102 protein-coding genes, 1 other RNA gene and 4 pseudogenes (1 of these 107 running past the window's edge) are annotated in these 115343 nt (G+C 66.1%); 48 read left to right on the forward strand and 59 right to left on the reverse strand.

Annotated features, from left to right (window positions below; all coding sequences use genetic code 11):
- Positions 1 to 436: 436 nt before the first annotated feature.
- On the reverse strand, positions 437 to 1249 hold the full coding sequence (locus DFR24_RS16735; protein WP_133882590.1) for a TetR/AcrR family transcriptional regulator: 813 nt from the start codon (positions 1247 to 1249) through the stop codon (positions 437 to 439).
- A 120-nt stretch (positions 1250 to 1369) separates the two neighbouring features.
- Complete coding sequence (locus tag DFR24_RS16740; RefSeq protein ID WP_133882591.1) at positions 1370 to 2257, reverse strand: LysR family transcriptional regulator; 888 nt, start codon at positions 2255 to 2257, stop codon at positions 1370 to 1372.
- 111 nt (positions 2258 to 2368) lie between these two features.
- Between DFR24_RS16740 and DFR24_RS16745 the strand changes: the two genes are divergently transcribed.
- The 4 genes from DFR24_RS16745 to DFR24_RS16760 are packed head-to-tail and all read left to right on the forward strand — an operon-like array spanning position 2369 to position 5456.
- The gene (locus DFR24_RS16745) at positions 2369 to 3034 is read left to right on the forward strand and encodes a glutathione S-transferase family protein (RefSeq protein WP_133882592.1); all 666 of its coding nucleotides are present in this window, start codon (positions 2369 to 2371) and stop codon (positions 3032 to 3034) included.
- A 37-nt stretch (positions 3035 to 3071) separates the two neighbouring features.
- Positions 3072 to 3758 (forward strand): SDR family oxidoreductase, encoded by a 687-nt coding sequence (locus tag DFR24_RS16750; RefSeq protein WP_133882593.1) that lies wholly within the window; start codon positions 3072 to 3074, stop codon positions 3756 to 3758.
- A 43-nt stretch (positions 3759 to 3801) separates the two neighbouring features.
- Positions 3802 to 4656, forward strand: coding sequence for a glutathione S-transferase C-terminal domain-containing protein (locus DFR24_RS16755; protein WP_133882594.1), 855 nt, complete (start codon positions 3802 to 3804; stop codon positions 4654 to 4656).
- Complete coding sequence (locus DFR24_RS16760; RefSeq protein ID WP_133882595.1) at positions 4653 to 5456, forward strand: SDR family NAD(P)-dependent oxidoreductase; 804 nt, start codon at positions 4653 to 4655, stop codon at positions 5454 to 5456. Before DFR24_RS16755 ends, DFR24_RS16760 begins: the two co-directional genes overlap by 4 nt.
- A gap of 262 nt (positions 5457 to 5718) precedes the next feature.
- Here DFR24_RS16760 and DFR24_RS16765 read toward each other — a convergent pair.
- Positions 5719 to 6042 (reverse strand): annotated as a pseudogene (locus DFR24_RS16765) (2-oxo acid dehydrogenase subunit E2); the annotation flags it as partial.
- A 232-nt stretch (positions 6043 to 6274) separates the two neighbouring features.
- On the opposite strand from DFR24_RS16765, the gene DFR24_RS16770 reads away from it, so the two are divergent.
- On the forward strand, positions 6275 to 7102 hold the full coding sequence (locus DFR24_RS16770; protein WP_133882596.1) for a hypothetical protein: 828 nt from the start codon (positions 6275 to 6277) through the stop codon (positions 7100 to 7102).
- A 181-nt stretch (positions 7103 to 7283) separates the two neighbouring features.
- Here the strand turns inward: DFR24_RS16770 and DFR24_RS16775 are convergent, their stop codons facing one another.
- Positions 7284 to 9047: an N-acyl-D-amino-acid deacylase family protein gene (locus tag DFR24_RS16775; protein WP_210772532.1), complete on the reverse strand. Its 1764-nt coding sequence runs from the start codon at positions 9045 to 9047 to the stop codon at positions 7284 to 7286.
- A 211-nt stretch (positions 9048 to 9258) separates the two neighbouring features.
- Here DFR24_RS16775 and DFR24_RS16780 point away from each other — a divergent pair, with 211 nt between their 5' ends.
- Entirely contained in the window at positions 9259 to 9468 is a 210-nt protein-coding gene (locus DFR24_RS16780) for a hypothetical protein (RefSeq protein WP_133882597.1), read from the forward strand.
- Between the two features lie 40 nt (positions 9469 to 9508).
- On the opposite strand, the pseudogene DFR24_RS16785 reads toward DFR24_RS16780, so the two are convergent.
- Positions 9509 to 9997: pseudogene (locus DFR24_RS16785) on the reverse strand (AMP-binding enzyme); the annotation flags it as partial.
- A 106-nt stretch (positions 9998 to 10103) separates the two neighbouring features.
- Positions 10104 to 11150 carry a phenylacetaldoxime dehydratase family protein gene (locus tag DFR24_RS16790; protein ID WP_133882599.1) on the reverse strand — a complete coding sequence of 349 codons (1047 nt, stop codon included), beginning with the start codon at positions 11148 to 11150 and terminating at the stop codon, positions 10104 to 10106.
- A gap of 209 nt (positions 11151 to 11359) precedes the next feature.
- Between DFR24_RS16790 and nthA the strand changes: the two genes are divergently transcribed.
- From nthA to DFR24_RS16820, 6 genes are all read left to right on the forward strand, one after another.
- The gene (gene nthA, locus DFR24_RS16795) at positions 11360 to 11959 is read left to right on the forward strand and encodes a nitrile hydratase subunit alpha (protein WP_133882600.1); all 600 of its coding nucleotides are present in this window, start codon (positions 11360 to 11362) and stop codon (positions 11957 to 11959) included.
- An 18-nt stretch (positions 11960 to 11977) separates the two neighbouring features.
- Entirely contained in the window at positions 11978 to 12625 is a 648-nt protein-coding gene (gene nthB / locus DFR24_RS16800) for a nitrile hydratase subunit beta (protein ID WP_133882601.1), read from the forward strand.
- Positions 12618 to 12836: a hypothetical protein gene (locus tag DFR24_RS16805; RefSeq protein ID WP_133882602.1), complete on the forward strand. Its 219-nt coding sequence runs from the start codon at positions 12618 to 12620 to the stop codon at positions 12834 to 12836. The genes nthB and DFR24_RS16805 overlap by 8 nt, the downstream gene beginning before the upstream one ends.
- Positions 12833 to 14296, forward strand: coding sequence for an amidase (locus tag DFR24_RS16810; RefSeq protein WP_133882603.1), 1464 nt, complete (start codon positions 12833 to 12835; stop codon positions 14294 to 14296). Before DFR24_RS16805 ends, DFR24_RS16810 begins: the two co-directional genes overlap by 4 nt.
- Positions 14297 to 14359: 63 nt before the next feature.
- Complete coding sequence (locus DFR24_RS16815; RefSeq protein ID WP_133882604.1) at positions 14360 to 15292, forward strand: AraC-like ligand-binding domain-containing protein; 933 nt, start codon at positions 14360 to 14362, stop codon at positions 15290 to 15292.
- A 67-nt stretch (positions 15293 to 15359) separates the two neighbouring features.
- A complete protein-coding gene (locus DFR24_RS16820; RefSeq protein ID WP_162851275.1) occupies positions 15360 to 15848 on the forward strand; it encodes a nuclear transport factor 2 family protein in 489 nt (162 codons plus the stop codon).
- 16 nt (positions 15849 to 15864) lie between these two features.
- Here the strand turns inward: DFR24_RS16820 and DFR24_RS16825 are convergent, their stop codons facing one another.
- Both DFR24_RS16825 and DFR24_RS16830 read right to left on the reverse strand, forming a co-directional pair.
- Complete coding sequence (locus DFR24_RS16825; RefSeq protein WP_210772534.1) at positions 15865 to 18228, reverse strand: fatty acid cis/trans isomerase; 2364 nt, start codon at positions 18226 to 18228, stop codon at positions 15865 to 15867.
- Between the two features lie 323 nt (positions 18229 to 18551).
- Complete coding sequence (locus DFR24_RS16830; RefSeq protein ID WP_133882606.1) at positions 18552 to 19508, reverse strand: iron-containing redox enzyme family protein; 957 nt, start codon at positions 19506 to 19508, stop codon at positions 18552 to 18554.
- A 337-nt stretch (positions 19509 to 19845) separates the two neighbouring features.
- Here DFR24_RS16830 and DFR24_RS25365 point away from each other — a divergent pair, with 337 nt between their 5' ends.
- From DFR24_RS25365 to DFR24_RS16845, 3 genes are all read left to right on the forward strand, one after another.
- Complete coding sequence (locus DFR24_RS25365) at positions 19846 to 20082, forward strand: DUF4142 domain-containing protein (RefSeq protein WP_210772535.1); 237 nt, start codon at positions 19846 to 19848, stop codon at positions 20080 to 20082.
- Between the two features lie 102 nt (positions 20083 to 20184).
- Positions 20185 to 21345, forward strand: a complete 1161-nt coding sequence (locus DFR24_RS16840; protein ID WP_133882608.1) for a mechanosensitive ion channel family protein — start codon at positions 20185 to 20187, stop codon at positions 21343 to 21345.
- A 204-nt stretch (positions 21346 to 21549) separates the two neighbouring features.
- A complete protein-coding gene (locus DFR24_RS16845; protein WP_133882609.1) occupies positions 21550 to 21969 on the forward strand; it encodes a low affinity iron permease family protein in 420 nt (139 codons plus the stop codon).
- Positions 21970 to 22004: 35 nt separating this feature from the next.
- Here the strand turns inward: DFR24_RS16845 and DFR24_RS16850 are convergent, their stop codons facing one another.
- Positions 22005 to 23315 (reverse strand): phosphoribosylglycinamide synthetase C domain-containing protein, encoded by a 1311-nt coding sequence (locus tag DFR24_RS16850; protein WP_133882610.1) that lies wholly within the window; start codon positions 23313 to 23315, stop codon positions 22005 to 22007.
- 59 nt (positions 23316 to 23374) lie between these two features.
- Positions 23375 to 23578: a hypothetical protein gene (locus DFR24_RS16855; protein ID WP_133882611.1), complete on the reverse strand. Its 204-nt coding sequence runs from the start codon at positions 23576 to 23578 to the stop codon at positions 23375 to 23377.
- 146 nt (positions 23579 to 23724) lie between these two features.
- On the opposite strand from DFR24_RS16855, the gene DFR24_RS16860 reads away from it, so the two are divergent.
- Positions 23725 to 24252, forward strand: coding sequence for a hemerythrin domain-containing protein (locus DFR24_RS16860; RefSeq protein ID WP_133882612.1), 528 nt, complete (start codon positions 23725 to 23727; stop codon positions 24250 to 24252).
- A 101-nt stretch (positions 24253 to 24353) separates the two neighbouring features.
- Here the strand turns inward: DFR24_RS16860 and DFR24_RS16865 are convergent, their stop codons facing one another.
- Entirely contained in the window at positions 24354 to 25241 is an 888-nt protein-coding gene (locus DFR24_RS16865; protein ID WP_133882613.1) for an SDR family oxidoreductase, read from the reverse strand.
- Positions 25242 to 25320: 79 nt separating this feature from the next.
- Positions 25321 to 26547: a choice-of-anchor tandem repeat GloVer-containing protein gene (locus DFR24_RS16870; protein WP_133882614.1), complete on the reverse strand. Its 1227-nt coding sequence runs from the start codon at positions 26545 to 26547 to the stop codon at positions 25321 to 25323.
- Positions 26548 to 26828: 281 nt separating this feature from the next.
- Here DFR24_RS16870 and DFR24_RS16875 point away from each other — a divergent pair, with 281 nt between their 5' ends.
- Positions 26829 to 29771 carry an AAA family ATPase gene (locus DFR24_RS16875; protein ID WP_133882615.1) on the forward strand — a complete coding sequence of 981 codons (2943 nt, stop codon included), beginning with the start codon at positions 26829 to 26831 and terminating at the stop codon, positions 29769 to 29771.
- 63 nt (positions 29772 to 29834) lie between these two features.
- Here DFR24_RS16875 and DFR24_RS16880 read toward each other — a convergent pair whose 3' ends face one another.
- Positions 29835 to 30398 carry a type 1 glutamine amidotransferase domain-containing protein gene (locus DFR24_RS16880; protein ID WP_133882616.1) on the reverse strand — a complete coding sequence of 188 codons (564 nt, stop codon included), beginning with the start codon at positions 30396 to 30398 and terminating at the stop codon, positions 29835 to 29837.
- A gap of 130 nt (positions 30399 to 30528) precedes the next feature.
- Positions 30529 to 32445, reverse strand: coding sequence for a sensor histidine kinase (locus DFR24_RS16885; protein ID WP_133882617.1), 1917 nt, complete (start codon positions 32443 to 32445; stop codon positions 30529 to 30531).
- Between the two features lie 298 nt (positions 32446 to 32743).
- Between DFR24_RS16885 and DFR24_RS16890 the strand changes: the two genes are divergently transcribed.
- The 4 genes from DFR24_RS16890 to DFR24_RS16905 all read left to right on the forward strand — a co-directional run bounded on the left by DFR24_RS16890 (position 32744) and on the right by DFR24_RS16905 (position 37467).
- Positions 32744 to 34234: an RAD55 family ATPase gene (locus tag DFR24_RS16890; protein WP_162851277.1), complete on the forward strand. Its 1491-nt coding sequence runs from the start codon at positions 32744 to 32746 to the stop codon at positions 34232 to 34234.
- Between the two features lie 9 nt (positions 34235 to 34243).
- Positions 34244 to 34612 carry a response regulator gene (locus DFR24_RS16895; protein WP_133882619.1) on the forward strand — a complete coding sequence of 123 codons (369 nt, stop codon included), beginning with the start codon at positions 34244 to 34246 and terminating at the stop codon, positions 34610 to 34612.
- A gap of 318 nt (positions 34613 to 34930) precedes the next feature.
- Complete coding sequence (locus tag DFR24_RS16900; RefSeq protein WP_133882620.1) at positions 34931 to 35827, forward strand: hypothetical protein; 897 nt, start codon at positions 34931 to 34933, stop codon at positions 35825 to 35827.
- Positions 35828 to 36294: 467 nt separating this feature from the next.
- The gene (locus DFR24_RS16905) at positions 36295 to 37467 is read left to right on the forward strand and encodes an alpha/beta hydrolase (protein ID WP_211346626.1); all 1173 of its coding nucleotides are present in this window, start codon (positions 36295 to 36297) and stop codon (positions 37465 to 37467) included.
- A 123-nt stretch (positions 37468 to 37590) separates the two neighbouring features.
- Here DFR24_RS16905 and DFR24_RS16910 read toward each other — a convergent pair whose 3' ends face one another.
- Complete coding sequence (locus DFR24_RS16910) at positions 37591 to 37977, reverse strand: TraR/DksA C4-type zinc finger protein (RefSeq protein WP_210772536.1); 387 nt, start codon at positions 37975 to 37977, stop codon at positions 37591 to 37593.
- 494 nt (positions 37978 to 38471) lie between these two features.
- On the opposite strand from DFR24_RS16910, the gene DFR24_RS16915 reads away from it, so the two are divergent.
- The 5 genes and pseudogenes from DFR24_RS16915 to DFR24_RS25495 form a co-directional block, all read left to right on the forward strand.
- On the forward strand, positions 38472 to 41903 hold the full coding sequence (locus tag DFR24_RS16915; protein WP_407075125.1) for a response regulator: 3432 nt from the start codon (positions 38472 to 38474) through the stop codon (positions 41901 to 41903).
- A gap of 17 nt (positions 41904 to 41920) precedes the next feature.
- A complete protein-coding gene (locus DFR24_RS16920) occupies positions 41921 to 42745 on the forward strand; it encodes a CheR family methyltransferase (protein WP_210772554.1) in 825 nt (274 codons plus the stop codon).
- Positions 42742 to 43377: a chemotaxis protein CheB gene (locus tag DFR24_RS16925; protein ID WP_133882624.1), complete on the forward strand. Its 636-nt coding sequence runs from the start codon at positions 42742 to 42744 to the stop codon at positions 43375 to 43377. Before DFR24_RS16920 ends, DFR24_RS16925 begins: the two co-directional genes overlap by 4 nt.
- 4 nt (positions 43378 to 43381) lie before the next feature.
- A pseudogene (locus DFR24_RS16930) lies at positions 43382 to 44473 on the forward strand (hybrid sensor histidine kinase/response regulator); the annotation flags it as partial.
- A gap of 126 nt (positions 44474 to 44599) precedes the next feature.
- Positions 44600 to 44956, forward strand: a pseudogene (locus DFR24_RS25495) (response regulator); the annotation flags it as partial.
- Between the two features lie 36 nt (positions 44957 to 44992).
- Here DFR24_RS25495 and DFR24_RS16935 read toward each other — a convergent pair.
- Positions 44993 to 45241, reverse strand: coding sequence for a hypothetical protein (locus tag DFR24_RS16935; protein ID WP_133882625.1), 249 nt, complete (start codon positions 45239 to 45241; stop codon positions 44993 to 44995).
- 317 nt (positions 45242 to 45558) lie between these two features.
- On the opposite strand from DFR24_RS16935, the gene DFR24_RS16940 reads away from it, so the two are divergent.
- The 4 genes from DFR24_RS16940 (at position 45559) to DFR24_RS16955 (ending at position 50971) form a co-directional block, all read left to right on the forward strand.
- Entirely contained in the window at positions 45559 to 46269 is a 711-nt protein-coding gene (locus tag DFR24_RS16940; protein WP_133882626.1) for a hypothetical protein, read from the forward strand.
- On the forward strand, positions 46266 to 48599 hold the full coding sequence (locus DFR24_RS16945; protein ID WP_133882627.1) for an ATP-dependent DNA helicase: 2334 nt from the start codon (positions 46266 to 46268) through the stop codon (positions 48597 to 48599). Before DFR24_RS16940 ends, DFR24_RS16945 begins: the two co-directional genes overlap by 4 nt.
- Positions 48600 to 48653: 54 nt before the next feature.
- Entirely contained in the window at positions 48654 to 50543 is a 1890-nt protein-coding gene (locus DFR24_RS16950) for a hybrid sensor histidine kinase/response regulator (protein ID WP_133882628.1), read from the forward strand.
- Positions 50544 to 50767: 224 nt separating this feature from the next.
- A complete protein-coding gene (locus tag DFR24_RS16955; RefSeq protein WP_133882629.1) occupies positions 50768 to 50971 on the forward strand; it encodes a hypothetical protein in 204 nt (67 codons plus the stop codon).
- Between the two features lie 149 nt (positions 50972 to 51120).
- On the opposite strand, the gene DFR24_RS16960 is transcribed toward DFR24_RS16955, so the two are convergent.
- Positions 51121 to 52377, reverse strand: a complete 1257-nt coding sequence (locus DFR24_RS16960) for an oxygenase MpaB family protein (RefSeq protein WP_210772537.1) — start codon at positions 52375 to 52377, stop codon at positions 51121 to 51123.
- A gap of 85 nt (positions 52378 to 52462) precedes the next feature.
- On the opposite strand from DFR24_RS16960, the gene DFR24_RS16965 reads away from it, so the two are divergent.
- A complete protein-coding gene (locus DFR24_RS16965) occupies positions 52463 to 53149 on the forward strand; it encodes a TetR/AcrR family transcriptional regulator (protein ID WP_133882630.1) in 687 nt (228 codons plus the stop codon).
- 118 nt (positions 53150 to 53267) lie between these two features.
- On the opposite strand, the gene DFR24_RS16970 is transcribed toward DFR24_RS16965, so the two are convergent.
- The 4 genes from DFR24_RS16970 to DFR24_RS16980 form a co-directional block, all read right to left on the reverse strand.
- Positions 53268 to 54878, reverse strand: coding sequence for an AMP-binding protein (locus tag DFR24_RS16970; RefSeq protein ID WP_162851280.1), 1611 nt, complete (start codon positions 54876 to 54878; stop codon positions 53268 to 53270).
- 103 nt (positions 54879 to 54981) lie between these two features.
- On the reverse strand, positions 54982 to 55128 hold the full coding sequence (locus tag DFR24_RS24480) for a hypothetical protein (RefSeq protein ID WP_162851281.1): 147 nt from the start codon (positions 55126 to 55128) through the stop codon (positions 54982 to 54984).
- A 64-nt stretch (positions 55129 to 55192) separates the two neighbouring features.
- Positions 55193 to 55540, reverse strand: coding sequence for a GFA family protein (locus tag DFR24_RS16975; protein WP_133882632.1), 348 nt, complete (start codon positions 55538 to 55540; stop codon positions 55193 to 55195).
- Between the two features lie 17 nt (positions 55541 to 55557).
- Positions 55558 to 56760, reverse strand: a complete 1203-nt coding sequence (locus DFR24_RS16980) for a vWA domain-containing protein (RefSeq protein ID WP_133882633.1) — start codon at positions 56758 to 56760, stop codon at positions 55558 to 55560.
- Between the two features lie 72 nt (positions 56761 to 56832).
- Here DFR24_RS16980 and DFR24_RS16985 point away from each other — a divergent pair, with 72 nt between their 5' ends.
- From DFR24_RS16985 to DFR24_RS16995, 3 genes are read left to right on the forward strand one after another with little or no spacing between them, the layout of a single operon-like run.
- A complete protein-coding gene (locus DFR24_RS16985) occupies positions 56833 to 57465 on the forward strand; it encodes a DNA-3-methyladenine glycosylase family protein (protein WP_133882634.1) in 633 nt (210 codons plus the stop codon).
- Entirely contained in the window at positions 57462 to 58439 is a 978-nt protein-coding gene (locus DFR24_RS16990; protein ID WP_133882635.1) for an MBL fold metallo-hydrolase, read from the forward strand. The genes DFR24_RS16985 and DFR24_RS16990 overlap by 4 nt, the downstream gene beginning before the upstream one ends.
- Positions 58440 to 58493: 54 nt before the next feature.
- The gene (locus DFR24_RS16995; protein WP_133882636.1) at positions 58494 to 60728 is read left to right on the forward strand and encodes a penicillin acylase family protein; all 2235 of its coding nucleotides are present in this window, start codon (positions 58494 to 58496) and stop codon (positions 60726 to 60728) included.
- Here the strand turns inward: DFR24_RS16995 and DFR24_RS17000 are convergent.
- Complete coding sequence (locus DFR24_RS17000) at positions 60703 to 61194, reverse strand: DUF11 domain-containing protein (protein WP_133882637.1); 492 nt, start codon at positions 61192 to 61194, stop codon at positions 60703 to 60705. The two genes, DFR24_RS16995 and DFR24_RS17000, sit on opposite strands and share 26 nt — an antisense overlap.
- Before the next feature lie 245 nt (positions 61195 to 61439).
- Here DFR24_RS17000 and DFR24_RS17005 point away from each other — a divergent pair, with 245 nt between their 5' ends.
- Entirely contained in the window at positions 61440 to 62579 is a 1140-nt protein-coding gene (locus tag DFR24_RS17005; protein WP_133883091.1) for an acetyl-CoA C-acyltransferase, read from the forward strand.
- A 67-nt stretch (positions 62580 to 62646) separates the two neighbouring features.
- Here DFR24_RS17005 and hmpA read toward each other — a convergent pair whose 3' ends face one another.
- Positions 62647 to 63828 carry an NO-inducible flavohemoprotein gene (gene hmpA / locus DFR24_RS17010; RefSeq protein WP_133882638.1) on the reverse strand — a complete coding sequence of 394 codons (1182 nt, stop codon included), beginning with the start codon at positions 63826 to 63828 and terminating at the stop codon, positions 62647 to 62649.
- A gap of 160 nt (positions 63829 to 63988) precedes the next feature.
- On the opposite strand from hmpA, the gene norR reads away from it, so the two are divergent.
- Positions 63989 to 65629 carry a nitric oxide reductase transcriptional regulator NorR gene (norR, locus tag DFR24_RS17015; protein ID WP_133882639.1) on the forward strand — a complete coding sequence of 547 codons (1641 nt, stop codon included), beginning with the start codon at positions 63989 to 63991 and terminating at the stop codon, positions 65627 to 65629.
- Between the two features lie 59 nt (positions 65630 to 65688).
- Here norR and secA read toward each other — a convergent pair whose 3' ends face one another.
- On the reverse strand, positions 65689 to 68463 hold the full coding sequence (secA, locus tag DFR24_RS17020; RefSeq protein ID WP_133882640.1) for a preprotein translocase subunit SecA: 2775 nt from the start codon (positions 68461 to 68463) through the stop codon (positions 65689 to 65691).
- 156 nt (positions 68464 to 68619) lie between these two features.
- Positions 68620 to 69558 (reverse strand): M23 family metallopeptidase, encoded by a 939-nt coding sequence (locus tag DFR24_RS17025; protein ID WP_133882641.1) that lies wholly within the window; start codon positions 69556 to 69558, stop codon positions 68620 to 68622.
- 35 nt (positions 69559 to 69593) lie between these two features.
- Here DFR24_RS17025 and DFR24_RS17030 point away from each other — a divergent pair, with 35 nt between their 5' ends.
- Positions 69594 to 69917 (forward strand): DciA family protein, encoded by a 324-nt coding sequence (locus DFR24_RS17030; protein ID WP_133882642.1) that lies wholly within the window; start codon positions 69594 to 69596, stop codon positions 69915 to 69917.
- Positions 69918 to 70012: 95 nt separating this feature from the next.
- Here the strand turns inward: DFR24_RS17030 and lpxC are convergent, their stop codons facing one another.
- The 19 genes from lpxC to rsmI form a co-directional block, all read right to left on the reverse strand.
- Complete coding sequence (gene lpxC / locus DFR24_RS17035) at positions 70013 to 70930, reverse strand: UDP-3-O-acyl-N-acetylglucosamine deacetylase (RefSeq protein WP_133882643.1); 918 nt, start codon at positions 70928 to 70930, stop codon at positions 70013 to 70015.
- Between the two features lie 111 nt (positions 70931 to 71041).
- Complete coding sequence (ftsZ, locus tag DFR24_RS17040) at positions 71042 to 72259, reverse strand: cell division protein FtsZ (RefSeq protein WP_246051692.1); 1218 nt, start codon at positions 72257 to 72259, stop codon at positions 71042 to 71044.
- A gap of 211 nt (positions 72260 to 72470) precedes the next feature.
- Positions 72471 to 73703, reverse strand: a complete 1233-nt coding sequence (gene ftsA, locus DFR24_RS17045) for a cell division protein FtsA (protein WP_133882644.1) — start codon at positions 73701 to 73703, stop codon at positions 72471 to 72473.
- Positions 73700 to 74446 carry a cell division protein FtsQ/DivIB gene (locus DFR24_RS17050; protein WP_133882645.1) on the reverse strand — a complete coding sequence of 249 codons (747 nt, stop codon included), beginning with the start codon at positions 74444 to 74446 and terminating at the stop codon, positions 73700 to 73702. Before DFR24_RS17050 ends, ftsA begins: the two co-directional genes overlap by 4 nt.
- Entirely contained in the window at positions 74443 to 75420 is a 978-nt protein-coding gene (locus DFR24_RS17055) for a D-alanine--D-alanine ligase (protein ID WP_133882646.1), read from the reverse strand. The genes DFR24_RS17050 and DFR24_RS17055 overlap by 4 nt, the downstream gene beginning before the upstream one ends.
- Positions 75421 to 75505: 85 nt before the next feature.
- Positions 75506 to 76510 (reverse strand): UDP-N-acetylmuramate dehydrogenase, encoded by a 1005-nt coding sequence (gene murB / locus DFR24_RS17060; RefSeq protein WP_133882647.1) that lies wholly within the window; start codon positions 76508 to 76510, stop codon positions 75506 to 75508.
- Positions 76507 to 77925 carry a UDP-N-acetylmuramate--L-alanine ligase gene (gene murC, locus DFR24_RS17065; protein ID WP_133883093.1) on the reverse strand — a complete coding sequence of 473 codons (1419 nt, stop codon included), beginning with the start codon at positions 77923 to 77925 and terminating at the stop codon, positions 76507 to 76509. Before murC ends, murB begins: the two co-directional genes overlap by 4 nt.
- A complete protein-coding gene (gene murG, locus DFR24_RS17070) occupies positions 77925 to 79043 on the reverse strand; it encodes an undecaprenyldiphospho-muramoylpentapeptide beta-N-acetylglucosaminyltransferase (RefSeq protein ID WP_246051694.1) in 1119 nt (372 codons plus the stop codon). Before murG ends, murC begins: the two co-directional genes overlap by 1 nt.
- Positions 79044 to 79125: 82 nt before the next feature.
- Positions 79126 to 80319 (reverse strand): putative lipid II flippase FtsW, encoded by a 1194-nt coding sequence (ftsW, locus tag DFR24_RS17075; protein ID WP_133882648.1) that lies wholly within the window; start codon positions 80317 to 80319, stop codon positions 79126 to 79128.
- Positions 80316 to 81686, reverse strand: a complete 1371-nt coding sequence (gene murD / locus DFR24_RS17080) for a UDP-N-acetylmuramoyl-L-alanine--D-glutamate ligase (protein WP_133882649.1) — start codon at positions 81684 to 81686, stop codon at positions 80316 to 80318. The genes ftsW and murD overlap by 4 nt, the downstream gene beginning before the upstream one ends.
- Before the next feature lies 1 nt (position 81687).
- Entirely contained in the window at positions 81688 to 82809 is a 1122-nt protein-coding gene (gene mraY, locus DFR24_RS17085) for a phospho-N-acetylmuramoyl-pentapeptide-transferase (RefSeq protein ID WP_301331392.1), read from the reverse strand.
- A gap of 1 nt (position 82810) precedes the next feature.
- Positions 82811 to 84187 (reverse strand): UDP-N-acetylmuramoyl-tripeptide--D-alanyl-D-alanine ligase, encoded by a 1377-nt coding sequence (locus DFR24_RS17090; protein WP_246051695.1) that lies wholly within the window; start codon positions 84185 to 84187, stop codon positions 82811 to 82813.
- Positions 84184 to 85692: a UDP-N-acetylmuramoyl-L-alanyl-D-glutamate--2,6-diaminopimelate ligase gene (locus DFR24_RS17095; protein WP_133882650.1), complete on the reverse strand. Its 1509-nt coding sequence runs from the start codon at positions 85690 to 85692 to the stop codon at positions 84184 to 84186. The genes DFR24_RS17090 and DFR24_RS17095 overlap by 4 nt, the downstream gene beginning before the upstream one ends.
- Positions 85689 to 87449: a peptidoglycan D,D-transpeptidase FtsI family protein gene (locus DFR24_RS17100; protein ID WP_133882651.1), complete on the reverse strand. Its 1761-nt coding sequence runs from the start codon at positions 87447 to 87449 to the stop codon at positions 85689 to 85691. Before DFR24_RS17100 ends, DFR24_RS17095 begins: the two co-directional genes overlap by 4 nt.
- Positions 87446 to 87778: a cell division protein FtsL gene (ftsL, locus tag DFR24_RS17105; RefSeq protein ID WP_133882652.1), complete on the reverse strand. Its 333-nt coding sequence runs from the start codon at positions 87776 to 87778 to the stop codon at positions 87446 to 87448. The genes DFR24_RS17100 and ftsL overlap by 4 nt, the downstream gene beginning before the upstream one ends.
- Entirely contained in the window at positions 87775 to 88773 is a 999-nt protein-coding gene (gene rsmH, locus DFR24_RS17110; protein WP_407075124.1) for a 16S rRNA (cytosine(1402)-N(4))-methyltransferase RsmH, read from the reverse strand. Before rsmH ends, ftsL begins: the two co-directional genes overlap by 4 nt.
- A 9-nt stretch (positions 88774 to 88782) precedes the next feature.
- A complete protein-coding gene (gene mraZ / locus DFR24_RS17115; protein ID WP_162851283.1) occupies positions 88783 to 89226 on the reverse strand; it encodes a division/cell wall cluster transcriptional repressor MraZ in 444 nt (147 codons plus the stop codon).
- Between the two features lie 274 nt (positions 89227 to 89500).
- Positions 89501 to 89872, reverse strand: an RNA gene (gene rnpB / locus DFR24_RS17120) — RNase P RNA component class A.
- Positions 89873 to 89882: 10 nt separating this feature from the next.
- A complete protein-coding gene (gene rsmI, locus DFR24_RS17125) occupies positions 89883 to 90764 on the reverse strand; it encodes a 16S rRNA (cytidine(1402)-2'-O)-methyltransferase (protein ID WP_246051696.1) in 882 nt (293 codons plus the stop codon).
- A gap of 166 nt (positions 90765 to 90930) precedes the next feature.
- Here rsmI and DFR24_RS17130 point away from each other — a divergent pair, with 166 nt between their 5' ends.
- Genes DFR24_RS17130 through DFR24_RS17140 form a run of 3 tightly spaced genes read left to right on the forward strand, consistent with a single transcriptional unit; the run spans position 90931 to position 94319 of the window.
- Positions 90931 to 92553, forward strand: a complete 1623-nt coding sequence (locus DFR24_RS17130) for a penicillin-binding protein activator (RefSeq protein ID WP_162851284.1) — start codon at positions 90931 to 90933, stop codon at positions 92551 to 92553.
- Positions 92550 to 92894 (forward strand): YraN family protein, encoded by a 345-nt coding sequence (locus tag DFR24_RS17135; protein WP_133882656.1) that lies wholly within the window; start codon positions 92550 to 92552, stop codon positions 92892 to 92894. Before DFR24_RS17130 ends, DFR24_RS17135 begins: the two co-directional genes overlap by 4 nt.
- A gap of 3 nt (positions 92895 to 92897) precedes the next feature.
- A complete protein-coding gene (locus DFR24_RS17140; RefSeq protein WP_133882657.1) occupies positions 92898 to 94319 on the forward strand; it encodes an FAD-binding oxidoreductase in 1422 nt (473 codons plus the stop codon).
- Positions 94320 to 94475: 156 nt separating this feature from the next.
- Here the strand turns inward: DFR24_RS17140 and DFR24_RS17145 are convergent, their stop codons facing one another.
- From DFR24_RS17145 to DFR24_RS17195, 11 genes are all read right to left on the reverse strand, one after another.
- A complete protein-coding gene (locus DFR24_RS17145; RefSeq protein ID WP_133882658.1) occupies positions 94476 to 94892 on the reverse strand; it encodes a ClpXP protease specificity-enhancing factor in 417 nt (138 codons plus the stop codon).
- Between the two features lie 12 nt (positions 94893 to 94904).
- The gene (locus DFR24_RS17150; RefSeq protein ID WP_133882659.1) at positions 94905 to 95576 is read right to left on the reverse strand and encodes a glutathione S-transferase N-terminal domain-containing protein; all 672 of its coding nucleotides are present in this window, start codon (positions 95574 to 95576) and stop codon (positions 94905 to 94907) included.
- Between the two features lie 176 nt (positions 95577 to 95752).
- Positions 95753 to 96553 carry a cytochrome c1 gene (locus tag DFR24_RS17155; RefSeq protein WP_133882660.1) on the reverse strand — a complete coding sequence of 267 codons (801 nt, stop codon included), beginning with the start codon at positions 96551 to 96553 and terminating at the stop codon, positions 95753 to 95755.
- Positions 96550 to 97803, reverse strand: coding sequence for a cytochrome b (locus tag DFR24_RS17160; RefSeq protein ID WP_133882661.1), 1254 nt, complete (start codon positions 97801 to 97803; stop codon positions 96550 to 96552). The genes DFR24_RS17155 and DFR24_RS17160 overlap by 4 nt, the downstream gene beginning before the upstream one ends.
- Before the next feature lie 16 nt (positions 97804 to 97819).
- Positions 97820 to 98437, reverse strand: a complete 618-nt coding sequence (gene petA, locus DFR24_RS17165) for a ubiquinol-cytochrome c reductase iron-sulfur subunit (RefSeq protein ID WP_133882662.1) — start codon at positions 98435 to 98437, stop codon at positions 97820 to 97822.
- Positions 98438 to 98709: 272 nt separating this feature from the next.
- Positions 98710 to 99579, reverse strand: a complete 870-nt coding sequence (purU, locus tag DFR24_RS17170) for a formyltetrahydrofolate deformylase (protein ID WP_210772538.1) — start codon at positions 99577 to 99579, stop codon at positions 98710 to 98712.
- A 125-nt stretch (positions 99580 to 99704) separates the two neighbouring features.
- Positions 99705 to 101033, reverse strand: a complete 1329-nt coding sequence (locus DFR24_RS17175; RefSeq protein ID WP_162851285.1) for a thioredoxin domain-containing protein — start codon at positions 101031 to 101033, stop codon at positions 99705 to 99707.
- A gap of 5 nt (positions 101034 to 101038) precedes the next feature.
- A complete protein-coding gene (locus DFR24_RS17180) occupies positions 101039 to 101788 on the reverse strand; it encodes a hypothetical protein (RefSeq protein WP_133882664.1) in 750 nt (249 codons plus the stop codon).
- 131 nt (positions 101789 to 101919) lie between these two features.
- A complete protein-coding gene (locus tag DFR24_RS17185; protein WP_133882665.1) occupies positions 101920 to 102969 on the reverse strand; it encodes an SAM-dependent methyltransferase in 1050 nt (349 codons plus the stop codon).
- 26 nt (positions 102970 to 102995) lie between these two features.
- Positions 102996 to 103775 (reverse strand): DUF1295 domain-containing protein, encoded by a 780-nt coding sequence (locus DFR24_RS17190; protein WP_133882666.1) that lies wholly within the window; start codon positions 103773 to 103775, stop codon positions 102996 to 102998.
- Between the two features lie 69 nt (positions 103776 to 103844).
- A complete protein-coding gene (locus tag DFR24_RS17195; RefSeq protein WP_162851286.1) occupies positions 103845 to 104609 on the reverse strand; it encodes a tyrosine-protein phosphatase in 765 nt (254 codons plus the stop codon).
- Positions 104610 to 104724: 115 nt separating this feature from the next.
- On the opposite strand from DFR24_RS17195, the gene DFR24_RS17200 reads away from it, so the two are divergent.
- Both DFR24_RS17200 and DFR24_RS17205 read left to right on the forward strand, forming a co-directional pair.
- Entirely contained in the window at positions 104725 to 105468 is a 744-nt protein-coding gene (locus DFR24_RS17200) for a PEP-utilizing enzyme (protein WP_133882668.1), read from the forward strand.
- Between the two features lie 4 nt (positions 105469 to 105472).
- Positions 105473 to 107032, forward strand: coding sequence for a hypothetical protein (locus DFR24_RS17205; protein WP_210772539.1), 1560 nt, complete (start codon positions 105473 to 105475; stop codon positions 107030 to 107032).
- 33 nt (positions 107033 to 107065) lie between these two features.
- Here the strand turns inward: DFR24_RS17205 and DFR24_RS17210 are convergent, their stop codons facing one another.
- A complete protein-coding gene (locus tag DFR24_RS17210) occupies positions 107066 to 107383 on the reverse strand; it encodes a hypothetical protein (protein WP_133882669.1) in 318 nt (105 codons plus the stop codon).
- Positions 107384 to 107581: 198 nt separating this feature from the next.
- On the opposite strand from DFR24_RS17210, the gene DFR24_RS17215 reads away from it, so the two are divergent.
- Positions 107582 to 108865, forward strand: coding sequence for an ACS family MFS transporter (locus DFR24_RS17215; RefSeq protein ID WP_133882670.1), 1284 nt, complete (start codon positions 107582 to 107584; stop codon positions 108863 to 108865).
- Positions 108866 to 108884: 19 nt separating this feature from the next.
- Positions 108885 to 109667, forward strand: a complete 783-nt coding sequence (locus DFR24_RS17220) for a 3-hydroxybutyrate dehydrogenase (protein WP_281280188.1) — start codon at positions 108885 to 108887, stop codon at positions 109665 to 109667.
- A gap of 18 nt (positions 109668 to 109685) precedes the next feature.
- On the opposite strand, the gene DFR24_RS17225 is transcribed toward DFR24_RS17220, so the two are convergent.
- Positions 109686 to 110087, reverse strand: a complete 402-nt coding sequence (locus DFR24_RS17225) for a GFA family protein (protein ID WP_133882672.1) — start codon at positions 110085 to 110087, stop codon at positions 109686 to 109688.
- A 98-nt stretch (positions 110088 to 110185) separates the two neighbouring features.
- Here DFR24_RS17225 and dapF point away from each other — a divergent pair, with 98 nt between their 5' ends.
- Genes dapF through xerC form a run of 3 tightly spaced genes read left to right on the forward strand, consistent with a single transcriptional unit; the run spans position 110186 to position 112687 of the window.
- Entirely contained in the window at positions 110186 to 111022 is an 837-nt protein-coding gene (gene dapF, locus DFR24_RS17230) for a diaminopimelate epimerase (RefSeq protein WP_133882673.1), read from the forward strand.
- A 40-nt stretch (positions 111023 to 111062) separates the two neighbouring features.
- Entirely contained in the window at positions 111063 to 111770 is a 708-nt protein-coding gene (locus DFR24_RS17235; protein WP_133882674.1) for a DUF484 family protein, read from the forward strand.
- Positions 111767 to 112687 carry a tyrosine recombinase XerC gene (xerC, locus tag DFR24_RS17240; RefSeq protein WP_210772540.1) on the forward strand — a complete coding sequence of 307 codons (921 nt, stop codon included), beginning with the start codon at positions 111767 to 111769 and terminating at the stop codon, positions 112685 to 112687. The genes DFR24_RS17235 and xerC overlap by 4 nt, the downstream gene beginning before the upstream one ends.
- Positions 112688 to 113349: 662 nt before the next feature.
- On the opposite strand, the gene DFR24_RS25370 is transcribed toward xerC, so the two are convergent.
- The gene (locus DFR24_RS25370; protein ID WP_133882676.1) at positions 113350 to 113553 is read right to left on the reverse strand and encodes an MbcA/ParS/Xre antitoxin family protein; all 204 of its coding nucleotides are present in this window, start codon (positions 113551 to 113553) and stop codon (positions 113350 to 113352) included.
- A gap of 367 nt (positions 113554 to 113920) precedes the next feature.
- On the opposite strand from DFR24_RS25370, the gene DFR24_RS17255 reads away from it, so the two are divergent.
- Positions 113921 to 114805 (forward strand): BRCT domain-containing protein, encoded by an 885-nt coding sequence (locus DFR24_RS17255; RefSeq protein WP_133882677.1) that lies wholly within the window; start codon positions 113921 to 113923, stop codon positions 114803 to 114805.
- Positions 114806 to 115339: 534 nt separating this feature from the next.
- On the opposite strand, the gene DFR24_RS17260 is transcribed toward DFR24_RS17255, so the two are convergent.
- Positions 115340 to 115343, reverse strand: the final stretch of a protein-coding gene (locus DFR24_RS17260) for a phytanoyl-CoA dioxygenase family protein (RefSeq protein ID WP_133882678.1). It continues 887 nt past the right edge of the window; only the last 4 of its 891 coding nucleotides appear in the window; the start codon falls outside the window, past its right edge — the gene reads right to left on this strand; it ends in the stop codon at positions 115340 to 115342.

Raw genomic sequence — 115343 nt, forward strand, 5'->3', positions numbered from 1 at the left:
ATCGTGCGGCGTGGTGAGCGTCTTGGCGCGAAACACCTTGGCACCATAGATCACGCACGCGTCGGTGAGCGTTCCGCCGTTATCGATACTGATCAACATGGACATCGAGTCCACCTCTTCTGTGTTGAGAGCGTCCAAGACTGACGCGCTGGATGAGTGCTAAAGCGGCGGAAAAACTCCGCGATGCGTTTCTGAACCGGAACATCGCGAAGCGGCCCGACGCTCTGCCGAGCTGTTTCCCGCCGCAGTCCCGCGAGCGCCCCGACCGTCGGTGCGCTCTGCGTTGCGTTGCGAGCGAGCCGAACAAGAGAAGGACAGTCAGAGATCTACTGTGCGATGTGGAGCGAATGGTGGAGTGGACACCAAATTGGGTCAAGCCAAAGTGGCCTAGGGCGAGCCCTATGGAAGCCGATCGTGTCGTTTACAACGTCGGCCTTCAGCGACGCGCGGGTCGCTTCACACCCTTCCGCGGAGTTGTGGCGGCGGCCTTGGACGGACCCTGAACCGTTCCTGGAGACTCCGAAGCCCCATGCAGCCGCGTTGCCCGGTCCGAACGCGACCCCCGCTGAGAGCCCGGCGTGAGGTGACGCAGAAAGGTGTGCTGACGCGGGAGTTGCCGACTGATCTCGCTCAGCCGGTTCAACAGCCGGCTCTGGTTCGATTTCTTCGACGCACCCAGAACCGTCAGAGCGCTGGCGTAAAGCGCTTGGGTCCGAAATCCCTCGTCGTCCAGATCCCCGTGCACCCACGTGTAGAAGCTGCCGATGAAGCCGAGCATCAAGGTCCGCGGCAGCACATCACTCTCGACCGACTCGGGCGGAACCGCCTTGGACGTCGCAGCGACCTCTACGGAATGACGCCAGAAACTGAGCGACCGATGCAGGAACCAAGGGCGATGCAACTCATCGCGGGTTCCCAGGAAAACGAGGAACAACTCACGAAACACGATGGGATCGGACAGAAATGCATCGACGACGAAATCGGTCGCCTCGATGACATGCTCGAGAGGATCCGGGCTCACGTAGCGCCGAACGCCGATGAAAAGATCGTCGAGCAGACGACTGAGGAGCGCGTAGAACAGTCCGTCCTTGCTGCCAAGGAGATTGAAGACCGTCGTCGGCGCGACCTTCGCGCGCACGGCCACGTCCTTCATCGTGAACCCGGTGTCGCCCGTCTCCCGGATGATCTCGCGAGCGGCGTCCAGAATTCGGGTGAGGCGCTCTGCGGTATGTCGCTTTAGGGCTGGCATGCGATGGGTCGGAATGTTGTCGCCATGGTAGGCGAATGACGCACTACGAAACGAGTCTGCGCCTCGCTGTGCGGACGGCCCGCATCGACCTCCATTCGCTGGAGTTGCCGGGTGACGCCACTACCGTCGGCCCGACGCTCGCTGAGGCATTCGGCTCAGGAACGTCTCGAGCTCGGCCCGAAAAAAGCGCATGAACGATCGAACCCGCGCGGACTTTCGCAGGTCCCCGTGAGTGAGTATCCAGAGGTTGAAGTCCGGCTCGGAGCGGATATCCGTGATCCGCGTCAGTTCCGCCCGGAATTCGCCGACGAGGCACGGAAGCACGGCGGCACCGAGGCCCGCTCCCGCTGCTTCGTAGAGCGCTGCCGCAGAATCGAATCGGTAACGGCACTCCGCGTCCGGATTGATGGTGCGAAGCCATCGCGAAATGGGCGACGCCCCGCGCTTGGACACGAAGTCGATCCATTCGTACGCACTTGCCGGCTTGGCCCGGACCGCGGTGTCCTTGCGGGTATACCCGGCAAACGAGACAGGCCCCATGTTGATCCCCGTCAGGTAGGAGGGCGGTGAGGCCGTCGCCCGGATGACGACGTCGGCGTCACTGTGCTTCAGGTTGGCAAGGTCATCGGTGATGGATACCTCCACGCCCACGCCTGGGAACTTGACCGCAAACCGCTCGAACATCTGCGGCAGCACGTAGAGGCCCATCAACTGCGATGTACTCACCCGGATCGTCCCCTGAAGCTTGGTGTCGGATCCCACCACCCGCCGCTCGAGGGCCAACACCTCGGCTTCGATCCTCCGGGCCGCTTCCGCCAGCTCCCTGGCAGACGAGGCAAGGTGATAGCCATCGCGCCGGCGGGTGAACAGTCGAACGCCCACCGCCTCTTCGATCTGGGCAAGCCGACGGTGCGCCGTGGAGTAATTGATCTCCAGAACACGAGCAGCGCCCGCCAGACCGCCTTCGCGTTCGACCGCCAGGACGAACTGCAGATCATCCCATCTCATCGCTGACCCCCTGTGCAAACGCGCACATTATGGTCCCGCTTCTGCCGACTGTGCCGGCGCGTGTCGCTGCTCTACCGTAACGCCACACTCTCCCGAGCCTCTGGCCGCTCCATGATCGAGCTCTACACCTCGCCCACGCCCAACGGACACAAGGTGTCGATCCTGCTGGAGGAGCTGGGCGTCCCCTACGCCGTCAATGCGATCGACCTGGGGAAACTCGATCAGAAGACTTCCGAATACCTCGGCATCAATCCCAACGGGCGCATCCCGACCATCGTCGATCGCGAAAATCGCGACTTCGCGGTGTTCGAGTCCGGCGCCATCCTGATCTACCTCGCCGAGAAGCATGGTCGCTTCCTTCCGCGAGACATCGAGGGCCGCTCACGGGTCATCCAGTGGGTGATGTGGCAGATGTCGGGCCTCGGACCGATGCAGGGACAGGCGAACGTATTCCTGCGCTACTTCCCTGAAAAGCTGCCCAGCGTGATCGAGCGTTACCAGAAGGAGTGCCGCCGGCTCTACGGGGTGCTCGACAGCCGCCTGTCGGATCGAACCTACATCTGTGACGAGTATTCGATCGCCGATATCGCCTGCTGGTCGTGGATCAACTATCACGAATGGGCCGGCCTCTCGCTGGATGAATTTCCCGCACTGAAGGCCTGGTTCAAGTTGATCGAGGCGCGTCCGGCCGTCCAGATCGGACTCACCGTTCCCGGAGGACGCAAGACCGAAGTCCGGGAGCTTCTGGAAGCCGCCAAGAAGATGATCCGCACGTGATCGGCAGTCGCACCGAAGCGGCCAACCGGGGATTGGAATGACGACATACGTGGTGACTGGCGCCGATCGCGGAATCGGAGCGGCGATGTGTGCAGTGATTGCCGAGCGCGGCGACAAGGCAATTGCGGCTTGCCTGGGCCATGGCCGGGAGCTGGTGGACGCTCCGAACCTCGACATCGTCACCGGCGTCGACGTGGCATCAACGGAAGGGGTTCGGCGCCTCACGCAGCACATCGACACCCGGCAGATCGATGTCCTGATCAACAACGCCGGACTTGTCACGGACCAGATGCTCGGCCAGTTCGACTACGACGCGATGATGCGCGAGTACGCCGTCAACGCGCTCGGCCCTCTACGGGTCACGGAAGCGCTGCTTCCCCGGATCGGACGCGGCGGGAAGGTTTGCATCATCAGCAGCAGGGTGGGCTCCCTGTCGGAGAACGGCATCGGCGGTCTCTACGGATACCGGATGTCGAAGGCGGCCGCGAACATGGCCGGCCTCAATCTTTCGCATGAGCTCAAGACGCGCGGAATCGCCGTGCTCTGTCTGCACCCCGGGAGCGTACGAACAGAGATGACCGCCGGGCTTGCCGACCAGGCGACGGTGGGAACGCTTGCGGCTCCCCGGGACGCAGCCCGCGCGCTCCTCGAGCGTATCGACGAACTGAACCTGGAGACCACGGGACAGTTTCGCCACGCGAACGGCCAGATGCTGAGCTGGTAACGGACAAGCGGCCGGAAGTGCCGCACTTTTGGAAGAGATCGACATGATGAAGCTGTATGGATATTTGCCGACGTGGGGACTGTCCGACATGAGCCCCTACGTGTCTTACACCGATGCATTCCTGAGGATGGCCGGGATTCCTTTCGAACCCATCGTCCTGGAGAAGGGCGATCTCACGAGAACCCCGAAGGGCAAGCTGCCGTGGATCATCGACAGCGATGGGACCAGCGTCTCCGACACGCAGCTGATCCAGTTCTACATCGAGGAGAAGTACAACAACCCTCTCGATGGATGGCTGTCAGACGAGCAGAAGGGAACGGTCGATCTGATCCACCGCATGTTCGGCGAATGCTGGTACTGGATGGCCGTGCAGACGCGCTACCGGCGCGATGAGGATTTCGCCATCTACGATCCGCTCTGGGTGAAATTTCTGGCGTGGCTTCCAGAAGAGCAGCGACGTGCGCCCGTCGAATCCTTCCGCGATCACCTGCTGACCCAGTTCTGGCATCACGGCACGGGCCGCAACACCGAACAGGAAGTCGAGCTGATCGCGCGCCGGCTGACCGACTCGCTGTCGAAGATGCTCGGCGACAAGCCGTACCTGTTCGGCGACAGGCCCTCTTCGCTGGACGCGAACATGTACGCGGGGCTGGCGCACTGCGCGATGACGCCGTTCCCCAGTCCGATCGGGCAATACATCCGATCCAAGCCGAACCTTCGCGCGTTCCTGGATCGGGTGTTCGACAAGTACTACCCCGAGCTTCGGAAGGACCGCGAGGAAGGAGAGGCGTATCTCGCCGAGAACCTGCAGAAGCCGCGGCTGAACGATGCCAGAGCGGATCAGCGCCTCGATGCGCTGTTCAGACAACCCTATGACGGTCCAGGAGTGACGCGATGAGCACCAACATCTCGAGGAAGCTGCAAGGCCGCCAGGCGCTGATTTCAGGTGGTGCTTCGGGCATCGGCGAGGCCACCGCGCGGCTGTTCGCCGCCGAGGGCGCCGCGGTGATGATCGCCGACATCGACGATGCCAATGGTGAGCGCGTCGTGCACGAGATCCGCCAGGCGGGCGGCCTGGCGCATTACCGCTCGGTCGATGTGACGGATCGAACCGCCGTCCGCCGAATGGTCCACGACGCGGCGGTCGAGCTCGGCGGACTCAGCATCCTGTTCAACAACGCGATGACCAATCCGAGCGCCGACTACACCGAAGACCAGCGATGGAACCTGATGCTCGAGAGCGGCCTGTCCGCATACTGGGCAGCGGCGATGGAAGCAGCGCCCATCCTGGCGCGGTCGGGACACGGCGCCATCGTGAGCAACGCGTCGATCGCAGGCGCGCGCATGGGAATTGAATTCGCGAGCGAAGCCTACAGCGCCGCCAAGGCCGGGGTCCTCGGCCTGAGCCGAAAACTCGCCAAGCGCTTCGGCCCCGATGGTGTGCGATCCAACGTGATCTGCCCCGGGATCATCGAAACGCCGCGCTGGCGCGGTCCGGGCATGCCTGAACCCCAGTTCGCGCGACGCTGGAGACAGATGGCGCCGCTAGGTCGTTTCGGCCGTACCGACGAAGCAGCACGCCTCGTCCTGTTTCTCGCCAGCGACGACGCTTCCTACATCACCGGCCAGGACATCGCGATCGACGGCGGATTCACGATGGCCATGCGTTTCGAATCCGTCGATTTCGATTCGGAGTAGCGACGAGCTTATTTCCAGAGCTGTCTTCACCACTCGAGCCCATCCCGATCGTCCTGCGCAGACCAGGGACCTTGCGGTTGGTTCTGGCCCTCGGTGTGGAAATCGCTCGTCGGCATGCTCGCCCGTTTGCCGGCGTGTCATGTCCCGTTCGATTTCCGCCCCATAGGTGGTGGCGATAAATTTCGGTCAACGTCAGAAGCCCGTGGTCGCGCGCCCTGGAAAGTGCCTTGACGCCCGAATTGGGCAGCGCCTCTCCGATTTCTCAGACGTCCATGAATATCGTCGCAGGATTCTCCAGCAGCGACTTCATCTTCTGGATGAACGAAGCCGCGTCGAATCCGTCGACGATGCGATGATCGAACGACGACGACAGATTCATCATCGTCCGGACGATGACCTGACCGTTCTTCACGACGGGACGCTCGACCATCTTGTTCACGCCGATGATGGCGACTTCGGGAGCGTTGATCACCGGCGTCGTCACAATGCCGCCCAGGGCGCCCAGGCTGGTGATGGTGATCGTGGAGCCCGACAGTTCTTCGCGCGTACCTTTGCCGGCGCGGGCCGCATCGGCCAGTCGTTTGATTCAGCGCAGGAAGTTTGTGCAGATTGTTCGCACAACCGCACAGGCGATCAGTCGATGGCGCTCGCCTGGAAATCGCCGAGCCGCTGGATATTGGAAACGGCTGCCGAGCGTATGCCTGCGTACGGACGAGCCAGTGAGGCGAAGGGCGACCCGGGGTCGAAGTGGGCCAACGCACAGACGGACCACCCGATGACGCGCACGCTCGCCTCTCGCCAACGCTGGACGAGCCCTCATGAACACCTTCCTGTCTTCCACGACCGCCACTCATGGCGTGACAATCTCCGGCACGCCACGCCCGGCAACGAGGGCGTCGAACAGGTCAGACGCGATGAGGGATCCGATCGCCGAACGCGCTCGGGCAGCAGGCGCGCCTTCGGAGATGCCCGCGGTCGAGCCGAAGCGTCCGAAGTTTCGGGCAAAGAACAACTCGGGCGCAGCCACCGCGCCTATCGCCTCCGCTGGCGGACCGATCAATCCGCCGCCGACGTCGGCTCTCGCTCGCATGCAGCGGACGTATCCCAAAACGTTGATCGCTTCCAGGACATTCCTCGTGACCGGCCTTTTCAATGACCGACTGACCGCCGAACGCGCATGTCAGTCCGTCACGGAACGAGGATACGGCCTGTCCGAAATCAATTTGCTGATGTCGAACGAGACACGAGGTCAGCATCTTCGGGAAGAGATGGCAGAAGAGCGAACCGACGGCCTATCCGCTCGAGGCGCAGACGCTCGAGCTTCGGTTGGCGAGATTGCAGGTGCGGTCGCAGCGGCGGCAGTCCGCTTCGAAAGAACCCAGATGCTCCCGGGTCTGAGTCTGGTGATAGCGGGGCCGCTCGCAACAGCGTCAGCAAATACCGGAGGATCGCCGGCGAAGGTCGGCCTCCTGGGGACCCTCGGCGCATGGAACATTCCGGAGAAGCGAGTGATGGATTACGAGGCCGCGCTGAGGCAGGGAAAGATCCTGATGGCCGTAAAACCACGCACCGTCGCCGATGCCAATCACTTCGAGCAGGCCTGGAGCAAAGACGACGCGGACCTGTGGGGCCGCGTGAGCGAATAGCGGCCCGCGCCTGGCCCTCGGGCCCGCGTTCTTCCGCAGGCCCAATCGGTGCCGCTTAGTACGTCTCTGGTCCACTAGAGGAAGACGGGGCCGAGCGCGCGGTTGCCTTGCCACGCTCTTGTCGATGCAGCGCGCGACGACGCGCGGTCGTGTGGTCGCCGCCACTCACGTCTTGCGCCGCTCAAGCCAACTCCGTCTCCACCGCCTCCGCCGTCACCTTGGCGGCACGACGCACCCGCGTCCTGCCCCTGGCGCCGCCGTGGCGCAGCAGCTTGCCCGCATGGGCCGCGGTCTGCTGATCGTCCCTGATGGTGACTTCGCCGTTGACCAGGATCCAGCGATACCCGCTGGCGCGCTGGATGCGCCGCCACTCACCACCCGGAAGGTCATGGGCGATTTCTTCGGGCAGCACGCGCAGGTTCTCGTAGTCGTACACGACGATGTCGGCGGGCGCGCCTTCCTTGATCACGCCGCGATCGTGGAAGCCCGCGACCTGCGCCGGTAACGCCGCGAGGCGCCAGTGCGCGTCCTCGAGCGAGATCATCTGGTGCTCGCGCACGATCTTGCAGATCGTCTCGGTCGGATAGCGGCCGGCGGTCAGAAAACGGGTGTGGGCGCCGCCGTCCGACACACCGAACAGGATGCAGGGATCGTCCACGATCTCTTTCAGGTGCTCGATCTTGCCGTTGGGTGGCGCGGCGAAGAATTCGGTCCTGAGATCTTCTTCCACCGCCATGTCGAGCATCACATCCACCGGGTGCTTGCCCATTTTCTCGGCGGCATGATGCAGCGTGTGATCGAGGTACGCCTTGTTGTGCTCCTGCTGCGGGCCGACGATGACGATGTCGGCCAGGGGTCCGATCGCAATCCGGGGCAGGTTGTCGCGCAGCGCCTGGCGGCGCGCCGGATCGGCCAGCTTGGCCTTGCGCTCCGCGACGGTCCCCGTGGTCGCTTCCATCCACGCCGGCACATCGTCGAACAGATTCCATTCCTCGAACGTGAACGTGAATCCGGCATCCGTCGTCATGCCCTGCCCGATCACGCGAATCCCGCGACGGCGGCAGCTCTGCAACCACTCCAGCGTTCGGCGATGAATCTCGGGCCGATAGTCGAACGCCTGTACGACGTTCATCAGCATCGGGCGGCCGGCGATCTCGGCCAGTTCTTCGTAATGCCGGCGATCGCGCTTGTTGTCGCCCGAGACCATCGTCATCTGCATGAAGCCCTCGTTGCGGTCGCGCAGCACGCGCGCGAGCACACGACAGGTTTCGTCATGCATCACATCGGTCGGCATCGGCGAGCCGTCGAAGTCGCGCTGCGTGGCCGAAGGACCCGTCGGCAGCAGCCGCTGCGCCGACCAGCCACACGCGCCGGCGTCCATCGCCTCGTTGAGCAGGCGCGCCATCTCGGCGTGTTCGGCATCGGTGGGAAGGCGGCCTGCCTTCGCCGCCTCGAGACCCATCACCCAGACCAGCAGCGGACCGGCCGGCATGTACGGCAGGATGTTCACGGCCTTGGGCGTACGCTCGAGGCTGTCGAGGAATTCTGGGAACGTGACCCAGTCCCAGGGCATGCCGGCTTTCATCGAGGCCAGTGGAATGGCTTCGACGCGAGTCATCGACAGCATCGAACGCTCGCGCATCTCCGGCTTGACCGGCGCGAAGCCGAATCCGCAATTGCCGATGGCGACGGACGTGATGCCGTGCCAACTCGACAGCGTGCAATACGGATCCCAAAACACCTGGGCGTCGTAGTGGGTGTGCAGGTCGACGAAGCCGGGCGCGACGATCAGCCCGGTGGCGTCGATCACGTCGAGGCCGAGCTTCGCGTCGATGTGCCCGATCTTCGCGATCTTGCCGCCCTTGATACCGATGTCCGCGCGATAACGCGGAACACGGGTGCCGTCGACGATCATGCCGTTCTTGATGACCCGGTCGTAGCGCATGATGCACCTCCAGAATCCACGAGTCCGATTATGCAGCGGGCCTCTGGCGGCACGAATAGGCGCTTCCCCTACATCGCGCGGCCTTCTTCCCGAGGCCAAACCGTTCGCCGTCTTCCGTGCGACCGCGCCCCGAGAATCCCGGGATGAGGATCAATGGCGAATCGGCATCGGTCGTTTGCTAGGATCGGACGTCGATTCACGCGAGAAGACGATGAGGAAACGAACCTCGAAACCTTCGGCTGCTGTCGCCGCAAAGCCCGCCATCGAAGAGAAGATTCCCGCGAAGAACCCCGCACCCGAAAGCGCGGTCGATCCTGTGCCCAGGAAAAGCCCGCTCGACGCCATTGCACAGGCTCAGAAAGGACAGTATTCGGCGGAAGCCATGTGGAAATCTGCTGGGCGCTTCGCCAGATTGCGCTGAGGGGACGGCATCTTCCTGCACGTCGTTCCGATCGCGCCGCTCAGACGCTTTCGGGCGAGGACGTCACCCAGGGCCGGCACTGCTCACGCAGCTCCGCCTTTCGAACCTTTCCCGTCACCGTCATCGGGAAGCTGTCCATGCAGCGGACGTACTTGGGCACCTTGTATCTGGCGATGCGTCCTTCGCAGTAGGACTTGAGGCTTTCCGCTGACAACACGTCCGCGCCTTCACGCAAACGGACGCAGGCGACGAACTCTTCGCCGAACTTCGAATCGGGGACACCCACGACATGGACTTCGGCGAAGTCGGCGTGCGTGTACAGGAACTCTTCGATCTCGCGCGGATAGATGTTCTCTCCGCCCCGAATCACCATGTCCTTGCTGCGACCGACGATGACGACGTAGCCCTCTTCGTCCATGACCGCGAGATCGCCCGTGTGCAGCCAGCGGCGCGGATCGATCGTCTCGGCCGACTTCGCAGCGTCTTCCCAGTAGCCCCGCATCACCGAATAGCCGCGCGTGCAGAGTTCGCGTGCCTGCGCAGGTTGTCGCCGATCGTCTCCCCGAGCAGCGGCAGATCGGAGGACCCGCTCGCGTAAGCAGGCGTCGTCGAAGCGCTACCGCCCGTGCTTTGGCTCACGCGTGTCCGGTGACCAGGCCCGCTGGAACAAGGTCGTCGAGCAAGGTCAGGAAGCCCGTGCGGTTGTGGCAATTGATGTACTCGGCCTTCAGGCCACCCTTGGGCACCACGAACACCTCGTGCCACATCGGCACGTCCCAGGTCTGTCCTTCCTTGACCGCCGTCGCCGCCTTGAAGAACGCACCGTAGATCGCGAGGTGGCTCGGGTCCGAGCGCGCCCAGCTCAGCAGATCGTCGAGCGACAGGAACCACGCAACGGCGTCGGCACGACCGATCGGAGATCCTTCGGGCGATTGCCCTTCGATGGCGCGGGACGTGATGCAGCCGAGTTCCGGGTGCTCTGCGAGATGGCGGGTGCCGGCCTCCTTCACGCCTGCGACTTCGGACAGGTAAATGTGTCCGAACTGAGGCGAGTTGCGCCAATCCTCATGATGGCGCGCCATGCACACGTTCGCCGGCGCGGTGACGGAAACGCGTTTGCCCTGCGTGGGCGCTCGCGTGGGTCGGTACGCGGAGCGGTCGGGTTTCAGGTCCTCGTCGCCGAGTGCAGGCAGGCGGTCGCGCACCGCCCCCCAATAATCGTGCTGCGCGCACACCACCATCTTGCCGTGCCGCGCCATGCCCGTCTGATCGAACTTGCCGGGATCGTGCGTCGTGTACAGCGTGTCGATGTATTCGGCCGGCACGTGCGCGGACTCGCGCCAGTATCCAACCGGCCCGCTCGACGGCCGACCCGCCCAGAAGGAGCGCACGGCCGGTTGGTCCGCCCATCGCTTGTACGAGACGGGATCGAACCAGTAGGCGATCCACGTGACGTTCGTTGCGCCCGTCTCGTCGAGAAACAGGCCGCGACACTGTTCATCGGGCTTGGGTTCGACGGCGAGCAGATCCTGTAATTCGGCGGCAGCGTCCATCGCGACTCGCGGGCTCGCGGCCTGTACGCCCATTTGCACGAACTGCAGCGTGCGCACATGCGCCGGCAGTTCGAGATTCCAGAGTTCGAACCGCGGTGCCGGCCGGGCCGGGTGATCCTGCTTTCCCATGGAAGACGCTCCTCGGCGTTTCTGCTTCGTCGAAGCTTAGGATCGGTCGCCAACGCGCACTGGCCTGCCTGCGCCAGCGAAATGGACTGGCCCGGACATTGGCACGCAGGAGCCATTTCCGTTGGCCGCCGCAGACAAGCACGGCGGCCGGTACGGACCTACTGTCGTTGCGCGGTTCGCGTCCTACCCGCCCATTCGAGCCCAGACCCATGCGAGCAGAGCACCCTCTTCCGATGGCCCCGATCGCCCGTCGCGCGCACGCGCTCAAGGAAGCGCTCGATCGAAAGAAGCTGATCCCGGAGGGCTTCATCGAGAATTTCACGAAGCTGATGGAGGTCGATTGGGATCCGGCCAACGGCGCGCGCGTCGTGGCGCGTGCCTGGGTGGATCCGGCGTTCCGTACGTTGCTGATCAAGGATGGGACACGCGCGTGCGAGCAGTTCGGCTACACGGGTCCGCAGGGCGAGTACATCGTGGCGCTCGAGAACACGCCGACGCTGCAGAACGTCATCGTCTGCACGCTGTGCTCCTGCACGGCCTGGCCGGTGCTCGGGCTCCCGCCTGACTGGTACAAGAGCTTCGAGTACCGCTCGCGCGTCGTACGCGAATCGCGTTCGGTGCTGCGCGAGATGGGCCTGGACCTTCCGGAATCCGTCGAGATCAAGGTCTGGGACACGACAGCCGAGACCCGCTACATGGTGCTGCCGTTCCGGCCTGCCGGCACCGAGGGCTGGAGCGAAGAGAAGCTCGCATCGATCGTGACCAAGGACGTCCTCATCGGCGTCGCGCGCCCCCTCGCCAACGCTTAGGGCCTGGAGAGAAAGCACATGGACGGAATCCACGATCTGGGCGGCACGGACGGTTTCGGCACCGTTCCGCATCACGTCAACTCGCAGAGCTACAAACCGGTCTTCCACGAGCCCTGGGAACATCTCGCCTACAGCCTGTTGTTCCTCGGCGCAGACCATCTCAAGACGTTCAACGTCGACGAGCTGCGCCACGCGATCGAACGCATGGAGCCGCGGCAGTATCTCGCCGCCCCCTATTACGACCGCATCGTCGTGGGGACGGCATCGCTCTACGTCGAGAAAGGCGTGCTGACGCAGGCCGAACTCGAAGCGCTCGCAGGCGGAGCCTTTCCGCTGGCGCGTCCGCAGACCGAAGGACGCGCGGCGCGGCCGACACGATCCCACTTCGAAGTGGGCGACGAGGTCATCGCCACGCGCGACTTCATCCGCGGCCACACCCGCATGCCCAAGTATGTGCGTGGCAAGAAGGGGCGCATCGTCCATCGCACGAGCGTGGAATGGCCGTTCCCCGACGCCGCCGGCCACGGCCGCGAAGCATTGCGTCAGCCGACGTATCACGTGTCATTCGACGCGAAGGATCTCTTCGGCGATGGCGCGGAAGCCTCGTCGGTGGTCGTCGATCTCTGGGAGGGTTATCTCGAAAAAGCCGGAGCCCCGAATGTCTGATTCGGCGAAGACGTCTCCTGGCGCCACCGCCTTCCGCGGCCTGCTGGCGGCATCGGGCCTCGATCTGTCCGAAGACCGCGCGCAGGCCGCCGCCGAGGTGCTGGCCGCTTGGATTCCCGCCTGTCTCGAACTCAACGAGAAGATGGGCGCGCCGACGCGACGAACCCTGGTCCCGATCACGGTCCTGGCACACGCTTCTGCCGCGCAGTGAGCACGACGTCCGACGATCCGTTGAATCTGACGCTCGCCGAGGCAGCTCGCGCCATCCGGACGCGCGAAGTCTCGCCGGTGGAGCTGGTGCGCGGCTGTCTCGCCAGGATCGAGGCACACGACGACGGGCTGCGGGCCTGGATCACCGTGTGCGACGAGGAGGCGCTCGACGCGGCCAGAAGCGCCGAGCGTGAAGTGCGATCGGGCGCCCGCTCGAAGCCGCTGCTCGGCGTGCCCATCGCGCTGAAGGACAACATCGCGACGCGAGGCCTGCGAACGACCGCGGGCAGCAAGATCCTGTCCGACTGGATTCCCGACGAAGATGCGACCGTCGTGGCACGGCTACGCGAAGCCGGCGCCATCATCCTGGGCAAGCTCAACCTCCACGAGTTCGCCTGGGGCGGCACATCCGACAACCCGCACTACGGCACGGTGCGCAATCCCTGGAATCCGGATCGCTTTCCTGGCGGATCGAGCGGCGGCAGCGGCGTCGCCGTCGCCGCGCGCATGTGCTTCGGTGCGCTGGGCACGGATACCGGGGGCTCGATCCGCCTGCCGTCCGCCATCAACGGAATCACCGGCATCCGGCCCACCTACGGTCGCGTCAGCAATCACGGCATCGTGCCGCTGGCGTGGAGCATGGACACCGCAGGACCCATGGCCCGGACTTCCGAAGACTGCGCCGTGCTCTTCGACGTCATCGCCGGGCACGATCCTCGTGATCCGACGACGGCGAATCGCGCGGCGCCGCCCTGCGTGCCGACGCTGCGCGGCTCGTTGCGCGGACTGCGGATCGGGGTGATCCCCGGGTACTTTTTCCATCACCTGCAACCCGACGTGGAAAGCGCCGTTCGCCGCGCCCTGTCGGCATTCGAGGAGCTGGGCGCGGTGATCGTCGATGTCCCGATCGAGAACATTCACGGCAACATCTCTGCACAGCTCACGATCGAATCCGCCGAACCCAGCACCTACCACCAGCGCTGGCTGCGCGAACGGCCGCAGGACTATGGCGCGGATGTGCGGACGCTGCTCGAAGTCGGCGAGCTGATGCTCGCCACCCACTATCTGCAGGCGCAGCGGTATCGCACGCTGCTGCGTGAGGAGTTCCTGCAGGCCTTCCGGAACGTCGACGCGTTCGTGTGCCCGACGCTTCCTTTCACGGCCACGCCCGTCGGCGCCACCACGGTACGGATCGAAGGCGACGTCGAAGAGAGCATGCTCTCGGCGATCATGCAGTTCACCGGCGTGGCCAGCCTCACGGGTCTTCCGGCCATGAGCGTGCCCTGCGGGTTCGACTCGGAAGGACTTCCGGTCGGCATGCAGCTGATCGGCCGTCCGTTCGAGGAATCGCTGCTGTTCCGAATGGCGGCCGAATACCAGGGCGTCACCGACTTCCATCGTCGCGCTCCCGATCTCGCGACCCGAGGCGCGTCGAAGGCGCCGCCGGGTCGGCCCGACTAGATTCTCCTGCCCGATTCTTGCTCAATACCGGCAGGCACTGCGGATCAGGGCAAGGTGAAGGTCATGATGATCTACCAGACGGCGAACGTCCCCGAGAGCGCCCAGTTCGGCTACTGGCACGACGTCATCTGCCGGCATTTCGTGCCGGCGGACAGTCGCCTCGAACGCAGCGACGCGTTTCCCGCCACGTTCAGCACCAACGCGCTGGGCTCGTACCAGATCAGCCGGCTGGCGGCGCCGCGCCACCTGTGGACCCGCACCACGGAAAATGTCCGCAAGGCGCCGCACGACGAGTTCCTGCTGAGCCTCAAGCTGAGCGGCAGCACCTGTCTGGGCCAGGGCGGTCGCGAAGTCGTCCAGCAGGCGGGCGAGCTTGCGCTGTACGACACCGGGCGGCCTTTCTCGTATCTGCTCGATTCCGACATCGTGCTGCTGAAGATTCCGCGGCACGAGATGGAAATGCGATTGCCGCAGGCGGGTCGCTTCGCGGCCGCCGCGTTCGGACATCGATCGTCGGTCGGGAAACTCGCGTCGCGGCTGGTTCGCGAATCACTGGATCTCGACGTCGCGTCGAGCACCGCCGCAGCCGAACGCATGGGCGACTGCCTGGTGGACGCCGTGTCGGCCGCCATCGAGTACGAACTGGCCGGCGAGTTCGCGATCCAGCGATCGGAAAAGCGGTTGCTGGATACCGTCAAGGCCTACGTCCTGTCGCACCTGGGCAACCGCGCGCTCGATACCGCGCGCGTTGCCGGGCGCCACGGCATTTCGATTCGAACGCTGAACCGCCTGTTCGCGGCGGAAGGCACCACGCCGATGCGCTGGATCTGGTCTCAGCGGCTGGCGGCCTGCCACACCGCGCTTTCGCAGCATGGCGAACACCGGATCACCGACATCGCCTACGACTACGGTTTCGCCGACCCCTCTCATTTTTCGCGCGCCTTCAAGGCTGCGTACGGACTGCGCCCGGTCGATATCGCGAAGAAGCGCCCCTAGCCGCGCGGCCGCCGAAAACACACGCGAGATCACCGCAATCTCGCGATCAGCAAACGAGGAGAACCCGATGTCGAACGTCCGGACAGAAGACACGCTCGCGATCACCCGCACGATCCAGCTCGTCGCGCGCGCCTACGATCACAAGCGCCATCGCGAATTGCTGCCGACGCTCTACGTCGAGAAGGCGCGTCAGCATTACTGGTTGCTCGGGCATTTCATCGACTTCTCGTTTCCCGAAGGCATCGACCGGCTCGTGCACTACCACGAGCGTTGCTGGGCGACACAGCACCTCGTCGCTCCGCCGACGATCGCTTTCGAGGGCTCCGATCTTGCTCGCGTCGAGAGCCCCGTCCATGCCGTGCATGTGCAGATCCATCACGACGGCCGGCGCACGAACTGGCTGCTCGGCGGCTACTACCTCGACGTCATGCTGCGCCAGCCGGACGGTTCGTGGCTGATCCGCGAGCGTGAAGCACACGTGACGTACGAGAGCGGGGAATTCGTCGAGGAGGTGCGACTGTTTCCAGTGCTCGCCGATTACCGCACGCCTCTTTAGGAGGCGTGTCCCGGGATCACAGGTTCACATACCGGTTCATGTCGAAGAGCCCGGCCTCGGTTGGATCCGTCCTCTCGAGATAGCGCGTCAGATCGTGGAAGACGGTCCAGAAATCGGGACGCGTCCGGCGCACGCCCCAGCGTTCCACGACCCTTTCGAAATCGGCGGGCGTTTTCACTGACGACAAGGCGTCGACGAATGCCCCGACTTCGACTTGCGGAAGATCGAAGAGGAAATTCGGATAGCTGCCGATCGTCCCCTGCACCACGGTGACGGTGTCGCGTCCGGGTTCGAGGCGTCCTTCCTCGCCGAGCAGGAACGCCACGTTCTTGTGCGCGCGGTTGTGCACCAGCGCATAGAGCAGCGTGTCCTTCCCGGGTACGGTCACGCGCAGATAGACGAGTTCCGGCAATAGCGGGATGACCGGCAGGTCATCGCCTGTCTTTCCGGCCAGCCGGCCGAGTTCGGCCAGGGTCTGGCGAACTTCGCGACTCGTCGACGCAGGCTCGCAGCCTCCTTGCGGGCACCGGTTGAGGACGTCTTCGGATCCCATGACCTTCTTCATGTGCTCGAAGAGCTGGTCCGCGAATTCCGCCTTGGGGTCCTTCGTCCGGTAGACGATGCGCGTCGGCGTCTTGTCGTCCGCTTCGGCGTACGTCATGAACAACTTCAACTTACCACCGCCGCGGTACCAGCTCTTGCGCAACTTTTCGCGCGCAGGTCCCGGAAGGAAGCGAAGGAAGTTGTATTCCCCCTCGTTACGGATCAGGTCGAAGTACAGGCGGGTCTGGAGCTGGTGCGAAACGCTGCCGAAGACATTGAAGTTGACGACGAGCTGGTAGTAGCTGCGCTCCAGCAGCGGATAGTCCATGACCCACAGCGTCTCGGGCAGCGTACCGATCAGGCCGTGACGAACAGCCGCGTTGTCGTGATGCCGGAAGATGGTCAGGAGCGCATCGCGATTGGTGCCGTCGCCATCCCACAGATCGTCGAACGAGGGACCCGAGGGCTGATCGCGCGCGTACTCGGCCTGCCGCAGCGCGATGTAGTGATTTCGCTGATCCCGGTAATGCTCCCACTGCTCGACCGTCCCGATCAGATCGGAATCCTGACCCGGAACGCCGATCAGCGGCGTGGCCTTCTGCCGGTACGTGGCGTCGTTCACGTAGCGCTCGGTATCCGGATTCTCGAAGCTCACCCAGAACTGATCGCGAATGACGTCGGTGGCGATCTGTCCCGCGCAGACCGGCCCGCGGATGAACGTGCGGACGAAGTACTCGGCGTTGTCGAGCATGAACTGATAGCGCGCCTTGGCAGGAATCGCCGCGAACGTCGCAAAAGCGTTGGCGCGATCCGTGTCGGTGTAGCCCGGCAAAGTGTCGACGGTCCACGGCGTGCCGAAGAACAGCTCGTCGTAGCGCCGCCGCTTCTGCTCGCCGAGCGCGTAGGTGATGTGGGTCTTCTCGACGATCGTGTCGGTGATCAGCCGGAAGCGATAGAACACCGGCCCACCCGCGTCGCCGTTGGGTGTCGGCGTGGACACCGGCACGAGGTCCTGGCCCGAAGGCGTACGCGAGCGCACGAGTTCGAAGAAGTGGGGCCGGTCTTCCTCGAGAAAGTGGATGTGCGCCAGGAACAGGTGCTCGAACAGATAGCGCGCGACCAGTTGCTCGCGTACGCCCGGGCGATTCAGATACTCCTCCCACTGCCGGATGGCCTTCGATTCAGCGGCCGACGGCATGAGCAGCGAAGGCTCCACGACGCTGCCTTCCTCGGTCCAGGTTTTCAGCGTCTGGAATTCCTTGTCCGTCAGGCCCGTGACCGCCAGCGGCATTCCCTGCAGCGGACGATCCTTCGAATAGCCCTTGAATTCATCCATGGTGGGACATTCATTGGGCCGCTCGCGTCCCAGTTCGATGTCGTCCGGGATCTTTGCATTCGGCGTCCACGGGTTCGCGTGGCCCAGCGCGATCATCTTGTAGAGCAGCGAAGACTGCGTGGCCGTGGCCTTGTCGTCCAACGGCGCGTACTGCGCGGAGAAGAAGCCCATCTGTCGCCAGTCCGAGGTCCGCAAGGCGTCGATGCCCAGCCGCGTCGGCGCCTGGTCCTTGTCACGCGTGCCGTCGTACACCGGGATCTTCGAGGCGCCGCGCTCGACGCCTTGCCAGCTGGTCAGCTTGAGCTGACACGGCGCGTCGTTGCACGAATGGCAGGCCGCGCACTTCTGCTCGAAGATGGGCTGCACATCGGTGCGGTAATGCACCGTCTGCACGGCTGCAGCGGGCGGCGACACTACTTCCTGCAGCGTGGCTGCCCGGCTGCAGGCAAATAGAAGCGCGGCCGTTCCGATGACGGCGATGGCAGTCGTGATGCGGCCCAAGTGTCGCTCCCTGTTTGACGTCCCCCCGGTTCATCGTCAGGACTCCGGGGCACCTCCTCTGCCGGAGGCGACGCGGGAGAATCCGTGACCGACGCCGGGCCAGAATCGTGTGGCGCACGTCGCATAGGTGCCTTCCGTGCCCATGGCATTGTGCGTCAAATGAAGGTCCGGACGACAGGATGCAACCGTCACGGACCTCGCACGTTCAAGCGGTCGGGCGTCCCGAGGGACCGCTGAAGCATCCGCCCATTCGTGCAGAAGACGCGCGGCGGTCCTTGCTCGCATCGGAGGCCAGCGGACGCGCGAGGCGTCGCGCAAGCCCCTTACGCGGCGACTGGAAGCTTGCGACCCTCGCGGACGCTGATCGCTCGCTCTGCCGCGATTCCCAGGTGAGCCCGGTAGCGTTCGAAACACCGTGCGCCGGCCCTCATCCGCATCAGTGCGCCTTCGGCGAGCGCCACGGCGCAATCCGGGTCCCGCTCCACCAGCGGTCCCAGGACTTCCCGGTTCCACGCTTCGGAGTGGCGCACGTCGAGTCCCGCATGGAGCTGGAAATAGCGGCGTCCTGTCGGACTGATCCCGAGGCGCTGCAGACCTTCATTGACCCGCGAGACGCGGCCCGGCGCCGTGAGTTCGACCACGCCCAGCGCTCCGATCGCGTGATAGACGTAACGGCGCGAGCCCGCCATCGCCAGCATCAGGTTGGCCAGTGCAAGCGATTCCCAGACGGTTTCGTCCGGGTCGGGCACGACATCGAGTTCGGCGACGGCGCGATCCAGCATCGGGCCATGCATTCCATCGAGGCGACCCCGTCCCATCTCGTCCCAGTAGTTGCGCGCCATCTCGAGCTTCGGCCCGGCCGGCAGGCGCAACTGCGATAGTGCGACCAGATCGTCGAACCCCGCCTCGCCCGCGGCCTCCTGCTTGATGAACCAGCGCATCGCGGTGACGTCGGCTTCCTGTGCCAGCCACGGGAACAGCGGATCGCCCTGACCCGGCCCGGTCTGCTCGAGCCGCTCGAACCACGCCAGGAACGCGGGAGCCCGTGTCGGTACGTTGCGTGTCCAGGGCGCCACGGCATGCCGCTCGGCTTCGACGAAGCCGACTTCCATGCGCCGGAGCTGCGACTCCGCACGCAGCTCCGCTTCCCAGTCGTCCCCCGGCGGCGCCAGGCGCAGACGATCGTGGTTACGCCGCATCAAGTCGCGATGGAATGCGTTGGCCCACCGGCAAGGATGATCCGAGGCGTCATCGCGTGTGTCGAAAACCTTGGCGTGCATGTTGTCTCCCATCGATCGGCATTGAACGTCGAAGGGAGCCGGAGCACGGGTTATGCCCGGAACAACGAGGGATGTGCGGACGGCAGGACGCGACGGGCCGACGCTTCGCCCGGCAGGTCGACCGATGGCGGAACGACCGGCGAGATCCTCAGGCGGAGCTGGCTGTCCTTGCTGCCGCGCCGGTCGTACGTGTGGATTCCCCTGCGGGACGCGATACGCCTGCGGGCACGTGGAATGCGGCGCAGCGGGATATCGCCTGGAATGCCCCGAACCCGTGTCATCCCCTCCGCACAGCCTCCCCGCTGATCGCGCTTCTCTTTTCAAGAGCCGCGAGACGATGTTCGAGAGTCAGGAGGACGATGGCGCCACCGAGGACGTCGACCACGACTATCGCGCACGGATGATCCGGTCGCACCGACAGGCCGTGTTGCTGTTCGAAGAGGTTTTCCGAAACTCCCGGGATCCTGGAGTGCGCAAGCTCGCCGGCCAGATGCTGCCCGCGTTGCAGCCCCCTAGCTCGCGCGGGCAAACGTCGCGCGGTGACATCCCAGCACGCTGGAAGACTGCGAAGTAATGCCGCGTCCGCGCCCTGTGCCCACGCACACCCTGCCTCGCCTACGCACTGCCATCGAGACGCTCGGCGGGATTTTCGCCAATCGATACCGGAACGCGCGTCATGCCTGCCACAACTGAAATGCCCTGGAGCTTCGTTCTGGAGCAGAAACTCCTGGGCAATTCCGTGTCGGCGTGGCTGATCGCCCTCGGCATCGTATTGGCGTTCGTGCTGGCCGCGCGGGTCGGTCGCACGCACCTCGGCGCGCGCCTGAAGCGATGGGCCGCACGCACCAGCACCGGTGCCGACGACACGCTCGTGCAGGTGCTGAGCCGGACCCGCGCGTGGTTCGTTCTGCTGGCCAGCCTGTTCGGCGGCAGTCACGCGCTCGAGTTCGCGCCTCGCGTGGAACGAATGCTCGAAATCCTCTTCACCGTGGGGTTCGCCATCCAGGTCGGCCTGTGGCTGAGCGTGGCGCTCGACGCGTTCTTCGAGCGCTATCGACGGCGCAACCAGACGGACACCGGCGTCGTCACCGCGATCACGGCGATGGGCTTCGCCGCCCGCGCGCTGCTGTGGTCCCTTTTGCTGCTGCTGGCGCTCGACAACCTGGGCGTCGACATCACGGCGATGGTGGCGGGTCTGGGCATCGGCGGCATCGCCGTGGCGCTGGCCGTGCAGAACATCCTGGGCGATCTCTTCGCCAGTGTCTCGATCATTGTCGATCGGCCTTTCGTCGTCGGCGATTTCATCATCGTCGACGACGACTACATGGGAACGGTCGAGCATGTGGGCCTCAAGACGACGCACGTACGCAGCCTGGGCGGCGAGCAGATCGTCTTTGCCAACAACGACCTGCTCAAGACGCGCGTTCGCAACTACAAGCGCATGTACGAACGGCGGATCGTCTTCACGTTCGGCATCGATTACGCCACGCCCCCGGATGACGTGCAGTGGGTGGCGGAGTTCCTGCGCGAACAGATCTCGAAGATGGAGAACGTGCGCCTGGAGCGCGCCCACTTCTTCAAGTTCGGGGAATCGTCGCTGGACTACGAAGTCGCGTACTGGGTGAAGTCCCCCGACTACGGCGTCTACATGGACATCCAGCAGAACCTGAATCTGCGTCTGATGCAGGCGCTGGCGGCCCGGAAGATCCCGTTCGCGTATCCGACGCGCACCATCAAGATCGAGACCGCGACGCCGGCGCCGCCCTCAGCGGGCGAACCGGAAGTGTCGCCGGCACCCATCAAGGGCCCCGGTCCTCGCCTCGTGCGCGACCACTGAACCGGTTCGAAATGCGCTCTGCCCGGCGGCCTGAATGCCGCCGTGCAAGTTCCAGTGCCTCGCGGCAGCTGCATTCGAGCCCCTCTGCATTTCGGTGTCCCGACAGCGGGTCGCGGCCTCCATCGCGCTCCATTCCGCATCGCGACACTTGGCCCGACCGGTGCAAGGGGCAGATATCTTCTGCCCCGATCGACAGGAACGACCATGACGCACCACGTCTCGTTTTTCACGCGTTTCGCGCAGCGGATCTCGCACGCGGCCGGCGAGCCGTACACCTTCACGACGGGCCTGGGCCTGGTGATCGTGTGGGGGCTGTCGGGTCCGCTGTTCGGGTTCGGCGATACCTGGCAGCTCGTGATCAATACGAGCACGACCATCGTGACCTTCCTGATGGTCTTCCTGATTCAGAACACGCAGAACCGTGACTCCGCGGCCATGCAGATCAAGCTCGACGAGTTGATCCGTGCGACGCCGAAGGCGAGAGACACGCTGCTCGATCTGGAAGAACTGAGCGAAGACGATCTCGAGAAGCTGCGGGCCGAGTACGAACGCCGGGCAGAACGTGCGCGCAAGGCCTTGTCTGCGCGTCGCACACCGGGCACTTCCTCCGAATCCCGACGATAGCGGCCCATGCAAATGCCTCTGCAGGAGCCCGCGCGCTACAAAGCCGGATCAGGACCCTCATCCAGAACGCCCCAGGCTACGAGTCGTCGCATGTCTTCACGGATCAGCGCATCGCCGATGTCGGTCCGATAGCGCAGGTTCGGAATCACGACCTGTGCGGCGAGCCGGTTGGCCTTGCGCTGCGCCTCGCGCAGATCGGCGTCCACACCGGTCACCACCAGCGGGTAACCGCGGCTGCCGCTCACCATCAGCTGGCCCTGCTCGCGTGCAACCTCGGCCAGGTGAATGTGCTGCCCGTCCAGCGGATCCAGCGCGTCCCTGAAAAGGATCGGCACCCGTGCGCACCGCGGCTCGTCGTAGGGGAACGGCGGCGTGGTCAGCACGATGCCGACTGCGTACCCGTCACGCGTGCGAATGGCTTCGCCACGACCGTCGGCCATCTTTCGCAGCACCGTGCCCCATGCGTCCGTCTGCAAGGTTCCGCAGATGGCCGTCCCGGGATAGCCGAACCGGCACGTGAATTCCAGAGGCCAGATGCCCCGCTCGTTGACGATCGTGTTGACGTTGAGCCAGCCGACGTAGCCCGAGTTCTCGAGCGAGGATTCGAGTGGCGCCAGTACACGTTCGAACAGGGTCCGGGAGCGCCGGAAACTGACGACCGTTCCCATCTCGCCGGTCAGTTCGCCCAGATCCCCGGGGAAGAAGCGCTTGTGCTCCCAGTCGATGCACGCGGGCTGCAGGAACCGGTGTCCGTCGAAGTACGCGCCCGTTCCCACTTCCGCGCCTGCGACGTATTCCATCAGTACGAACGCCGGCGGCACATCGCCGACGCGACGTCTCTCGATGGCCAGCATCGCGATCAGGTCCTCACCACTATCGAGCTGGCCGACGTAGTTGCGCGTCGATGCCGAGTGCCCGCTGCAGATCTTGTAGACGTAACGTCCGGGCTGACGCCGGACGAATTCGATCGCGACCGTGTGATCGACGAAGCGATGCGTCGCGGCGGTCTGCAGCCCCAGCTGCCGCAACAGGAGCTGGCCATAGTCGCGATCTTCCTCGAGCCGGTCGCCCCACGCGCTGCCGCCGATCACGCGAAATCCCTGTGCACGCAGCGCGTCCTGTACGGCGCCGTGCGTGGCCGTCTCGAAGACGATGAGGCCTTCGGCGCCGGCCGCGCGGATCCACGGCAGCTGCGCCGACCACTCGTCGCTGCGCTCGATCAGACCCTCGAGGATCCCAACCGAGTCGGCACTGGTGCCACTGACGCGCACCTCGTGGCCTTCCTGGCAAAGCCGCAGATACACGGACCCCAGGCAGAGATCGTCACCGACGCCGAGGATTCGCATTTATTTCGGGAACGCGTCAGCGACATGCGGTGGGATACGGACCTGTGGGACCGCCCCGTTTACGGCGCAGCACGCGGACGGCTGGAATCGAGAACGGTGCGGTCGTCGTCGATCGTGCCGTCCTGGCGATCCTGCTGCGTCTTCACTTCCCGCTCGATGGGGCCGCTGTCCGCCTGTCGCGCGTTGTCAGCCCGCTCCCGCTCGCTCGTCTTGCCGTCGCCTTCCGGCTTCACGTCGGCGCGATATTGCTGAGGCTGTGTCATCGGAGTTCCTGCAAATGAGTGGCGACGACATGCCGAGCGCAGGCGCCGTGCCTGCATCGGGGCTCCGAGCGATCGCCCGGGCACGCTGGTTGCGCGGCGGGTGTCACCTACCGGCGCATTCGCCCGGAAATCTGAGGAGACATTGGATGGCTGATCAAGACACCGCGGTCGAGCTGGACGCGATCGAACTTCTGAAAGCGGACCATCGCAAGGTCGAAGCCTTGTTCGACGAGTACGACGCGCAATCGGGCAAGAGCGCAAAACTGCGCATCGCGCGGAAGATCTGCGAGGAACTCGACGTCCACGCAAAGATCGAGGAGAAAATCTTCTATCCGACCTCGAAGGCCAAGGCCAAGGAAGCCAAGGACGACGTCAACGAGGGCGTGGTCGAGCACCAGGGCATCAAGATGCTGGTCAAGCAGATCTCCAGGATGTCGGCCTCGGACGAGTACTTCGATTCGAGCGTCACGGTGCTCAAGGAGTACGTGAAGCATCACGTCAAGGAAGAAGAGACGGAGATGTTCCCGAAGATCCAGAAGAGCCGCGTGGACCTCGACGCTCTCGGCGAACGCCTGGCCGCAGCCAAGGCACGCCTGACGGGCGCCTCGTCGGGGCGCAAACCCGTCCGCCGCGCGCCGGCGAAGAAGGCTGCCGCGGCCAAGCGTCGCGCGTAACCTGCCTTGACGTCGGCGACGGGCGCTCTCCGCGGCTCGTCGCCGACGCACAGCGCCGGGGACGCACCGGCTGGCGCATCGGTCCGGCCATCCGCGAGGACTCAGATCGGCGTCTTGCCGCCGGTTGCACCGAAGACTTCTCCGGTGACGAAGCTGGCGTCGTCGGAAGCCAGGAAGACGAACAGTGCGGCCTGCTCGACCGGCTGCGCCGGCCGCTTGAGCAAGGTGTCGTGGCCGAAGTTCCGGACCTTCTCCTCGGGCAGCGTCGACGGGATCAGCGGCGTCCACACCGGGCCCGGCGCCACCGCGTTGACGCGCACGCCCTTGTCGGCGAACAGGCCCGCGAAGCTCTTCGTCAGGCTGGAGATCGCACTCTTGGTCGATGCGTACAGTGCCAATTGCGGCGTCGGCGACAGTGCCTGGATCGAACTGGTGTTGATGATGCAGGCGCCGGGACGCAGGTGCGGTGCGGCGGCCTGTGTCAGGTAGACCGTGCCGAACACGTTGGTCCGGAAGGTGCGCTCGACATCCTCGAGCGGAATCTGCTCGATCGATGCATGCGAGCGCTGGTAGGCCGCGTTGTTGATCAGGATGTCGAGACCGCCAAACGCCTCCACGGTGTTGTCGACGAGTTCCTTGCAGAACGCCGCGTCGCCGACGTCGCCCGGGATCGAGCGGCACTGCCCGCCTTTCTCCTTCACCAGCCGGCAGGTTTCCTCGCCGTCGTCGGCATCGGCTTCGAGCGACGTGATGACGATCTTCGCGCCTTCCTGCGCATAGAGCAGCGCCACCGCTCGCCCGATTCCGCTGTCCCCGCCGGTGATCATCGCGACACGATCCTTGAGGCATTGCTTGCCGGTGTAGCCCTTCTCGCCGTGGTCCGCCTTCGGCACCATCCGGTCCTCGTCGCCGGGCGGTGACTGCGGTGGCTGGGGAAACGGGGGTTTGGGTCCACGTTCACGCGGATCGTGCAGACGGGCTTTGCTCACGGCGTACTCCGGAATCGAAAGGCAGGGGCTGCGAGTACGCAACCGGCAATCCCGGGCTAACGATCGCGGCAAATCGTGATCAAGGCGCAACGACGATGCGATACGCGGTCCCGTTGCCGCTCGCCGTGCCGCCGTACGTGGTCGTTCCGTAGAAGCTTCCGTCCGGGGCCTGGATCGGCGGCGACGAAGGAAGGCTCGCGTCTGCCGGTCCGTTCTTGAACGAGTAGCTCACCAGCGTGCCGCCCGTCGTGATCCGGAAGAACGTGCCGGCGCCATTGCCCCCGCCAGCGGATGTCGTCCCGTAGAAATATCCGTCGCGCCCCTGGATCAGGTTCGATTCGGGCGCGTCGCCATCGGTGCCCGTGAAGACATGCAGCGCCTTGAACGTTCCGTGCGGCGTGATCTTGAACACGAGCCCGTGGGCGTGGGCGCCACCGCCCGATGCGGTGCCGAAGAAATTGCCGTCGCGCCGGATCAGGCCACCTTTGGGATGCGCGCCGTCGGCAGCCCCGGCGAAATCATGGAGGACCCTGAACGTGCCGCCGGTCTTCGTCATCTTGAAGACGGTTCCCAGATTGCCGGCTCCACCCGACGTCGTCGTGCCGTAGAGAAATCCATCCGTGCCGAAGACCAGCGACGCCGACGGGCCACCGCCGTCGGCTCCGGAGAACGTGTGCAAGGTCGTCAGCGTGCCCTGCGCATCGACCTTGAAGACGGTGCCCTGGCTGAGCCGGGATTTCCCGCCCGCGCTGGTCGTCCCGTAGAAGTTGCCCTCGGCGTCCTGCACGAGTCCGCCCACCGGGATCTTGCCGTCGGTCTTGCAGTTGAACGCGTGCAGAAGCGTGAACGTGCCTTGCGGCGTGATGCTGAAGAAGGTTCCGCAGCCGTACTCGCCTCCATAGGCGGCGAGGCCGTACAGGAATCCATCGCCGCTCTGCAGCAAGGGCGCCTGCGGGAACGTACCGCCCGGCGTGCCATCGGAGAATGAATACAGCACGGTCGTTTCGCCGGCCAGCGTCATGCGGAAGACGGTTCCCGCCGTCTCGTCGACCTGCCCCGCGCTGCCGGCGAAACTGGTCCCGTAGAAATTTCCGTCCTGCGCCAGGATCAGGCCGCCGCCCGGGAAGAAACCGTCGCCGTAGGTGGCGAATGAATGGATCACCGTTGCCGTGAACCCCGCGAAGGCCGGCGCCGGTGACAGGCCGGCCGTCGCGACGAGGGCAAGGACCGCGACGCGGCGGACGCGTCGTGAACGTGCGGCCATGCGCTCGCTGGAGGGTTCACTGCGGAGGATCGGCACGAGCATGGTCTGGAATATCCCCGGGGCAGTGGCGGTGGTGCGGCGGCGTCACGACGCCGTGAGCGTGCTCGCGTAGCAAGACACGCTCCCATCGTGGGAAATGCCCACAGGACGGAGATGCATCGTCCACACGTCGTCTTTTCCGCTTCCTGCGTGCGAGCGCCTGCGGCTGAGGTCCTCCGGCTCCTGTCCGGCGTTTGCGCGAATCAACGCGCTGGCCCGACAATGCATCGCACCATGCAAACGTCCATGGGCGAACTCCGAGCAAATTCCGAGCTTTCGAATCTATGCCCGAGGCCTCGTCGCTCTATTTCGGTCCCTATCGACTGATGGGTCCGCAAGGTCCCCTCTTGATAGGGACCCGGCGCCTCGACCTCAAACCCAAGGCGCTCGGAGTGCTCTGGGAACTCGTTCGGCAAGCCGGCGAGATCGTGACCAAGGACGCCTTGCACGAGAGGCTGTGGCCGACGACCGTCGTCGGCGAGGACGCGCTGGCGTTCCAGATCCAGGCTCTGCGCCGCGTGCTGGAAGACGACGCGAAACAGCCGCGCTATATCGAGACCTGCCACCGCGTCGGCTACACGTTCATTGCGCAGGTCACGCCGGAGCGGCGTCAAACCGCCCGCCGACTCGAGGACGTCGCGTCGCGGATCACCACGGACACACTGCCGCCGTCACCCACGTTCGTTGGCCGCGATGCGCCGCTGGCGCAACTCGACCGGCACTACGCCAAGGCGTTGCGCGGCGAGCGGCAGCTGGTGCTCATCAACGGCGAGGCGGGCATCGGCAAGACGTCGCTGGTGCAGAGTTTCCTCAGCCGGCTGCCGCACGCGCCGAACCTCGGCTACGGTCAGTGCGTGGAGCAGCACGGCGCAGGTGAAGGCTATCGGCCGGTGCTCGAAGCGCTCGCTTCCCTGTGCCGCCAGCCGCAAGGGGCGCAGGTCGTGGACGTGCTCCAACAGACCGCACCCACGTGGCTGATGCAGCTTCCGGCGCTTCTTTCCCCGGATGACGTCAAGCTGCTGCAGGCGCGCGTGGCCGGCGCGCCGCGCGAGCGCATGCTCCGCGAAATCGCCGACGCGCTGGAAGCGATCAGCACCGAGATGCCGCTGATCCTCGTGCTGGAGGATCTGCACTGGAGCGATCCGTCGACCATCGAGATGCTGGCGCTGGTGGCGCGGCGGACCGCGCCCGCCCGCCTGCTGATCCTGGGCACGTATCGGCCGGCGGATGTCTCGTTCACGAATCATCCACTCAAGGCGATGAAGCAGGAACTGGTCGCTCGCGCGCAGGCCGGGGAAATCCCGCTTGGAAATCTGCCGCCCGCCGATGTGCAGACCTATCTGGCGCGCCGTTTTCCGGAAACCGGCGATGAGGCCGCTCTGTCCGCGTTCGTCTACCAGCGCACGGAAGGACATCCGCTGTTCATGGTGCAAATGGCGGACTACCTGGCCGCCGACCAGGCGCCCGAGAAAGGAGCGTCGGCTGCGAAGGATCGGCTCGAGGCGGCGATTCCGCAGGGCTTGCGGGAACTGATCGAAGTGCAGCTCGGGCGGCTTGACGAACGGGAGCGACGCGTCCTGGAGATCGCCAGCGTGCCGGGCGCGGAATTCGCCGTCGCCAGCATCGCGGCGGCCGTCCAGATGCCGGAAGAGGAAGCAGAAACCTGCTTCGAGCAATTGGCGCGACACGGGCAGTTCATCGAAGGCCGGGGACTCGCGGCCTGGCCCGATGGCACGGTCAGCGGACGATATGGATTTCGCCACGCGCTCTATCGGGACGTTCTTTATTCACGCATGAGCGCACGCCAGCGGGCGCAGGCTCATCGGGCGATCGGATCGTGCGAGGAACGCGCCTACGTCGAGCGCGCCGTTGAGATCGCGGCGGAGCTCGCCGTGCATTTCGAGCGGGGGCAGGATCCCGCGCGCGCCGTCCACTACTCTCATGCGGCAGGAGAACGAGCGCTCCAGCGATCGGCGAACGCCGAGGCGACTGCTCATTTCACGAAGGCGCTCGATCTGCTCGCCACCTTGCCTGCGACCGCCGAGCGGGCGAAACGCGAGCTGCGCCTGCAGGTCAGCCTGAGCTTCTGCCTGACGATGACCAAGGGCTATTCGGCTCCGGATGCGGAACGGGTGAATGCCCGCGCCTACGCATTGTGCGAGCAGATGGAGGAGACGCCGGCGATCTCCTCGGCCTTGTTCCGCATCGGACGCTTCCACCTCGTGCGCGGCGAGATACGCACTGCCCGTGCGATCGGAGATCGCCTGCTGCGAATCGCGCGGCACGCCGAGTCGCCCACGTTGCTCTCGCAGGCTCACACGGCGGCCTCGTTCGAATATTTCTCGCTGGGCGACTTCGCGGCCGCACAGGAACACGCGGAGCAGAGCATCGTCCTGGACGATCCGCGGCGATACCAAGGGTCGGCCAACGTGTCCGTCGATGATTCCAGCGCGGTGAGCCAGTGCGTCAGGGCCTTCGCATTGCAGATTCGCGGCTATCCCGATCAGGCGCGGCTCGGCCTGCACAAGGGCGCCACGCTGGCCCGGGGATTCGGCGTTCCGTTCGCGACCGGTGGGACGCTTCTCTCCACCGCGGACCTGCATCTGATGCGCAGGGAGAGCCGGGCCGTGCAGGAAACGGCGGAGGCCTTGATCGCCTACGCCGTCCGCGAGGGATTTCCGTACTACGTGGCGCGGGCCACGATGCTCCGCGGCTGGGCGCTGGCCGACCAGGGGCAGGCCGAGGCGGGCATCGCGGAAATCCGCACCGGCCTCGGGATGTTCGAGGTCGCAGGTGCCCGGCAGTGGATTCCCTGTTGCCTGGGCCTGCTGGCCGAGGCCTACGGGCGCGCGGGGAATGCGGAGCAAGGACTCCGCGTGCTGGCCGAGGCACTCGAGATCGCCGGCAAGACCAGCGAGCGTCAATACGAGGCCGAACTCCATCGGATCAAAGGCGAGCTCTCGTTGCAGGAGCCGCTGACGAACTGCGCGCAGGCAGAAGCCTGCTTCCAGATGGCGATCACCATCGCACGCCGGCAGGAAGCGAAGATCTACGAATTGAGGGCAGCGCTGAGCCTGGCCCGTTCGTCGACACAGCGGAGCAAGCGTGCGGCGGCCCGCAAGGCGCTGTCGGACGTCACGGCCTGGTTCACCGAAGGGTTCGACACGCAGGATCTCGTTGCCGCGAAGGCGCTGCTCGCGGAGACGGCGACGGAGCGATCGGTCTGAGCGAGGACGTCCGGCGGGTTGTTTCGCTCCTTCGAGACCCGCTACCCGTTTCAGCAATGAAGCTCAGCGTCGCGTGTGTCGGCCCTCGGCGAACTCCTCGATCATCTTGCGGTTGAAAGCCGGCAGATCGTCCGGCTTGCGGCTCGAAACGAGGCCCTGGTCGACTACCACTTCCTCGTCGACCCAATCAGCGCCCGCGTTCCTGAGATCGGTCTGCAGCGAGGGCCAGGATGTCAAGCGACGGCCCTCGACGACGCCGGCGTCGATCAGCGTCCATGGGCCATGGCAGATCGCGGCCACCGGCTTGCCGGCATCGAAGAACGCCTTCACGAAGCGCGTCGCGGATCGATTCGCCCGCAGGTGATCCGGGCTCATGACGCCTCCGGGCAGCAGCAGCGCATCGAAATTCGCGGCATCCGCAGAATGGACATCGTCGTCGACGGCGAACGCCTCGCCCCAGTCCTGGGCCTTCCAGGCCCTGACCTTGTCCGGCCTGGGCGACACCACGCGGGTCCGCGCGCCGGCCTGCTGCAACGCGTCGCGCGGCCCTGTGAGTTCGACCTGCTCGAAACCGTCGGTGACGAGGATGGCCACCGTCTTTCCTTCCAGACTTCCCGTCTGTTTCATTGCCGTTCTCCTGTTCCACACATGGAATGCGAGAACCACGCGCAATGCACGTACCCGCGCCGGAACGGGTTCCTGCAGATTCCTTCGTGCAGAACAGACGACCACCGTGGCGGGCGCAATGCGGCGGACCTCAGGCGGCGCGAACGCTCCCGACGGACTCCGACACCTTCGCCTCGGCCAGCGGCAACTCGACGACGAACTCGCTGCCCTTGCCCAGGCCCTCGCTGAAGGCCGTCACGCTGCCGCCGTGCAATTCGACGAGGCGGCGCACCAGCGACAAGCCGATGCCCAGCCCGCTGCGCGAACGATCCGCCGCCGGAGCGAGCTGGGAAAACATCTTGAACAGCTGGGGAATCGTCTCGGGCGCCATGCCGATGCCGTCGTCGATCACGCGGACCTTTCCGACCGTGTCCGTACATTCGACGACGACGCGGATCCGGCCGCCCGAATCGGTATAGCGCGCTGCGTTGTTGAGCAGGTTCGAGAAGATCTGCGTGAGGCGATGCGGATCGGCGATCAGCCCGATCGGCTGATCCCCTTGCACCAGTTCGAGCGTGTGGTGCCCCTGCTCGATGACCGGCTGGCTGGTCTCGATCGCCTCGGTCAGGGCGTCCGAGAGCAGCACGTATTTCTTGCGCAGCTCGAGCGATCCGCGCGCGACGCGCGACACGTCGAGCAGGTCGTCGAGCAGCCGCGACATGCGCTGCAACTGTCGCTGCATGAGCTTGCGTACGCCGTGCAGCCCCGCCACGTTGTCCTTCATCGATTCCAGCAGGTCCAGGCCGGTGACCAGCGGGGCCAGCGGATTGCGCAGTTCGTGCGCGAGGGTGGCAAGGAACTCGTCCTTGCGCCGGTCCTCGGTCCTCAGCTGCTCCTGCAACGCGTGCAGCTCGCTGACATCGGTGTGGGTGCCGAACCACTGAAGCACCCTGCCCAGTTCGTCCTTGAGCGGCACCACCTTGGTCAGGAACAGGCGATAACTGCCGTCGGCGGAGCGCAGCGGAAACGTCGTTTCCAGCGGCGTGCCCTGCGCAATGGTCTGCTCCCAGGCTGCCTGCGCGCTCCGCAACCATGCAGGGTCGTGCGCGGAGGCCCAGCCGCCGCCTTTCATCTGGTCGAACGTGCTGCCGGTGTAGTCGTACCAGCGCTGGTTGAACCAGTAGATGTCGCCATCGGGGCGCGCCATCCACATCAACTGAGGAATGGTCTCGACCATCGTGCGGAAACGATCCTCGCTGGCGCCGAGCGCGAACTCCGCGCGCTTGCGATCCGAGATGTCGCTCGCCAGCCCGGTGAGATGCCGCTGTCCGGTCTGCGAATCCACGCGCAACGTCGCGCGGCTGCTGAACCACTTCACCTGGCCGTCCGGCAACAGGGCGCGGATCTCGACGCGGTGCGCCTCCCCTCCGGCCAGCACGTGGGCGACGACGGCCAGGGTGCGCTCGCGGTCATCGGGATGGATCAGTTCGATCGCACCGCCCGCCGTGATCTCGGCGGAACCCAGCAGCGCTCGCGCGCTCGCGGAGTGACTCACCTCACCGGTATCGAGGTTGTGATCCCAGGTCACGATGCGGCCGACTTCCAGCGCAAGCTCGATCTGTTCGTCGCGCACCCGCAGTTCGCGCTGCGCGACGCGCAAGGCCTGCGCCTGGACTTCGACGCGCCCGCGAGCCAGGTGCATCGCCTCCGCCACGAGGCAGATGACCACGGCGGTGAAGCAGAACAAGGCGAGGCTCGCGCGATCGCCGCTGATCATCAGGGTCATCGATGCCGCCGGCGGCAGCAGCAGGTACGCGCAGACGAACGTCGACAGCGCCACACAGATCAGTCCGCCGAACAGTCCTCCCGCCCAGGCCGAGAAGATGACGGCCAGGAAGAACGGCATGTAGGTCGCGTTGTGCAGCCAGCCGGCGAGTTCGAAGCGCAGGATCACGGCGAGCGCGACGCTGACGACCGCCACGATGGCCGCAGCGAGGCGGCCGACGGCCGGACGTGCGACGACACGGCGATAGGCGTCGAGGAATCGTCGACGTCCAGCGTCATCCATGCTGTTGATCTCCCCTCGGTGCGCTCCCCTGCAACCCAGGGAACGGGCGGGATGATACCAATGGCCCGAAGCCCCTCCGATGCAGCAGCGGGCCGACTCCCGCCGCTGCAATTTGCACGTGCTTCGTACGGGACGACGGACTTGACCGGGCGGTCATCCGGAAGCGAGCACCGCCCCCCGCATTCCTTGCGAGTGAACGCCGTCGCGGATGATTCGACGGCCGCTCCCCCAGTGCCCGCTTGCGGTCGGTGAGCTACATTTCGCGTCTCAATCAAGAAGAAGCCGAAGCCAGAACCGAATGAACTCGCCAAAGGGGAAGATCGAACCACTCGACCAGATTCCGAGTGGCATACCCGGGCTCGATACCATTCTTCGCGGCGGTTTCCTTCGCGCCGGCATCACGATCATCCAGGGCGTGCCGGGCGCCGGAAAGACGATCCTGGGCAACCAGCTTTGCTACAACCACGTCGCCAACGGGGGCAAGGCCATCTACGTGACGCTGCTGGCCGAGAGTCACGCCCGGATGATGCTGCACATGTCCCAGCTGAGTTTCTTCAACGCGGATCTGGTGCCGGAACGCCTTTATCTGATCAGCGCGTTCCGCGTCCTGGAAGAGTCCGGCCTGAAAGGTCTGCAGGACCTGCTGCGTCGCGAAATCCAGAAGCACGGAGCCACCGTCGTCGTGCTCGACGGCCTCGTCGCAGCCGAAGAAAGCGCGACTTCCGCGCGCGAATTCAAGAAGTTCATTCACGAACTGCAGACGCAGGCGTCGCTGACCGACTGCACCATCTTCCTGCTCACCGGTGCGGGCAGCCGGCCCGTCGCCCCCGAACACACGATGGTGGACGGCATCCTCGAGCTGAAATCGGAGAACGTCGGCCGCCGGACGGAACGCGTGCTGGTGGCCCACAAGATGCGAGGCGTGGACGTACTGCGCGGACATCACGCCATGCGCATCACCGCCGGCGGCATGGAGGTGTTTCCCCGGATCGAGGCCGTCATCGGCGATCCGGATACGCCGCCCGCTCACGTGACGCGCGCGCTGTCTTCGGGACTGCCGGTTCTGGATCGCATTACGGGTGGAGGCTTCCCCCAGGGTTCGACGACGCTGCTGGTCGGCGCCGTCGGCGTGGGAAAGACGACGCTGGGATTGCAGTTCCTCAGCCAGTGCACCGCCGATGCGCCGGGCGTGATGCTGAGCTTCTACGATGGCCCGGCCGCTCTGCTGACCAAGGCGGGAAACCTGGGTTTGAACTTTGCTGATGCGGTCGCCCAGCACGCGGTGGAAATCATCTGGCAGCCCATCACGGAGGGGCAGCTCGACGAGATCTGCGACCGCTTCCTCAGGATCGTCCGGCTCAAAAAGGCAAAGCGTGTGTTCATTGATGGCATCGGGGGACTCAGCCGGATCGCGGGAGACCAGGACCGCCTCGCGCGCGTCCTCGCCGCGCTGAACATCGAATTCCAGCTGCGCGGTGTGACCGCGATCTACACCGCCGAGTCCGATCTGAGCGCCGCCATCCATGGCAAGCCCTTCGATGGCTTGTCGTTGCAGGGTGTCTCGTCGGTTGCGCACAACATCGTGCTGATGCGCTACGTGGAGTTGCGCAGCGAGCTGCACCGCATGATCTCCGTGCTGAAGGTGCGCAGCGCACGGATCGATTCGGGCCTCCACCTCTACACGATGGGACCCAAGGGAATCGAGATCGAGGACGACACCGCCGGTGCCGCGCGGATCCTGCATGCGCTCGAATCATCGGGATCTTCCGCCCGCGTGCTGGACGCCTAGGCGCATAACATGGCTTCGGTTCTGGTCGTCGACGACGAATTCGGCATCACCGAGGTACTCGACGCGCTGCTGACCGACGCCGGGCATCACGTACGCCGCGCCATCAACGGCCGCCAGGCGCTGGAACTCGTGCACGAGCAACGGCCGGATCTGATCCTGCTCGACATGATGATGCCCATCATGGACGGCCCGACGACGCTCAAGGCCATTCGTTCGGACCCCCAGAGCGCGTCGACGCCGGTGATCCTGATGAGCAGCCTGCCGCCCGACAAGGTCGTGAAGATGGTCGATCAGGCTTTCGAGAGCATTCTTACGAAACCCTTTCGCGCCAAGGATGCGATCGAGGCGATCAACACCGCGCTGACCGGCAGCGCCTAGCTGCGCAGCTGGCATCCCGCTGCATCGGAACGATGCGCGAAGGGAACACGGGCCTGCCCGCAACGGCTTCTTCCGTCGCCGGACCTCAAGGCGAATTGAGCCCCTCTGGTTTCCCACGTCGGGCAATTCGCCCTCGCGTCGCTGCGCGCGGCGGAACCGGCATGGGCGATCCGCGCTGAAAACAAGGCGTTTTTCGTCTTTTGTTCTCTAACGACGGTTTGCACGCTCCATGCATCGAGGAGCGCCAGCCGCGGGCACATCGCGGCCACGCTCAAAACACGACAAGGCAATGCCGCCCTCAACGGAGAGACATCACACATGAGTATCTCGACCTCGGTACCGCTTGCAGACCCGGCGGTCCCGCTTGCAACGCATGCGCATGGAAGCGCCGAATCGCTGTGCTGGAGCGCCATCATCGCCGGCGCCCTCGCCGCCGCGGCGCTCTCGCTGATCCTTCTCGTGCTCGGTAGCGGCCTGGGCTTCGCCGCCATGTCTCCGTGGAAGCAGGATGGCGCCACAGCGACGACGCTGGGCGTTTCGGCGGTGCTCTGGACCATCCTGATGGCGGCTGCGGCCTCGGCCATCGGCGGTTACCTCGCCGGCCGGCTGCGGCATCGATGGATGGATGTGAAACCGGAAGAGCGTTTCTTCCGCGACACCGTGCACGGCCTTCTGACCTGGGCCCTGGCGACACTGCTCACTGCCGCACTGCTCACATCCGCAGCGGCAGGAACCGCAAAAGGCACCGCACAAGTTGCATCCGCGGCGCTGGAAGGTGCGGGCAATGCGGCCGCGACGCTGGTGGATGACGAATCGCTCGCGGACGACTATTTCAACGACGCCCTGTTCCGCTCCGATCGCGCATCCGGTCCGGCGGACCAGGCGGAACGTGAAGAAGTGCGCCGCATCGTGGCGTTCGATGCGATCGGCGACGAGCCGATGACCGATGCCGATCGTCGATACGTCGTGGCCGTCGTGGCGCGTCAGACCGGGCTGAGTGTCCCCGAGGCTGACGTGCGCGTCACGCAAACGATGAATCGTGCGCAGCAGACCACGAAGGAACTGGAGACGGCGGCTCGCGAGGCGGCGGATGCCGCGCGCAAGGCGGCTGCAAAGGTTTCGCTCTGGCTGTTCGTGTCGCTGCTCGTGGGCGCGTTCTGCGCAACCTACGCCGCGACAGTCGGCGGTCGGCATCGCAACGCGTGGCCGCGTTGATTCTCCATTCCTGACCCCATACGGACGGATCTCCACATGCAATCAATCCTGCTCTGGTTTCTCGGTATTCCCATCCCCATCATCATCCTCATCGCCGTGCTGACATGAACCGGACGGGATGCGCGCTTGTCCGCGTCGCGCATCCCGTTCAGTAAACCTTCATCGCACGCCCGTAAGCTGTACCCATCGGTTGGAACCCTGCCTCCCTCAGGGTCTCTCCCCAACGGTCCGCCCCGACCGTCCAACCGATAGGCCCCCTCCCCCAAGGGGGCCATTTTTTTGTGCGCCGTTCCCGCACTTGTGTTGTTCCCCGGACGAGATCGCGCGCGGGAACGTGGCTTGCTCGGGCCGTTCCTGGAAACGAGTGTTCGACTCGCGTGAGGAATGCATCGCATGGGAACCGTCCTTGAAAACCGCCTGAAACGAGCGATCTTCCGCCGTTTTTCGTTGCCCCTGGGCCAATGAACATGGGGGCGCAGGATCTTCCGGCTTCTGCCCTGGACGCCGTGCTCGACACGAGCACGGCGACGTCCGTTCGTGCTCGCAAGCGTCCACCGCGCAAGCTGCTGACGTTCGCTTCGCGCAAGGCCGTACGCGGGCTCGCCCGCCTTCAACGCGTCCGGCTCGATCGCGTGATCTCCGAACCGGGGGCGCGTGCCCGCGTGACGACGCGGCTGATCCGCTGGCTCTGCCGCTCGGCGGATCGACACTTCGCCAGCGACGATGCGCTCGTGCGGCTGCGACGCCGGCTTGCGTGGATCGACCGCGCGCGCGGCATGCTGAACCTGGGTCGCACCGAGCGGTATACGTGGAAGCGAAGCAAGCTCGACGGCGTGCGCGTACGCCTCGTGAATCCCGAAGCCGCGGCGGCGAACCAGCCGCCTTCGTCGGTACTTCTCTATCTTCACGGCGGCGCGTTCCTGTTGCGCACGCTCAACGGCCACATGAATCTCGCGGCCGGCATCGCGCGCGCCGCGGGCCTGGACCAGGCCGTGCTCCCGATCTATCGACTCGCGCCCGAGTGCCCGTATCCCGCCGCGATCGACGACTGCCTTGCGGCTTACCGGAGCCTGCTCGCGCGCGGCCTTCGCGGCGACCAGATCGTGCTGGCCGGCGACTCCGCCGGCGGCGGGCTGGTGCTGAAGCTGCTGATGCGCCTGCGCGACCGGGGCCTGCCGATGCCGTGCTGCGGCGTGCTGCTCTCGCCGTTCACCGACATGTCCTGCTCGGGCCGCTCGATCCAGACGAACGCCGGCAAGGACCCCATGTTCGGACGCATTCCCGCGATGAACGTGCGCTTCTATCTGGGCCAAACCGATCCGCGCGATCCGCATTGCTCGCCGCTGTTCGGCGACTTCGCAGGGCTACCGCCGCTGATCGCGCAGGTCGGCAGCACCGAACGTCTGCTCGACGACAGCCTGCGCCTGGCGCCACGCGTACGACGCGCCGGCGGCGAACTCGAAGTCGAGGTGTGGAACGGCCTGCCGCACGTATGGCAGGCCATGGGCCTGCCGGAAAGCGCGCAGGCGATCGAATCGCTCGGGCGCTTCGTCCGGCGTCGGCGTGCACAGACCGGGCCCTCGATTCCCGCAGAGGTCGCGATGGACGAGCCGGCGCCACGTCGTACCGCCGCAGCCTGATCCACCACCGGCCTCGGGAACCCCCGAGACCGGAATCAGCGCGTCATCCGCCGCCGAGCGTCAGACCGCGAATCGAGTCGATGCAAACCTGGACGGCTCGGGACCACCGAGGCGTCCGATGCGTCAGGTGTAGACCGCTGTCGTCGCAGTGGGCCGCGCCAGCAACCGCGAAATCCCGATCGGTTCGCCCGACTTGGTGCAATACCCGTATTCCTTCGCATGGATGCGGCGCAGCGATTCGTCGATCTTCTGCAGCAGCGTCGATTCGCGCTCGCGCAAGCGCATTTCCAGCCATTCCTGCTCTTCGCGCGTGGCGCGATCCGCGGGGTCCGTGGGGACGTCGGCGGTTTCGAGATTTTCGCGCAGCTCTGCCTGACGCGTTCTGAGTTCGTCCCGCATCGCCATCAGGCGATCGCGAAAAAAGCTCAGCTGGGCTGGCGACATGTAGTCGGATTCCGGTGCAGCGCGAAGTTCTTCTTCGGTCATCTGTGAGCGTGAGTCGAGTGGCATGAACATCCTTCGGCGAACAGTATGAGGGAAGGAGCCCCTCCAGCGGAGCCGATGACTTGGCCTCCTCTGTTCGATCCACGCACCAGACGCCCGCCGTAGCCTCGCGGAGCCGCTTGCCGATCGAACACGAACCCTTCCTGCCCGCATATGACAAGGCCACGGCGTTTACGTTCCAGGCTCGAGCCTTGCGCGCCGCGCGCCCCGTCCCGATCCCGACGGTCCGTAGCCGGAAACGGCGGGCGCCGCGCTCCCGGAAGCGGCATGCCTATTTGCAATTTGCCCACGTTGCTCGCCCCTGCCCGAAAGGCGAATATCCGCCGCTGATGCGGGCCGGCTCGCAGGTCGGCGACCACACGCGCCGCAGCGGCGACGCGCCCCGCGAACAACAGGAGTCGCGGTCGCGGAGCGACGGATATCCGCACCGCGCCCACATCATTCGGGGATGTTTGAACGTGACATCGACAACCGACCGCGCCGCGGACGCGGGTTCCGAGATTGAAGCGCACCGCTTCACCTACCTGCCCCTGGGAACCCTCATCGGGTTGCTGGTGGGAACCTTCGTCGTCGGCATCCTCGCCCTGCTCTCGGCGCGTTCGCTGGATGCCCGCGCCGTCGCTCGCGAGGACGTGACCCGAACCCTGGAAGTCATCGCCCAGGTCGCCGAGCTCCAGACCTTTCTCAACAACGCCGAGACCGGCCAGCGCGGTTTCCTGCTGACGGGCGACGACGCGTATCTTGAGCCCTACTCGCTGGCCCAGCGCGACTTGCCCGAGCAGATTGCGACGGTGCGCCGGCTGACGGAGGGGAACCCGCGCCAGGCCAACGCTCTGGACCGGCTCGAACAACTGATGGCCGAGAAATTCTCGGAGATGGAGCAGACCCTCGCCCTGTATCGCAGCGGCAAGGGGGCCGAGGCGCTCGCCATGGTTCGCACCGATCGCGGCAAGGCCGCGATGGATGCGGCACGACAGATCGTCAGGGAGCTCGACGAGGAAGAGCGCTCCTTGCTCGCCAGCCGGGAAGAGAACTGGAATCGCGCGGTCGAAGTCTCGTTCTGGGTCAGCCTGGGCGGATCCGGATTGCTGCTCGCGCTCATCCTCGCCGCCAGCGTGCTGGCCTCGCGCGATCACCGGGCCAAACAATCTCTCGCCTGGATCCGTGCGGGGCAGGTTCGGCTGGCCGTGCGCATCCAGGGCGAACAGCGGCTCGAACAGCTCGGCGAGAACGTCCTCGATTTTCTCGCACGCTACATGCGGGCGCAGGTGGGGGCGATCTACATCGCCGAGGAGGTCGGAAGCTTCCGGCGCTTCGCGGGGTACGCGCTTGCGCCCGACATGGAAGCCGTGACGCTGCGCTCCGGCCAGACCTTGCTCGGCGAAGCCGCGCGGCAGAACACACCGCTGCTCGTCACCGATATCCCGGCCGATTACCTGCCGGTGACGTCTGGCGCCGGCAGAGGCAAGGCCCGGGCGCTGCTCATTGCGCCCGCTTCGGTCGATGGCGCGGTACAGGCCGTCATCGAGCTGGGCTTCTTCCGCGAGGTCAGCCCCGCCGATCACGAACTGCTGACGCGCGTGTCGGAGATGCTCGGAGCGGCGGTCCGCGGATCCAAGGACCGTACGCGACTGGAGCAGTTGCTCGAAGAAACGCAGCGCCAGTCCGAAGAGCTGCAGACGCAGCAGGAAGAACTGCGCGTCAGCAACGAGGAACTGGAGGAGCAGGGCCGTGCGCTGAAGGTGTCGCAGGCGCAGCTCGAAGGCCAGCAGGTGGAACTCGAGCAGACCAACTCGCAGCTCGAAGAGCAGATGCAGATGCTCGAGGCGCAGAAGGACGATCTCTCCCGCGCCCAGGTGGCGTTGACCGAGAAGGCCGACGAACTCGAGCGCGCCAGCCAGTACAAGAGCGAGTTCCTGGCCAACATGAGCCACGAACTGCGCACGCCACTGAACTCCTCGCTGATCCTGGCCAAGGTGCTGGCCGACAACAAGGGCGGCAATCTGAGCGACGAGCAGGTCCGCTTCGCGCAGACCATCACGTCGGCCAACCAGGATCTGCTGGCGCTGATCAACGACATCCTGGATCTGGCGAAGATCGAAGCCGGCCAGGTCGAGCTGAACGTGGAGTCGCTGCTGGTGGGCCGCACTTCCGAAAACCTGCTGCGCGGCTTCGAGCCGCTGGCCCGGCAGAAGAAGGTCGCGCTCAAGCTCTCGGTGGAACCGGGAACGCCGGAGCGCATCGATACCGATCCGCAGCGCCTGGGCCAGGTCCTGAAGAACCTGCTGTCCAATGCGCTCAAGTTCACCGATCGCGGCGAAGTCTCGCTGCGCATCTTCCAGGGCGCCGAGGACACGCTGCATTTCGCGGTGCGCGACACCGGCCTGGGCATCGCCAAGGACCAGCAGGGGATCATCTTCGATGCGTTCCGCCAGGCCGACGGCAGTGTGCATCGTCGATACGGCGGCACCGGGCTCGGCCTGTCGATCTCGCGTGATCTGGCTCACCTGCTGGGCGGCGAGATCACCGTGCAGAGCGCGCCCGGTGAAGGCAGCGTGTTCACGCTGATCCTGCCGCGCATCTATACCGCTCGTGCTCCCGACGACGCTACGCCTTCGGTATCAACGCTGACGCCGCTGCCGGCGGCTGTCGAAGCGCCGCGTTCGACGCGGACCCCTGCGCCGGCTTCCGCCAAGCCGTCGGCGGGCATCATCGAAGACGATCGCGAATTCCTGAAACCCGGCGGCCGCGTACTGCTGGTCATCGAGGACGACACGAATTTCGCGCTGATCCTGCGTGATATCGCGCGCGAGATGAATTTCCAGTGCATCGTCACGCAGACCGCCAACGACGGGCTTGCGGCCGCGATGACCTATCTGCCGAACGCGATCGTGCTCGACATGAATCTGCCCGATCACTCGGGCATGGGCGTGCTCGACACGCTCAAGCGTACGGCGCAGACGCGACACATCCCGGTGCACGTCGCCTCGGTGATGGACTACTCGCGCGAGGCGCTGGAACTGGGCGCCATCGGCTATGCGCTCAAGCCGGTGCAGCGCGAAGCGCTGGTCGATGCGTTCCGCCGGCTGGAAGCGAAATTCTCCCAAGGTCTCAAGCGCGTGCTGGTCGTGGAGGACGATGCGCGCCAGCGCGACGCCATCCATCAGCTGCTCGGCAGCCCGGAGGTGCAGATCATCGCCGTGGAGAACGCCGGCGCGGCGCTCGACCAGCTCCGGTCACACACCTTCGACTGCATGGTGATGGACCTGAACCTGCCGGACCTGAGCGGCTACCAGCTGCTCGAACGCATGACCGAACAGGAAGGCGTGTCCTTCCCGCCGGTGATCGTCTACACCGGACGATCGCTGACGCGCGAAGAGGAACAGACGCTGCGCAAGTTCTCGCGCGCGATCATCGTCAAGGACGCACGCTCACCCGAGCGCCTGCTCGACGAGGTGATGCTGTTCGTCCACCAGGTCGAGGCGAGCCTGCCGCCGGAGAGCCAGCGCATGCTCAAGGCCGCGCGCGATCGCGACACGGCGCTCGAAGGGCGGCGCATCCTGGTCGTCGAGGACGACGTGCGCAACATCTTCGCGCTCAGCAGCGTGCTCGAGCCGCGCGGCGCGAAGATCCAGATCGCGCGCAACGGCATCGAGGCGATCGACGCGCTGACGCGCAAGCTGGAGCCGAACGAGCGGGCCATCGACCTGGTGCTGATGGACATCATGATGCCGGAGATGGACGGCTTCACGGCGATGCGCGAGATCCGCAAGCGGGCCGAGTTCAGGAAGCTGCCGATCATCGCGCTGACGGCAAAGGCCATGCGGGACGATCAGGAGAAGTGCCTGGCTGCAGGCGCCAACGATTACATCGCCAAGCCGCTGGACGTGGACAAGCTGCTGTCGCTGGTGCGGGTATGGATGCCGCACTAGATCCATTGCCGCCTGGAATGTCGCAGGAATTCCAGATCGAACTTCCGCTGCTGCTCGAGGCGATCTACCTCAAGTACCACTACGACTTTCGCGAGTACGCCAACGCGTCGCTGAAGCGGCGCCTGAGCGCTGCGCTGGTGCGCTTCGGCTGCCGCACGCTCTCGCAGCTCCAGCAGCGCATCCTGCACGAGCCGGCCATATTCCCGATCCTGCTCGACTACCTGACGGTGCAGGTCACCGAGATGTTTCGCGACCCCAACTATTTCAAGGCGCTGCGCGAGCACGTCGTACCGCTGCTGCGAACCTATCCGTCGCTGAAGATCTGGGTGGCGGGCTGCAGCACCGGGGAAGAGGTGTACTCGCTGGCGATCCTGTTGCGGGAAGAAGGCCTGCTCAGCCGCAGCCTGATCTACGCCACCGACATCAATCCGCAGGCGCTGCAGCGCGCCGAAGCCGGCGTGTTCGACATCGACCGCATCCCCGCCTTCACCGAAAGCCATCGGCGCTCGGGTGGACACTCGTCGCTGTCGGACTACTACACCGCCGCCTTCGGGCGCGCCGTGATCGACAAGTCGCTCAAGAAGCACATCGTGTTTTCCGACCACAGCCTGGCGACCGACAGCGTGTTCGCCGAGGTGCAGCTGGTGTCGTGCCGCAACGTGCTGATCTATTTCAATCGCGAACTGCAGGACCGCGCGCTCGGCCTGTTCGCGGATGCCTTGTGCCGCAAGGGATTCCTCGGCCTGGGATCCAAAGAGTCGCTGCGCTTCACGGCGCTGGCGGGCGCGTTCGCGGACGTGTCTCGCGAAGACCGCATCTTCCAGAAGAAGGACCGCGCGTGAACGCGGCCACGCCACTGGGCCATCGCGTCGGCGCCATCGTCATCGGCGCGTCGGCGGGCGGCGTGGAAGTGCTCTCGACCTTGCTGCCGGCGCTGCCCGAGACGATCCGCGCCGCGGTCTTCGTCGTGCTGCACCAGCCGCCCGACCGTCAGAGCATCCTGGCGGAGATCTTCAGCCGCAAGTGCAAGCTGCCGGTGCGCGAGGCCGAGGACAAGGAACCGATCGAGCCGGGCACGATCTATTTCGCGCCGCCCAATTACCATCTGCTGATCGAGGCCGGCGCCCGCATCGCGCTGTCGGTCGACGATCTCGTGCAGTTCTCGAGGCCGTCTATCGACGTGCTGTTCCACTCCGCCGCCGATACCTACCGGGAGCGGCTGCTCGGGATCCTGCTCACCGGCTGGAACGAGGACGGAGCGGCAGGTCTGCTGGCGGTGCACGCAGTCAAGGGCATCACCATCGTGCAGGACCCGCAAAGCGCCGAGGCGCCGGTGATGCCGCAGGCCGCCATCCGCATGCACAGTCCGGATTTCGTGCTTCACCCTCGCGCGATCGCCGATCTGTTGCACGGCCTCGAACCCGCTCCGGCAACGTCCGGGACTTCCCCTGCGCGTGCCGCTCCTGCACCCTGACCCCATGCGATCCTCGATCAAATGCCTGCTGGTCGACGACCTCGAGGAGAATCTCGTGGCACTGGGCGCGTTGCTCGAGCAGGACGGCGTCGAATTGCTCAAGGCGCGCTCCGGCTCCGAGGCGCTGGAACTGCTGCTGGTTCACGACTTCGCGCTGGCGCTGCTGGACGTGCAGATGCCGGACATCGACGGCTTCCAGCTCGCCGAGTTCATGCGCGGCAGCGAGCGCACCCGCAACATCCCGATCATCTTCGTCACCGCCGGTACACATGAACCGCATCGCGTGTTCAAGGGATACGAGACCGGCGCAGTGGATTTCCTGCACAAACCGGTCGATCCGCAGATCCTGGCCAACAAGGCTGCGGTGTTCTTCCAGCTCTATCGCCAGAAACTGCAGCTGGCGGAGGACCTCAAGGAGCGCACCGAGACGCTGCGCCTCAACGAAATGTTCGTGGCCATTCTCGGCCACGACCTGCGCACACCGCTCAACACGATCCTGACGTGCGCGGAAACCCTGCTGAAAGCCGACGGCGATGCCCCGGTCCGCGACGCCGCCGATCGCATCCAGTCGAGCGGACGACGGATGCAGACGCTGATCGAGAACGTGCTGGACCTTGCGCGCGCGCGCCTCGCGGGTGGCATCGCGCTCAAATGCGATCACGTCGAACTCGATCGGCTGGTGGCGGCGACGGTCAAGGAACACCAGTCGCTCGCGCCGTTGTCGCGGATCGACGTGACGCGGCACGGCGATCTGCGCGGCGAGTGGGATTCCGATCGCCTGGCGCAGGTCCTGTCCAATCTGGTCGGCAATGCGCTGCAGCACGGCGAGGCCGGCCAACCGGTGCTCGTCCTGCTCGACGGCGCGCAAGCCGACACGGTCACACTGACGGTGGCCAACGCCGGTTCGATTTCGCCCGAGTCGTTGGCGCATGTCTTCGATCCGTTCGGCGGCGGCCGTCGCCAGCGTGCGCGCAGCGAGGGCCTGGGCCTGGGTCTCTACATCGTCCGGCAGATCGTCGACGCGCATGGCGGAGAGATCGGCGTGCACGTGGAAGGCGATCAGCGCACGGTGTTCCGCGTGACGCTGCCTCGCCGCGTCCTGCGTTCGGGCGCGGTCGTCGCGCAGGACAGGGACCGCGGCATCTTCCGTCTCGCGGACGAACCGCCGCCGGCCACGGCGAATGCACGCGTCTCGAAAGGGGTGCGCCGCATTCTGGTCGTCGACGACAACCACGATTCCGCCGATTCGCTCGCGATCCTGCTCGAGATGGACGGCGATCAGACGCGCACCGCCTACGACGGACTCGAGGCCCTGCAGGTGGCCGCCGAGTTCGAGCCGGACGTGATCGTGCTGGACCTGGGACTGCCCAGGCTCGACGGCTACCAGGCCGCTCGGCGGATCCGCGAGCAGCCTTGGGGACGCGACATCGTCCTGATCGCACTGACGGGCTGGGACAACGAGGACGATCGTCGGAAGACGCGTGAAGCCGGTTTCGATCGCCACCTGGTGAAGCCGATCGACGGCATCGCGTTGCAGAAGATTCTCGCGGAACTGACACGCAGGACGGCGACGGCCTGATTCGTCGTCCGCGTCCTGGACGAGGGTGCCGACTCCCTAGCCGCTCGGGGACGCGTCGCCGGACGGACGCATCGACGAACCCCACTCGGCCGCCGCCGGCGCCGCGCCATCGTCGGACTTCACGTTCTTGACGATGACCACCGCCAGCGCCATCAGCAGCAGCAGAACGAACATCGCCACCGGCGAACGCCGCCGGAATGCCGGATTGCGCGCGCAGCAGTTCGGGCACTTCCTGCAATACAGGCTGATCGGGATTTCGCAGTCCTGGCAGCGGAGCACGGGCATGGCCGTTCGAGCATAACGATCATGGCGCTCGACGGGCAGCCTTGCACACGGACGGCTTGCGGCGCGTCGAGCGCAGCGGCGCATCCAGCGAGACCCGGACGGGCGCGTGATCACTCGCCTGGAGCAGGCCGCGCACCCAGCGATCGACACCTGCATTGTGGAATCCGCCGGCTCATGTCGAATCTCCCCGGATGGGTGAACGCGCAGCCACTTGCGACTGCAGCACAAGGGAGAAACGAGCCATCGATCTTCCTGCCTCGCCGATCCCGACCTCGATGGGCACGTGGACGCCGCATGGCGCGATAATCGGACCGCGCATGAAGCCACCCCCGCTAACGACGCTGCCCCGCTCCCACGGACGGCGGCTACGCGACTACTACCGGTCGGCCGGATGGCCCTGCCAGGACACGATCGAGATCGACCTGCTCAACGCCGGACTGATCGAGCGCATCTCGCGCAGCGCATCCGAACTCGACGTCATCCGCGTCACCGATTCCGGCCTGCATGCGCTGGGCACCTGCCTGGTTCGAAACCGCCGGGCCTTCGACGCGCACGAGGCCCTGGTCGCGCAAGTGACGCAGGATCTCGCGCGGGCCGGGCGCCTGGCGTATCGCAACCTGATGTTGAGAGGCCGTGTCGGTGACGGCTGGAAGCCCTGCCGGCCGGATGTCTATTCGATCCGCTACACCTCGGTGGCGGCCTATGCGCGCCCGGTGATCCACGAGGTGAAGGTGCGCCGCGCCGACCTGCTGTCCGACCTGAAGAACCCGGACAAGCGCGCCGCCTACCAGGCGCTGTCCTCGGAATTCTTCTACGTGATGCCCGAAGGCCTGGCGACACCGCACGAGATTCCGGAAGACTGCGGCGTGCTGTTCGCCGGCGATGCCGGCCTGCGACTCGCCCGTCCTTCCGAGCGTCGCACGGTGCAGCTCGGCGTCGCCGAGTGGATGAGCCTGGCGCGACGCGGCGCCGAGTTCATCGACACCGCCGACGACGAGCAAGGCCTGCTGGGCGAGCGCGACCCGTGAGCGCAGCGCCGGCCACCGACACCTACCGGATCTCGGTTCGCGAACTCGTCGAGTTCACTGCCAAGACCGGCGACCTCGACCTGCGCTTCACGCCGGCACCGACGGCCGAGGAAGGCATCGCCGGTCATGCGCGTGTACAAACGCGTCGCGGCGCCGGATACGTACGCGAGTTGCCGCTGACGGCGCATCACGAGTCGCTGCTGCTGCGCGGCCGCGCGGACGGTTGTTCGGCCGACGGCAACGAACTCGAAGAGATCAAGACGTTCCGCGGACGGCTGGACCGCATTCCGTCGCAGCACACCGCGCTGCACTGGGCGCAGCTCAAGCTCTACGGCGCGATGCACTGTCGCGAGAAGGGGCTGGAGCAGGTCAGCCTGAAGCTGACCTACTTCGACATCGTTCGCGAGAAGGAGACCTCGTTCTGCGAGGTCTATCCGCTCGCTGACCTGGAGCAGTTCTTCGAAGATCACTGCGGCCGCTTCCTGGCCTGGGCACGGCAGGAACAGGCGCATCGCCGGCATCGCAACGAAGACCTCGCCACCCTCGCCTTCCCGTTCGCCGAGTTCCACGCCGGTCAGCGTCATCTCGCCGAGGCGGTGTTCCGCACCGGCCGCGACGGCGGCTGCCTGATGGCGCAGGCGCCGACCGGCATCGGCAAGACCGTGGGCACGTTGTTCCCGCTGCTGAAAGCCTGCGCGCGCGGCGAGATCGACAAGATCTTCTTTCTCACCGCCAAGACGCCGGGACGCCAGCTCGCGCTGGACGCCGTGCATCGCTTGCGCGCCTCGGATCCTGCACGTCCGCTGCGATTGCTCGAACTGGTCGCGCGCGACAAGGCCTGCGTGCATCCCGACAAGGCCTGCCACGGCGATTCCTGCCCGCTCGCGAAAGGCTTCTACGACCGGCTGCCGGCCGCGCGTACCGCCGCCGCGGTCACGCCGCATCTGGGTCAGGCCGCGGTGCGCCGCCTCGCCGACGAGCACGCGATCTGCCCGTACTACCTCGGCCAGGAAATGGCGCGCTGGTCCGATGTGATCGTCGGTGATTACAACTACTACTTCGACGGCAGCGCCCTGCTCAACGCGCTGACCACGGCCAACGACTGGAAAGTCGCGCTGCTGGTGGACGAGGCGCACAACCTGCTCGAGCGCGGCCGCGCGATGTATTCGGCGGAACTCGACCAGGCACGGTTCGCTGCCGTGCGCTCGGCCGCTCCCGTTGCGCTGAAGGCGGCGATGGATCGCGTGAACCGCGAATGGAACCGTCTCGTGCGCGACCAGGAAGCGGACTACCAGGTCTACGCCGCACCGCCGCTGGCCCTGGTCGAGGCGCTGGGCAAGCTGACCTCGGCCATCACCGATCATCTCGGCGAAGCGCCGGATCGCATCGATCCCGGGTTGCAGGAGTTCCTGTTCGACGCCCTGCACTTCCGCGCGCTGGCCGATGTGTTCGGTCCGCATTCGATCTTCGACGTCAGCCTTCGACACTTTGGCGGCCGACGCTCCAAGCCGGCCGCGATGCTGTGCCTGCGCAACGTCGTGCCGGCGCCGTTCCTGTCCACGCGACTGGCGGCGGCGCAGAGCGCGGTGCTGTTCTCCGCGACCCTGAGTCCGACGCCGTTCTATCGCGACATGCTCGGTGTGCCGGAAGCGGCGAAGACGCTGGACGTGGCCTCGCCGTTCTCCTCGGACCAGCTCGACGTGCGCTCGGTCGGCCATGTGTCCACGCGCTTTCCCGACCGTGCGCGCTCGGTGGCGCCGATCGCCGATGTGATCGCCGCGCAGTATCGCGAACGGCCGGGCAACTACCTCGCGTTCTTCAGCAGCTTCGACTACCTGCGCGAGATCGCGTCCGGTCTCGCGCAGCGCCATCCCGACGTTCCGCAGTGGAGCCAGACACGCGGCATGGACGAGGCGGCGCGCACCGCGTTCCTCGAGCACTTCGCGCCCGACGGCCAGGGCATCGGCTTCGCCGTGCTGGGAGGCGCGTTCGCCGAGGGCATCGACCTGCCGGGCAGCCGCCTGATCGGGGCGTTCGTGGCGACCTTGGGTCAACCGCAGGTGAACCCGGTCAACGAGCAGATGAAGGACTGCATCGAGCGCCTGTTCGGCAAGGGCTATGACTACACGTACTTCTATCCGGGCATCCAGAAGGTCGTGCAGGCGGCGGGACGCGTGATCCGCACCGCCAGCGACGAGGGCACGCTGCTGCTGATCGACGATCGGTTCGAGCGACGATCCGTGCGCGCGCTGCTGCCACCGTGGTGGCGTGTTCGTGCGGCGTGCGTTCCGGCCGGCGACCGGATTCCCGCCGTCGGTGAACCGCGCTAGCGTATGACGCACCGAGCCCGTTCACGGTAGACGCGTGAGAGCCTCCCGCCTGCGATGACGTCTGCTTCCTCCTCGTCTGAAGAAGCGCGGATGCGCGCGCTCGTCTCCGTCACCAGCACCGTGGTGTGGGTGTTGTCGGCCGAAGGCCGGGTCGAGGAAGAACAACCCGGCCTGCAGGGCTTCACCGGCCTGAGCTTCGAGGAGGTTCGCGGCGACGGCTGGACGCGCGCGCTGCATCCCGACGACTACGCGCGGGTGCTGGACGAATGGGCCGGCTTCCTGCGCCTGCAGGCGCCGGCCGAGATCCACTACCGCATGCGCCGGCACGATGGCGAATACCGGCACATGCGCGCCCGTGCCGTACCGATGTTCGACGAGCACTGCCGGCTTCGCGAATGGGTCGGCGCCAACGAGGACATGACGGCCTACGAGCAGGGCACCGACGAACTGCGCGACCGCGAGGCACGGCTGATGCAGTTCGCGGACTCCCTGCCGCACATCGCCTGGGAACTGGATCCTTCCGGGGCTGCGGTGTGGGTCAACCGCCGTCTGCAGGAATACTCCGGCTGCGAGACGTCCAGCGTGCTCGGCTGGAAGTGGGCGGATCTGTTCCACGAAGACGATCGCGAGTCCTACATCAGTGGCCTGCGCCGCGCAGTCGAGCAAGGCCAGGCGTTCCGGCTGGAGGCGCGCGTTCGCCGCGCCGATGGCGAGTACCGCTGGTTCCAGCTCGCCAACGCGCCGCAGTCCACGAAGCACGGCGGGATCTATCGCTGGTTCGGCACCGCGACCGATATCGACGATTCGTATCAGGCCACAGAGAAGATCCACCGCTTCCTGGCCACGCTCGCGCACGAACTGCGCAATCCGCTCGCGCCGATCTCCAACGGCATCCAGATCCTGCGCATGCCGCAGTCCGGCGAGCAGGCGAAGGAATCCGCACTCGCCACCATCGAGCGGCAGACCGCGCACATGGTGCGTCTGCTCGACGACCTGATGGATCTGAACCGCGTGCGCAGCGACAGAGTCGTGCTGCGTCGCGCGCCGACGCCGCTGTCGACGGTGATCAACACGGCGCTGGAAACCAGCCGCCCGGCCATCGAGAAAGGCCAGCATCCGCTGCGGGTGAATCTGCCGGCCCGCGCGCTGAGCCTGCATGCCGACGCCACGCGCCTGACGCAGGTGCTGTCCAACGTGCTCAACAACGCGGCCAAGTTCTCGCCGGACCAAACACCGATCGACGTCATCGTCACCGAGCAGCCCGGCTTCGCGTGCGTGGAGGTGATCGACCGTGGCATCGGCATGCTGCCGGAGATGCTCCAGCGTGCGTTCGACATGTTTGCGCAGGCCGATACCAGCGTGGAGCGCAGCTACGGAGGACTGGGCATCGGCTTGAACGTCGCACGGCGCCTGGTCGAGATGCACGGCGGAACGATCGAGGCCGCGAGCGACGGGCCGGGGCGCGGCAGCCGCATCACGATCCGCCTGCCGCTGTCGACGAGTGAAGCGGGCGACGAGCCGGTGAGCACCGAGGGCGAGGCCGATCTGTCGTCGCGTCGTCGCGTGATGGTGGTGGACGACAACGAGGATGCGGCGCGCATCGTCTCGATGCTGGTCGAATCGCTGGGGCACGTCGTGCGCGCCGCGAGCACCGGAGCGGATGCGCTGAATCTGGCGGAACACTTCCGGCCCGAGGTGGCGATCCTCGACATCGGCATGCCGGGCATGAGCGGCTACGAACTCGCCCGCCGCTGCCGGCAAACCGTGTGGGGGCGACATGCGCGGCTGGTGGCGCTGACCGGTTGGGGCCAGGAAGCGGACCGTCAGAAATCCTTCGAGGCCGGCTTCGACCACCACCTGGTGAAACCCGCCGGCTCGGCGGCCTTGCGCAAGATCCTGCTGGAGCCGGTCGGCGAAGGCGGCCGCACCCCCCGGACGCCGTAACGGACGCGGCCGCGCAGGCCGCCCGCAATTTGCTGACCGGCCTGCCCGATCCCGCGTAATTCGCCTCGCCAGAAGCACGTCCACCGTCCGGACGCCGCCCCGGGCAATGCCTTCAAGACGTTGACTTCAAGAGGAAATTCTCTCCCGGATCATGACCGGAGCAAGCTTGCACGGTCCGTGCTCGATCAGTGAGGCGTCACACCTACAGACCAAGGAAAGACACCATGTTCGCTGTCAACGACGACGAAATCCTTTTCGACGAAATCCTGCAGTCGGGCCTCGAAGCAGAGCTGCAGCGTCTGTCGTGCGTCGCGCGCTCGACCGGCCTCATCGACGATGGCAGCGAAAGCTCCCTGCAGCGTCTCGACCAGTCGGCGGACGACATGTGGGGCGCCTATACGACGCCGGCCTCGCCGGTTCGCCACTAGTTCCCGCAGGGCGGCGGCGTCCAGGCGCGTCGTCGTCATCCGCTTCGTCCAGAACGTCCTGACGACGGCTGCGATGCCTTGCGTCGCATCGCGTCGCTGAAAAATCCTCTGCGCGCCGAACGGACATCAACGGCGGTCGGTCGATCGCGTCAGGTCTTTCCCGCCGCCGACGAAGGATGCGCGCCGCCTGCAACCGACTGCCCCACGACGGCCGCCTGAGTTCCCGACAACAGTTTCAGGAATCGCTCCTGCGCCTGGCGTCCTCTGCGTGCCGCGCGCTGCTTGCCACCGGGCACGATCCGGCTCGCGAGATGACGCGTCAGATTGACCGGCATCATCAGCAGCGGATACCAGGGCAGCACCTGACTGGGAAGTCCAAGCTGACGCATGCCGCGACTCCCCAGAAACAGGCGGCTGATCGACAGATGCTTCGAACGCTCCAGCCGTCCGCGTAACCCCGCGAAACGGGCGTAAGGGCGTCCCAGGGGCTCATCGGCCATCGGCCGGGCGAGCTGCGCGCTGGTCTCGTCGGGATTGGCGAGGCTCAGCAAAAGTTGACTGAGCAAGGTGAGCGCGGCGTTCTCGTCGGCCGGCAGCCACTCTTCCTCGACGCCCATCAGCCAGCCGATATAACGCGTCAGGTGCACGGCGGCTTCGCGTTCATCGCGCGTCTGCGGCATGCCCATCAGGCGCGCCGCGAGCAGCGGGACGATCAGCGCTCCGAGCAGCGTCGCCGACATGTCCGGCTGATTGATCGGCAGCCCCCACTCTTCCATGCGCCACGCCGGTAGCTGGCGCACATGCCGCCGGACCAGGCCGTGGATCAGACGCACCTGCACCGTCGACTTGTAGCCCGGTCCGAAGCGATCCATGCCGCCTTCGCCGGTGCAGTCGAGCGCCCAGCGCAGGGTCTCGGCGAAGCGGCGCGCGGGCCCTTTCTCGAGCGCACCGGTGAGCAGCAAGGTCTTGTTGAACGCCGAGGCCTGATAGCCGCCGACCAGCGCGACATCGCGTCCTGCATAGGTTGCCGCCACGCCGGCGCGGCGATGCAATTCCGCGCCGATGGACAGCTTGCGCTCGTCGAGCCAGTCCGGACACGCTTCGATCTTCTCGAAGAACTCGCGCAACGGCGGCGGCGCGTCGTGCACCGTGGCGATGCCGTTCTCCAGCGCGCGATCGAACAACGCGCGCGACTCGCGCATGCCATTGGCGAACATCCACTCGACCAGCCGATCCGCCGGCCCGTCACCGCGCATGAAGTGCTCGCCCATGCGCTGCCAGAGTTGGTCCGAGGGCGCTTCGAGTGCGGGCATCAGGCGATGCAGCAGTCCGAGGATGCGCTGCATCTCCGGGCTCGCACGATGGCGACCCGGAACGAAGCCCATGGCGAAATCCTGGGTGCCCATGCTGCGTCCCGCTGGCGCGCCGACTTGACGCGACCCGACTCTATTGCGAACGTTTATTCGCATTCAATTCGCGTTAGGCCCTCTCGTGCGCAAGAAACCGGTGCAGCAGCGGTCGCAGCAGATGGTCGACGCGCTGATCGAGGCGGCCGGCCAGGTCATCGCCGAGCGCGGGCTCGAACATTTCACGACGGTCCAGGTGGCCGAGCGCGCGAACGTCAGCGTGGGTTCGCTGTACCAGTACTTCGCCAACAAGGATGCGCTGCTCGCTGCGCTGGTCGACCGGCTGAATCGCGAAATGGGCGAGATGGTGAGCCGCATCGCACCCAGCCTGCTGCAAGCCGATCCGCAGACGCTGGTGCGCGGCCTGCTGCACGCGGCCTTCGATTTCCTCGGCGGTCGCGAAGGCCTGTACATGGAACTGCTGCGCAACTGGTACCGGCTGGACATCCAGCGCAGCCTGCACCGCTTCGAACAGCAGATGCTCGAGATCACGCGCGCCTACGCGCTGACGCACGTCGCCGACCTGCGGCTGGATCACGGGCCTGCGAAAGGCTTCGTCATCATCAACAGCGTCGTCTTCACGCTGCTGCGATACCTCAGTTTGCCCAACCGCGCGCTGTTCGATCGCGATCGACTGGTCGAAGAACTCACGACGATGGTGGCGGGATATCTTTCCGCGGGCCGGCCCAGGAACCCACGGAGCAAGGCGGCCACCGTAACCCGGGCGAAGCCCGGGACAGGACGCTCGAAGCGCAATCCCGTCCGCATTTGAGCGCCACCCCGGGCTTCGCCCGGGCTACGGTCGGAATCGATCCTGGGTGGCCGCGCAGGAAAGCAATCAAGAAAAAACTTTGCGCCTCTGCGGTGAAAACGCCTGAACGCCCCGAAAGTCAGCCGGCCGCAATCGACTCCCGCCACGCACTACGCACCTGCGCGCGCTGCACCTTGCCCGACGCCGTACGCGGCAGGGCCGTCGTGAAGCGGATGCTGCGCGGACACTTGAATCCAGCCAGGCCTTCGCGCGCGAACGCACGCAGCGTGTCGGCTTCCACCTGCTGGCCCGGCCGCAGTTCCACCATCGCATGCACCGCCTCGCCCCAATGCGGATCGGGCAGGCCGATGACGGCGGCTTCGAGAACCGCGGGATGCAGGCGCAGCCGCTCTTCGATCTCCACCGGATACACGTTTTCGCCGCCGCTGATGATCATGTCCTTGATGCGGTCGGTCAGATACAGAAACCCGTCCGCGTCGATTCGACCACCGTCACCGGTTCGATACCAGCCGTCGACGAGCGCTTCCTGCGTGGCCTTGGGCAGATTCCAGTAACCGAGCATCGCGGTGGGCGTGCGTACCCAGATCTCGCCCGCTTCGCCGACGTTGAGCAACCTGCCTTCGCCGTCGCGAATCTGGACCGCCATGCCCGCCAGCGGCCGTCCCACCGACTTGAGAACCTGCGGCCGCGAAAGATCATGGTCCGCGTTGGGCAGATAGGTGCAGGTGCCGGTGACCTCGGTCATGCCGAAGGCCTGACCGAACTCGCAGCCGAACGTCTCCATCGCCTCGCGCAGCAGCGACTCGCCGATCGCCGATGCTCCATATGCGATCTGCTTCATGCGCGGCGCGGGACGCCCGCCGGCGCGGATCGCATCGACCAGCGCACGGATGACGGTCGGCACGATGAAGCTGCAGCCGGGGTTGTACTTCTCGATCAGCGGCAACAGGTTTGCCGGTGAGGGGTCCGCGGTGAGCACCATCGTCGACAGCCGCGTCAGGCCGATGAGCATCCAGCTCGTGCCGGCGATGTGGAAGTTCGGCATCGCCGAGAGATGCGTGGTTCCCGCCTGCCAACCGGCGTAAGAGCCGTCGATCATCTCGCAGTGGCGCGCATAGGTCAGGCAGCCATGCGTGAGCTGCACGCCCTTGGGCTTGCCGGTGGTGCCGCTGGTGTACATCTGCACCACGACCTGATCGAGCTCGTGCGGGCACTCGCTGGCAGGCGCGTCACCAGCCATCAGGCGCCGCAGGTCGCGGGAAGCGGCCGGATCGTCGGTGGGCAGGATCTCCGGCTGCATCGTCAGCCCTTCGCAGGCCTTCATCGTCACCGGCATCAGGTCGGCGTCTGCGATCAGGAACGCCGCGCCCGAATCCTGAAGCTGATAGGCGATCTCCGGCGCCGTCAGACGCCAGTTGAGCGTCACGATCACGCAGCCCGCGCGCAACGCACCGAACAGCATCGGCATGTACAACTCGTTGTTGCGCCCCAGATAGGCCACGCGTGCGCCGTCGACCAGTCCACGCGCACGCATCGCGGCGCAGAACGCGCGCGTCATGCGCTCGAGTTCGCGGTAGCTCATCGTGCGGCCGCCGCCGTCCGCGAAAATCACCGCGGTACGATCGGGGCATTGCGCGAGGCCGCGTGCGGGAATGTCGCCGACCCACGGCAACGGCACGTCCTGCGGCAGCGGCTTGCCCTCCAGATGGGCAGGCTTCGACTCATTCATTTCCGCTCTCCTCCCTGAAGCCTCGCAACTTCGCCGACCGGTCCCCGTGGTGCAAGCCCCGTCGGGGGGAGGGGCCGGACTCATTAGCGGGACTGCCGCCGCGTCAGCGCTTCGATCTCTTCGCGGCGGCCAGCGCCTCCGCGTCCTCGAGCAGCGTACGACGGTGGGACGGCACGCGCCGCTTAGGGTCGACGCCATATTCCATCGGCAAAGCCAGCAGTTTGTGGCCGATGCGATCGTCGTCCGGCACGTTGAGCGGGCGGATATTCAGCGACGACGCGGGATCGCCGTTGCCGCTTGCGGCGCGGTCCGGGTCAGACCGCGCGTCCGTCGAAATGCTGGACCTTCAGCGCATCGAGATCGATGCCGTCGACACAGCGCAGGTTGATCGCCGCCATGCGGTTGCCCTTGGGATCCGTGCCTTCGCCGAACGGGTGGATGCCACACGTCGCACAGAAGCGATGCTGGATGACGTGCTTGTTGAACGTGTAGGTCGCGAGGTCGTTCTCGCTGCTGAGCAACTTGAGCGCGTCGCGCGGCACGAACCACAGCAGCGAGCCCTTGCGCGAGCAGATCGAGCAGTTGCAGGCCATGGCGCCGTCGATCTGGCCTTCGACCTCGAACTTCACGTTTCCACAGTGGCAGCTTCCGGTGTGCGTCATGTCGCGCTCCGTTGCGCTCAGACCATGGCCAGCGACGAGCCCGCGTGGCCCAGCCGGCGCATCGCCTGGTCGAGGCCTTCGAGCGTCATCGGGAACATGCGATCGGCGCCGATCAGCTCCTGCACGATCTTCACCGACGGCGAGTACTCCCAGCGCTGCTCGTTGTCGGGATTGAGCCAGACCAGGCGCGGGAACACATTGCTCAGGCGCTTCATCCACACGGCGCCCGCCTCTTCGTTCCAGTGCTCGATGCTGCCGCCCGGCTGCACGATCTCGTAGGGGCTCATCGAGCCGTCGCCGACGAAGATCACCTTGTAGTCCGGCGTGTACTTGTGCAGCACGTCGAACAGCGGGATGCGCTCGTTGTTGCGGCGCAGGTTGTCCTTCCACACGCTCTCGTAGATGAAGTTGTGGAAGTAGAAATACTCGAGATGCTTGAACTCGGTCTTGCAGGCGCTGAACAGTTCCTCGCAGACCTTCACGTGCGGATCCATCGAACCGCCGACGTCGAGGAACAGCAGCACCTTCACCGTGTTGCGCTTCTCGGCGACCATCTTGATGTCGAGCCAGCCGGCATTGCGCGCCGTGCTGCTGATGGTGTCGTCGATGTCCAGCTCGTCCTGCGCGCCTTCGCGCGCGAACTTGCGCAGGCGGCGCAGTGCGACCTTGATGTTGCGCGTGCCCAGCTCGATGCTGTCGTCGAGATTGCGGAACTCGCGTTTCTCCCAGATCTTCACGGCCTTCTTCTGCCCGCCGGCGCCGCCGATGCGCACGCCCTCCGGGTTGTAGCCGCCGTTGCCGAACGGCGACGTGCCGCCGGTGCCGATCCACTTGCTGCCGCCCTGGTGGCGTTCCTTCTGTTCCTCGAGGCGCTTCTTGAGCGTCTCCATGAGCTGATCGAGTCCGCCGAGCGCCTGGATCTTCGCCTTCTCCTCGTCGGTGAGCAGCTTGTCCGCCTGCTTGCGCAGCCACTCCTCGGGGATGGATCCGAACAATTCGCCGGTGACGGCCTCGATGCCCTTGAAATAGGCGGCGAAGGCCCGATCGAATCGATCGTACTGGGACTCGTCCTTGACCAGCGTCACGCGGGCCAGGTGATAGAAGTCGTCGAGCGAGAACACGGCGACGTGCTTGCTCAGCGCCTCGAGCAGCATCAGGAATTCCGACAGCGAGGTCTTGACCCCCGCTTCGCGGACGGTGAGGAAGAAAGTGAAGAGCATGGGGAAACTCCAGGACTTGCTGCATTCTACGACCGTCCGCCCGTATTGCCCGATGCGTAACAAGGATTCCCCATGCTGATCGAACGCGACGTCATCGCCGGGGCCGAGCGTCACCTTTCCCGCCGGTGCCCCCACATGCGGCGCCTGATCCGCTCGCACGGCCCCTGCCCGATCGGCGCCACGCGGCGCGATCCGTTCCAGGTGCTGTGCAGTTCGATCATCAGCCAGCAGCTCTCGGTCAAGGCCGCGGCCACCATCCAGGAGCGCGTGCATGCGCTGGTCGGGGCGAAGAAGCGCATGACGCCCGCGCAACTCCTGGCCGTGACACCCGAAGCGCTGCGTGCCTGCGGACTGTCGAACGCCAAGGCGAAATGGCTGCAGGCGCTGGCCACGCAGGTCGCGTCCGGCGAGCTGAATTTTCGCAAGCTCGCAAAGATGGATGACGCCGCCGCACTGGTGACACTCGACGCGCTACCCGGCGTGGGCCTGTGGACGGCCGAGATGTTCATCATGTTCGCGATGGGTCGGCTCGACGTGTTCTCGATGGGCGATGTCGGTCTGCGCAACGGCGTCAACCGGCTTTTCGGCGAGGGCGCGAAACTCGACGAACCGGCGACGCTCGACATCGTCGAACGCTGGGCGCCGTATCGCTCCGTCGCGAGCTGGTACCTGTGGCGCTATACGGAGAATGCTCCGCTGAAATGAACACGGCACCGCCAACGGGCGCTTCGCGCGGCAGCGACGGACGCTTCCTCAACAACCATCGCAACGAGTCGCACGGCGGCCCGTCGCTGCTCAAGTTCCTGCGCGACATGCGCCGGCGTGGCTGGAAGCGGCCCACGTTTCCCAAGGCGCACAACGATCCGGCATGGCTCGCGGCCAATCGCACGCAGACCACGTTCACGTGGATCGGTCATGCGAGCTTCCTGGTCCAGCTCGGCGGCCTCAACATCCTCACCGACCCGGTACTGTCCAGGCGCACCTCGCCGGTCCAGTGGGCCGGACCGGGTCGCCTGGCGCCGCTGGGCCTGACGTTCGACGAGCTGCCGAAGATCGACGTCGTGCTGATCTCGCACAACCACTACGACCATCTCGACGACCCGACCGTACGCCAGCTCGCCGCGCGCGACGCACCGGAGTTCGTCGTGCCGCTCGGACTGCGCGAGTGGTTTGCGAAGCGTGGCATCGGCAAGGTCACCGAACTCGACTGGTGGCAGTCGGCCGAACCCTGCGGCCTGCGCGTGCACGCCGTTCCGGCGCAGCACTTTTCGGGACGCGGCGCGGGCGATCGCAATCGCACGCTGTGGTGTGGCTTCGTCTACGAAAAAGAAGGACAGCGCCATTACTTCGCCGGCGACACCGGATACGGGCCCGACTTCGCCGGCATCGGCACGCGCTTCGCGCCGATCGACGTGGCGATGATCCCGATCGGGGCCTACGACCCGCGCAGCTTCATGCGCCCGGTGCACGTGGATCCGGATGAAGCGGTGCGCATCCACCAGGATGTCGGCAGCCGGCTATCGCTGGCGATGCATTGGGGGACGTTCCGCCTCACGCTCGAACCGCTGGACGAGCCGCCGGTGCGCCTGACCGCGGCACTCGAGGCAGCGGCGATCGCGCCGGATCGCTTCGCCGTGATGGCCCACGGCGAAACACGGGTGCTGCCGACGACGGGCTGAGCGACGCGACCCGCATTTCTTCCCGCTGCAATCTACGGCGCGAATACTGCGCCGATGCCTTCAGCGACACTCGATCAACGACTGGCCGTATTTCCTGGCGCGAACCTCGCGCTGCGCCGCCCGGTACAGCTGCGCTGGAACGCCCACGCGGTGCCGTACATCGACGCCCGGACCGACGAGGACGCCGCCTACGCGCTGGGTCTGGTCCACGTTCACCTGCGCTGCGCGCAGATGCACCTGCTCAAGCGATTGGCGCAGGGCCGCGTGTCCGAGATGTTCGGGCCGTTCGCCGTCGAACTGGACCACGCGCTGCGTCTGCTGGACCTGCCGGGTGCAGCGGCGAAATGCGAAGCGGCGCTGTCTGCGGAATCGCGAAGCTGGCTCGAGCCCTTCGTTCGCGGACTCAACGCGGGGCAGGCGCAACTGCGCAACCTGCCGCCCGAGTTCCGCTGGCTGGGACTGCGCGCCGAACCCTGGACGCTGACCGACGTGCTCACGCTCGGCCGCCTCGCCGGTGCGGACGTCAACTGGACGCACCAGGTCGCGCTGCTCGCGCTGCGCCACCGGCCGGATTTCCGGACGCTGTGGCAACGGCTGCGCGTGGCGGGCGGCACCGCCGGCGCCGGAGCCTTCGGACAACTGCTGGCCCAGGTGTCACGGGCCGGCAGCAACAGCGTGGCGATCGCGGCGAGCCGTTCGGCCAGCGGTGCGCCGCTGATGGCCAACGATCCGCACCTGGGCCAGCACCTGCCGAATTTCTGGATGCTGGTCGGGCTGCGCTGCCCGAGCTATCACATGGTTGGCCTGATGCCGCCGGGGCTTCCCTTCGTCGGCGTTGGCGCCGGCCCGCGTTTCGCGTGGGGCGGCACCAACATGCGCGCGGCGTCGAGCGACCTCGTGGACGTATCGAGGCTCGAGGCATCGGAAATCCGGACGCGCCAGACGGTCATTCGCGTGCGCGGCCTCGGCACCCGGCGCCGCACCGTGCGGGAGACCCGCTTCGGCCCCATCCTCAACGATGCGAAGCTGCTGAAGGTGAAAGGAGACGCGGTCGCCCTGCGCTGGATGGGCGCGGAGCCCTCGGACGAGATCGGTGCCTTCCTCGCCGCCACCCGTGCGACGACGCCGGATGAATTCCGGACCGCCTTCAAGAGCTTCGGCGTCTGCGCCCAGAACATCCTGTTCGCGTCGCGCGACGGCGCCATCGGGCACGTCTACGCCGCGCACCTGCCGCGGCGCAGCGATCTTCCCGATACGTCACCGGTGCTGTCTTGCGCACAGGCCGACGCCGCCTGGAGTACCCGCTGGGACGCCACCACCCTGCCGATGACCTTGAACCCGGATTGCGGGTTTCGCGTCTCCGCCAACGACCGGCCGCAGTTCACGCAGGCGCCGCTGGGCTTCTTCTTCAGCGAAGGTGACCGCGCGGCTCGCCTCGCCCAGCTCGCCGCCCGCACCGGGCTGGACCTGGCGCAGCTCGGCGCGTTGCAGAACGACACGCTCGTTCCCGGCGCGGCGCGCCTGGCGGCTGCACTGGCGGGCCGCCTCACCGAATCCGGCGTCCAGGGCGGATGGATCGATGCGCTACGAAAATGGGATGGCGACTACGCGGTCGATGCGGCCACGCCGGTTGCCTTCGAAGCGCTGCTGCACGGGATCGCCAGCCGGCTCGCGCCGCAACGCGAAGCGCAATCGGGGCTCGGGCTGGATGACGAATGGGGGCGCCACACCCGTCTTCTGCTGCCCGACCTCGATGCGCTGGGTGCTGCCGAGCGCCAACGCCTGTTGCGCGATGCCGCCCGCGACGCTCAGCGGGCGCAGTCGCGATATCCGGCCTGGGGCGACATGCACCGGCTGCGCATCGGCCACGTGCTCAGCCTGGTTCCCTGGCTCGGTCGACGGCTGGTCGTCGCGGAATGGGGCGCCGGGGGGACCCGCGAATCGCCGATGAAGAATTCCCACGGCCTGGTCCGTGGCCGTCACCCGGTGCAATACGGCGCGCAGGCGCGGCATCTGTCCGATCTGTCCGATCCGGACGCGAACCACTTCGTGCTGCTGGGCGGCAACGATGGCTGGATCGGCAGCCCGCAATACGCTGATCAGATCGCCTTGTGGCGGGAACGGCGCTATCTGCAGATGCCGCTGAGCGCAGCGGCCATCGAGCGCGAGTTCCCGATCGCGATGGACCTGTTGCCGCACCAGCCTTCCGGCAGCGAAGCTCCGGCGCGACCCCAACCGGAGGCCCCAACCGGAACGTCGTCGGCTACTTCACCATCGCCCGCAGGCTGACGTAGCCGTTCTCGCCCGGCTTGATCGGGCGGGCGGTCTTCCAGCGGACGTGGGTGATGTCGGCGGCGGCCGCAGGCCGCGAGGTGCCGTCGATGCCCGGCACACGCAGCGTGTCGAGTGGCCCGAACGTGAGCCCGTCATCGATCGAGACCTCGAGCTGCGCACCGACGCTGCGCGCGGCATAGGACTGGTAGACCAGGTCTGCCGGCAGCGGATTGGTGATGATCACCTGCATCGGCTGGGGCCCCGTATTGGAGTACCCAACCTCGTAGATGACCTCGGAACCTGGCCGCACGTTGGCGGCCGGCACGCGCTCCACCTTGCGCTTGCCGTCGGCGCCGACGACCCAGCGCTCCTGGAAAACCTGCGTGCGCAGCTTGATGGCGTCCGGCGAAGCATGGCCTTGCAGCGTCCACAGGACGAACAGGGACACAACCCACGCGAGGCGCGCTTTGACTGAAAGCATGATGACTCTCCCGCCCGCTGATCTGCCTGCCCACCCGTCCCTCTATGGGGACTTCGGCCGGAGGCCGTGTGGGTTGGGGGCTGCAGCTTAACCGGGCTGTCATCTTGGGGGCAGCAGGAGAATCCCTACCCGGCCGGTAGGGGCGCCGCCTGGCCCGCAGCGGCGATAATGGGCGCTGCACCCCTCGACTGGAGTTCTTCGTGTCTGCAAACGACATCGTCATCGCCGCCGTTTCCCGTACCCCCATGGGCGGCATGCTCGGCATTCTTTCGCCGTTTTCCGCCGCCCAGCTCGGCGCGGCGAGCATCAAATCCGCGGTTGCGCGCGCCGGGCTGAAGCCCGAGGACGTGCAGGAAGTGATCATGGGCTGCTGTCTGCCCGCCGGTCAGGGCCAGGCCCCTGCCCGCCAGGCCGCGCGCGGCGCTGGCCTGCCGGACGCCGCCGGCGCCACCACGATCAACAAGATGTGCGGTTCGGGCCTGAAGGCCGTGATGCTGGCGCATGACCTGATCAAGGCCGGTACCAACACCGTGATGGTCGCCGGCGGCATGGAATCCATGACCAATGCGCCCTATCTGCTGCCCAAGGCGCGCGGCGGCTACCGCTACGGCCACGCAACGATGTATGACCACATGGCCCAGGACGGCCTCGAGGACGCGTACGAGCGCGGCACCGCGATGGGCGTGTTCGCCGAGCGTTGCGTCGACAAGTACGCATTCAGCCGCGCCGAGCAGGACGCGTATTCGATCGAATCGCTGCGTCGCGCCAAGCTGGCGGGCGAAGACGGCAGCTTCGCGTTCGAGATCGAGCCGCTCGAATTGGCCGGCAAGGACGGCACCACCAGGATCGACAAGGACGAGCAGCCGGCCAAGGGCCGTCCCGACAAGATCCCGAGCCTGAAGCCGGCGTTCAAGAAGGACGGCACGATCACCGCGGCCAATGCCAGCTCGATTTCCGACGGCGCGGCAGCGATCGTGGTCATGAGCGGCGCCGAGGCGGCCAAGCGCGGCATCAAGCCGCTGGCGAAGATCGTCGGTCACGCCACGCACTCGCGTCTGCCGGCCGAGTTCACGACCGCGCCGGTCTACGCGGTGCAGGCGCTGCTCGACAAGCTGGGATGGAAGGCGGCGGACGTCGACCTGTGGGAGATCAACGAGGCCTTCGCGATCGTCGCGATGGCCGCGATGAAGGAGCACAAGCTCGATCACGCCAAGGTCAACATCCATGGCGGCGCCACCGCGCTCGGCCATCCGATCGGCGCGTCCGGCGCGCGCATCCTGGCCACCTTGGTCGGCGCGCTGAAGAAGACCGGCGGCAAGACCGGCATCGCGACGCTGTGCATCGGCGGCGGCGAAGCCGTGGCGCTGGCCATCGAGATGCTCTGAGTCCCTGCGGACGTGGCACGGAGCTCGTTTTCCGTGCCACGTTCCGGGCGGGGGCGACGCGCGGCGCTCAGTCGTCGAGCGCCGAAGCAGGCCCGAAGAACTCGTGATGGCATTGCGCCTCGGGCACGCCCAGCGTGCGCAATGACCTGCGCACCTGCGACATGAAAGGCTTGGGCCCCAGGAAATAGACGTCGATGTCGCGCTGCTGCGGCAGCCAGGCCGACAGATGCTGGTCGGTCAGCAGGCCGGTGCCGTCGGCGGTATCGCCTTCGCGCGGCTCGCTGTAGCAGACGTAGCGCCGTACCTGCGGGTGGCGCTGCACGACCTCCTCCAGATGTTCGCGAAACGCGTGCACGCCGCGATGGCGGGCGCAGTGGATGAAATGGATGTCACGCCCGCTGCCCAGCGCGGTCTGCAGCATGCTCAGCGCCGGCGTGATGCCGACGCCCGCGGTGATCAGCGCCAGCGGCCGGTCGGAGGCCTTGAGCGTGAAATCGCCCGCCGGCGGAAACAGCTCCAGCGTGTCGTCCGGATTCACGGCGTCGTGCAGATGGCGCGACACGCGGCCCTGCGGTTCGCGCTTGACGCTGATGCGGTACTCCCGCCCGTTGGAGGGCGCGGACAAGGAGTAATTGCGCCGGTGTTCTTCACCGTCGAGCAGCACGCGCAGACCGATGTACTGGCCGGGCTGGAAATCGGTGACCGCGCCGCCGTCGACGGGCTGCAGGTAGAACGACGTGATCTCTTCGCTTTCGGAGATCTTGCGCACGACCCGAAAGGCGCGCGCGCCGCGCCAGCCGCCGGGTGCTGCGGCATTGGCCGCATAGACGCCCTCCTCGGCCTGGATCAGCAGGCTGGCCAGCATCTGGTAGGCCACGCCCCAGGCTTCCAGTACCGCGTCGGTCGCGACGGCCTCGCCGAGCACCTCGCGAATCGCCCGCAGCAGGCAGGCGCCGACCGCCGGGTAGTGCTCCGGTCGCACCTGCAGCGAGACATGCTTGTTGACGATCTGCCCGACCAGCGGGCCGAGCGCCTCGAGCCGGTCGATGTACCGGGCATACATCAGCACGCCGTTGGCCAGCGCCCGCTGCTGGTCGCCACTGGCCTGATGCGCCTGATTGAACAGCGGGCGGACTTCCGGATGCTGGTCCAAGAGGATCCGGTAGAAATGACGCGTCAGCGCCTCGCCGCCGGTTTCGAGCAGGGGAACGGTGGCCTTGACGATGTCGCGTTGGGCGGCGGACAGCATGGACAGGATTCTCCGAAGGGTGCCGCCGGCGGAAAGTGCCGGCACGTCCCCGTTACAAGACCGATGCCACGCAAAGCCACCTTCGAGATCAGCCAGATAGTGAGGCCGTTATCATTCGGACATCGCCCCTGATGAATCCAAATGACACGACGCTGTTGAAATGACTGCAAACGCCCTGCTGCTCGCCGCGCTGCTGCCGGTGGTCGACGACCTCGCCCGCGAACTGCCCGAACACGAGCGCTATCGCCGCCTGCTCTCGGCGCTGCGCGCGCTGATCCCCTGCGACGCGGTGGCACTGCTGCGCCTGGACGGCGCGCACCTGATCCCGCTGGCGGTGGAGGGCCTGGTGCCGGACACGCTGGGGCGGCGCTTCCGCGTGGATCAGCATCCGCGGCTGTCGGCCCTGCTCGAACAGCGCGGACCGCTGCGCTTCCCGGTCGACTGCGGACTGCCGGATCCCTACGACGGGCTGATCGAGGGACCGCGCGAGCCGCTGGAGATCCACGACTGCATGGGATGCGCGCTGCGCATCGACGATCGCCCCTGGGGCCTGGTCACGCTGGATGCACTGGAGGCCACGCGTTTCAAGCCGCACGAGCTGGAAAGCCTGGAGGCCTTCGCACGCTTGGCGGCGGCGACGGTCAAGGCCGCGGAACGCCTGCGCACGCTGGCGCGGCGCGCCGAGGACGAACATCGGCTGGCCGAGCATTACCGCGAGGTCGCAGCGCAGTCGGACACGCCAGAGATGATCGGTCAGAGCAGCGTCTACCGGCGACTGCTCGGTGAAATCGACGTGGTCGCCGCCAGCGAGCTGACCGTGCTGATCACCGGCGAGACCGGCACCGGCAAGGAACTGGTGGCGCAGGCCATCCACGTCCGCTCGCCGCGCGCCCGGCGGCCGCTGGTGAGCGTCAACTGCGCGGCGCTGCCCGAGACGCTGGTGGAGAGCGAATTGTTCGGCCACGTGCGCGGCGCGTTCTCTGGCGCCGTGGCAGATCGCCGCGGCCGCTTCGAACTGGCCGACGGCGGGACGCTGTTCCTCGACGAGGTCGGCGAACTGCCGCCGGGCGTCCAGGCCAAGCTGTTGCGCGTGCTGCAGAGCGGCCAGTTGCAGCGGGTCGGATCCGATCGCGAGCACCGCGTCGACGTGCGCATCCTGGCGGCGACCAACCGTGATCTGGCCGAGGAGGTGCGCGCCGGCCGCTTCCGTGCCGATCTCTATCACCGCCTGAGCGTCTACCCGCTGCGGGTTCCGCCTCTGCGCGAGCGTGGCCGCGACGTGCTGCTGATGGCGGGTCACTTCCTGGAGCAGAACCGTTCGCGGCTGCGCGTCCGCAGCCTGCGTCTGACCGCAGCCGCGCAGGCCGCCCTGCTGGCGCATGACTGGCCAGGCAACGTGCGCGAACTGGAGCATCTGATCGGGCGCGCCTCGCTCAAAGCGCGCGCGCGCAGCAACGAGCGGCTGCGTATCGTCAGCATCGAGCTGCAGGACCTGGACCAGCCGGCCGTACCGCCGGTGACGGGGCCGATCGCGTCGGCCGCGGCGCCCGACACCAGCCTGGACCTGCGTCGCGGCGTAGACGACTTCCAGCGCCAGCAGATCCGGATCGCGCTGGAACGCTCGCAGGGAAACCGCGCGGCAGCGGCGCGGGCGCTGGGGATCGACCGCGCCAACCTGCACCGGCTCGAACGCAGACTGGGATTGCCCGAGGCAGCGCCGCCAAAGGCGCAACGGGAAACCCGGCGCGAAGCGGCCGGGCACGCGCGCAACGCCGGCCCGGGATCGCTCAAGCCGGTCTAGAACCTACGTCTCCCGCCTCCTTTTCACGGAGGGAGAACCGCGGGTCCGCGACCGCGCGATCAGGCCAGCTTGCCGTGGCAGCTCTTGTACTTCTGGCCCGAGCCGCAGGGACAGGGATCGTTGCGTCCGACCTTGCGCGTATCGCGCACGAAGGTGCCGGCCGCAGCCGGCGCGTGCGCCGGCTGCGCCTGAAGCGGGCGTCCGGCCGAGGCCGCGGGTGCCGGCACGCCGGCCGCCGGCTCGCCCGCAGCGACGTCCTGCAGGGCATCCGGGGCATTCGCATGCTGGAACTGCATCGGGCGCGCCTCGGCGGCACGACGCTTCTCCTCGATCGCCTGCACTTCTTCTTCGGTCTGGATCTGCACGCGACCCAGCACTGCGATCACCTCGTGCTTGAAGCGCGCGAGCATGTCGTTGAACATCGTGAACGCTTCGCGCTTGAACTCCTGCTTCGGATCCTTCTGCGCGTAGCCGCGCAGATGAATGCCCTGGCGCATGTAGTCCGTCGCGGCGAGATGCTCCTGCCAGAATTTGTCGAGCACCTGCAGCGAGATCGCTTTCTCGAAATGCTCGAGGACCGGCGCGCCGACCTTCTCGCGCTTGATCGAATACGCGTCGGCCAGTCGATCGGCGATTCGCGCACGCAGCTTCTTCTCGTCGAGATCCTGCTCCTGCTCCAGCCACTCCTTGATGGGAAGCGGCAGGTTGAAATCCTTCTTCAGGGCTTCCTCGAGACCCGCGATGTTCCACTGGTCTTCCACCGACTGCGGCGGCAGATGGACATCGATGACGCTCTGGATGACATCGCCGCGAATCTCGTCGATCAGCGGCGTCACGCGCTCGGCGCCCATCAGCTCGTCGCGCAACTCGTAGATCGCCTTGCGCTGATCGTTGGCGACGTTGTCGTACTCGAGCAGGTTCTTGCGGATGTCGAAGTTGTGCCCTTCGACCTTGCGCTGCGCGGTTTCGATGGCACGCGTGACCCATCGATGCTCGATGGCCTCGCCCGGTTGCATGCCCAGGCCCATCAGCATCGCGCGCATGCGCGGCGGCGTGAAGATGCGCATCAGCGTGTCGTCGAGCGACAGGTAGAAGCGCGAAGCGCCTGGATCGCCCTGGCGGCCGGAACGACCGCGCAGCTGGTTGTCGATACGCCGCGATTCGTGGCGCTCCGATCCGATGACGAGCAGGCCGCCGGAGGCCAGCACGTCGTCATGCCGCTTCTGCCAGGCCGCTTTGGCGCTCGCGCGCGCCGCGGCGTCGTCTTCGGGGATCAGCGCAAGCTCCGACTCGAGCGAGCCACCGAGCACGATGTCGGTGCCGCGACCCGCCATGTTGGTGGCGATGGTCACGCCGCCCGGACGTCCGGCCTGCGCGACGATCTCGGCCTCGCGCTCATGCTGCTTGGCGTTGAGGACCTCGTGCGTGATGCCTTCCTTCTGCAGCAGGCCCGACAGCAATTCGGAGGTCTCGATGCTCGCGGTACCCACCAGGATCGGCTGCTGCTTCTGATGCGCCGTCTTGATGTCGCCGATCACGGCCTCGAATTTCTCCTTGGCGGAGATGAACACCTGGTCGCCGCGATCGTCACGGATCATCGGGCGGTTGGTCGGGATCACGACCACTTCAAGACCGTAGATGCTCTGGAACTCGAACGCCTCGGTGTCCGCGGTACCGGTCATGCCGGACAGCTTCTTGTAGAGGCGGAAGTAGTTCTGGAACGTGATGCTCGCCAGCGTCTGGTTTTCCTGCTGGATCTTGACGCTTTCCTTGGCCTCGATGGCCTGGTGCAGGCCGTCGGACCAGCGCCGCCCGGCCATCATGCGGCCGGTGAACTCGTCGATGATCACGATCTGGCCGTTGCGGACGATGTACTCCACGTCCTTGCGGTACAGGTGATGCGCACGCAGCAGCGCATTGGTGTGATGCATCAGGATGATGTTGGCGGCGTCGTAGAGGCTGTCGTCCTCGCTGAGCAGCCCGTTGCTGCGCATCAGGTCCTCGAGCTTCTCGTGGCCGGCCTCGGACAGATGGACCTGGCGCGACTTCTCGTCGGCCCAGAAATCGCCCTCGCCTTCCTCTTCCTTCTGGCGGACGAGCTTGCCCATGAACGCGTTGATCTTGCGATACAGCTCGGGATCGTCGTCCGTGGCGCCGCTGATGATCAGCGGCGTGCGCGCCTCGTCGATCAGGATCGAGTCGACCTCGTCGATGATCGCGTAGTGCTGGCCGCGCTGGACCTTGTCCTTGAGCGCGAAGGCCATGTTGTCGCGCAGGTAATCGAAGCCCAGTTCGTTGTTGGTGGCGTACGTGATGTCGCAGGCGTAGGCCTCGCGCTTCTCGGCCTGGCTCTGGCCGGACACGATCACGCCGACGCTGAGCCCGAGGAAGCGGAAGATCCGTCCCATCCAGTCCGCGTCGCGACGGGCCAGGTAGTCGTTGACGGTGACGACGTGAACGCCCTTGCCTTCCAGCGCGTTCAGGTAGGCACCGAGCGTGGCGACCAGCGTCTTGCCTTCGCCGGTCCGCATCTCGGCGATCTTGCCTTCGTTGAGGACCGCACCGCCGATGAGCTGCACATCGAAGTGGCGCATCCCCAGCACACGCTTGCCGGCCTCGCGCACGCAGGCGAAGGCCTCGGGTTGAATCTGCTTGAGCGTTTCGCCCTGAGCGAGCCGTTCACGGAAGCGCAGCGTGTACTCCGCGAGGTCCGCGTCGCTCAACGCAGCGAACTTCGATTCGAAGTCGCCGACGGATTTCACGAGCCCGCGGAAGCCGCGGACGATACGCTGGTTGCGGCTGCCGAATAGGCGCGCCAGCCAGTTGTTGGGCATGAGGACCTTGGGTTTCGGCTTGCGCCGGGGTACGGGCCAAAAATCGCCGCGTATTATGCCCTTGGTGGGCGCAGATCGCCGACGTTCAAGGGCAAGGACGATCGGGGATGACGAAGCGGGAGGTCGCCGGGACGTTCGCGGGCCTCGATTCGCGCGCTATTGCGCGGCCTGGATGTACTGCGCCGGATTCACCACATAGCCGTTGAGGAGGACTTCGAAGTGGACATGCGGGCCAGTGGACCGCCCGCTGTTGCCCACCGTCGCGACCTTCTGCCCCTTGTCGACCTTCTCGCCGGCCTTCACCAGCACCTGCGAGTTGTGACCGTAACGCGTGACGTATCCGTTGCCGTGGTTGATCTCGACGAGCAGGCCGTAGCCATCCTGCGGGCCGGCCTCGGTCACCACACCAGCGGCGACGGACAGCACGTCGGAGCCGTTGGGCGCGGCAAAGTCGATGCCTTCGTGAAGCGTGCGACGACCGCTGAACGGGTCGGCACGCCAGCCGTATACCGACGACATGTAGCCGTTGGCCACCGGCCAGCCCGAGGGCTTGAGTTCGCGCTGCATGCGGCCCGCGACGAGGATGTCCTCGAGCACCTGCATCTGGCGTTCGCGCGCGAGCAGCCTTTCTTCGAATGCTTCGAGCGCACCGAGCACCGGATCACCGTCGAAGTGCTGGGGTTCCGAGATGGACTCGGGTCCGCCGACCGCGGGCGGTTCCGCGAAGTTGAATTCGCCGGGGTCGAGACCGGCGATCTCGGTCATGCGGCTGCCGGCGGCGTCGAGGCGCAGGATGTGCGCCTGCAGCAGCGCGACACGCTGGGACAGGGCGCGCGTGTTCTCTTCGGCCACGGCCTTGGCCTGGATCAGTTCCTCGCGCTGTTCGCCGATCTGGCGTGTCCAGAGCTGCGCGAGCTCGGCGGGGATGCTGGCTCCATCCGAGCCACCACCGCGCACGGCCCATCCGATCAGCCCCGCGGTCGCGGTCACGGCGCCCAGAAGGAACACGGCAGGGATCCACAGCAAAACGTTTCGCGGCGTGAGCGCGAAACGCCAGGTGCGCCGCCGGTCGCGGCTGAATACGATGATGTCCATTACTTGGGAATGCCTCTTTCGGCCCAGACCGTCTCGTGACCCCTTCGGATCCCGCCCTTTTGCTCAGCCGGCTGCTCCAGCAGCCCGGCGACTTCGAGACTCTCCTCCAACGCGTCCAGCGCATCGAAACGCTGGATCGCGCAGTGCATCAATGGATTGTTGAACCCTGGCTATCGGCGATACGTGTCGCCAATTTGCGGGGGGATACGCTGGTCGTGTTTTCCGAAAGTGCTGCTGCAGCCACGATGCTGCGTTATCGACGTGATGACTTGATGAGCTACCTGCGGCAGCGACATGGCCTGGTCGTCAGTCGGATCGAGACGAAGGTCAGGCCTGGGGCCGCACGGCGCCGAGTCTAAGCGCGGCCCAAAATGATCCGCAACCGCCGAGCGGACGGCCCGCGCGGCCGCTCACGACCATTCGTTGTCGTACGGAAGCGGTCGACGGAACGCCCTCAAGCACCCGCCAGGGCCCCGCGAACGTAGGCGATCGGCGCGGGGCGCCGCTCGTCCTCGAAGGTCACGTACTCCCAGGCCGCGGGATCGGCGAGCAGCGCGCGCAGCAGCTTGTTGTTGAGCGCATGGCCGGATTTGTGGGCCGTATAGGCCCCGATGATGCTGTGGCCCGCCAGATACAGGTCGCCGATCGCGTCGAGGATCTTGTGGCGAACGAGCTCGTCCTCGTAGCGCAGGCCGTCCTGGTTGACGATGCGGAACTCGTCGAGCGCCACGACGTTGTCGAGACTGGCGCCCAGGCCCAGGTTGTTCGCACGGAGCTGATCGAGCTCGCGCATGAATCCGAAGGTTCGGGCCCGGGCCACTTCCTGCACATACGAGGTCGACGAAAAATCGACGACCGCCGACTGCAGGCCCGACTTGAACACCGGGTGCTTGAACTCGACGCTGAAGCTCAAGCGGTAACCGTCGAAAGGCTCGAAGCGGGCGAACTTGTCGCCGTCCTGCACCTGCACCGGCTGCTTGATGCGGATGAACTTCTTCGGCGCGTCCTGCTCGTGGATGCCGGCCGACTGGATCAGGAACACGAACGGGCTGGAGCTGCCGTCCATGATCGGCGTCTCGGCTGCCGACAGCTCCACCACGCAGTTGTCGATTCCCAGGCCCGCCAGCGCCGACATCAGGTGCTCGACGGTGCCCACCTTCGCGCCGTCCTTGACCAGGTTGCTCGACAGCATCGTCTCGCGGACGAGCTCGGCGTTGGCCGGGATCTCGACCGGCGGCGTCAGATCGACCCGTCGAAACAGGATTCCGGTGTCGGGTCCGGCCGGCAGCAGCGACATGAACACGCGGCTGCCCGAATGCAGGCCGATGCCGGCTGCTCGAACCGCTTGTTTCAGGGTGCGCTGTCTGACCATCGAGGTGTCGGGGCCCGGAAGTAGGAACGGGAGCCGGATTAGGGCTCCCGTCCGACATCAGATGCTAGCACCGGTTCCGGCCCGATCCCGGGCCGGAGCGGCCATTCCGTATCAGTCCGCCTGCTGGCGCAGGAACGTCGGAATGTTCAGCACGCTTTCATCCAGCGAGCTGAGCCAGGCCGGCGCGTTGCCGCCGCTGGCCGCCTTCTTCTGCTGGCGTTCGAACGCCGGCTTCTCGTAGTCGATCTTGGTCGGGACGATCAGCGGCGGAATCACCGGCTCGAGCCGCGGGCTGTTGATCGAGACCACCTTCTGCGCCGGCTGGATCGTCTTCTCGACGGACGCCACGTGCTTGGAACCGAGGCCGGTGGCAACCACCGTGACGCGCAGGTCTTCGCCGAGCGACTCGTCGATCGAAATACCGAACTTCATGTCGACGTCGGCGTTGCCGATCTCGTTGACACGTTCCATCACCAGGGTCAGCTCCTTCTTCTTCAGCGAGCCGTTGTGGGTGAGGGTGACCAGGATGCCCTTGGCGTCGTGCAATTCGATGTCGTCGATCAAGGGGCAGGACAACGCCGCCTCGACGGCTGCGATCGCACGGTTCTCGCCGTTGCCGATGCCGATGCCCATCATTGCCATGCCGCGGTTGGACATCACCGTGCGTACGTCGGCGAAGTCAACGCTGATCTCGCCCGGGCTCGTGATGATGCCGCTGATGCCCTGAACCGCATTCTTCAGAACTTCGTCCGCCTTCTTGTGGCACTCGACGACGGTCATGTCCTCGGGCAGCACGAGCTGCAGCTTCTCGTTGGGAATCACGATCAGCGAATCGACGAGGTTGCGCAGCTCCTGCAGACCGCGATCTGCGACGTGACGCCGCTTGACCGGCTCGAAGGCGTAGGGCTTGGTCACCACCGCCACGGTGAGGATGCCGAGTTCCTTGGCGATCTCCGCGATGACCGGCGCAGCACCGGTGCCGGTGCCGCCGCCCATGCCCGCCGTTATGAACAGCAGGTCGGTGCCTTCGATCATCTCGCGGATCAGGTCCTTCGACTCCATCGCCGCCTCTCGGCCGCGCGCCGGATCGCTGCCCGCGCCGAGACCACGCGAGGAACGCGGTCCAAGCTGAAGGATGTTCGTTGTCTTGCACTTTTCGAGGTGCCGACGGTCGGTGTTCGCGGCGATCAGCTCCACGCCTTCGATTTCCGCCATGACCATTTCGTTGACCGAGTTGCAGCCACCGCCACCGACGCCAATCACGCGAATGACTGCGTCCATCGGCTGGCCGTCCACGATCTCGTACATCTCGTTGGTCCGTGTATTCATGTCACCTCCGCCCGTTCGCCTGCTCGTTTGTCCCGTCTCTCCGATTTGTGAGAACAAATCGAATTTGACGATGAAGTTTAACTGTTCAGAAGTGTACTACTTGACAAAACAATTGCAATACTTCTCACACATCTTTCTTGCGAAATATTTCAGGACCGCTCGGGCAAATATCCAAACTCCGGAAACCCGTTAACCACGACTCTTCGAATTCTCAAAAATTGCCCTTGAACCACGTGCTCACCCGGTCCATCCAGAATGCGGCAGTGCGGTTCTCGTTCACCGGCATCCGCACGTTGTTCTGCGAGCGCGCGTAGATCAGCAGCCCCACCGCCGTCGCATAGGCCGGGCTGCGCGCCACGTCGCGCACACCGGTGACTTCGTGTGGCGGCCCCAGGCGCGTCGGCAGTTCGAAGACCTCCTCGGCCAGCTCCGGCACACCGGGCATCATCGAAGCGGCGCCCGTGAGCACGACGCCGCCGGCGATCGCGTCATACCAGTCGGCGCGATGAAGCTCCTTGCGCACGAAACGGAACAGTTCCTCGTAGCGCGGCCGGATCACTTCCGAGAGCGTCAGGCGCGACAACCGGCGCGGCGGGCCCTCGCCCACGCTGGGCACCTGGATTTCCTCGTCTTCCGTGATGAGCTGCGGCAGGGCGCAGCCGTACTTGATCTTGATTTCCTCGGCCGCCTGCGTCGGCGTGCGAAACGCAACGCTGATGTCGTTGGTGACCTGTTCGCCAGCGATCGGCAGCACCGCCGTGTGGCGCACCGAGCCGCCCTTGAACACCGCGATATCCGACGTGCCGCCGCCGATGTCGACCATGCAGATCCCAAGGTCCTTCTCGTCGGGCAGCAGCACCGCGCTGCTCGAGGCGATGTGCTGCAGGCACAGCTTGTCGACGTGGATGCCGCAGGACTCGACGCACTTCTGCAGGTTCTGCGCGGCCGACATCGAGCCGGTGACGATGTGGACCTTGGCCTCCAGCCGCACGCCGAACATGCCCTCGGGCTTGAGGATGCCCTCCTGGTTGTCGACGACGAATTCCTGCGGCAACACGTGGATGACCTTCTGGTCGGCAGGAATCGCGATGGCGCGACCGGCCTCGATCACCTTCTCCACGTCGCGGTGCGACACCTCGCGCGAACTGACCGGGACCACGCCCACCGAGTTGTGGCTCTTGATGTGGGCACCGGACAGGCCCACGTACGCGCTCTGCACCCGCGCATTGGCCATCATCTCGGCTTCCTCGACCGCGCGCCGGATCGACTGCACCGTCGCATCGATGTTGATCACCACCCCGCGCTTGAGTCCCCGCGAAGGCTGCTGACCCAGGCCGACCACCTCGATCTGCCCGCCCGGCATCACCTCGCCGATCACGCACACCACCTTCGACGTACCCACGTCGAGGCCCATCAACAGATTGCGGGATTCGCGCTTGCTCATTTGCCTTCTCCGGTTGCCTCGGCCTCGCGCCAACCGACGGCGAACCCGTTTGTGTAGCGAATATCCACGTACCGCACTTCCGCCCAGCGCGTGCCGATCGACCGCTGTGCGGCGCCCGTCAGCATCGGCAGGCGCTCGTCCGGCGGGTCCTGCCCAAATCGCAGCTCGATGCCCGATGCGGTCAGCGCGGTCCATTCACCGCGCGCGTCGAGTTGCAGGCCGATCAGCGCGAGCGGCGTGCCTGCAAGTCCCGGCGAGATCCGCCGCCAGGCCTGCTCGACCTCGGCCTCGTGCCCGGCGCTGCCGCCCAGCAGCGGCAGCCCGGTGGGAATTTCCGCCGCGCGCGGCGTGAACGAATGGGCCTGCGTATCGATCAGCCCGTCCTGGTTCCAGCGCGCGAAGGCGGTGCGCTCGGTGATGTGCATCGAGATCGCACCCGGCCATCGGCGCTCGGCGCGCACGCTGGCGACCCAGGGCAGCTTGGCCACCGCGTCGCGCATCGCATTGATGTCGGCCGTGAAGAAGCTCGTGGTCAGGAACGGCGCCGCGGCGACGCGAACGTCCTCGACGCTCAAGCGCTCGAAATCGCCGCGCACTTCGAGCTGGGTCAGCGGCGCGTCGTCGGGCACCAGCGCCACGAGTCCGATCGTGACCAGCACGATCATCAACGCCGGCAACGCACCACGCGGAAGCCGCAGGCTGGGCCATTCGGGCATGCGCGGTAGCGCCTCGAGCAGGTTCATGCGGAGAGTTCCGGATCCAGCGTGGTTTCGAGGATCGCCCAGCACAGGTCCTCGAAATTCATGCCGACCGCGCGTGCGGCCATCGGCACCAGCGAATGCGATGTCATGCCCGGCACGAGGTTGGCCTCGAGCAGCCAGATGCGCTGCTGCCGATCGAGCAGAAAATCCACCCGGCCCCATCCACGGGCGCCGAGCAGTTCGAAGGCCTGGGCGCAGATCTGCCGGGCCTGGGCTTCGAGAGCCTCGGGCAGACCGCTCGGGCAGTGATAAGCCGTGTCGTTCGAGATGTACTTGGCGTGGTAATCGTAGAACTCGCCGTCCGGCTCGATCCGGATCGTCGGCAAAGCCTCGCCGTCGAGGATCGCGCAGGTGTACTCGGCCTTCTTCTGGCCGCTGTCGATGAAGCGCTCGGCCATGACCACTCGCGAAGAATCGCCGCGCGCCAGCGCCAGCGCGGCGTCGAGCTCGTCTTCACTCTTCACCTTGGTGATGCCGACGCTGGATCCCTCTTCCGACGGCTTGACGATGAAGGGATAGCCGAGCGCAGCGGCAGCGGCGCGCAGCTCCTGGATCGTGCGGATCAGGAAATAGTCGGGTGTCGGCAGGCCCTCGGCCTTCCACATGCGCTTGGAGCGCAGCTTGTCCATCGCCAGTGCCGACGCCAGCACGCGGCTGCCGGTGTACGGCAGGCCGATCAGGTCGAGAACAGCCTGCAAGGTGCCGTCTTCGCCGCCGGTGCCATGCATGACATTGAAGGCACGATCGAAACCCTGTGCCTTGAGCCCATGCAGCATGTCCTTCTGTGCATCGACCGCGTGCGCATCGATGCCGCGCGAAAGCAGCGCCGCGTGAACGGCCTGTCCGCTCCACATCGACACTTCGCGTTCGGCCGACCAGCCGCCCATCAGCACGGCAACCCTGCCGAAGGCCTTGGAGTCGCTGACGCGACGACGCGTACCGGGGATCACGGACATACCTTTGTCTTCCAGCAGAGACTCGAAGGCCTGCGCGAACGAATCGCCCTGCCCTCACGTTGTGCGACATCCCATCGTCGGGCGCTCATTCGGGCTCCCCCACGATGCGAACCTCGGTGTTCAGCTCGACACCGGTTCGCTCGAACACGACGGTGCGAATCTGCTCGATCAGCTTTTCCACGTCGGCCGCACTGGCGCCTTCTTCGGTCAGGATGAAATTCGAATGCAGCACCGAAACCTCGGCGCCGCCGATCCGATGTCCTTTCAGACCACAGCTTTCGATCAATCGTGCGGCGAAATCGCCCGGCGGATTTCTGAACGTGCTGCCCGCGCTCGGCTTGCCGACCGGCTGCGTCGCCTTGCGCAGCGCCAGCCATTCACGCGTCGCGCGCTCGTGCTCTCCGTCCTTGTCCGGCCAGGTCAGGAAACGCGCACCGAGAAATCCGGCCACGCCCGGCGGCGCATCGATATGCCGATACGCGTGGTGGAATTCCGCAGCGTCGAGCCAGGCAGTGCGTCCGTCGACGTACAGCACTTCGACAGCCGCGACCTGTGGCCAGGTCTCACTGCCCCAGGCGCCAGCGTTCATCGCCAGCGCGCCGCCGACCGTGCCCGGGATGCCGGCCATGAATCCGAGGCCCGCACGCGCGCGCTGTTGAGCGAACTTCGCGAGGCGCGCGCAATGCACGCCAGCCTCCGCGTAGATCTCCAGCGGTCCGGCCTCGACCAGTCCGTCGAGCGCGTTGTGCAGGGAGATGGCCGTGCCCGGCCAGCCGCCGTCACGCACCAGCAGGTTGCTGCCCAGGCCCAGCCACAGCAGCGGCTCGCCCGCGGGCAGGCCGCGTACGAACGCGATCAGATCCTCGCGATCGGCGGGCTCGAAATAGTGTCGCGCAGGTCCGCCCACGCGCCAGCTCGTGTGGCGCGACATCGGCTCGTTCTCGATCAGCAGGCCGCGCGGCGCCTGCGGTCCGCGCGTCACCGGAATCGAGGCCCGCGCGGAGGCGGAGCGCGCGGCCTTGCGGCGCTTGCGCACCTCCGCCGAGATCGTCGCCTTCTTCTTGCCGATGCTCTTGCGGGGCGGGGTCATGCCGTCACCCCGAATTTCTGGACGAGCATCGCGGGTGCGCCGCCGATGTCGCCGGCACCGATCGTCAGCAGAAGGTCGCCATCGCGCAGCACGCCCTCGACCGCTTCGGGCAGTTCCGCGACCGACTTCAGGTAGACCGGCTCGACCTTGCCGCGCGCTCGAATGCCGCGTGCGAGGCTCTTGCTGTCGGCACCGGCGATCGCCGCTTCACCCGCCGCGTAGACCTCCAGCAGCAGCAGCGCATCGGCGGTCGACAACACTTCGCAGAAATTGTCGAACAGGTCCCGCGTGCGGGTGTAGCGATGCGGCTGGAACGCCACGACCAGTCGCTTGTCCGGGTGCGCGGCGCGCATGGCCTGGAAAGTCGCGGCGAGTTCGCGCGGGTGATGGCCGTAATCGTCGACCAGCCAGGCACGCGACGCGCCCACGGTGATCCAGCCGTGCGGCTCGCAGCGGCGGCCGATGCCCTGGAATTCCAGCAGCGCTTTGCGGATCGCCGGCAGCGACACGCCCAGTTCCCGCGCGATCGCAACAGCGGCGAGCGCGTTCTGCACGTTGTGCAGACCGGGCAGGTTCAGATGCAGTTTCTCGCGCGTGCCGTCGCGCCAGACCGCGGTGAAGTCGTGTCCGTGTCCGCTGGCGGTGACGTTCTCGGCTCGCAGGTCGGCGTCGGCGTTCAGGCCATAGGTCAGGGTCGGGCGGCCGATCTTCTCGATGATCTCGCGCACGAATTCGTCGTCGGTGCACATCACCGCCAGGCCGTAGAACGGCAGGCGCTGCAGGAACTCGACGAACGTGTGCTTCAGGCGCTCGAAGTCGCCACCGTAGGTTTCGAGATGATCCGCGTCGATGTTGGTGACGGCCGCGATCATCGGCGTCAGGTGCAGGAACGAGGCATCGCTCTCGTCCGCCTCGGCCACGAGGTACTGGCCGCTGCCGAGCCGTGCGTTCGTATCCGCACTCTTGACCTTGCCGCCGACGACGAAGGTCGGATCCAGGCCGCCTTCGGCGAGCACGGCGGCGACGAGGCTCGTCGTCGTGGTCTTGCCGTGCGTGCCCGCGATGGCGATGCCGTGCCGGAAGCGCATCAGTTCCGCCAGCATCTCGGCGCGACGCACGATCGGGATGCGCTGCGCACGCGCGTACTCGAGCTCGGGATTGCCGGCCTTCACCGCGGTGGAGACGACCAGCACGTCGGCACCTTCGGCGTTGGATTCCGCGTGACCGAGGAAGACCTTGGCGCCGAGCGATGCCAGGCGCCGGGTCGCGGCGCTTTCCTTCAGGTCGGTGCCGGAGACGGTGTAGCCGAGATTGATCAGCACCTCGGCGATGCCGGCCATGCCGCTGCCGCCGATACCGAGCATGTGGATGCGGCGCACGCGGCGCATCGCGGGGCTGGCGATGTGCGGCGTCATCATGGCGCGACTCCGGCCGCGGCAAGACAGGCGTCAGCAATCGAATCCGTGGCACGCGTCCATGCGGCGGCGCGCGCGGCCTGGGCCATCGCGATCAGGCGGGCGCGATCCGACAGCAGGTCCTCGATCTCCTGCGCCAGCCGCTGCGGCGTCAGGTCGGCCTCCTGCACCAGGCGCGCGGCGCCCACGTCGACGAGGTGCTCGCCGTTGCGCGTCTGGTGATCGTCGACGGCGTGCGGGAACGGCACGAGCAGCGCAGGGCAACCCGCGGCCGAGAGTTCGGCGATGGTCGAAGCACCGGCGCGGCAGACGACGAGATCCGCCTGCGCGTAGGCCGCCGGCATGTCGGTGATGAAGGCTTCGACGCGCGCTTCGATACCCGCCTTGGCGTACGACTGCTGCGCGAGTTCGAGCGTGCGGCCGGCCTGATGGCGCACTTCGGGGCGACGTTCGATCGGAATCAACGCGAGCGCCTGCGGCACGCGTTCGTTGAGCGCACGTGCGCCCTGGCTGCCGCCGAGCACGAGCATCTGCGCGGGGCCGGCGTCGCGATCACCGATGCGCTGTGCCGGCGCGTCGAGTTCGGCGAAGCCCTGGCGCACCGGATTGCCCACCGTCTCGCCGCGCGCGAACGTCTTCGGAAACGCTTCGAGCACCGTGCGCGCAACGCGCGACAGCAAGCGGTTGGTCAGGCCCGGCGCAGCATTCTGTTCGTGGATCACCAGCGGGATGCGCTGCAGCCACGCGGCTAGGCCGCCCGGGCCGGAAGCGAAGCCGCCCATGCCGAGGACGGCATGCGGCTGCTGTCTTGCGAGGATCTTCCAGGCCTGGACGACCGCGCGCAGCAGGCGCAGCGGCGCGCCGAGCAAGGTCAGCGCACCCTTGCCGCGTAGGCCGGTGATCTGCACGAACTCCATCGCGTAGCCCTGAGCAGGCACGGTGCGCGACTCGAACGAATCCGGCGCGCCCATCCACACCACTTCGTGTCCGCGACGGCGAAGCTCGTGCGCGACGGCGAGCGCCGGAAACACGTGGCCGCCGGTGCCACCGGCCATGACGACGAACTTGCGCACCTGTGGGGTCATGATCCGCGCCTCGCCGCGCGTTCCGCGGCCCATGCACGGTCCTCGCAGTTCACGCGCAGGATCAGCACCGCCTCCACGATCGAGGAAAAACCGCGACCTGTCTTGGGCATTCCGCTCATCCCGCCCGCCTCGCCGCGCGTTCCGCGGCCAGCCGGTTTTCGTAGTCCACGCGCAGGATCAACGCGATCAGCACCATCACCGTGATCAGCGAGGAGCCGCCGTAGCTCATCAGCGGCAAGGTCAGCCCCTTGGTGGGGAGCGCGCCCATGTTCACGGCCATGTTGATCAGCGCCTGCAGGCCCAGCCACGAGGTCAGGCCATACACCAGGCAGGCCTTGAAACGCTCGCCCAGCGCTTCGGCCTGCGCACCGATACGAAAGCCGCGCCACACCAGCACGCCGAACATCGCGATCAGCACCAGCACGCCGAACAGGCCGAACTCCTCGGCGAGGATCGCGAAGATGAAGTCGGTGTGCATCTCGGGCAGGTACAGCAGCTTCTGCACGCTGTTGCCCAGACCCACGCCGGTCCACTCGCCGCGACCCACCGCGATCAGCGAGTTGGCGAGCTGCCAGCCGGCGTTCTCCATGTCGGCGAACGGATCGGTGAAGTTCATCAGGCGGCGCAGGCGATACGCCTCGGCCGTCGCGATGACCGCCAGCCCGGCGGTCGCACAGGCGACGACACCGCCCAGATAGAACAGCCGCGCGCCGCCGAGGAACAGCATGATGAATGCGACCGCGATCAGGATCGCCGTTGCACCGAAGTCCGGCTCCAGCAACAGCAGCACGCCGGCGAACATCAGCGGCAGGAAGGGCACCAGCAATCCGCCGAGCGTGTTCTGCAGACGGCCCTGCCGGCGCACGATGTAGCCCGCCAGATACATGATCAGCGCCAGTCGCGCGGGTTCGGATGCCTGGATGCGGATGAACTCAAGGTCGATCCAGCGACGCGCGTGGTTCACCTTCACGCCGATGCCCGGGATCAGCACGACGAGCAGCAGCACGATGCCGCCGACTGCGAGCAGACCGCTCTTGCGTTCCCACACATGCATCGGCACGCAGAACGCGGCCCAGGCCATCAGCCCGCCGATGCCGGTGAACGCGAGCTGGCGATAGAAGTAATAGAACGGATCGCCCGTCATCTTCTGCGCCTGCGCCACCGACGCCGACGCCACCATCACCAGGCCCCAGGCGAGCAGCCCGGCCACGACCGCGCACAGCAGAGGATCGAGGCCGACTTGCGCACGCGGCAACGGCAGCGAGAGCTGCTGCGGTTCGGCGTTCCAGCGCGGCCAGGTGAAATTCATGCGTTCTCCCGGACCCAGGCGGAGAAGCGATCGCCGCGCTCGACGTAGTTGCGGAACTGGTCGAGGCTGGCGCAAGCGGGCGACAGCAGTACGCGATCACCGGGCTGTGCGAGCGAGCGCGCACGATGCAGCGCCGCATTCATGTCGTCTTCGCGATAGACCGGCAGCGCGCCGAAGATCGCGTCCTCGATCGCCTGCGCGTCTTGTCCGAACAACAGCGCGGCGCGGCCCTTCTCGGCCAGCGGCCGCGCGAGCGGCGCGAAATCCTGGCCCTTGCCCTGACCGCCACCGAGCCAGACGATCGGCGCGTCCAGACCCTTGAGCGCCGCCAGCGTCGAACCGACGTTGGTGCCCTTGGAATCGTTGAGCCAGGTGATGTCACCACGACGGGCGACGAATTCACAACGATGCGGCAGACCGGGAAAGGCCTGCAGCGCGCGCAGGCTGGCTTCGCGCGGAATGCCGGCGGCGTCCGCGAGTGCCAGCGCCGCGAGCGCATTCGCCAGGTTGTGCAGGCCCTGGATCCGCAACGCGGACTGCGCAAACAGTGCGACGTCGCCCTGGGCCAGCCAGCGCGCGCCCTCGATCCCGGTCACGCCGTAGTCGGAGCCGGCGGCCGCATCCAGACCGAAGCTCGTCACGGCGCGAGCCTGCTGCGAACCCATTCGCGTGACCGCATCGTCGCGATTGACCACGGCCACGTCGCAATGGCGGAACACGCTCGACTTGATGGCGCCGTAGGCGTCCATCGTGCCGTGGCGGTCGAGATGATCTTCCGACAGGTTCAGGAACGTCGCCGCACGGCAGGCCAGCGTGTGCGTCGTCTCGAGCTGGAAGCTGGAGAGTTCGAGCACGTAGAGCTGCGCATCGGCAGCGAGCAGGTCGAGCGCTGGCGTACCCAGGTTGCCGCCGACCTTCACGTTCCATCCCGCGGCCTTCGCCATCTCGCCGACCAGCGTCGTCACCGTGCTCTTGCCGTTGCTGCCGGTGATGCCGACGACCGGGGCATTCACAACGCGCGCGAACAGTTCGACATCGCCGATCAGCGGCACACGCGCTGCCGCGAGCTCCTTCACGAACGGCTCGTCGAGCGAGACGCCGGGCGAGACGATGGCCTCGGAGAACTGCGACAGCGGGCGCGGCGCATCGAACGCGCCGAGACGGAATTCAGCCTTCGGAAATTCGGCGCGCAGTTGTTCGATTCCCGACGGCGCGGCGCGCGAATCGGTCACGACCAGATCCGCACCCTGGCGAGCGAGGTAACGCAGCGCCGAGGTTCCGGACGCGCCGAGCCCGACGACGAGCAGACGCTGCCCGGCGATGGAGTTCGCGACGTTCGATTCCGGCTGGCGCTGCGCCTGGGTCATCTCAGCGCACCTTCAGCGTCGACAGACCGATCAGCACCAGGATCAGCGTGATGATCCAGAAGCGCACGATGATCTTGGGCTCGGGCCAGCCCTTGAGTTCGTAGTGATGGTGCAGCGGCGCCATGCGGAAGATGCGCTTGCCGCCGCTGTACTTGAAGTAGCCGACCTGCAGCATCACCGACACCGTCTCGGCGACGAACACGCCGCCCATCACGACGAGCACGAGTTCCTGGCGCACCAGGATCGCGACGACGCCGAGCGCCGCGCCGAGCGCCAGCGCGCCGACGTCGCCCATGAACACCTGTGCGGGATAGGCGTTGAACCACAGGAACCCGAGGCCCGCGCCGGCCAGCGCCGTGCAGAAGATCACCAGTTCGCCGACGCCCGGGATGTACGGAATGCCCAGGTACATTGCGATCTTGATGTTGCCGGTGCAGTACGCGAAAACCGCGAGCGCCGAACCTACGAGCACGCAGGGCATGATCGCCAGGCCGTCGAGACCGTCGGTGAGATTCACCGCGTTGCTGGTGCCGACGATGACCAGGTACGACCAGGGGATGAAGAAGATGCCGAGCTGGATGGCCACGTCCTTGAAGAACGGCACGATCAGCGCCGTCTCCAGCGAATGCCGGCCGTCGCTGAACACGTCGAACAGCGGAGCGTTGGGCGACGTGAAGTAGATCAGGCTGGACACGCCGAAGCCCGCCAGCGACAGCCAGAAGTACTTCTGCTTGGCGTTGAGTCCAAGGTTCCGGCGATGCTTGATCTTGATGTAGTCGTCGGCAAAACCGACGAGACCGAAGGCCAGCGTCACCAGCAGCGCGAACCAGACGAAGCGGTTGGTCAAATCCGACCACGCGAGCGTGGAGATCGTGATCGCGCAGAGGATCAGCACGCCGCCCATCGTCGGCGTTCCGGTCTTGGCCTGATGCGACTTCGGACCGACTTCGCGGATGACCTGCCCGAACTTGAAGTCGTGCAGCTTGCGGATCATCAGGGGGCCGAACACGAACGAGAAGATCAGCGCGGTGAGCACGCCGAGAATCGCCCGGAACGACAGATAGCTGAACAGGTTGAAGGTGCTGACGCTCTCCTTCAGCCACATCGCGAGGTGGTACAGCACGTCAGTGATTCCCCTGATCGATTTCGCCGCAGAGCACGGCCACGATTCTTTCCATTCGCGCCGAGCGCGATCCCTTGACCAGCACCGTGACGTCGCCGCCCAGATCACGTGCGAGTGCACGGCCCAGTGCGTCCGCCTCGTCGTAGCGTTCGGTGGCGCGACCGAAACCGCGCGCGTAGTGCTCGCCCGCCGGGCCGAGCACGAACAGACGTTCGATGCCGAGGTCGCGTGCATGACGTCCGCACTGCTCGTGCAGCGACGGCGACGACGCACCCAGTTCGGCCATGCCGCCGAGCACCGCCCAGCGCGCGCCCTTCTGCTGCGCCAGCAGATCCAGCCCGGCCTTCAGCGACGTCGGGTTGGCGTTGTAGCTGTCGTCGATCAGGCGCGCGCCCTGCAGCGTCGTCTTCCAGACCACGCGTCCCTGCGCGGATTCGACACGCCCAAGACCCTCGGCGATGACCTCGGCGTCCAGACCTAGCGCCGCACCGCAGGCCGCCGCCGCGAGCGCGTTCATGACGTTGTGACGTCCCGGCAGCGGCAGCCTGACCTGCGCATCGCCGCCCGGGATCGAGAGCTGGAAGGAGCTTCCGGTGTCGACCGATTCGATGCGCCGGGCCGACACGTCGGCCGGCAGTTCGATACCGAAGCTGAGCTGCTGGCCGCGCGCCAGACCACGCCACAGGTCGGCGTAGGCATCGTCGGCGTTGATCACCGCGATGCCGCTGTCGCGCAGTCCGGCGAACAGCTCGCCCTTTGCGCGCGCGACGCCTTCGCGGGAGCCGAAGCCCTCGAGGTGCGCGTCGCCCGCCTGCGTGATCACGCCGACATCGGGTTGTGTGAGTTCCGTCAGCCGCGCGATCTCGCCTGCATGATTGGCGCCCATCTCGATCACCGCGGTGCGATGCGCCTCGCGAAGCTCGAGCAGCGTCAGCGGCAGGCCGATGTGATTGTTGAGATTGCCGCGCGTCGCCAGCACGTCACCGCGCGCAGCGAAGACCGACGCCAGCAACTGCTTGGTCGTGGTCTTGCCGTTGCTGCCGGTGACCGCGACCACCGGCATCGCGTAGCGCTTGCGCCAGGCTTGCGCGGTGACCTGCAGCGCCACCAGCGCGTCGCCGACGCGCAGGCGCGCGGCCGATCCTGCGTCCACGTCGCGCTCGACGACGACGCCGACCGCGCCTTCGCGCGCAGCACCCGCCACGAAGTCATGCCCGTCGAAACGATCGCCGCGCAGCGCGACGAACAGATCGCCGGCACGCACGTCGCGCGAATCCGTCGTGACGCGCAGAACCTCGCGGTCTTCGCCGGCCAGCGGTGCGCCCATTACCTGGGCGAACCAGGACAGACGTGCCATCGGCGTGCCGGGCGCGATCATGCCGAGGCACCGAGCAGATGCGCGACGAACGCGCGATCGCTGAACTCGCGCACGTCGCGACCATAGGTCTGCGTGGTCTCGTGGCCCTTGCCGGCGACGAGCACGACGTCACCGGAAGTGGCCTCGGCAACGGCCGCGCGAATCGCGCGGGCACGATCGTGTTCGACGCTCAGCTTGTCGCGCATCGAAGCGTCGACACCGGCCAGGATCTGCCCGGCGATCGACGCCGGCGATTCGCTGCGGGGATTGTCGTCGGTGACGATGGCGCGATCCGCGAGCCGGGCGGCGACCTCGCCCATCAGCGGACGCTTGCCGGCATCGCGATCACCGCCGCAACCGAACACGCAGACCAGGCGGCCGCGCGTGTGCGCACGCACCGCCGAGAGAATCTGCTCGAGGGCCTTGGGCGTGTGCGCGTAATCGACGACGACCAGGGGGCCCGACGTTGCGCCGCGGAAGCCTTCGATGCGGCCTGGCACTGTGCGCGAGGCACGCAGCGCCGCGAGGACGGCATCGAGTCCGAGACCGGACTCGAGCAGCACGGCCGCCGCTGCCAGCAGGTTGTAGGCGTTGAAACGACCGAGCAGCGCGCAATCGAGCCGCGCGTGACCCTGGTGCGTATCGAGTTCCAGGCTCAGGCCATTCTCATGCAGCCGCAGATCGCGACCGATGACGTGGTGCGCTGTCGAAGGTGTGGCGCCATCCAGGCCATAGGCGCAGAGCCGATCCGCGCGTGACGTCGCCGCGATCTGCGCCATCCACTGCGCGCCCTGCGCGTCGTCGCGATTCAGGATCAACGCCCGTGCATCGTCGCTCTCGAACAAGCGTCGCTTGGCGGCGGCGTAACGCTCGATCGTGCCGTGGTAATCCAGGTGGTCGCGCGACAGGTTGGTCAGCACGACGGCGTCGAAACTCACGCCGCCGACGCGATTCTGATCCAGCGCGTGCGAGGACACTTCCATCGCGCAGGCGTCGACGCCTTCGGCTTCGAAATCGGCGAGCCGCGCATGCAGGGCGATCGGATCGGGCGTCGTGTGGGTGGCGACGTCGAGGCTCGCGAGCCGGCCGGTGCCGAGCGTTCCCAGATAAGCGCAGGGACGGCCGAGCTGCTCGAAGGCCTGCGCGATCAGATGTGCGGTGGAGGTCTTGCCGTCGGTGCCGGTGACGCCAGCCACGTACATGCGATCCGCCGGACGTCCGTAGAAACGGGCCGCGATCTCGCCGACCCGCGCACCGAGCTGATCGACGGCCACGCAAGGCACGGTCGTCTGCGGCGCATGCGCGTCGTTCGCCGGTTCCCACAGGATTGCGCCCGCGCCCCGGACCAGCGCCTGCGGAAGATGCGCGAGCCCGTGTTCACGCGAGCCGCGCACCGCGAGGAAGGCATCGCCTGCGTTCACCCGGCGCGAATCGAGCGCGAGGCCGGTGACGGCGAGTGGCGGAATCGAACTGGCGAAGCCCGCCAGAAGGCCTTCGAGCGAGTGCTCCCGCGTAGCGAAACTCACGTTCGCGGCTCCGCAACGTCCACACCGGAAGGCATCGCGAGTTGTGCCGGCGGCACATCGGGCGGGCAGTCCTTGCTGCAGGCATCCGGCGCGATCTGCAGCAAGCGCAGCGCGCCCTGCAGCACCGTGGAGAACACCGGCGCAGCCACGACACCGCCGTAGTAATCGCCCGCAGCCGGTTCGTCGATCATCACCAGGCCGATCAGGCGCGGGTTCTCGGCGGGCACCATGCCGATGAAGACCGACTGGTGACGATCGGTGTCGTATCCGCCCGTCGCTGCGACCTTGCGCACCGTCCCGGTCTTGCCGGCGACGCGATAGCCCGGGATCGCCGCACGCGAGGCGGTGCCGCCGCGCATGGCGACGAGCTCGAGCATGCGGCGCAGTTCGCGTGCCGTTTCGGCGCTGACCGCGCGCTGCGGAGGCTGCAGCGGCTGATCCATCGTCAGCCGCAGATGCGGCATCAGGCCATCGTTTCCCAGTGCCGCGTAGGCGCGCACCAAATGGAGGGCGTTGACCGACAGGCCGTAACCATACGAAGCCGTTGCGGTCGCGATCTGGCCCCACTGCATGTAAGGACGCAGCAGCGGCGCCGACTCTCCCGGAAATCCGGAAGCGACACGATCACCCAGACCGAAGCGCTGGAAACCCTGCCAGACATTCTCGGCGCCGATCTGCATGCCGATCTTCGCGGCGGCCACGTTGCTCGACTTCGCCAGCAAGGTCGCGATGTCGGCATCGCCCTGCGCGTGGACGTCGCGCACCGTCAGGCGACCGACCTGCATCCAGCCCGCACCGGTATCGATGTGGCTGTTCGGACGGAAGGCGCCGATCTCCAGCGCCTGCGCGACCAGCAGCGGCTTGACGGTGGAGCCCGGCTCGAACGAGTCGACGATCGCGCGGTTGCGCATGCGACCGGGCTTGCGGTCCTCGACATTGTTGGGGTTGAAGCCGGGCTGGCTGGCCACGGCGAGCAGCTCACCGGTACGCGCATCCGCCACCACCACCAGTCCGCCCTTGGCGCGATTGGCCAGGACCGAATTCTTGAGTTCGCGGTACGCCAGATACTGCAGGCGCAGATCCATCGACAGCGCGAGATCGGCGCCGGGCTGCGCGGGCACCGCGTCGTCGGTGTCTTCGACGATGCGCCCGCGCGCGTCGCGGATCACGCGGCGCGAGCCGGCGATGCCGCGCAACGTCTCGTCGTACGACATCTCCATGCCTTCCTGGCCACGGCCGTCGACGTCGGTGAAGCCCACGATCTGGCCGGCGACTTCGCCCGCCGGGTAATAGCGGCGGTATTCGCGCGTCGAGAACACACCGGGCGCCTTGAGCGCGAGTACGCGGCGGGCCTCATCCGGCGGCAGGCCGCGCTCGATGTAGACGAACTGACGCGTGGCGCGCTCGTCGAGGAACTGGGTCAGCTCGCGCGGCGTCTGCTTGAGCACCTTGGCCAGCGCCGCGACGTGCTCGGGCGAGGCCAGCAGCGCGGACGGAACACACCAGATCGAATCCACGGGAGCCGACAGCGCCAGCGGTTCGCCACGACGGTCGCGGATCGCCGCACGATGACCCGGCAGCGTCACCACGCGAACCTGGCGCTTGTCACCCTGCTTGGTCAGGAACTCGCGCTCGACCACTTGCAGGTGAAACGCCCGGCCGCAGACCAGCAGCGAGCCGACGCCCAGCAGGCCGAGTACCGCCAGTCGGCGCCAGCGCTGGACCGGCTTGAGCTTGTAGTTGACGTCGTTGCTCACGGGACGCGATCGGCGGTGGACTGGTTGACGATCACGTAGTCCCGCGGCTCGGCCATGCCGAGCTGCGTACGCGCGGTGTTCTCGATGCGGGCGTGATGCGAGAGCGCCGCTTCCTCGAGTTGCAGCTGCGACCACTCCATCTGCATGCGCTCGCGTTCGACGCGCGCGCGCTCGATCTCGGTGGTCAGGCTGCGGTTGTCGTGCTTGACGCGAATGGCGTACAGCGCCGATCCGATCACCATCAACGACAGCATCAGCGGCAGCATCAGCCCCTTCGTCGGACGCGATTCGAGCAGCGCAAGGCGGAAGCGTTGCCAGAGTCGTTTCATGCGAGCCGCTCCGCCACGCGCAGGACCGCGCTGCGCGCGCGGTAGTTGCTGTCGCACTCCGCTTCGCTCGGGAAGTCGCGCGAGACCGCGCGAAAATGAGACGTCGTTTCCGCCGCCATCTGCGGTGACGGATCGAAGCGATGCTGGAACGGTGACTCGCGCCGGGTCACACCCGACTCGCGGATGAAGCGCTTGACCATGCGGTCTTCCAGCGAGTGGAAGCTGATGACCGCGAGCCGTCCTCCCGGCGCGAGCAGCGACACGCTCGCTTCGAGCGCCGCGGTCAGCGCATCGAGTTCGCCGTTGATGAAGATGCGGATCGCCTGGAAGCTGCGCGTGGCCGGATGGATTTTCTGGCGCGGACCCGGCGCGGCACGCGCGATCAGCTCGGCAAGCTGGCCGGTGCGCTCGATCGGTGTCTCGACGCGGGCTTCGACGAGGCGTCGTGCGATGCGACGGCTCGCACGCTCTTCGCCGTACGTCCACAGCACGTCCGCGATCTCGTCGGCCTTCGCGCGCGCCAACCACTGCGCGGCCGACTCGCCCGAATCCGGATCCATGCGCATGTCGAGCGGGCCGTCGTTGGAGAACGAGAACCCGCGCTCGGCGTCGTCGAACTGCGGCGAGGACACGCCCAGGTCCAGCAGCAGGCCATCGACGCGACCGACGAGGCCGAGCTCTTCGCCCAACACCGCCAGTTCCGAAAAATTGCGGCGATGGATGCGGAAATTCGGGCGCGTGCCGAAGCGCGTCCAGGCCGTCTGCGTCGCCAGCGGATCGCGATCCAGCGCGTGCAGCACGCCGTCGTCGCCGATGGCATCGAGAATCGCCGCGCTGTGTCCGCCGCGGCCGAAAGTGCCGTCCACGTAGATGCCGCCGGATCGCGGGGCGAGTCCGGCGAGTGCTTCCGTGAGCATCACCGGACGATGTTCGAGCATCGGGCTAGTCGATCCGCGCCGGTGCGCAGTGGGATCGGCGGCGGTCAGGGCGAGCATGTGGGCCGATCACCGCTTCAGCGTCCGGAACGCAGACGCGATGCCAGGCAGGATGCTGCCGGGCCCGTCGCCGAAGCGCTCATTCCAGGCATCCTCGGGCCATAGATCGAAACGCCGGGTTTGCCCCATCAGCACGCCGGATCCGTTGAACCGCGCGTACCGACGCAGCAACGGCGGCAGCAGCACGCGACCCTGCTTGTCAATCTCGGTCTCGCAGGCCAGACCCACGAACACGCTCTTGACCAACTCGGCTTGCTCGCGGTCTTCCATGAGGTCGATCTCGTCGGCCACGCGGAGGAACTCATGCGCGGGATAGATCTCGAGGCAGGGATTCGGGCCGCGGGTGATGACGAGCTGCGAGCGGCAGGACTCGGCCAGTTCCTCGCGATAGCGCGCCGGGATCGCGAGGCGACCCTTCTCATCGATGGTCAGTTGATGCGACCCAGTAAACACGCGCTGCCCCTGATGGCTTGGACGACTCCCCACAATCGCCCACTTCTTACCCCTTCAAGGCACTATAAACCACACACCTACCCCCTACAAGCGGTTTTCACCAAAAAATCGCGCGAGAACAAACGCTTAGCTCCGGCAGCGTCCGGATTTCGTAAAGTCATAAAAAACAGGGAGATGGCGCACTTACTTCATGTAAGGCGCCCAAGTGGCCCAGGCTCGTCGCTCGGTGCGCCTACCAAAGGGCGCGGAATCGACGACGAACGGCACAGAAGACAAAAGGAGTCGGCCTGTAAGCCGGGTTCTGTCGAGAACGATCATTCCTCTAGGCGCCGCGTCACCGCGGCGCTCCAGCAACCTACCCGGAAGGCGCGTGGGCCACGCGTTGTGCCTTTCGGCACGTCCTTCCCTATTTGGTCTTGCTCCGGACGGGGTTTTCCGTGCCGTCCCTGTTACCAGCGACGCGGTGCGCTCTTACCGCACCTTTTCACCCTTACCTGATCCTGGTTTTATCCAGGCCATCGGCGGTTCGTTCTCTGTGGCACTTTCCGTAGCCTCGCGGCTCCCAGGCGTTACCTGGTGTCCTGCCCTGCGGAGCCCGGACTTTCCTCCCCTGTCTTGCGACAGCAGCGATCGTTCGGCCAACTCCAGTTGCGATTCTACGCGTCCGGCGCGCCGCGATCGCCGGAAATCTTCAGCGCGAGCTCGTAGAGCTCGTTCTTGCGCAGGCCGGTGAGGGCCGCCGCGACCTTCGCAGCACGCGCTGCGGGGAGCTCGCCCATCAGGATTTTCAGCACTTTCTCCGCTTCCAGCAGCGAAGCGTCGACATCGGCGGCCGCCTCGATCACGAGCACGAATTCACCACGCTCGCGATTGGGATCAGCGGCCAGCCATTCAGGCAGCGCGCGCGCTTCGCACAGCACGCTCTGTTCGAAGCGCTTGGTGATCTCGCGAGCGAGCATCACGCGCCGTTCGCCGAGCAGATCCGCCAAGTCGCGCGCACAGTCCGCGATGCGATGGCTCGACTCGTAGACGATGACGCTGCGGGGCTCGCGCGCGAGCTGCTGGATGCGCTCACGCCGTGCGCCCGACTTGGGCGGCAGGAAGCCGGCGAAGAGGAAGCTGTCGCTGGGCAGGCCGGCAATCGACAGCGCGGCGACGGCCGCGCAAGCGCCCGGGATGGCGATCACTTCGCAACCTGCCGCACGCGCCGCACGCACCAGCGAAAACCCGGGATCGGAGACCAACGGCGTACCAGCGTCCGAAACCAGCGCCAGCGATTCCCCGCGTTGCAAGGCCTCGACGACCGAAGCGGCGATGCGATCCTCGTTGTGATCGTGCAGCGCCAGCATCGGTGTGCGGATGCCGAAGTGCGTCAGCAATGTCGCCGTGTTGCGCGTGTCCTCGGCCGCGATCCGCGTCACCTGCGCCAGCACGCGCTGTGCGCGCGGTGCCAGATCACCGAGATTGCCGATCGGGGTGGCGACCACGTACAGGCAGCCGGCACGCACCTCGACTTCGGGGGACGACGGGTCGTTCAAGAGGAGCTTCGCAGAGGCAGCCGGATGCTGCGTGCCATACTTTATCGCGATGAAACTGCCTCGCCTCGCTGCCGCCCTCCTTCTATCGTGCTCAACACTGGCCTGGAGCGCGCCGCCGTTCCTGGGCCCCCCGACCGCCGGCCTGATCGGTGAGGCGGAGGCCGCCATGGCCGCCGGTGACGACAAGGCGGCCGAAAGCCTGCTTTCGCGCATTCCCAGCGGTTCCCTCGATGCCATGCAGGTCGCACGCATGCAGCTCGTGCGCGCGGAAATCGGCCTGCGCCGCCGGCAACCGGCCACCGTCCTGCGCGCACTGCCGCCGCCGAGTGCGCAGGTCGGTGCGCTGTCCGCGCGCATGGAGCAATTGCGAGCCGCCGCGTACTTCATGTCCGGCGACGTCGTGTCCGGCGTGCGCACGCTGGTGGCGCGCGAGCGCCTGCTCAGTTCGGCCACGTCGATCGCGGACAATCGCGAACAGATCTGGAACGGGCTGGTCTCGACGCCGTTTTCGCCCGGCGCGCTGGCCGGCGTCTCGGCCGAAGAACCGATGACCCGCGGGTGGCTGGACCTCGCACGGGTGCTGCAGGAAGGTCCCTCCACCAGCGCGATCGCGGCGTGGTCCCAGCGCAATCCCGGGCACCCCGGCGCGACCAAGGCGGCGCTGGTGAAAGCCAGCGAACCTAGCGTTTCGCCGGATCGCGTCGCTGCGGCGTCGACCGCGACGGTCGGCATGCAGGCGTCCCTGTCCGGCGGCTACGCACTGTTGCTGCCGGTCAGCGGCAGCCTGGCTTCGGCCGGACGCGCGGTGCGCGACGGTTTCATCGCGGCCTGGTTCGCATCGCCCGAACCACGCGCGCCGCTGCGCGTCTACGACACCGGCAACGAGGCCACTCAGGCTGCGGCCGCCTACCAGAACGCCGTTCGCGATGGCGCGGGAACCGTGATCGGGCCGCTGACCAAGGAAGGCGTATCTGCGATCGCACGACAGGCAGGCCCGCTTCCCTGGCTCACACTGAATTATGTCGACGGCTCGATCGGCGGCGCCCTGCAATTCGGACTGGCGCCCGAAGACGAAGCGCGGGCCGTGGCCAACGATGCGGTTGCGACGGGTCGTCTGACTGCGCTGGCGCTGGTGCCCAACACCGACTGGGGTGAGCGTGCGCTGGCCGCGTTCCGGCGCCAGTTCGAAGAACAAGGCGGCACCGTCCTGCAGACCACGCGACTTCCGAACGGCACCCGCGATTTCGGGCGCCCGCTGCGCGACCTGCTGAAGCTCGACAACAGCGCGCAGCGGCACGCGGCGCTGGATCGCGTGCTCGGCGAATCGAGCGTGTTCGAACCGCGTCCGCGTGACGACGCCGCGCTGCTGTTCGCGCCATTGCGTGCAACCGAAGCCCGCCTGCTCGTGCCGCAACTCGACTTCTTCCGCGCGCGCGATCTGCCTGCCTACACCGTGTCGGCCGCGCATACCGGCCTGGTGGATCGGCAGATCGACGGCCTGCGCCTGTGCGACATGCCCTGGGTGCTCGACGACACCGGCACCTGGGCCAGCGAACGCGAGCGGCTGCGCGACCTGTTCCCCGAAGCGTTGCGCGACCAGCCGCGGCTGTTCGCGCTCGGCACCGATGCGTTTCGCATCGTGCGAGCGCGCGACGCATTCTCCGGCGGTCGCGAAATGGATGCCGCGAGCGGCCGATTGACGCTGGGACCGGACAACCGCATCACGCGACGGCTCGCCTGTCGTCCCATCGTCGACGGGCGCCCTTCCGCCAACGCCAACCCGCTGTGAACGGGGCGAGCGCAGAAGATCTCGCTCTGCGCTTTCTCGAAGCGCGCGGACTCAAGCTGATCGACCGCAACGTTCGCGCACGCGGCGGCGAACTGGACCTGGTCATGCGCGATGCGGACGCGCTGGTCATCATCGAAGTGCGCAAGCGATCGAACGCGAACTTCGGGACCGCCGCGGAAACCGTCGATGCGCGCAAGCAGGCCAAGGTCGTCGTGGCGGCGCGCGCGCTGCTCGCCCAGCGACCGGACCTCGCGCGACTGCCTGCGCGCTTCGACGTCGTCGCGCTCGACGCTTCTGATCGCATCGAGTGGATCCAGGCCGCGTTCGACGCGAGCGACTAGGCGATGTCGGCGTCTTTCATTCCAAAGTCCGTGAGCGCGCTGTCCGCTGCCGCGATCGCCGGCCTGCGCGCTGCGCTGCCGCCCGACCGGATCTACTTCGAGGCGGCCGACTGCCTCCCCTATGCCTACGACAACTCGCGCCGCGTATCGCTGCCTCAGGCGGTCGCGTTCCCGATGGACGAGAACGAGGTCGTGGCCCTGGTGCGGGCCTGCCGGCAGTTTCGAATAGCCCTCACGCCCCGCGGACGCGGCACCAACACAACGGGCGCGACCGTGCCTGTCGAGGGCGGCGTCGTCGTGTCCATGGAGCGGATGAATCGCATTCTTTCGCTGTCGCCCGGTGACCGGCTGATCGAGTGCGAAGCCGGCTGCACGAACAGCGACGTGCAGCGCGCCGCGGCGGCGCATGGATTGTTCTGGGCGCCCGACCCCACGAGCGCGGACTTCGCCTCGGTTGGCGGCAACATCGCGTGCGGCGCAGGTGGACCCCGCGCCGTGAAGTACGGAACGGCTCGCGAGAACGTGCTCGGACTGAACGCGGTGCTCGGCACCGGGGAGCTGATCCGCAGTGGCTGCCACACGACCAAGGGCGTCGTCGGCTACGACCTCACGCGTCTGCTGGTCGGCAGCGAGGGCACGCTCGGCCTGATCACGCGCGCCACGCTCAAGCTCCTGCCGAGGCCAGCGGGTCTGCGCACCTTGCGCGTGGCCTATCGCGACGTGTCTTCGGCGATCCAGGCCGTGACGCGGATCATGGGTCAGCCTGCCGCGCCCTGCGCGCTGGAATTTTTCGACACCGATGCGGTGGCGCTCGCGCAGGCCTGGCGCGACTGCGGGATCCCGGCGGACACCGGCGCGCTGCTGCTGATCGACGTCGACGGTGATGGCGCGGGGCTGGAGGCCGACACGATCGCGATCTCGAATGCCGCACGCGGCGATGGCCTCGTCGAACTGCGCAGCGCCGCCTCGCGCGCCGAGTCCGAAGACCTGTGGGCCGCACGCAAGGCGCTGTCTCCGTCCCTGCGCAAGCTGGCGCCGCGCAAGATCAACGAGGACGTGGCAGTGCCGATCACGCGGCTGCCAGAACTGGTCTCGGGTCTGGGCGCGCTGTCACGCGAGCACGGCCTGCGCATCGTCAGCTTCGGTCATGCCGGCAACGGCAACCTGCACGTGAACATCCTGGCCGACCCCTCGGATCCTGCGCAGGCCGGGGCGATCGAAGCCTGCCTGCATGCGATGTTCCGGCTGGTGCTGAGCCTCGACGGAACGCTGTCCGGAGAGCACGGCGTGGGCATCGACAAGCGCGATTTCGTCGCTTGGGAAGTCGCGGCGCCCGCGCTGGCGGTGATGCGCCAGATCAAGCGCGTATTCGACCCGGAAGGAATCCTGAATCCTGGAAAGACGCTTCCCGACGCTGCCGAGTAGGACTTGGGTCTCCGCTCCGTTGGAGAGGAAAAGCCTTCAACGCAAAGGGCGCAAAGGAAAAAGAGAGGGCGCAGAGATTTTGTTATCAATCCTTTTGCGTTCTTTCTTTTTCCTTTGCGCCCTTTGCGACAAAAGCTTTTTCGGCGCCGTCGCGCGCTACTTCACCACGCGCAGATGGCCGCGCCCGCCAGCCTTCGGCTTCGGAGGACCGCTGTCTTCCTTGACCGGCTCGGGCACTTCGTCCTTCGGCGGCGGCGTCTCGATGTCACCAAAGACGATGCCCTCGCCGTTCTCGCGCGCGAACACGGCGAGCACGGCGCCGACCGGAACCAGCACCTCGCAGGCGCGGCCGCCGAAGCGTGCGGAGAACCAGATCGGATCGGCCTGCAGGTCGAGGCTTTGCACGGCCATCGGACTGATGTTGAGCGTGATACGTCCTTCCTGGACGTACTCGCGCGGCACATTGACGCCTTCGACGTCCGCAGCCACCAGCAGGTGCGGCGTGAAGCCGTTATCGGTCGCCCAGTCGTAGATGGCGCGTATCAGGTAGGGACGGCGGGAACGTTGACTCATCGTCGTGCAATTCTATCTCTGTCCCTTGGACGCCGCCGTCCGTTGTGACTCCACCAGGCTCGCCGCGAACGCCGGTCGCGCGAAGACGCGCTCCGCATAGCGCCGAATGGGTTCCCCGCCCGAGGGCAGCTGCAGCTTGAGCGAGGCCAGACGCCAGAGCAGCGCAGCCCACGCGCAGTCGGCGATGCCGAATTCGAGACCGAGGAACCATCCGCGCGCCGGGAACAGGCGGCCGTTGGCGGCGAGCTGGTCGGACAGCTGTTTGCGCGCTGCGCGCGCCTGCGCGGCAGGCGCGGACTCGATGGTCTTCACCAGCACCAACCAGTCCTGTTCGAGCTGCCCCATGGCCATGCGCAGCCGGGCCCGCAGCGCGGCTTCGGGCGGCATCATCGGCGGATGCGGATAACGCTCGTCCAGGAATTCTGCGATCAACCGGGCCGGGTAGATCACCGTCTCGCGATCGGTGAGGGTGGGCAGGCTCTGGGCCGGATTCAGCACCGCCAGATCCTCGCTGAGCCGCCCCGCGACCTGCACCAGGACGCGCGCACCGGGGACATCCTTCTCCGCCAGCACCAGCCGCACCCAGTGGCAGCCCACCTGATCGGCCGAGCAGTACAAAGTGACGCCCGCGTTCGACGCGGGCTTGGCCGCCGGCACGTATTTCGTCTTGGCGCGCAGCGACATTGGGCGCAAAAAATCCTTGGGGGTGAACCACGCGGTAACGCCGAATGTGCACGGCTGCCGCGCAAGTGGCAACTTTTTGTCCTACGGCCTCCGGACGGCAGGACAAAAAAAGGCCGGTCACGTGGACCGGCCCGAGATACTTGGGCCTGCGTGCGCAGGCCGCGACGGCGCGTTCGTCAGTGCACGTCGCGCCAGTATTCCTTCTTCAACAGGTAAGCGAAGCCCAGCAGGATCAGCAGATACACGATGGCCTTGATACCCAGCGACTGGCGGTGCGAACGACCCGGCTCCGCGGCGTAGGCCATGAAGTTCACGATGTCCCCGACGAACTTGTCGTACTCGCGCGGCTCGAGCGTGCCCTGCTGGACCAGCGTGAATGGAGATGCGTGACCGTGTCCGGCCGCCTCGGCGTGTTCGCCTTCCTTCTTCTCACCGTGCGCGGCTTCGCCACCCTCGTGATGCTCGGCCTCCGCCTTCTTCTGCCAGCCCTGCTTTTCCCACAGGACGTGCGGCATCGAGGCGCCCGGCAGAACCAAGTTGTTCACGCCCATCGGGCGCGTCGGGTCGACGTAGAAGCTCTTCAGATAGCTGTAGACCCAATCTTCGCCACGCGCGCGCGTCTCGAGCGTCAGGTCTGGAGGAGCTTGGCCGAACCACTTGGCGCCCTCGGCCTTCGACAGCGACGAGATGATCTGGTCGCCCACCTTGTCGCTGGTGAACATCAGGTTGGCCTTGAGCAGGTCCTCGGGAATCTTGAGGTCCTGGCCAACGCGGCTGTATCGCAGGTACTTCATCGAGTGGCAGCCCGAGCAGTAGCCCATGAAGGCTGAGGCTCCCCGCTGCACCGACGGCAGGTTGTCCACGTCCGCCACGTACGAGTACGGCAGTGCGTGGCCGCCCGAGGCCATGGCGGTACCCGACACCGCGAAGGCCAGACCGGCAACAGCCAGCTTGCTGATCAGTGAGACGGACTTCATGAGGTGACCCTCTCCGGAACCGGCTTTGATTTTTCGAACTTGTGGAAGAACATCAAGCCGATGAAATACGCGAAGTAGTAGATCGTGCCGATCTGCGACAACAGCGTGAACAGGGCCGTGGGCGGCTGCAGACCGACGTAGTTCAGCATCACGAAGTCGGCCGCGAAGACCATCGTCGTGACCTTGGTCAGCGTGCCCTTGTAGCGGATCGATTTGACCGGGTTCTTGTCCAGCCAGGGCAGCAGGAACAGGATCAGCACGGCGCCGAACATCACGATCACGCCCGGCAGCGCGGAGCTGAACATCGACGGCGTCGCACGCAACATCGCGTAGAAGGCACCGAAGTACCAGGCCGGCGCGATGTGCTCGGGAGTGACCAGCGGGTTGGCTTCCTGGAAGTTCGGCTTCTCGAGCAGGTAACCGCCACCGTCCGGTGCGAAGCAGATCACCGCGACGAACAGGATCAGGAAGACGCAGACGCCGACGATGTCCTTGACCGTGTAGTACGGGTGGAAGCCGATGCCGTCGAGCGGGATGTGCGTGACCGGGTCCTTGAACTTCTTGATGTCCACGCCGTCCGGGTTGTTCGAGCCCACTTCATGCAGCGCGATCAGGTGGGCGACCACCAGACCGACCAGCGCGAAGGGCAGGAACACCACGTGCAGCGAGAACAGGCGGCTGAGCGTGGCATCGGAGGGGATGTAGTCGCCCTGGATCCAGATCACCAGGTCAGGCCCGATGAAAGGAATCGTGCCGAACAGATTGAAGATCACGTTGGCACCCCAGTAGCTCATCTGGCCCCAGGGCAGCACGTAGCCGCAGAAGCCCTCGGCCATCAGCACCAGGTAGATCAGGCAGCCGAAGATCCAGATCAGTTCGCGCGGCTTCTTGTGCGAGCCGTACAGCAGGCCGCGGAACATGTGCAGATAGACGACCAGGAAGAATGCGCTGGCGCCGGTCGAATGCATGTACCTGAGGATGTTGCCCCAGGGCACGTCTCGCATGATGTATTCGACCGAATCGAAGGCGAGCTTCGCGTCCGGCTTGTAGTGCATCGCCAGCCAGATGCCGGTGATGAGCTGGTTGACCAGCACCAGCAGCGCCAACGAACCGAAGTAGTACCAGAAGTTGAAATTCTTCGGCGCGTAGTACTCGGTGAGATGGTCCTTCCACAGCTTGGTTGCCGGGAAGCGGTCGTCGATCCACCCCATGATGCCGGTGGTCTTGTGCGGATTGGGAACGATGGCCATGTGCGGGTTCTCTGTCTTATGCCGCCACCGGGTCTTCGCCGATCACGATCGTGGTGTCGTTCGCGAAGCGATAGGGGGGAACCTTGAGGTTGATCGGCGCGGGCACGTTCTTGTAGACGCGGCCGGACAGGTCGAACTTGGAACCGTGGCAGGGGCAGTAGAAGCCGCCCTGCCAGTTCGCCGCGATCTCCGGGGCCGGATGGTCCGGACGGAAGGTCGGCGAGCAGCCCAGATGGGTGCAGGAACCAATCATCACCAGGATCTCGGGCTTGATCGCGCGCGCATCGCCCTTGATGTAGTCCGGCTGCTGCGGCTGCTCGTTCTCGGGATCCGCCAACTCACCCTTGACCTGGGCGAGGCTGGCAATCATCTCCGGCGTGCGCTTGACGATCCAGACCGGCTTGCCGCGCCAGGCCACGTTGAGCTTCTGGCCCGGCTCGAGCAGCGAAATGTCCTGCGTCACCGGTGCGCCCAGAGCCTTGGCGCGTTCGCTCGGCTTGAGAGACGCGAGAAACGGCCAGGCCACGAAACCGACGCCGACCGCGCCGACGCCGCTGGTCGCGAGCGTCAGGAACCGCCGACGCCCTGGGTCCACACCGGAACCCGTGGCATTGGCCACGCTTTGCGTGCTCATCAAATCAAGCCCCCTGCAAAAGGATGGAAAAACAGCTGGCGGGGGACCTGGGTTGGAGCACCAAGCTCTTGCGAGCGCCCCGCCTAGCATCCGAATTATACGTGCCGAACCTCTATCCGGTAAGGCACATGAAGAAGGAATGAGGGATCGACCTGATCAAAAGGGTCGCCCGAACCCCGGCTACTCACTTCACCGACATCTCGCAAGCCGGCGCCGAGGCTCGTTGCGACGCCCCTCGCACCTGCGCAGGAACGTCGCGATCAACCGCGAAATCAGGAAAACACGACCGTCTTGCTGCCGTCGAGAAGGATCCGGTCCTCGACCTGCCAGCGAACGGCACGCGCCAGGACCTGCCGCTCGAGATCGCGGCCCAGCCGCTTGAGCTCCTCGATCGACATGCGATGCGACACACGCGCGACGTCCTGTTCGATGATCGGGCCCTGGTCCAGCTCCGCGGTCACGTAGTGCGCGGTGGCACCGATGATCTTCACGCCCTTCACATAGGCCTGCTGGTAGGGGTCGGCCCCGACGAAAGCAGGCAGGAAGGAGTGGTGGATGTTGATGATGCGGTGCGGGTACTGCGCGACCAGGTCCGGCGACAGGATGCGCATGAAGCGCGCTAGCACCAGGAAATCCGCCGAATCGCGGCATAGCTCGAGGATGCGGGCCTCGGCAGCCACCTGAGTGTCCTGCGTGAACGGCACGTGCTCGAAGCGCACCCCGAAGCCTTCGACGGCGCCGCGCAGGTCGGGATGGTTGGAGATCACCAGCGGGATGTCGACGCGCAACTCGCCGCGCGACCAGCGCCACAGCAGTTCGAGCAGCGCGTGATCGTGCTTGGACACCAGCAGGACCATGCGCGGACGGTTGGCCGCAAAATTCATGCGCCAGTCCATTGCGAAACGCTCGCCCACCACCTCACCGAAGGCGCGGCTCATCGCCTCGGACGACAGGTCCAGCGCCGGCGTCTGGAACTCCAGGCGCAGGAAGAACCGGCCGCCGTGCGCATCCGAAGAGTGCTGGTCGAGTTCGGTGACGTTGGCCCCGTGGTGGTACAGGAACGTGGTCACCGCGGACACGATCCCGGGTCGATCCGGGCAGGTGATCAGGAGTCGTGCGGTGGTTTCAGGTTGAATGGTCACGCGGCCTTCGGGAACGCAGGGCCGGCTATTTCAACGGCCTCCGGCCGATTCGGCAACCGTACGGTGTCCCGCGCGACCCGGCGCCTGGCACGCCACACCCCTGCTTTCGCCGGCGCAGCAGTCGATCAGAGCTGGGCCTTGAGCGCCGCCGCCTGTGCCGGAAACCAGGGCCCGTTCGCTTTGAGCGCTTCGGCGGCCACGCGCTTGGCGTCGTCGACGCGACCCAGTCGCTTGAGCGCCTTCACGCGCTGCTCGGCCACGCGCAGGCGATTCTCCCCGTACGCACGCGCCGCCGCCCGCTCCAGATAAGGCAGCGCTTCGGAAGGGCGCTCGCGATCGAGCAGGCTGCGCCCGAAGCGATAGGGATAGACGTAATCGTCCGGCCAGGTGGCGATCAATCGAGGCATCAGGGCGTCGTAGTCCTCCCAGCGCTGCGCCATCTCGATGTAGACGCGCAGGTTGTCGGCGGCGCTGCGATCACGGCCGAGGTCGTCCGCAACGCGAGCCTGAAGATTCTCGATGGCGCGGTCGAGCGTGCGCTTGCGCGCCTGTGCCTCGCCGAGCCGGCCCTGCAGGTCGGCGAGCACCAGCACGGCGCTGCGCTCGTCGGCGCAACGCGGTCCGTCGCCGAACACCTGCGTCTCGACCAGACTCTCGAGGGGACCGCGTTGGCCGCGCAGCAACGAGTCCGGCGCCTCGGGTTCGCCGACACAGGCCTGGTAGCGCTGGACGACGTATGGAAGTTCGCAGCCTGCCTTGGCGAATACGGCTGGCGCCACCGACGCGCAAACCTCGGGAGCAGCGCCCTGCGCGGCTTCCATCAGGCGCAGCCGCGCGAGCTGGTCGTTGAGGCCCTCGTCCGGCTCGTAGGCGCGACGCACGCGACCCGGAAGATCATAGAACCAGCGCAGACCTTCCTCGGCAGCGTCGCGCGCGTAGAACGCCTTGAGCGCTGCGTCCGCGGCATCACGACCCTTCTTGCCGCCCGCACTGGCCGTGACTCGCAGGTCGTCGAGCCGAGCGCCCGGCGCCAGCAGGGTTTCCATCTGCGCGTAGAAGGCCTCGCGCGTCTGCTCGCCGAGGATGCGACCGATCTCGCGTCCCTCTGCATCGAGCACGACATAGGCCGGCAGCGGCTTGAGATTCCAGGCCTGCATCTGCGCAGCGCCCTGCGGGCTGTCGGCATCGACCTCCGCCACCAGCGCGCGGCGCTTGAGTTCGTCCCACTCGATGCCGATGTGGACGTGGCGAGCCATGTAATAGCAGGAGTAGCACCAGGGCGCGCGGAACTCGACCAGCGTCGGCAGGCGGCGCTTCGCTGCTTTTTCCAGCGTGGCCTTCAGTACAGGTTCCACTACCGGCGCGGCAGCCTGCGGCGGTGGCTGGGGGCGCGCGGCCAAAGCCGGAACGGTGACTCCAAGGAAACAAGCGAGGATCAGGAAGCGGCGCAGCATGGGGCTCATCCTAGCGGCGGCAGGTTCTTGGGAGCATCGGCCGGCGGCTGCGCGGGGTAGATGATCCGCGCCTCGTACACCTTGTCGGTCACCGGGTCGATGACATTGGAAGGACCACGATATTCGAGCAAGCGCTCCTGCTCCGGGTCGTAGGTGACCTCGAGATTCGGCGCCACGATGCGCAGCAGCGAATTGGCTTCCACCAGGAAGCGCACGGCCTTCTTGCCCTCGAACGTCGTGTCTTCGATGCGCTTCGCGCGGAACTTGTAGCTGTCGAGGTTGCCGGCGGCGACGAACGTGAAGGGTACGGTCTTGCCGTCGAGCAATTCCTTGAAGTGGGTCCGCAGGAAGGTATGGAAGCCGGAGTCGGCGGCGATCGGCTCCTTGTTCGGCACGGTCGCCGTCTTCTGCTTGCCGTGATTGGACTTCGACATCGCGATCTCGTCGGCGCCGACGCTGACGATCGCTTCCTCGTACTGCAGTGCCGGAAGCTTGTAGTCGTAGGTCGGAACGAACGGACTGACGGAGAAATCCAGCTTCTTCTCGCCGAGCAGCACGCCATCCGGACCGAAATACTTGATCGAGCCGCCCAGCCACTTGTCGCCCGAGAGTTTCTGCTCGTGCACCTCCGTGTAGAGGTAGCGGTTGGTCTTCAGGTCGTAGGCATGACCGTAGAAACGTGCCGTGATGTCGGCCGCCTGCGTCACCAGCGGAGCAAAAGCCAGCAGGCTGGCCAGAAGCAGGGCGCGTGTCATCGCAGGCATCCGGAGGGAGGCGTGAACAGGTGGGACATCGTATCTGCCGCCGCACTCCGGCGCGCGGATCGCCGGCTCGGGCAGGCGGATGATGCAGACGAACGGACCGCGGTCCGCCGGCTGCACCCGCATCAAGATCGGCGCTTCTCGAACAGATAGTGACCGACGCCCCATTCGTTGCCGTCCGCGTAACCGAACAGCTCCGCAACCGCCATGTAGAACATGCGCCAGCGCTGGAACCAGATCGCCGCGTCCTTCTCGCCGTAGGACTTGCGGAAGACTTCCATGATCGGCTGCCTGGCGGCGTCCATCCGCGCGAGCCAGTGATTGGCCGTCTTCTCGTAATGCTGGCCGCCGATCCACCACTGCTTGATGACCTTCAGGTCGTCCTGGAAATTCAGCAGCAGGTTCTCCGAAGGCATCGTGCCGCCGCGGAAGAAGTAACGCGTCATCCAGTCGTCCTGGCGCTTGTCCTCGAAGTGATAGGCCAGCAACTTGTGCACGAAGATATGCACGAAGAGCCGCGCCTGAGGCTTCATCCAGCCGCTGATCTTGTTGAGCAGCAGGCCATAGTTCTTCATGTGCTCGAACATCTCGATCGAGATCACGCGGTCGAAGCCGCGACCGAGCACGTCCGCCGGCATCTCGAACTCCGCGATGTTGCCGGTGAGGATCGTCAGGTTCTCGATGCCGCGCTCGCGGGCACGCGCCATGATGAATTCGCGCTGGCCATGCGAATTGGACAGGCCGACGACCTGCGTGCGCGTGAACTTCTCCGCCAGCCACAGCGAGACCGAACCCCAGCCGCAGCCCAGGTCCAGCACGCGCATGTCCTCGCCCACGCCCAGGCGTTCGAGGTAGTGCGTGAGCATCAGGTCCTCGGCCGACTCCAGCGACTCGTTGCCGACCGGGTACAGGCAGCACGAGTACTTGAGCTTGGGTCCGAGGTGCAGATGGAAGAATTCGGCCGGCACCTCGTAGTGCTGCTCGTTGGCCAGCGGCGTGTCGATGGCGATCGGGCTGTTGCGCAGCTCCTCGAGGAATTCGTTGAAGCGCTTGGAACGGAATTCGCCGTCGTCGGCCGCCTCGTCGACCAGGCGCTTGGCCATCAGGGCCCGCATTCCGGCACGCGTCAGCCGGTCGGGAATGAAGCCGCGCTCGCAGAGATCGATCAGAGACATGGGAAGACAAGCAGGTCCAGGCGGCGTCAGGCCCGCGGCGGAAGGGGAATGAGGGCGGACGTCTGGCGCACGTATTCGGCGTATCCCGGCTTGCGCCGGATCATCTCGGCTTCCATCAGCGGCACGCCGGACATTTTCATCAGAAGGAAGGCCATCACCAGCGGCGCACCGAGCGTCACCCAGCCCCACGGCATGCCCCAGGCGAGCACGACGTAGGCGAACCAGTGCAGGCATTCAAAGAAGTAGTTGGGGTGGCGCGACCAGCGCCACAACCCGACGCGGCAGACCTCGCCCTTGTTGGCCGGATCGGCGCGGAAGCGCTCGAGCTGCGCATCGGCAATCCCCTCGCCCACCACCGAGGTGACCCAGATGGCGATCGCGGCCATGTAGCAGGCCACTGGCGGCGCATCGTCGCGGAACACCAGCGGCAGGAACGCGCTGGCCGAAAGCATCAGCGTGAACAGATTCTGGAACTGGAAGAACCAGAACATGTTGCGGTCGGCGTGCGCGCCCCAGTCCTTGCGGAACTTCGCGTAGCGCCAGTCTTCCGGCTTGCCCCAGTTGCGCAGGAACAGGTGCACACCCAGGCGCAGTCCCCAGACGCCGCCCATGGCGCCGACAGCCCATCGCAGAACCAGCGGGGCATCGCCGACCACGGCATAGAAGCCTGCGAGTCCGCCCAGCGTCACGGCCCACACCGAATCCACCAGGCCGCCGTTGCGCGTCCGCAATTGCACGACCCAGGCGAAGGTCTTGGCCGCGAAGACGATCGCGACCGAATAGAGAAAGGCTTCGAGAGAGGTCATGGCAGTCAACGTTATACCGCGCTGATTACGCGGCGCACGCGCCGGCGGATTCGTCCGCGCCGTACCCCGCTATTCCAGCAGCAGCTCCGCCAGCCGCCGGCGGTCCGCATCGGTCAGGCCCAGAGCCTCGCGCAGGTAACGGTCTTCGCCGCCCCAGCCGGAGTCGATCGCGTCCAGTGCGCCTCCCAGATATTCGGGCGCCGCGGCGCCGACCGCGTCATAGGCGCCGGGATCGACGTCGCGGTGGAACAGGTGCCAGAGCTCGCGCCGATTGCGATCGCTGATGACGTAGTCGGCGATGACCGCTTCGCGTGGCACGCCCAGGCTCAACAGGATGATCGCGGCCGCAAAGCCCGTGCGGTCCTTGCCGCTGGCGCAATGGACGAGGAAAGGCAGCGCGTCCGGCTCGAGCATCGCCTGGAACATCCGTGCGTAGAAATCCGCGTGGACGGTGGCGATCGCGCGATAGTGCTCGCGCATGTAGGCGCGCACGCCCTCGGCCAGCAGTTCTCCCCTGTTCACCGCAGCCCAGGCTTCCTGGGTGCCCTGCGGCGTGAACCCGAGACCGAGATTGCGCGGCGGCGAGACCGCCGGCAGCCGGTTGGGCCAGCGCTCGCGCTCATGGTCGGCACGGAAGTCGCAGACGGTGCGGATGCCCAGCGCCCCGAAGCGCTGCAGATCGGCATCCGTGAACTGCCACAGCGCATCGGACCGATACAGGCGACCGCGCGCGACGCGACCCCCGTCGCGCGTCGGCACACCGCCGAAGTCGCGGAAATTGATGGCACCTTCGAACGCGATGCGCTCGGCCAAGCGGTCGGAATCGGGCGTCATGGGCGGCATGTCTGGAACGTCGCGAACATTGTTCTACAATCCCGTAGAACTATACCGACCTCGCGACTTCGACGACGCGCCGCGAGGGACAACGGATCACCAGCGAGGAGAATCGATGGCCAGATTGTTCGTGGATACCGACAAGTTCTCGGACGGCGAAGGCCCGCCGATCGTCGACGCCTATCACAGCGCTTTGAAGGACCTGGTCCGTCGCAAGTTCGACGAGGCCGGCGGTCACTGGAACGACTTCGTGTTCGGCAAGGCGCAGGAACTGATCACCGCCAAGGACATCGAGGCCATCGAGGCCCGGCTGCTGGCGACAGGCCACCGGTTCACCGTGTCCGCGATGATCTCGCAGCGCGAACGGCCGGAAGCGTACAAGGCGGTGGACGGCAGCGAGGATCCGGCGACGTTCTCGTTCGAACACCCGGACGCCAAGGTCGAGGCCGCCGACGCTCAGGGCCGCGAGGTCCGCGGCCAGGGCGACAACGTGATGCAGAACGCGAAGAACACGATCGGCGTCGCGCGCTACTTCCGCAACAACGACAACGTGCTGCGCTGCCTCAACGAGGGCGTACCCGACAACACCATCGCCATCATCGACGACAGCGGCGGCACGCTCACGGCGCCGATCCTCGAGAAGTTCAAGGGCGTGATCTGCGCCGGCGGCACGATCCGCTCGCACCTCGGCATCCTGACCCGCGAGTACGGCATCCCCTGCCTGATGAACGCGCGCATCAGCGGCATCCACGAGGGCGACACCGTGGAACTCGAAAGCTCCGGCCCGGCCAAGACCGGCGAGATGTACCAGCGCGGCGAAGACGGTTCGGTGCGCATCTGGAAGCACGTCAAGAAGTGAACCCATGAGCAAAGAATTCAGCTACGCCCAGCTGCTGGAAACCAACAACCTGCTGCAGAACCACGGTGAAGAAACCTACTGGCTGTGCGTGACGCGCACGGTGCAGGAATCCAAGCTCTTCCCGGTTTCGGCCTACATCCTGCTGTCCTACCTCAACGCGTTCTACCGCTGGCCGACGCTGCTTCGGAAGATCGAAAAGCACATGCCGGCCGAGCGCATCGCAGACCGCGTGCGCAACGCCACCACCAAGATCGAGACGATCGGAACCGGCTGGTGCCTGCCCAACTTCTATCTGCTGGGCCGCGAGCACCTGATCAACATGGGCATGATCCGGCCGCAGGACGGGCTGGAAGACGTGGCCTATGTGCTCGACTTCTGGAAGCGCTATTCGCTGTCCTGGCGCCGCAACGAAGGCCATATCAGCGCCCGCGAAGCGAATCACCGCTGCCAGATCTACCCCGAACGCAAGCTGCAGGTGTTCCACGCCGACCAGTACCCCTGCGAGGGCGGCGATGCCCTGCACACGGCTGCCGGGAAGTTCATGGCGGCCACCGCGCAGTACGGGTTCCTTGCGTCCTGCGAGTGCCGCGTCTCGATGACCGCGCACGGCCCGTACAAGATGGCCGACAACGTCGAGATGCTGGTACGCAACTTCTACGACCTGTCGCAGAGCGACTACCCGTGGCTGGATGGCGTCGCCGACGACATCCCGTACAACTGCCTGACCGTCACCACCTCGGTGAAGGACACGCACTTCTATCTGGTCGACGACTGGGGCAGCTTCGAGGCCAAGCCCGACTACAAGGCCGAGAACATCTGCGGCATCGGGCTGTACACCTCGGACCCGCTGACGGAGACCCACGTGCCGGTCGGCATGGGCAGTCGCGAGGAGCTGATCAAGACCTTCGAGGATCTGGCCGAGAAGATGCGCGAGGCCAACACCAAGCTGTGGCGGCGCCTCGCCACGTTCACGCGCGACCAGCTGCTGGATGCCGGCGCGCTGGTGTATTACTCGATCATCAAGGACATCGCCCATTTCGCGGGCTGCTACGAGATCGACGACTGGATGATGATCGACGAGCGCGCGAACCGCTTCCGCGGCCTGCTCAACGACGAGTACTCCAATGAAGTGCTCGGCGCGATGCTGGTGCCCCTGACCCTGCCCTCATCGCAGGTGCAGGAGTACTTCATGATGCTGCACGGCAACCAGGCGCGACGTGTCTACACGCCGTTCCAGTACGCGCTGCTGGGCAAGGACGACTACGTGGGCACCGTCGGCGGCATGCGCCCCGGCGTCAGCACCCTCCCCAAGAAGGTCGATCGCTACCGCACGTCGCAAGGGCCGCTGACCAACGCCGAGTTCAACGCACGGGTGAAGGCCTTCACGCCGGCGCTGGCCTCGGAAAAATTCCGTGACCTCGATGAGACCTGGGTGAAGTACCACTACGACACGCCGCTGGCCGACGAGATGTACAAGATCGAGCAGCAGTACTCGCGCAAGCTCAAGGGCAAGGGTGCGGGTCTGCGGCGGGCGGACGTCGAGGCACTGCGCGACAAGTCCTAGCGTCGGCGCGACACAGGCGCCGCGCAGGGTCGTTCAGGCCTTGCGTGGCGCCGGTCTGACCGCCGCGGGAAAGACGCGCAGGCCGGCGCCGTTGTCGACCGCGCTGCGGTAGGCCAGCAGCACCTGCTCGTCCATCGACTCGCCCGCATCGCCCGGCAAGGTACCGGCGCGCGTGATGTCCACGTCGACCCATCCCAGGCCGCGTGCGACTTCCGCCGCCGCCGCCAGATCGTGACCCTGGTCCGGGTTCTGGCGCAGGAAGATCAGCATCGGGTGATGCTCGCCTGCCGGGACGTCCGCCACCGTGGCGGCCTGCGCCACGGCGCTGAACATGTGGATCTCGTAGCTCATCGCAGGGTCGGGCAACGAATAAGGGACGGCATCGTACGCGCGTCGCGCCGGGGTGAGCACCCACCGTAGCCGGGACGAAGTCCGGGGTGCGCGACTCCGCAAAGCGAGTTCCGCTCCGGATGGCTCGTGCATCCCGGACTTCGTCCGGGCTACCGGGGCTGCGTACACTTCTCGGGCCCGGCGCCTCGTGCCCGGGCCATGAGAAATCCAGGGGGACTCGAGATGGGCGGTTTCGGCAAGCGTCACGTGCTGGTCCTGATGTGCTTCGCGGCCGCCTTCGTCTGCTACATCGATCGCGTCAACATCTCGATCGCGATCATCCCGATGGCGGAGCACTTCGGCTGGTCGCAGACCGACAAGGGCTTCGTGATGTCGTCCTTCTTCATCGGTTACATGCTCGGCCAGATCCCGTCGGGCTGGCTCGCCAACCGCGTCGGCGGCCGCTGGACGCTCGGCGCGGCGCTGATCCTGTGGTCGGCGTTCACGCTGTTCACGCCGTTCGCGGCCATGGCCGGATTCGGCGCGCTGATCCTGGCGCGCATCGTGATGGGCATGGGCGAGGCGGCGACCTTTCCAGCGACCTACAACCTGTACAGCAAGTGGATTCCGCGCGCGGAACGCGCGCGCGCGATCGCCTTCACGCTGGGCGGCATCCCGATGGGGACGGTGCTGGGACTGGCGATCTCGGGCTACCTCGTGGCCGCGTACGGCTGGGAGAGCGTGTTCTACGCCTTCGGCATCGCCGGTCTGGTGCTGGCGGTGTTCTGGTACTGGATCGTGCGCGATTCACCGGCGCAGCACGTGGGCGTCTCGGAGGCCGAGCGCAGCGAGATCGCGGCCAACATCGACATCAAGAACGAGCAGCGCACGCCGCTGCCGGTCGGCAAGCTGGTGCGCTCGACCGCGTTCTGGGCGCTGGTGATCAACCACTTCTGCAGCAACTGGATCCTGTACGTGCTGCTGTCCTGGCTGCCGAGCTACTTCCGCGACGTGCAGCACTTCACTCTGGCCAAGGCAGGGCTGGCGGCGTCCGCGCCCTGGCTGAGCATGTTCGTGATGGCCAACGTCTCCGCCTGGATCGCGGATCGAATGGTCGGTCACGGCGCATCGGCATCGCTGACGCGCAAGATCATGCAGTGCATCGGACTGCTCGGATCATCCGGCTTCCTGCTGCTGACCTTGAACGCGAGCTCGCCGACCGAGGCCGTGCTGCTGGTCTGCGGCGCGCTCGGCGCGCTGGGTTTCACCTGGGCCGGCTATGCGCCCAACCATCTCGAGATCGCGCCCAAGCACGCCGACATCCTGATGGGCATCACCAACACGGCCGGCACCATCCCCGGCGTCATCGGCGTGGCCGTATCCGGCTGGCTGCTCGACACCACCGGCTCCTACGTGTCGGTGTTCGTGCTGGCTGCCGGCATCACCTCCGTCGGCGCGCTGATCTGGATCATCTTCCAGAAGTCGACGCCGATCTACGATTGAACTTCAAGGAATACGTGTCGTGCTGAAAGGAAAAACCGCGCTCGTCACCGGCTCCACCAGCGGCATCGGGCTGGGCATCGCCTCGGGCCTGGCCGAGGCCGGCCTCAATGTCGTGCTCAACGGCTTCGGCGATGCGCAGCAGATCGAGACGCTGCGCGCCGGGCTGGCCCAGCGCACCGGCGTCCAGGTCACGTATTCGGCGGCGGACATGACGCGGCCCGACGAGATCACGCGGATGGTCGAGGAAGCCGAGAGCCGGTTCGGTTCGATCGACGTTCTGGTCAACAACGCCGGAATCCAGCACGTCTCGCCGGTGGAGGCGTTCCCGGTGGAGAAGTGGGAACAGATCCTGGCGATCAACCTGTCTTCGAATTTCTACACGATCCGCGCCGCGCTGCCCGGCATGAAGCGCCGCAACTGGGGCCGCATCATCAACATCGCGTCGGCGCACGGCCTGGTCGCGTCGCCGTTCAAGGCGGCGTACGTCGCAGCCAAGCACGGCGTGGTCGGCCTGACCAAGACGGTGGCGCTCGAGGTGGCGGAAACCGGCATCACCTGCGTGGCCATCTGCCCGGGCTATGTGCGAACGCCGCTGGTCGACAACCAGATCCGTGACCAGGCCAAGGCGCACGGCAAGCCGGAGGCCGAGGTCATCCGCGACATCATTCTTGCAGCGCAACCGAACAAGCGCTTCGTCGAGATCCAGGAGCTGTCGGATCTCGTGCTGTTCCTGTGCTCGCCGGCCGGGGCGTCGGTCAGCGGCAGCGCCCTGCAGATCGACGGGGCCTGGACGGCCCGTTGAGGGAGCGGGCTCCGCGCCTCACGCCTTCGAGAGGTGGGCGAGCGCGGCGCCGTGCTGCTCCCAGTTCTGCCCGTCGAAATCCTCGTATTCGATCTCTTCGAACGAGCTTCGATCGACGCAGCGCAGGCTGATCGAGAAGCCGTCGGGATTCGAGCGCGGCACGTAGTAGCTCTTGATGCCGCAGGTGCGGCAGAACAGGTGCTTCGCCACGCCCGTGTTGAACGTGTACGTCGCCAGCGCGGCCGGGTCGGTCAGCAGCGAGAACTGCGAGCCCGGAACGATCAGGTGCTCGAAGCCCGTCATCGAGCACATCGAGCAGTTGCAGCGCTGCACGAGCACCTTCGTGGGCGCCCGGAATCGAAAGCGCACGGCACCGCAATGACATCCGCCGCGATGCTCTCGCAGCTCTTGCTGGCTCATCGGATCGACCCGCTTCGTGATGGTGGGACTGCATGAAAGACAATAGAATGTAACAGTCGCCCAGCGGCCTTATCCACGCTCCGGATCGCACCTCCAGCATGCAACTGCGGTTCACCAAGATGCACGGCACCGGCAACGACTTCGTCGTCATCGATGCCACGCGCGCACGATTCGCCCCCACCCCCGCGCTGCTGCACCGGCTCACCGACCGACGCTTCGGCGTGGGCTGCGACCAGGTGCTGGTCGTGGAAGCTCCCTCCGTGCCGGACGTGGATTTCGACTACCGCATCTTCAATGCGGATGGCTCGGAAGTGGGTCAGTGCGGCAACGGATCGCGTTGCCTGGCGCGCTTCGTCGCCGACCAGGGCCTTTCGGACAAGCCGCGGCTGCGCGTGCGCACCCGCACCTCGATCCTGGAACTGCAGCGTCGCGACGACGGGCAGGTCACCGTCGACATGGGCGCGCCCCGCTTCGAGCCGCGCGACATCCCGTTCAAAGCCGCGGAGCGCCGCGCGCGCTACGCGCTCGACATGGACGGCCAGCGCATTGAATTCGGCGCGGTCAGCATGGGCAATCCGCACCTGGTGATGGAAGTGGCGGATGTCGACACGGCGCCCGTGGGCACGCTCGGGCCCAAGCTCGAGCCGCATCCCGATTTTCCCGAGCGCGTGAACGTGGGCTTCCTGCAGATCGTTTCGCGCGATCGCGTGCGCCTGCGCGTGTTCGAGCGCGGCGCCGGCGAGACACTGGCCTGCGGAAGCGGCGCCTGCGCCGCCGTCGCGGTCGGGCAGCTGTGGGGCCGGCTGGATCCGCGCGTGATCGTGCAGGTCCGCGGCGGAGAGCTGATCATCGAATCCAAGGGCGAAGGAGAGCCGGTGCTGATGACCGGGCCGGCCCAAACCGTCTTCACGGGAGAACTGGAGTGGAACGAATGAGGCCATCGTCGCGAGCCCGGATCGGCGGACGGAACCCGGCATGAGCGCGACGTCCGAAACCGCGGCCCCGATCTCCGTGCCCGCTCTGAACGCCGAGGAAGTCGCCGCGTACCTGCGTGGCAATCCCGACTTCCTGCTGCGCTTCCCCGAATTGCTCGAAACGCTCGAGCTTCAGCACGCCAGCGGCTCGGCCGTGTCGCTGATCGAGCGTCAGGTCGAGATCCTGCGTGGGCGCAGCCAGCGGCTCGAAGATCGTCTCGGCAATCTGCTGGAAACGGCGCGCGACAACGAACGTCGCGCCACCAGCGTGCATCGCCTCGCCCGCTCGCTGATCCGCGCGCCGACCCTGGCCAGCGCGATCCTGGGACTGCAGACCAGCATGCGCGAGGACTTCGGCATCGACGAGGTTTTCGTCGGCATCGTCGGTCCGCTGCTCAAGCACACCAACATCGAAGGCCTGGTGAAATTGGAGATGGATGGGCCGATTGCCCGTTCCTTCGACAATTTCTTCCGCACCAAGCTGATCGAATGCGGCCCGCTGGTGCCGGTGCAGGCCAAGCTGCTGTTCCCCAAGGCGGTGGAACCGCCGCAGTCGGCAGCCGTGGTGCCGCTCGAAAAGGAGAAGAACCTCGGCATGCTGGTGCTCGGCTCCAAGGATCCGCAGCGATTCCAGCCTCGCCAGGGCCGCTTGTTCCTGGAAATGACCGCCGAACTGGTCTCCGCCGCCATCCGGGCCAAGCTCGCGTGACCTCGACCGCGCCGATGTTCGCGGACGCGCTCACGCGCTTCCTCGATCACCTGCGCTTCGAACGGCGACTATCGCCCGCCACCGTCGCAGGACGCGGGCGCGACCTGTCCAGCTTCCTGGCGTGGTGCGCGACGACGCGCATCGACCGCCTCGCGCGCATCGACAGCCAGGTGGTGCGCAGCTACGCGGCACGGCTGCGCCGCGACGGCCGCGATCCGGCAACGCTCGAGCGTCATCTTTCGAGCCTGCGCTCGTGGTTCCGCTTCGCGATCGAACAGGGCTGGCTGACGCACAACCCGGCGACCGATGTTCGCGCACCGAAGAAGGCCCGGGCGCTACCCAAGACGCTGACCCGCGAACAGGCGCGCATCGCCGTCGAAGCGCCCGCGGTCGAAGACAGCGTCGAAGCACGGCGTGATCGCGCGATTCTCGAACTGCTCTACTCGTCGGGCCTGCGCCGGGCCGAGCTGCTGAACCTGTCGCACACGGACTTCAGCACCGACGGCTCCGAGGTCCGGGTCACCGGCAAGGGCAACAAGGAGCGCCTGGTCCCGGTAGGCCGACCCGCGCGCGAGGCAATCGCCGAATGGCTGCGGGTGCGCGCCAATCTTGCGGAAACCGAAGAGCGGGCGCTGTTCGTGGGCAGCAACGGCGCCCGGCTTTCCGCGAGTACGCTGGCGCATCGCCTGCACTACTGGGCGCGTCGTTCCGGCCTCGAGACCGTGCTGCATCCCCATCGGATGCGCCATTCGTTCGCCACGCATCTTCTCGAAGAAAGCGCTGACCTCAGAGCCGTGCAGGAGCTGCTGGGTCATGCTCGCCTGGCCACCACGCAGGTCTACACGCACGTCGATTTTCAGCGCCTCGCCAGCGTCTACGATGCGGCGCATCCGAGAGCACGACGCAAAACAACTTGAATACATGGCGTCTACGCCATACGCTTGCCGCGGGGTTTGCACTTGTGCAGTGCGCAAAAAGCTGGATAATTTTCGGCCGTCCGCGTCTGATGCGTTACGCGGCGACATTCGACATTCACTGGGAGTTAAACAATGCGTAACGTGTTCCTGGCCATGGGCCTTGCGTCTGCTCTGATCCTTTCGGCTTGCGGCAAGAAGGAAGAAGCTGCTCCGGCGATGGAGCCTGCGGCTCCCGCCGCCGCGCCGGCCGAAGCTGCTCCGGCCCCTGAAGCTGCTCCGGCCGAAGCTGCTCCGGCCCCTGAAGCTGCTCCGGCCGAAGCGCCCCCGGCGCAGTAATTTCGCCGAAGCGAGCTTCAAGAAAGAGCCCCGTTCGCGGGGCTCTTTTTTTGTGTCTGCCGTGCGCCGATTGCGCTAGTAAGCAATTAGTTAGCCCCCCGGAAAGCAATTAAGCCGTCGCGGCCCGCATGATGTCGGCGTCGACTAGAAGACTTTGCGCTCACGGTCCAGAAATCTCTGCCTCCCACGCGCGACCGGCACGTCGCGAAATTGCTGGCTTGGCCGCGCGGTCAGCCGCCTAGTAGCCCGTCAGCCCGCCACGCGCGCGGGCTTCCTCAACACGTCTTCGGGCCCAACGCGGTGAGCTACCGGCCCAATTTAGGTGCTTAGAGGGGAAGCCCGTGCTCTATCGCGGTAAGCGCGCGGAGCACGCTCTCCAAGCCGCGCTCGGATTCAAGAATGTTCTGGGGCACATCCCCGCCAAGCGCACGATTCGGCGACTCAAGCCAGTCCGAAGCGGCTTTCTCGTCCTCAAACACCTCGCGCGCCCGGTCACGCACGAGGCGTAGTTGTTTCGTGTCAGTAACCATATCGTTTGCCGTCGTCCTTCAGGCTTCGTGACAGGTGACCAGAAGCCAGCCTTAGAATCAATCTCAGGCGCGCGCCTCTCTCCCTTGGCTGAGAACCTCTCGCAGGGCGAGTGTTCTATGGCCGACGAACCAACCCGCCTTAGGCATCCGAACTAGATGGTGCATATTTCGCCGCCTAGTTGAATGACGACAACTTGCGTGATGGGAGTTAATCGGAATGAACAACCCGCACGGCTACAAGGCCGGTCCCCGAGAGCAATGGATCAATGCCGCCGAAATTCCTGGAGCAGGGACACCGTAGTTCGAAGAGTTCGCCAACACCGTCAACGTTCGGGCATCTTCTAACTTCGCGGAACGGAGCCTATCGATGCACGTCGACCATCAATCTTATCTACACTTTTCCGGACCCCGGCAGCTTGAGCGCTCAGTTAACTCTCTAGTGGGCCTCATAGAAGGAATCTCCATTGATCAATCGATCAACTCGAAGGAACTAGGATTCCTCAGCCAGTGGCTTGAGGAGCATCGCCCCCTCTCGCACCTGCATCCCTTCAATGAACTCGTTCCCGCAGTGGCAACCGCCATCGGTGATGGTGCGCTCACAGCCGAAGAGAAGGACGATCTACAGTGGCTGTGCGAGCGACTTTTGAGCTCGGAATTCTCTGACTTTACGGCGGCCGGCATCCAACGCCTGCATGCGGTTCTCGGCGGAATCGCTGCAGATACTCGGATTGATGAAGCTGAACTGCGCGGCTTGAGCCTTTGGTTGGACGAGCATGACTACTTGAAGTCGTGCTGGCCTTACGACGAAGTTGAAAGCGTAGTTACGCAAGTCATGCGCGACGGACGTATCGACGCGGATGAGCATCGAATGCTGACGCAATTTTTCAGCGAGTTCACCGCCAAGCTCGATGATCGTACGATCACTGCGCCTTTGATTACGGACGGTCAAAAGATCTCGGGTCTTTGCGCTGTCTGTCCTGACATTTCGGTCGAGGACCGAACATTCGCCTTCACGGGAGCTTCTTCGCGCTACACGAGGAAGGACTTCTCGGCGCTGATCTCTCAAAGGGGCGGAAGGATTCTCCCAGGAGTCTCCGCAAAGCTGGACTATCTAATCATCGGCGCTGAAGGAAATCCTTGCTGGATGTACGCGTGCTACGGACGCAAGGTAGAAAAAGCAGTGCAGCTGCGAAAGCAGGGAATCAAGCTACTGCTTGTTCACGAAAACGACTTCCACGATGCGCTGAGCTGAATTCGCGCACACATGGAAGTCGCGTTGATCCACACCGAGCGCAGGCGAACGCTCAGTTCTCTTGCTAGTCGTGCCTAGTTCTTCTCTGCTGCTTCTCCCTAAGCGAACTCGCGCTTCGAGGCCAGTCAAGGAGTCGCAGCGCGGGCGCTGATCACCTTATCGGCGTCCACTTCGTGCCAGGAGAAGCCGGCCGCGACTGTCTGCTTTCGGCGCACGTAACCTGCGGACACCATCTCACTTTGCCGCTCGCGGGTTGGTGTAAGCAGGAGACAGTGATACCGAGCATCGGATGCCGTGGCTAAACTTTGCGAGCGATCGGCAGCGCGAGGCGTTGACCGTTGGGAGTCGATCAAGCCCCGTAAAACGCAGCGGCATTCCTGCGATGAAAGCGTCCGCAGGCTGACTCCGACCGCAACGAACCTAGTCGACGCGAATATCGAAGCGCGACGGCCACTCGAGGCGAACCTCGTTTAGCAACAGGTCACGCCCGCGTCGGCATCCTCCAGACGCGCCGACCGGGCACGGCAAGCGCCGTTAG

Origin of the sequence: Panacagrimonas perspica (genome assembly GCF_004364935.1) — a bacterium.
In the GTDB taxonomy this organism is placed as follows: Bacteria; Pseudomonadota; Gammaproteobacteria; order Nevskiales; family Nevskiaceae; genus Panacagrimonas; species Panacagrimonas perspica.

Coding starts and splice junctions, on each gene's coding strand:
- DFR24_RS16735 (WP_133882590.1), bottom strand. CDS start 1,249: ATGCCAGCCCTAAAGCGACATACCGCAGAGCGCCTCACCCGAATTCTG.
- DFR24_RS16740 (WP_133882591.1), bottom strand. CDS start 2,257: ATGAGATGGGATGATCTGCAGTTCGTCCTGGCGGTCGAACGCGAAGGC.
- DFR24_RS16745 (WP_133882592.1), top strand. CDS start 2,369: ATGATCGAGCTCTACACCTCGCCCACGCCCAACGGACACAAGGTGTCG.
- DFR24_RS16750 (WP_133882593.1), top strand. CDS start 3,072: ATGACGACATACGTGGTGACTGGCGCCGATCGCGGAATCGGAGCGGCG.
- DFR24_RS16755 (WP_133882594.1), top strand. CDS start 3,802: ATGATGAAGCTGTATGGATATTTGCCGACGTGGGGACTGTCCGACATG.
- DFR24_RS16760 (WP_133882595.1), top strand. CDS start 4,653: ATGAGCACCAACATCTCGAGGAAGCTGCAAGGCCGCCAGGCGCTGATT.
- DFR24_RS16770 (WP_133882596.1), top strand. CDS start 6,275: ATGAACACCTTCCTGTCTTCCACGACCGCCACTCATGGCGTGACAATC.
- DFR24_RS16775 (WP_210772532.1), bottom strand. CDS start 9,047: ATGCGCTACGACCGGGTCATCAAGAACGGCATGATCGTCGACGGCACC.
- DFR24_RS16780 (WP_133882597.1), top strand. CDS start 9,259: ATGAGGAAACGAACCTCGAAACCTTCGGCTGCTGTCGCCGCAAAGCCC.
- DFR24_RS16790 (WP_133882599.1), bottom strand. CDS start 11,150: ATGGGAAAGCAGGATCACCCGGCCCGGCCGGCACCGCGGTTCGAACTC.
- nthA (WP_133882600.1), top strand. CDS start 11,360: ATGCGAGCAGAGCACCCTCTTCCGATGGCCCCGATCGCCCGTCGCGCG.
- nthB (WP_133882601.1), top strand. CDS start 11,978: ATGGACGGAATCCACGATCTGGGCGGCACGGACGGTTTCGGCACCGTT.
- DFR24_RS16805 (WP_133882602.1), top strand. CDS start 12,618: ATGTCTGATTCGGCGAAGACGTCTCCTGGCGCCACCGCCTTCCGCGGC.
- DFR24_RS16815 (WP_133882604.1), top strand. CDS start 14,360: ATGATGATCTACCAGACGGCGAACGTCCCCGAGAGCGCCCAGTTCGGC.
- DFR24_RS16820 (WP_162851275.1), top strand. CDS start 15,360: ATGTCGAACGTCCGGACAGAAGACACGCTCGCGATCACCCGCACGATC.
- DFR24_RS16830 (WP_133882606.1), bottom strand. CDS start 19,508: ATGCACGCCAAGGTTTTCGACACACGCGATGACGCCTCGGATCATCCT.
- DFR24_RS25365 (WP_210772535.1), top strand. CDS start 19,846: ATGTTCGAGAGTCAGGAGGACGATGGCGCCACCGAGGACGTCGACCAC.
- DFR24_RS16840 (WP_133882608.1), top strand. CDS start 20,185: ATGCCTGCCACAACTGAAATGCCCTGGAGCTTCGTTCTGGAGCAGAAA.
- DFR24_RS16845 (WP_133882609.1), top strand. CDS start 21,550: ATGACGCACCACGTCTCGTTTTTCACGCGTTTCGCGCAGCGGATCTCG.
- DFR24_RS16850 (WP_133882610.1), bottom strand. CDS start 23,315: ATGCGAATCCTCGGCGTCGGTGACGATCTCTGCCTGGGGTCCGTGTAT.
- DFR24_RS16855 (WP_133882611.1), bottom strand. CDS start 23,578: ATGACACAGCCTCAGCAATATCGCGCCGACGTGAAGCCGGAAGGCGAC.
- DFR24_RS16860 (WP_133882612.1), top strand. CDS start 23,725: ATGGCTGATCAAGACACCGCGGTCGAGCTGGACGCGATCGAACTTCTG.
- DFR24_RS16870 (WP_133882614.1), bottom strand. CDS start 26,547: ATGCTCGTGCCGATCCTCCGCAGTGAACCCTCCAGCGAGCGCATGGCC.
- DFR24_RS16875 (WP_133882615.1), top strand. CDS start 26,829: ATGCCCGAGGCCTCGTCGCTCTATTTCGGTCCCTATCGACTGATGGGT.
- DFR24_RS16880 (WP_133882616.1), bottom strand. CDS start 30,398: ATGAAACAGACGGGAAGTCTGGAAGGAAAGACGGTGGCCATCCTCGTC.
- DFR24_RS16885 (WP_133882617.1), bottom strand. CDS start 32,445: ATGGATGACGCTGGACGTCGACGATTCCTCGACGCCTATCGCCGTGTC.
- DFR24_RS16890 (WP_162851277.1), top strand. CDS start 32,744: ATGAACTCGCCAAAGGGGAAGATCGAACCACTCGACCAGATTCCGAGT.
- DFR24_RS16895 (WP_133882619.1), top strand. CDS start 34,244: ATGGCTTCGGTTCTGGTCGTCGACGACGAATTCGGCATCACCGAGGTA.
- DFR24_RS16900 (WP_133882620.1), top strand. CDS start 34,931: ATGAGTATCTCGACCTCGGTACCGCTTGCAGACCCGGCGGTCCCGCTT.
- DFR24_RS16905 (WP_211346626.1), top strand. CDS start 36,295: ATGGGGGCGCAGGATCTTCCGGCTTCTGCCCTGGACGCCGTGCTCGAC.
- DFR24_RS16910 (WP_210772536.1), bottom strand. CDS start 37,977: ATGCCACTCGACTCACGCTCACAGATGACCGAAGAAGAACTTCGCGCT.
- DFR24_RS16920 (WP_210772554.1), top strand. CDS start 41,921: ATGTCGCAGGAATTCCAGATCGAACTTCCGCTGCTGCTCGAGGCGATC.
- DFR24_RS16935 (WP_133882625.1), bottom strand. CDS start 45,241: ATGCCCGTGCTCCGCTGCCAGGACTGCGAAATCCCGATCAGCCTGTAT.
- DFR24_RS16940 (WP_133882626.1), top strand. CDS start 45,559: ATGAAGCCACCCCCGCTAACGACGCTGCCCCGCTCCCACGGACGGCGG.
- DFR24_RS16950 (WP_133882628.1), top strand. CDS start 48,654: ATGACGTCTGCTTCCTCCTCGTCTGAAGAAGCGCGGATGCGCGCGCTC.
- DFR24_RS16955 (WP_133882629.1), top strand. CDS start 50,768: ATGTTCGCTGTCAACGACGACGAAATCCTTTTCGACGAAATCCTGCAG.
- DFR24_RS16960 (WP_210772537.1), bottom strand. CDS start 52,377: ATGGGCACCCAGGATTTCGCCATGGGCTTCGTTCCGGGTCGCCATCGT.
- DFR24_RS16970 (WP_162851280.1), bottom strand. CDS start 54,878: ATGAATGAGTCGAAGCCTGCCCATCTGGAGGGCAAGCCGCTGCCGCAG.
- DFR24_RS16975 (WP_133882632.1), bottom strand. CDS start 55,540: ATGACGCACACCGGAAGCTGCCACTGTGGAAACGTGAAGTTCGAGGTC.
- DFR24_RS16980 (WP_133882633.1), bottom strand. CDS start 56,760: ATGCTCTTCACTTTCTTCCTCACCGTCCGCGAAGCGGGGGTCAAGACC.
- DFR24_RS16985 (WP_133882634.1), top strand. CDS start 56,833: ATGCTGATCGAACGCGACGTCATCGCCGGGGCCGAGCGTCACCTTTCC.
- DFR24_RS16990 (WP_133882635.1), top strand. CDS start 57,462: ATGAACACGGCACCGCCAACGGGCGCTTCGCGCGGCAGCGACGGACGC.
- DFR24_RS16995 (WP_133882636.1), top strand. CDS start 58,494: ATGCCTTCAGCGACACTCGATCAACGACTGGCCGTATTTCCTGGCGCG.
- DFR24_RS17000 (WP_133882637.1), bottom strand. CDS start 61,194: ATGCTTTCAGTCAAAGCGCGCCTCGCGTGGGTTGTGTCCCTGTTCGTC.
- DFR24_RS17005 (WP_133883091.1), top strand. CDS start 61,440: ATGGGCGGCATGCTCGGCATTCTTTCGCCGTTTTCCGCCGCCCAGCTC.
- hmpA (WP_133882638.1), bottom strand. CDS start 63,828: ATGCTGTCCGCCGCCCAACGCGACATCGTCAAGGCCACCGTTCCCCTG.
- norR (WP_133882639.1), top strand. CDS start 63,989: ATGACTGCAAACGCCCTGCTGCTCGCCGCGCTGCTGCCGGTGGTCGAC.
- secA (WP_133882640.1), bottom strand. CDS start 68,463: ATGCCCAACAACTGGCTGGCGCGCCTATTCGGCAGCCGCAACCAGCGT.
- DFR24_RS17025 (WP_133882641.1), bottom strand. CDS start 69,558: ATGGACATCATCGTATTCAGCCGCGACCGGCGGCGCACCTGGCGTTTC.
- lpxC (WP_133882643.1), bottom strand. CDS start 70,930: ATGGTCAGACAGCGCACCCTGAAACAAGCGGTTCGAGCAGCCGGCATC.
- ftsZ (WP_246051692.1), bottom strand. CDS start 72,259: ATGAATACACGGACCAACGAGATGTACGAGATCGTGGACGGCCAGCCG.
- ftsA (WP_133882644.1), bottom strand. CDS start 73,703: ATGAGCAAGCGCGAATCCCGCAATCTGTTGATGGGCCTCGACGTGGGT.
- DFR24_RS17050 (WP_133882645.1), bottom strand. CDS start 74,446: ATGAACCTGCTCGAGGCGCTACCGCGCATGCCCGAATGGCCCAGCCTG.
- DFR24_RS17055 (WP_133882646.1), bottom strand. CDS start 75,420: ATGTCCGTGATCCCCGGTACGCGTCGTCGCGTCAGCGACTCCAAGGCC.
- murB (WP_133882647.1), bottom strand. CDS start 76,510: ATGACCCCGCCCCGCAAGAGCATCGGCAAGAAGAAGGCGACGATCTCG.
- murC (WP_133883093.1), bottom strand. CDS start 77,925: ATGACGCCGCACATCGCCAGCCCCGCGATGCGCCGCGTGCGCCGCATC.
- murG (WP_246051694.1), bottom strand. CDS start 79,043: ATGGGCCGCGGAACGCGCGGCGAGGCGCGGATCATGACCCCACAGGTG.
- ftsW (WP_133882648.1), bottom strand. CDS start 80,319: ATGAATTTCACCTGGCCGCGCTGGAACGCCGAACCGCAGCAGCTCTCG.
- murD (WP_133882649.1), bottom strand. CDS start 81,686: ATGACCCAGGCGCAGCGCCAGCCGGAATCGAACGTCGCGAACTCCATC.
- DFR24_RS17090 (WP_246051695.1), bottom strand. CDS start 84,187: ATGATCGCGCCCGGCACGCCGATGGCACGTCTGTCCTGGTTCGCCCAG.
- ftsL (WP_133882652.1), bottom strand. CDS start 87,778: ATGAAACGACTCTGGCAACGCTTCCGCCTTGCGCTGCTCGAATCGCGT.
- rsmH (WP_407075124.1), bottom strand. CDS start 88,773: ATGCTCGCCCTGACCGCCGCCGATCCCACTGCGCACCGGCGCGGATCG.
- DFR24_RS17130 (WP_162851284.1), top strand. CDS start 90,931: ATGGCCGCCGGTGACGACAAGGCGGCCGAAAGCCTGCTTTCGCGCATT.
- DFR24_RS17140 (WP_133882657.1), top strand. CDS start 92,898: ATGTCGGCGTCTTTCATTCCAAAGTCCGTGAGCGCGCTGTCCGCTGCC.
- DFR24_RS17145 (WP_133882658.1), bottom strand. CDS start 94,892: ATGAGTCAACGTTCCCGCCGTCCCTACCTGATACGCGCCATCTACGAC.
- DFR24_RS17150 (WP_133882659.1), bottom strand. CDS start 95,576: ATGTCGCTGCGCGCCAAGACGAAATACGTGCCGGCGGCCAAGCCCGCG.
- DFR24_RS17155 (WP_133882660.1), bottom strand. CDS start 96,553: ATGAAGTCCGTCTCACTGATCAGCAAGCTGGCTGTTGCCGGTCTGGCC.
- DFR24_RS17160 (WP_133882661.1), bottom strand. CDS start 97,803: ATGGCCATCGTTCCCAATCCGCACAAGACCACCGGCATCATGGGGTGG.
- petA (WP_133882662.1), bottom strand. CDS start 98,437: ATGAGCACGCAAAGCGTGGCCAATGCCACGGGTTCCGGTGTGGACCCA.
- DFR24_RS17175 (WP_162851285.1), bottom strand. CDS start 101,033: ATGCTGCGCCGCTTCCTGATCCTCGCTTGTTTCCTTGGAGTCACCGTT.
- DFR24_RS17180 (WP_133882664.1), bottom strand. CDS start 101,788: ATGACACGCGCCCTGCTTCTGGCCAGCCTGCTGGCTTTTGCTCCGCTG.
- DFR24_RS17185 (WP_133882665.1), bottom strand. CDS start 102,969: ATGTCTCTGATCGATCTCTGCGAGCGCGGCTTCATTCCCGACCGGCTG.
- DFR24_RS17190 (WP_133882666.1), bottom strand. CDS start 103,775: ATGACCTCTCTCGAAGCCTTTCTCTATTCGGTCGCGATCGTCTTCGCG.
- DFR24_RS17195 (WP_162851286.1), bottom strand. CDS start 104,609: ATGACGCCCGATTCCGACCGCTTGGCCGAGCGCATCGCGTTCGAAGGT.
- DFR24_RS17200 (WP_133882668.1), top strand. CDS start 104,725: ATGGCCAGATTGTTCGTGGATACCGACAAGTTCTCGGACGGCGAAGGC.
- DFR24_RS17205 (WP_210772539.1), top strand. CDS start 105,473: ATGAGCAAAGAATTCAGCTACGCCCAGCTGCTGGAAACCAACAACCTG.
- DFR24_RS17210 (WP_133882669.1), bottom strand. CDS start 107,383: ATGAGCTACGAGATCCACATGTTCAGCGCCGTGGCGCAGGCCGCCACG.
- DFR24_RS17215 (WP_133882670.1), top strand. CDS start 107,582: ATGAGAAATCCAGGGGGACTCGAGATGGGCGGTTTCGGCAAGCGTCAC.
- DFR24_RS17225 (WP_133882672.1), bottom strand. CDS start 110,087: ATGAGCCAGCAAGAGCTGCGAGAGCATCGCGGCGGATGTCATTGCGGT.
- dapF (WP_133882673.1), top strand. CDS start 110,186: ATGCAACTGCGGTTCACCAAGATGCACGGCACCGGCAACGACTTCGTC.
- DFR24_RS17235 (WP_133882674.1), top strand. CDS start 111,063: ATGAGCGCGACGTCCGAAACCGCGGCCCCGATCTCCGTGCCCGCTCTG.
- DFR24_RS25370 (WP_133882676.1), bottom strand. CDS start 113,553: ATGGTTACTGACACGAAACAACTACGCCTCGTGCGTGACCGGGCGCGC.
- DFR24_RS17255 (WP_133882677.1), top strand. CDS start 113,921: ATGCACGTCGACCATCAATCTTATCTACACTTTTCCGGACCCCGGCAG.